106 protein-coding genes, 1 pseudogene and 1 riboswitch (2 of these 108 only partly in view) are annotated in these 115,343 nt (G+C 48.5%); of the genes and pseudogenes, 71 read left to right on the forward strand and 36 right to left on the reverse strand.

The window, feature by feature from the left end; genetic code table 11:
- The 6 genes from murQ to KJS69_RS01845 all read left to right on the forward strand — a co-directional run.
- Positions 1 to 374, forward strand: the final stretch of a protein-coding gene (gene murQ / locus KJS69_RS01820) for an N-acetylmuramic acid 6-phosphate etherase (RefSeq protein ID WP_213581303.1). 547 nt of this gene lie to the left of the window's left edge; the window shows 374 of its 921 coding nt (coding positions 548-921); its start codon lies off the left edge, out of view; the stop codon is at positions 372 to 374.
- Positions 375 to 428: 54 nt separating this feature from the next.
- Positions 429 to 1,787 carry an ABC transporter substrate-binding protein gene (locus tag KJS69_RS01825; RefSeq protein WP_213581304.1) on the forward strand — a complete coding sequence of 453 codons (1,359 nt, stop codon included), beginning with the start codon at positions 429 to 431 and terminating at the stop codon, positions 1,785 to 1,787.
- A 126-nt stretch (positions 1,788 to 1,913) separates the two neighbouring features.
- Complete coding sequence (locus tag KJS69_RS01830; RefSeq protein ID WP_213581305.1) at positions 1,914 to 2,831, forward strand: carbohydrate ABC transporter permease; 918 nt, start codon at positions 1,914 to 1,916, stop codon at positions 2,829 to 2,831.
- 11 nt (positions 2,832 to 2,842) lie between these two features.
- Entirely contained in the window at positions 2,843 to 3,739 is an 897-nt protein-coding gene (locus KJS69_RS01835) for a carbohydrate ABC transporter permease (RefSeq protein ID WP_213581306.1), read from the forward strand.
- A 12-nt stretch (positions 3,740 to 3,751) separates the two neighbouring features.
- Positions 3,752 to 4,855, forward strand: coding sequence for an ABC transporter ATP-binding protein (locus KJS69_RS01840; RefSeq protein WP_213581307.1), 1,104 nt, complete (start codon positions 3,752 to 3,754; stop codon positions 4,853 to 4,855).
- Between the two features lie 164 nt (positions 4,856 to 5,019).
- Positions 5,020 to 5,706 carry a DUF624 domain-containing protein gene (locus KJS69_RS01845; RefSeq protein WP_213581308.1) on the forward strand — a complete coding sequence of 229 codons (687 nt, stop codon included), beginning with the start codon at positions 5,020 to 5,022 and terminating at the stop codon, positions 5,704 to 5,706.
- Positions 5,707 to 6,426: 720 nt separating this feature from the next.
- On the opposite strand, the gene KJS69_RS01850 is transcribed toward KJS69_RS01845, so the two are convergent.
- Both KJS69_RS01850 and KJS69_RS01855 read right to left on the reverse strand, forming a co-directional pair.
- Complete coding sequence (locus KJS69_RS01850; RefSeq protein ID WP_213581309.1) at positions 6,427 to 7,290, reverse strand: transposase; 864 nt, start codon at positions 7,288 to 7,290, stop codon at positions 6,427 to 6,429.
- Between the two features lie 319 nt (positions 7,291 to 7,609).
- Positions 7,610 to 8,587, reverse strand: coding sequence for a metal-dependent hydrolase (locus KJS69_RS01855; protein WP_213581310.1), 978 nt, complete (start codon positions 8,585 to 8,587; stop codon positions 7,610 to 7,612).
- 109 nt (positions 8,588 to 8,696) lie between these two features.
- On the opposite strand from KJS69_RS01855, the gene KJS69_RS01860 reads away from it, so the two are divergent.
- From KJS69_RS01860 to KJS69_RS01870, 3 genes are all read left to right on the forward strand, one after another.
- Entirely contained in the window at positions 8,697 to 9,044 is a 348-nt protein-coding gene (locus KJS69_RS01860) for a hypothetical protein (RefSeq protein WP_213581311.1), read from the forward strand.
- A gap of 153 nt (positions 9,045 to 9,197) precedes the next feature.
- The gene (locus KJS69_RS01865; RefSeq protein WP_213581312.1) at positions 9,198 to 11,018 is read left to right on the forward strand and encodes an ABC transporter ATP-binding protein; all 1,821 of its coding nucleotides are present in this window, start codon (positions 9,198 to 9,200) and stop codon (positions 11,016 to 11,018) included.
- Positions 11,015 to 13,120, forward strand: a complete 2,106-nt coding sequence (locus KJS69_RS01870; protein WP_213581313.1) for an ABC transporter ATP-binding protein — start codon at positions 11,015 to 11,017, stop codon at positions 13,118 to 13,120. Before KJS69_RS01865 ends, KJS69_RS01870 begins: the two co-directional genes overlap by 4 nt.
- A gap of 85 nt (positions 13,121 to 13,205) precedes the next feature.
- Here the strand turns inward: KJS69_RS01870 and gerQ are convergent, their stop codons facing one another.
- Both gerQ and KJS69_RS01880 read right to left on the reverse strand, forming a co-directional pair.
- A complete protein-coding gene (gene gerQ / locus KJS69_RS01875; RefSeq protein ID WP_249730300.1) occupies positions 13,206 to 13,646 on the reverse strand; it encodes a spore coat protein GerQ in 441 nt (146 codons plus the stop codon).
- 31 nt (positions 13,647 to 13,677) lie between these two features.
- Positions 13,678 to 14,049, reverse strand: coding sequence for a cell wall hydrolase (locus KJS69_RS01880; RefSeq protein ID WP_213581804.1), 372 nt, complete (start codon positions 14,047 to 14,049; stop codon positions 13,678 to 13,680).
- 259 nt (positions 14,050 to 14,308) lie between these two features.
- Between KJS69_RS01880 and cyoE the strand changes: the two genes are divergently transcribed.
- From cyoE to KJS69_RS01895, 3 genes are all read left to right on the forward strand, one after another.
- Entirely contained in the window at positions 14,309 to 15,244 is a 936-nt protein-coding gene (gene cyoE, locus KJS69_RS01885; protein ID WP_213581314.1) for a heme o synthase, read from the forward strand.
- 139 nt (positions 15,245 to 15,383) lie between these two features.
- Positions 15,384 to 15,998 carry an SCO family protein gene (locus tag KJS69_RS01890; protein WP_249730301.1) on the forward strand — a complete coding sequence of 205 codons (615 nt, stop codon included), beginning with the start codon at positions 15,384 to 15,386 and terminating at the stop codon, positions 15,996 to 15,998.
- 16 nt (positions 15,999 to 16,014) lie between these two features.
- Complete coding sequence (locus KJS69_RS01895; RefSeq protein ID WP_213581315.1) at positions 16,015 to 16,938, forward strand: AEC family transporter; 924 nt, start codon at positions 16,015 to 16,017, stop codon at positions 16,936 to 16,938.
- Here the strand turns inward: KJS69_RS01895 and KJS69_RS01900 are convergent.
- The 3 genes from KJS69_RS01900 to KJS69_RS01905 form a co-directional block, all read right to left on the reverse strand.
- The gene (locus KJS69_RS01900) at positions 16,928 to 17,287 is read right to left on the reverse strand and encodes a toprim domain-containing protein (protein WP_213581316.1); all 360 of its coding nucleotides are present in this window, start codon (positions 17,285 to 17,287) and stop codon (positions 16,928 to 16,930) included. The two genes, KJS69_RS01895 and KJS69_RS01900, sit on opposite strands and share 11 nt — an antisense overlap.
- Positions 17,288 to 17,697: 410 nt before the next feature.
- Positions 17,698 to 17,799 carry a sporulation protein YjcZ gene (locus tag KJS69_RS29540; protein WP_249730352.1) on the reverse strand — a complete coding sequence of 34 codons (102 nt, stop codon included), beginning with the start codon at positions 17,797 to 17,799 and terminating at the stop codon, positions 17,698 to 17,700.
- 398 nt (positions 17,800 to 18,197) lie between these two features.
- Positions 18,198 to 19,334: an MFS transporter gene (locus tag KJS69_RS01905; protein WP_213581317.1), complete on the reverse strand. Its 1,137-nt coding sequence runs from the start codon at positions 19,332 to 19,334 to the stop codon at positions 18,198 to 18,200.
- A gap of 91 nt (positions 19,335 to 19,425) precedes the next feature.
- On the opposite strand from KJS69_RS01905, the gene KJS69_RS01910 reads away from it, so the two are divergent.
- From KJS69_RS01910 to KJS69_RS01920, 3 genes are all read left to right on the forward strand, one after another.
- Positions 19,426 to 19,572, forward strand: a complete 147-nt coding sequence (locus KJS69_RS01910) for a hypothetical protein (protein ID WP_213581318.1) — start codon at positions 19,426 to 19,428, stop codon at positions 19,570 to 19,572.
- A gap of 60 nt (positions 19,573 to 19,632) precedes the next feature.
- Complete coding sequence (locus tag KJS69_RS01915; RefSeq protein ID WP_213581319.1) at positions 19,633 to 20,058, forward strand: hypothetical protein; 426 nt, start codon at positions 19,633 to 19,635, stop codon at positions 20,056 to 20,058.
- A gap of 114 nt (positions 20,059 to 20,172) precedes the next feature.
- A complete protein-coding gene (locus KJS69_RS01920) occupies positions 20,173 to 21,318 on the forward strand; it encodes a transglutaminase domain-containing protein (RefSeq protein ID WP_213581320.1) in 1,146 nt (381 codons plus the stop codon).
- Between the two features lie 112 nt (positions 21,319 to 21,430).
- Here the strand turns inward: KJS69_RS01920 and KJS69_RS01925 are convergent, their stop codons facing one another.
- Entirely contained in the window at positions 21,431 to 22,534 is a 1,104-nt protein-coding gene (locus KJS69_RS01925; RefSeq protein WP_249730302.1) for a phosphodiester glycosidase family protein, read from the reverse strand.
- A complete protein-coding gene (locus KJS69_RS01930) occupies positions 22,524 to 23,000 on the reverse strand; it encodes a coiled-coil domain-containing protein (RefSeq protein WP_213581321.1) in 477 nt (158 codons plus the stop codon). The genes KJS69_RS01925 and KJS69_RS01930 overlap by 11 nt, the downstream gene beginning before the upstream one ends.
- Before the next feature lie 431 nt (positions 23,001 to 23,431).
- Here KJS69_RS01930 and KJS69_RS01935 point away from each other — a divergent pair, with 431 nt between their 5' ends.
- From KJS69_RS01935 to KJS69_RS01960, 6 genes are all read left to right on the forward strand, one after another.
- Complete coding sequence (locus tag KJS69_RS01935; RefSeq protein ID WP_213581322.1) at positions 23,432 to 25,462, forward strand: peptidoglycan D,D-transpeptidase FtsI family protein; 2,031 nt, start codon at positions 23,432 to 23,434, stop codon at positions 25,460 to 25,462.
- 221 nt (positions 25,463 to 25,683) lie between these two features.
- Positions 25,684 to 25,821: a hypothetical protein gene (locus tag KJS69_RS01940; RefSeq protein ID WP_213581323.1), complete on the forward strand. Its 138-nt coding sequence runs from the start codon at positions 25,684 to 25,686 to the stop codon at positions 25,819 to 25,821.
- A 223-nt stretch (positions 25,822 to 26,044) separates the two neighbouring features.
- Positions 26,045 to 27,925: an asparagine synthase (glutamine-hydrolyzing) gene (asnB, locus tag KJS69_RS01945; protein WP_213581324.1), complete on the forward strand. Its 1,881-nt coding sequence runs from the start codon at positions 26,045 to 26,047 to the stop codon at positions 27,923 to 27,925.
- 23 nt (positions 27,926 to 27,948) lie between these two features.
- Positions 27,949 to 28,689 carry an HAD family hydrolase gene (locus KJS69_RS01950; RefSeq protein WP_213581325.1) on the forward strand — a complete coding sequence of 247 codons (741 nt, stop codon included), beginning with the start codon at positions 27,949 to 27,951 and terminating at the stop codon, positions 28,687 to 28,689.
- 55 nt (positions 28,690 to 28,744) lie between these two features.
- Complete coding sequence (locus KJS69_RS01955) at positions 28,745 to 29,227, forward strand: DUF456 domain-containing protein (protein ID WP_213581326.1); 483 nt, start codon at positions 28,745 to 28,747, stop codon at positions 29,225 to 29,227.
- A 25-nt stretch (positions 29,228 to 29,252) separates the two neighbouring features.
- Positions 29,253 to 30,866: a putative polysaccharide biosynthesis protein gene (locus KJS69_RS01960; RefSeq protein WP_213581327.1), complete on the forward strand. Its 1,614-nt coding sequence runs from the start codon at positions 29,253 to 29,255 to the stop codon at positions 30,864 to 30,866.
- On the opposite strand, the gene KJS69_RS01965 is transcribed toward KJS69_RS01960, so the two are convergent.
- Positions 30,856 to 32,376: a DUF2515 family protein gene (locus tag KJS69_RS01965; protein WP_213581328.1), complete on the reverse strand. Its 1,521-nt coding sequence runs from the start codon at positions 32,374 to 32,376 to the stop codon at positions 30,856 to 30,858. The two genes, KJS69_RS01960 and KJS69_RS01965, sit on opposite strands and share 11 nt — an antisense overlap.
- Before the next feature lie 253 nt (positions 32,377 to 32,629).
- Here KJS69_RS01965 and KJS69_RS01970 point away from each other — a divergent pair, with 253 nt between their 5' ends.
- On the forward strand, positions 32,630 to 34,156 hold the full coding sequence (locus KJS69_RS01970) for a copper amine oxidase N-terminal domain-containing protein (protein WP_213581329.1): 1,527 nt from the start codon (positions 32,630 to 32,632) through the stop codon (positions 34,154 to 34,156).
- A 474-nt stretch (positions 34,157 to 34,630) separates the two neighbouring features.
- Here KJS69_RS01970 and KJS69_RS01975 read toward each other — a convergent pair whose 3' ends face one another.
- Positions 34,631 to 34,819, reverse strand: a complete 189-nt coding sequence (locus KJS69_RS01975) for a type II toxin-antitoxin system antitoxin (protein ID WP_213581330.1) — start codon at positions 34,817 to 34,819, stop codon at positions 34,631 to 34,633.
- Positions 34,820 to 34,831: 12 nt separating this feature from the next.
- Entirely contained in the window at positions 34,832 to 35,677 is an 846-nt protein-coding gene (locus tag KJS69_RS01980) for an SPFH domain-containing protein (protein WP_213581331.1), read from the reverse strand.
- 312 nt (positions 35,678 to 35,989) lie between these two features.
- Here KJS69_RS01980 and KJS69_RS01985 point away from each other — a divergent pair, with 312 nt between their 5' ends.
- The 5 genes from KJS69_RS01985 (at position 35,990) to KJS69_RS02005 (ending at position 41,188) form a co-directional block, all read left to right on the forward strand.
- The gene (locus KJS69_RS01985; RefSeq protein ID WP_249730303.1) at positions 35,990 to 36,334 is read left to right on the forward strand and encodes a thioredoxin family protein; all 345 of its coding nucleotides are present in this window, start codon (positions 35,990 to 35,992) and stop codon (positions 36,332 to 36,334) included.
- Positions 36,335 to 36,601: 267 nt separating this feature from the next.
- Positions 36,602 to 37,531: a COX15/CtaA family protein gene (locus tag KJS69_RS01990; protein ID WP_213581333.1), complete on the forward strand. Its 930-nt coding sequence runs from the start codon at positions 36,602 to 36,604 to the stop codon at positions 37,529 to 37,531.
- A 54-nt stretch (positions 37,532 to 37,585) separates the two neighbouring features.
- On the forward strand, positions 37,586 to 39,358 hold the full coding sequence (locus tag KJS69_RS01995) for a UbiD family decarboxylase (protein ID WP_213581334.1): 1,773 nt from the start codon (positions 37,586 to 37,588) through the stop codon (positions 39,356 to 39,358).
- A gap of 21 nt (positions 39,359 to 39,379) precedes the next feature.
- Positions 39,380 to 40,135, forward strand: coding sequence for a Cthe_2314 family HEPN domain-containing protein (locus KJS69_RS02000; protein WP_213581335.1), 756 nt, complete (start codon positions 39,380 to 39,382; stop codon positions 40,133 to 40,135).
- A 222-nt stretch (positions 40,136 to 40,357) separates the two neighbouring features.
- A complete protein-coding gene (locus tag KJS69_RS02005) occupies positions 40,358 to 41,188 on the forward strand; it encodes an SDR family oxidoreductase (RefSeq protein WP_213581336.1) in 831 nt (276 codons plus the stop codon).
- Positions 41,189 to 41,260: 72 nt separating this feature from the next.
- Here the strand turns inward: KJS69_RS02005 and KJS69_RS02010 are convergent, their stop codons facing one another.
- A complete protein-coding gene (locus KJS69_RS02010) occupies positions 41,261 to 41,506 on the reverse strand; it encodes a NifU family protein (RefSeq protein ID WP_213581337.1) in 246 nt (81 codons plus the stop codon).
- Between the two features lie 92 nt (positions 41,507 to 41,598).
- Between KJS69_RS02010 and KJS69_RS02015 the strand changes: the two genes are divergently transcribed.
- A complete protein-coding gene (locus KJS69_RS02015) occupies positions 41,599 to 41,853 on the forward strand; it encodes a YuzB family protein (RefSeq protein ID WP_213581338.1) in 255 nt (84 codons plus the stop codon).
- Positions 41,854 to 41,895: 42 nt separating this feature from the next.
- Here KJS69_RS02015 and KJS69_RS02020 read toward each other — a convergent pair whose 3' ends face one another.
- Both KJS69_RS02020 and mqnE read right to left on the reverse strand, forming a co-directional pair.
- Positions 41,896 to 42,960 (reverse strand): NAD(P)/FAD-dependent oxidoreductase, encoded by a 1,065-nt coding sequence (locus KJS69_RS02020; RefSeq protein ID WP_213581339.1) that lies wholly within the window; start codon positions 42,958 to 42,960, stop codon positions 41,896 to 41,898.
- A gap of 208 nt (positions 42,961 to 43,168) precedes the next feature.
- Positions 43,169 to 44,236, reverse strand: a complete 1,068-nt coding sequence (gene mqnE / locus KJS69_RS02025) for an aminofutalosine synthase MqnE (protein WP_374706606.1) — start codon at positions 44,234 to 44,236, stop codon at positions 43,169 to 43,171.
- Positions 44,237 to 44,509: 273 nt separating this feature from the next.
- On the opposite strand from mqnE, the gene KJS69_RS02030 reads away from it, so the two are divergent.
- The 3 genes from KJS69_RS02030 (at position 44,510) to KJS69_RS02040 (ending at position 46,128) form a co-directional block, all read left to right on the forward strand.
- A complete protein-coding gene (locus tag KJS69_RS02030) occupies positions 44,510 to 44,686 on the forward strand; it encodes an aspartyl-phosphate phosphatase Spo0E family protein (RefSeq protein WP_249730304.1) in 177 nt (58 codons plus the stop codon).
- 175 nt (positions 44,687 to 44,861) lie between these two features.
- Positions 44,862 to 45,224 carry a HesB/IscA family protein gene (locus KJS69_RS02035; protein WP_213581340.1) on the forward strand — a complete coding sequence of 121 codons (363 nt, stop codon included), beginning with the start codon at positions 44,862 to 44,864 and terminating at the stop codon, positions 45,222 to 45,224.
- Positions 45,225 to 45,786: 562 nt separating this feature from the next.
- The gene (locus KJS69_RS02040; protein WP_213581341.1) at positions 45,787 to 46,128 is read left to right on the forward strand and encodes a hypothetical protein; all 342 of its coding nucleotides are present in this window, start codon (positions 45,787 to 45,789) and stop codon (positions 46,126 to 46,128) included.
- A gap of 242 nt (positions 46,129 to 46,370) precedes the next feature.
- Here the strand turns inward: KJS69_RS02040 and KJS69_RS02045 are convergent, their stop codons facing one another.
- On the reverse strand, positions 46,371 to 47,246 hold the full coding sequence (locus tag KJS69_RS02045) for an aldo/keto reductase (RefSeq protein ID WP_213581342.1): 876 nt from the start codon (positions 47,244 to 47,246) through the stop codon (positions 46,371 to 46,373).
- Positions 47,247 to 47,393: 147 nt separating this feature from the next.
- Here KJS69_RS02045 and KJS69_RS02050 point away from each other — a divergent pair, with 147 nt between their 5' ends.
- Positions 47,394 to 47,570, forward strand: a complete 177-nt coding sequence (locus tag KJS69_RS02050; RefSeq protein ID WP_213581343.1) for a hypothetical protein — start codon at positions 47,394 to 47,396, stop codon at positions 47,568 to 47,570.
- A gap of 22 nt (positions 47,571 to 47,592) precedes the next feature.
- Here KJS69_RS02050 and KJS69_RS02055 read toward each other — a convergent pair whose 3' ends face one another.
- Complete coding sequence (locus KJS69_RS02055; RefSeq protein ID WP_213581344.1) at positions 47,593 to 47,853, reverse strand: hypothetical protein; 261 nt, start codon at positions 47,851 to 47,853, stop codon at positions 47,593 to 47,595.
- A gap of 122 nt (positions 47,854 to 47,975) precedes the next feature.
- Entirely contained in the window at positions 47,976 to 48,971 is a 996-nt protein-coding gene (locus KJS69_RS02060) for an NAD(P)/FAD-dependent oxidoreductase (protein WP_283777432.1), read from the reverse strand.
- A gap of 422 nt (positions 48,972 to 49,393) precedes the next feature.
- Here KJS69_RS02060 and KJS69_RS02065 point away from each other — a divergent pair, with 422 nt between their 5' ends.
- Positions 49,394 to 50,584, forward strand: coding sequence for an NAD(P)/FAD-dependent oxidoreductase (locus KJS69_RS02065; RefSeq protein ID WP_213581345.1), 1,191 nt, complete (start codon positions 49,394 to 49,396; stop codon positions 50,582 to 50,584).
- Positions 50,585 to 50,643: 59 nt separating this feature from the next.
- The gene (locus tag KJS69_RS02070) at positions 50,644 to 50,919 is read left to right on the forward strand and encodes a hypothetical protein (protein ID WP_213581346.1); all 276 of its coding nucleotides are present in this window, start codon (positions 50,644 to 50,646) and stop codon (positions 50,917 to 50,919) included.
- A gap of 114 nt (positions 50,920 to 51,033) precedes the next feature.
- On the opposite strand, the gene hemQ is transcribed toward KJS69_RS02070, so the two are convergent.
- On the reverse strand, positions 51,034 to 51,780 hold the full coding sequence (gene hemQ / locus KJS69_RS02075) for a hydrogen peroxide-dependent heme synthase (protein ID WP_213581347.1): 747 nt from the start codon (positions 51,778 to 51,780) through the stop codon (positions 51,034 to 51,036).
- 319 nt (positions 51,781 to 52,099) lie between these two features.
- On the opposite strand from hemQ, the gene KJS69_RS02080 reads away from it, so the two are divergent.
- The 3 genes from KJS69_RS02080 (at position 52,100) to dnaI (ending at position 55,009) form a co-directional block, all read left to right on the forward strand.
- Positions 52,100 to 52,393 (forward strand): YuiB family protein, encoded by a 294-nt coding sequence (locus tag KJS69_RS02080; protein WP_249730305.1) that lies wholly within the window; start codon positions 52,100 to 52,102, stop codon positions 52,391 to 52,393.
- A gap of 142 nt (positions 52,394 to 52,535) precedes the next feature.
- Positions 52,536 to 54,017: a replication initiation and membrane attachment family protein gene (locus tag KJS69_RS02085; protein ID WP_213581348.1), complete on the forward strand. Its 1,482-nt coding sequence runs from the start codon at positions 52,536 to 52,538 to the stop codon at positions 54,015 to 54,017.
- Positions 54,018 to 54,052: 35 nt separating this feature from the next.
- A complete protein-coding gene (gene dnaI / locus KJS69_RS02090) occupies positions 54,053 to 55,009 on the forward strand; it encodes a primosomal protein DnaI (RefSeq protein ID WP_213581349.1) in 957 nt (318 codons plus the stop codon).
- Positions 55,010 to 55,179: 170 nt separating this feature from the next.
- Here dnaI and KJS69_RS02095 read toward each other — a convergent pair whose 3' ends face one another.
- Positions 55,180 to 55,326, reverse strand: coding sequence for a YqzM family protein (locus tag KJS69_RS02095; RefSeq protein ID WP_213581350.1), 147 nt, complete (start codon positions 55,324 to 55,326; stop codon positions 55,180 to 55,182).
- A 324-nt stretch (positions 55,327 to 55,650) separates the two neighbouring features.
- Between KJS69_RS02095 and trxA the strand changes: the two genes are divergently transcribed.
- Both trxA and uvrC read left to right on the forward strand, forming a co-directional pair.
- A complete protein-coding gene (gene trxA, locus KJS69_RS02100) occupies positions 55,651 to 55,968 on the forward strand; it encodes a thioredoxin (RefSeq protein ID WP_213581351.1) in 318 nt (105 codons plus the stop codon).
- Positions 55,969 to 56,085: 117 nt separating this feature from the next.
- Positions 56,086 to 58,056 (forward strand): excinuclease ABC subunit UvrC, encoded by a 1,971-nt coding sequence (gene uvrC, locus KJS69_RS02105; protein ID WP_213581352.1) that lies wholly within the window; start codon positions 56,086 to 56,088, stop codon positions 58,054 to 58,056.
- A gap of 222 nt (positions 58,057 to 58,278) precedes the next feature.
- On the opposite strand, the gene KJS69_RS02110 is transcribed toward uvrC, so the two are convergent.
- A complete protein-coding gene (locus KJS69_RS02110; protein ID WP_213581353.1) occupies positions 58,279 to 59,898 on the reverse strand; it encodes a CPBP family intramembrane glutamic endopeptidase in 1,620 nt (539 codons plus the stop codon).
- Positions 59,899 to 60,149: 251 nt separating this feature from the next.
- A riboswitch (cyclic di-AMP (ydaO/yuaA leader) is annotated at positions 60,150 to 60,286 on the forward strand.
- A gap of 77 nt (positions 60,287 to 60,363) precedes the next feature.
- Between KJS69_RS02110 and KJS69_RS02115 the strand changes: the two genes are divergently transcribed.
- The gene (locus tag KJS69_RS02115) at positions 60,364 to 61,695 is read left to right on the forward strand and encodes a TrkH family potassium uptake protein (RefSeq protein ID WP_213581818.1); all 1,332 of its coding nucleotides are present in this window, start codon (positions 60,364 to 60,366) and stop codon (positions 61,693 to 61,695) included.
- A 12-nt stretch (positions 61,696 to 61,707) separates the two neighbouring features.
- Positions 61,708 to 62,370: a potassium channel family protein gene (locus KJS69_RS02120; RefSeq protein ID WP_213581354.1), complete on the forward strand. Its 663-nt coding sequence runs from the start codon at positions 61,708 to 61,710 to the stop codon at positions 62,368 to 62,370.
- 175 nt (positions 62,371 to 62,545) lie between these two features.
- Here KJS69_RS02120 and KJS69_RS02125 read toward each other — a convergent pair whose 3' ends face one another.
- Entirely contained in the window at positions 62,546 to 63,463 is a 918-nt protein-coding gene (locus tag KJS69_RS02125; protein ID WP_213581355.1) for a LysR family transcriptional regulator, read from the reverse strand.
- Between the two features lie 314 nt (positions 63,464 to 63,777).
- Here KJS69_RS02125 and KJS69_RS02130 point away from each other — a divergent pair, with 314 nt between their 5' ends.
- The 7 genes from KJS69_RS02130 (at position 63,778) to sda (ending at position 71,379) form a co-directional block, all read left to right on the forward strand.
- Entirely contained in the window at positions 63,778 to 64,434 is a 657-nt protein-coding gene (locus KJS69_RS02130) for a succinate dehydrogenase cytochrome b558 subunit (RefSeq protein WP_213581356.1), read from the forward strand.
- A 14-nt stretch (positions 64,435 to 64,448) separates the two neighbouring features.
- Positions 64,449 to 66,206: a succinate dehydrogenase flavoprotein subunit gene (gene sdhA / locus KJS69_RS02135; RefSeq protein WP_213581357.1), complete on the forward strand. Its 1,758-nt coding sequence runs from the start codon at positions 64,449 to 64,451 to the stop codon at positions 66,204 to 66,206.
- A gap of 2 nt (positions 66,207 to 66,208) precedes the next feature.
- Positions 66,209 to 66,976: a succinate dehydrogenase iron-sulfur subunit gene (gene sdhB / locus KJS69_RS02140; RefSeq protein ID WP_213581358.1), complete on the forward strand. Its 768-nt coding sequence runs from the start codon at positions 66,209 to 66,211 to the stop codon at positions 66,974 to 66,976.
- A gap of 237 nt (positions 66,977 to 67,213) precedes the next feature.
- Positions 67,214 to 68,191 (forward strand): metallophosphoesterase family protein, encoded by a 978-nt coding sequence (locus tag KJS69_RS02145; RefSeq protein ID WP_249730306.1) that lies wholly within the window; start codon positions 67,214 to 67,216, stop codon positions 68,189 to 68,191.
- Positions 68,192 to 68,341: 150 nt separating this feature from the next.
- Positions 68,342 to 69,832 carry a PAS domain-containing sensor histidine kinase gene (locus KJS69_RS02150; RefSeq protein ID WP_213581359.1) on the forward strand — a complete coding sequence of 497 codons (1,491 nt, stop codon included), beginning with the start codon at positions 68,342 to 68,344 and terminating at the stop codon, positions 69,830 to 69,832.
- A gap of 188 nt (positions 69,833 to 70,020) precedes the next feature.
- A complete protein-coding gene (locus KJS69_RS02155) occupies positions 70,021 to 70,782 on the forward strand; it encodes an RNA-guided endonuclease InsQ/TnpB family protein (protein ID WP_249730307.1) in 762 nt (253 codons plus the stop codon).
- A gap of 432 nt (positions 70,783 to 71,214) precedes the next feature.
- The gene (gene sda, locus KJS69_RS02160; RefSeq protein WP_213581360.1) at positions 71,215 to 71,379 is read left to right on the forward strand and encodes a sporulation histidine kinase inhibitor Sda; all 165 of its coding nucleotides are present in this window, start codon (positions 71,215 to 71,217) and stop codon (positions 71,377 to 71,379) included.
- Between the two features lie 798 nt (positions 71,380 to 72,177).
- Here sda and KJS69_RS02165 read toward each other — a convergent pair.
- Entirely contained in the window at positions 72,178 to 73,116 is a 939-nt protein-coding gene (locus KJS69_RS02165; RefSeq protein ID WP_213581361.1) for a hypothetical protein, read from the reverse strand.
- Positions 73,117 to 73,283: 167 nt separating this feature from the next.
- Here KJS69_RS02165 and KJS69_RS02170 point away from each other — a divergent pair, with 167 nt between their 5' ends.
- Entirely contained in the window at positions 73,284 to 75,014 is a 1,731-nt protein-coding gene (locus KJS69_RS02170; RefSeq protein ID WP_213581362.1) for an ABC transporter ATP-binding protein, read from the forward strand.
- Positions 75,007 to 76,896 (forward strand): ABC transporter ATP-binding protein, encoded by a 1,890-nt coding sequence (locus KJS69_RS02175; protein WP_213581363.1) that lies wholly within the window; start codon positions 75,007 to 75,009, stop codon positions 76,894 to 76,896. The genes KJS69_RS02170 and KJS69_RS02175 overlap by 8 nt, the downstream gene beginning before the upstream one ends.
- 117 nt (positions 76,897 to 77,013) lie before the next feature.
- Here the strand turns inward: KJS69_RS02175 and KJS69_RS02180 are convergent, their stop codons facing one another.
- Both KJS69_RS02180 and KJS69_RS02185 read right to left on the reverse strand, forming a co-directional pair.
- Positions 77,014 to 77,820, reverse strand: a complete 807-nt coding sequence (locus tag KJS69_RS02180) for a histidinol-phosphatase (RefSeq protein ID WP_213581364.1) — start codon at positions 77,818 to 77,820, stop codon at positions 77,014 to 77,016.
- A gap of 110 nt (positions 77,821 to 77,930) precedes the next feature.
- Positions 77,931 to 78,833 (reverse strand): LysR family transcriptional regulator, encoded by a 903-nt coding sequence (locus KJS69_RS02185; protein ID WP_213581365.1) that lies wholly within the window; start codon positions 78,831 to 78,833, stop codon positions 77,931 to 77,933.
- Positions 78,834 to 79,113: 280 nt separating this feature from the next.
- Between KJS69_RS02185 and KJS69_RS02190 the strand changes: the two genes are divergently transcribed.
- Positions 79,114 to 79,965: a sugar phosphate isomerase/epimerase family protein gene (locus tag KJS69_RS02190; RefSeq protein WP_213581366.1), complete on the forward strand. Its 852-nt coding sequence runs from the start codon at positions 79,114 to 79,116 to the stop codon at positions 79,963 to 79,965.
- A gap of 70 nt (positions 79,966 to 80,035) precedes the next feature.
- Here the strand turns inward: KJS69_RS02190 and KJS69_RS02195 are convergent, their stop codons facing one another.
- Genes KJS69_RS02195 through KJS69_RS02205 form a run of 3 tightly spaced genes read right to left on the reverse strand, consistent with a single transcriptional unit; the run spans position 80,036 to position 82,888 of the window.
- Positions 80,036 to 81,538: a sensor histidine kinase gene (locus tag KJS69_RS02195; RefSeq protein WP_249730308.1), complete on the reverse strand. Its 1,503-nt coding sequence runs from the start codon at positions 81,536 to 81,538 to the stop codon at positions 80,036 to 80,038.
- A complete protein-coding gene (locus KJS69_RS02200) occupies positions 81,528 to 82,223 on the reverse strand; it encodes a response regulator transcription factor (RefSeq protein WP_213581367.1) in 696 nt (231 codons plus the stop codon). The genes KJS69_RS02195 and KJS69_RS02200 overlap by 11 nt, the downstream gene beginning before the upstream one ends.
- The gene (locus tag KJS69_RS02205; RefSeq protein WP_249730309.1) at positions 82,178 to 82,888 is read right to left on the reverse strand and encodes a phosphatase PAP2 family protein; all 711 of its coding nucleotides are present in this window, start codon (positions 82,886 to 82,888) and stop codon (positions 82,178 to 82,180) included. The genes KJS69_RS02200 and KJS69_RS02205 overlap by 46 nt, the downstream gene beginning before the upstream one ends.
- A 517-nt stretch (positions 82,889 to 83,405) precedes the next feature.
- On the opposite strand from KJS69_RS02205, the gene KJS69_RS02210 reads away from it, so the two are divergent.
- Complete coding sequence (locus tag KJS69_RS02210) at positions 83,406 to 84,149, forward strand: HAD family hydrolase (protein ID WP_213581369.1); 744 nt, start codon at positions 83,406 to 83,408, stop codon at positions 84,147 to 84,149.
- 400 nt (positions 84,150 to 84,549) lie between these two features.
- On the opposite strand, the gene KJS69_RS02215 is transcribed toward KJS69_RS02210, so the two are convergent.
- Genes KJS69_RS02215 through KJS69_RS02230 form a run of 4 tightly spaced genes read right to left on the reverse strand, consistent with a single transcriptional unit; the run spans position 84,550 to position 87,651 of the window.
- Positions 84,550 to 85,395: an energy-coupling factor transporter transmembrane component T family protein gene (locus tag KJS69_RS02215; protein ID WP_213581370.1), complete on the reverse strand. Its 846-nt coding sequence runs from the start codon at positions 85,393 to 85,395 to the stop codon at positions 84,550 to 84,552.
- Entirely contained in the window at positions 85,396 to 86,211 is an 816-nt protein-coding gene (locus KJS69_RS02220) for an energy-coupling factor ABC transporter ATP-binding protein (protein WP_213581371.1), read from the reverse strand.
- Positions 86,208 to 87,050, reverse strand: a complete 843-nt coding sequence (locus KJS69_RS02225; RefSeq protein WP_213581372.1) for an energy-coupling factor ABC transporter ATP-binding protein — start codon at positions 87,048 to 87,050, stop codon at positions 86,208 to 86,210. Before KJS69_RS02225 ends, KJS69_RS02220 begins: the two co-directional genes overlap by 4 nt.
- On the reverse strand, positions 87,043 to 87,651 hold the full coding sequence (locus KJS69_RS02230; protein ID WP_213581373.1) for a QueT transporter family protein: 609 nt from the start codon (positions 87,649 to 87,651) through the stop codon (positions 87,043 to 87,045). The genes KJS69_RS02225 and KJS69_RS02230 overlap by 8 nt, the downstream gene beginning before the upstream one ends.
- Before the next feature lie 220 nt (positions 87,652 to 87,871).
- Between KJS69_RS02230 and KJS69_RS02235 the strand changes: the two genes are divergently transcribed.
- On the forward strand, positions 87,872 to 88,639 hold the full coding sequence (locus KJS69_RS02235; RefSeq protein ID WP_213581374.1) for a YheC/YheD family protein: 768 nt from the start codon (positions 87,872 to 87,874) through the stop codon (positions 88,637 to 88,639).
- Positions 88,640 to 88,698: 59 nt separating this feature from the next.
- On the opposite strand, the gene KJS69_RS02240 is transcribed toward KJS69_RS02235, so the two are convergent.
- Both KJS69_RS02240 and KJS69_RS02245 read right to left on the reverse strand, forming a co-directional pair.
- Positions 88,699 to 89,481: an HAD-IIA family hydrolase gene (locus KJS69_RS02240; RefSeq protein WP_213581375.1), complete on the reverse strand. Its 783-nt coding sequence runs from the start codon at positions 89,479 to 89,481 to the stop codon at positions 88,699 to 88,701.
- Between the two features lie 588 nt (positions 89,482 to 90,069).
- Positions 90,070 to 90,663, reverse strand: a pseudogene (locus KJS69_RS02245) (excinuclease ABC subunit UvrA); the annotation flags it as partial.
- A 631-nt stretch (positions 90,664 to 91,294) separates the two neighbouring features.
- On the opposite strand from KJS69_RS02245, the gene KJS69_RS02250 reads away from it, so the two are divergent.
- From KJS69_RS02250 to KJS69_RS02260, 3 genes are read left to right on the forward strand one after another with little or no spacing between them, the layout of a single operon-like run.
- Complete coding sequence (locus KJS69_RS02250) at positions 91,295 to 92,377, forward strand: ABC transporter ATP-binding protein (protein WP_213581376.1); 1,083 nt, start codon at positions 91,295 to 91,297, stop codon at positions 92,375 to 92,377.
- On the forward strand, positions 92,378 to 93,223 hold the full coding sequence (locus tag KJS69_RS02255; protein ID WP_249730310.1) for an ABC transporter permease: 846 nt from the start codon (positions 92,378 to 92,380) through the stop codon (positions 93,221 to 93,223).
- Positions 93,207 to 94,001 (forward strand): ABC transporter permease, encoded by a 795-nt coding sequence (locus KJS69_RS02260; protein ID WP_213581377.1) that lies wholly within the window; start codon positions 93,207 to 93,209, stop codon positions 93,999 to 94,001. Before KJS69_RS02255 ends, KJS69_RS02260 begins: the two co-directional genes overlap by 17 nt.
- Positions 94,002 to 94,017: 16 nt before the next feature.
- Here the strand turns inward: KJS69_RS02260 and KJS69_RS02265 are convergent, their stop codons facing one another.
- Positions 94,018 to 95,508: an endonuclease/exonuclease/phosphatase family protein gene (locus KJS69_RS02265; protein ID WP_249730311.1), complete on the reverse strand. Its 1,491-nt coding sequence runs from the start codon at positions 95,506 to 95,508 to the stop codon at positions 94,018 to 94,020.
- Positions 95,509 to 95,810: 302 nt separating this feature from the next.
- Between KJS69_RS02265 and KJS69_RS02270 the strand changes: the two genes are divergently transcribed.
- The 9 genes from KJS69_RS02270 (at position 95,811) to KJS69_RS02310 (ending at position 108,832) form a co-directional block, all read left to right on the forward strand.
- Positions 95,811 to 96,470 (forward strand): zinc dependent phospholipase C family protein, encoded by a 660-nt coding sequence (locus KJS69_RS02270; RefSeq protein ID WP_213581378.1) that lies wholly within the window; start codon positions 95,811 to 95,813, stop codon positions 96,468 to 96,470.
- 142 nt (positions 96,471 to 96,612) lie between these two features.
- Entirely contained in the window at positions 96,613 to 97,119 is a 507-nt protein-coding gene (locus KJS69_RS02275; protein ID WP_213581379.1) for a DUF5643 domain-containing protein, read from the forward strand.
- Positions 97,112 to 97,705, forward strand: coding sequence for a DUF5044 domain-containing protein (locus KJS69_RS02280; protein WP_213581380.1), 594 nt, complete (start codon positions 97,112 to 97,114; stop codon positions 97,703 to 97,705). Before KJS69_RS02275 ends, KJS69_RS02280 begins: the two co-directional genes overlap by 8 nt.
- 322 nt (positions 97,706 to 98,027) lie before the next feature.
- Entirely contained in the window at positions 98,028 to 98,993 is a 966-nt protein-coding gene (locus KJS69_RS02285) for an ABC transporter permease (RefSeq protein ID WP_213581827.1), read from the forward strand.
- 1 nt (position 98,994) lies between these two features.
- Positions 98,995 to 99,870, forward strand: coding sequence for a carbohydrate ABC transporter permease (locus KJS69_RS02290; protein ID WP_213581381.1), 876 nt, complete (start codon positions 98,995 to 98,997; stop codon positions 99,868 to 99,870).
- A gap of 65 nt (positions 99,871 to 99,935) precedes the next feature.
- Positions 99,936 to 101,480: an extracellular solute-binding protein gene (locus KJS69_RS02295; RefSeq protein ID WP_213581382.1), complete on the forward strand. Its 1,545-nt coding sequence runs from the start codon at positions 99,936 to 99,938 to the stop codon at positions 101,478 to 101,480.
- 192 nt (positions 101,481 to 101,672) lie between these two features.
- Positions 101,673 to 103,109, forward strand: coding sequence for a M81 family metallopeptidase (locus KJS69_RS02300; RefSeq protein WP_213581383.1), 1,437 nt, complete (start codon positions 101,673 to 101,675; stop codon positions 103,107 to 103,109).
- 105 nt (positions 103,110 to 103,214) lie between these two features.
- Positions 103,215 to 106,352 carry a DUF4838 domain-containing protein gene (locus tag KJS69_RS02305; protein ID WP_213581384.1) on the forward strand — a complete coding sequence of 1,046 codons (3,138 nt, stop codon included), beginning with the start codon at positions 103,215 to 103,217 and terminating at the stop codon, positions 106,350 to 106,352.
- A 218-nt stretch (positions 106,353 to 106,570) separates the two neighbouring features.
- Positions 106,571 to 108,832, forward strand: a complete 2,262-nt coding sequence (locus KJS69_RS02310; RefSeq protein ID WP_213581385.1) for a helix-turn-helix domain-containing protein — start codon at positions 106,571 to 106,573, stop codon at positions 108,830 to 108,832.
- A 34-nt stretch (positions 108,833 to 108,866) separates the two neighbouring features.
- Here KJS69_RS02310 and KJS69_RS02315 read toward each other — a convergent pair whose 3' ends face one another.
- Positions 108,867 to 109,733, reverse strand: a complete 867-nt coding sequence (locus KJS69_RS02315; RefSeq protein WP_213581386.1) for a helix-turn-helix transcriptional regulator — start codon at positions 109,731 to 109,733, stop codon at positions 108,867 to 108,869.
- A gap of 214 nt (positions 109,734 to 109,947) precedes the next feature.
- On the opposite strand from KJS69_RS02315, the gene KJS69_RS02320 reads away from it, so the two are divergent.
- From KJS69_RS02320 to KJS69_RS02345, 6 genes are all read left to right on the forward strand, one after another.
- Positions 109,948 to 111,336, forward strand: coding sequence for a family 4 glycosyl hydrolase (locus KJS69_RS02320; protein ID WP_213581829.1), 1,389 nt, complete (start codon positions 109,948 to 109,950; stop codon positions 111,334 to 111,336).
- 221 nt (positions 111,337 to 111,557) lie between these two features.
- Complete coding sequence (locus KJS69_RS02325; protein WP_213581387.1) at positions 111,558 to 112,337, forward strand: phosphorylase family protein; 780 nt, start codon at positions 111,558 to 111,560, stop codon at positions 112,335 to 112,337.
- A 202-nt stretch (positions 112,338 to 112,539) separates the two neighbouring features.
- Positions 112,540 to 113,022 (forward strand): small multi-drug export protein, encoded by a 483-nt coding sequence (locus KJS69_RS02330; RefSeq protein WP_213581388.1) that lies wholly within the window; start codon positions 112,540 to 112,542, stop codon positions 113,020 to 113,022.
- Positions 113,023 to 113,293: 271 nt separating this feature from the next.
- Positions 113,294 to 113,752: a chemotaxis protein CheX gene (locus tag KJS69_RS02335; RefSeq protein WP_213581389.1), complete on the forward strand. Its 459-nt coding sequence runs from the start codon at positions 113,294 to 113,296 to the stop codon at positions 113,750 to 113,752.
- A gap of 188 nt (positions 113,753 to 113,940) precedes the next feature.
- Positions 113,941 to 114,723: an SDR family NAD(P)-dependent oxidoreductase gene (locus KJS69_RS02340; protein ID WP_213581390.1), complete on the forward strand. Its 783-nt coding sequence runs from the start codon at positions 113,941 to 113,943 to the stop codon at positions 114,721 to 114,723.
- Positions 114,724 to 114,825: 102 nt separating this feature from the next.
- Positions 114,826 to 115,343, forward strand: the 5' portion of a protein-coding gene (locus tag KJS69_RS02345) for an alpha/beta hydrolase family protein (protein ID WP_374706598.1). The gene runs 442 nt beyond the window's last position; 518 of the gene's 960 nt are visible here — the first part of the coding sequence; its start codon is at positions 114,826 to 114,828; its stop codon lies off the right edge, out of view.

Here is a 115,343-nt window from a genome sequence, read left to right on the forward strand (position 1 = left end):
AAGCGGTTACAGGTCCGGAAATTATAGCGGGCTCGACCCGTCTGAAAGCGGCCACTGCGCAAAAAATGATTCTTAATATGCTGACTACAGCAACGATGATCAAGCTGGGGAAAGTATATGGAAATTTAATGGTTGATCTGCAGCTAAGCAATAAGAAGCTAAGAGAACGTGCCAGACATATGTTGGCCACAATTGCCGGCGTTTCCCACGAGGAAGCGGGACAGGCCCTTGAAGTGTCTGGGGACAAAGTGAAGCCAGCCGTAGTCATGCTGATGGCTGGAGTATCCTATGAAACGGCCAATCGTTTATTAGAGCAAGCGGATGGGTTTATTCATAAAGCTGTCGAGCAAGCAACCGAACGGCTCGAATCCTAAAAGAAGAAAGCTCGTAAAGAAGCAAACGAACAAAGAAATGGGAGGGTAAAAGGAATGAAAAAACTGTTTTTATTTTTATCCATCTTTTGTTTAGCTGTAACGAGTGCAGGATGCAGTGGCGGGGGAAAGGGCGCAGATAGTTCCGGCAAGGATGTCATTACCGTCTGGACCTTTCCACATTATCGGGAAAATGCCGAAACAGGTCAAAAAAGCTACGAACAGCATTTACAGGAATTAATCGCCGAGGTGGAAGCGGAGAATCCGGACATTAAAGTGAAATATGAAATTCTTTCCTGGGATGAAGGGGATAAGAAGTTTGACATCGCGTTAAATTCCGGTAATCCACCCGACATTTTTTTCTCCGTCATGGAGCCTAAATTTATTAAGACGGGGTTGGCTGTCCCGCTTGACGACTACTTGGATAAATCAGATTTGGACGACTTGGAGCCATTTGCAATTAACAATTTTTCGATAGACGGCAAGCTCTGGGCCATTTCACAATGGATCTCCATTCATACTTGGGGCGGCAACCGTACAATGATGGAGGAAGCCGGCGCCGACATTGCGAAAATCCAAAGCGAAGGCTGGACCTGGCAGGAGTTCTATGATATAGCCAAAAAAATCTCCAAAGAAGAAAACGGTAAAAAAATATACGGCTTCGCCACCCAAGGCAAGAATGAAGAAACATTCACTCACTTAATGAGAAATAACGGAGTTATCAAGTCGGTGACGGAGGAAGGAAAGTTCATGTGGGACGGCGACAAGGCGGTGGAAACCTTAGATTTCTTGAAGAAAATGATGGATGAAGGAGTTATGCCCAAAGAGACGGCAGGAATAGATGCGGCAAAGGTTGAGGACATGTTCAAAGCCCAGGAGGTCGGAATTTACGGAAGAACGGGTCCGTACCAGGTCCGTTTTAACGACAATCGTAATAAAGAGATTGATGCCGGAAAAATAGAAGGGGAAAAAATCGACTTCGTCCTGCTGCCCTTCCCTCATAACGAAGGGGAAAAAGAAGTAGCTACCGGAGGTGGGGGCGGGATGTGGCTGTTTAAACAAAAGAACTATAAAGGGGACAAGCATACGGAAAATGCCGCTAAAGTGCTCAAGCATATAACAGGGACCAAATCCAGCGTAACGGCTGCGACCTTGTTCATCCCGCCAAGTCGTAAATCGGGGCAAGAAATGTTTGCCGATCTGCTGCAATTGAACACGGACAACGGCAAATTCATTCAGCGGACGCTTGGGTATGTCGTACCTGGGGCGAAGCTGGAGCCCGATTTGGCGCAAAAATCGACGCAAATTCTAAACGACGGAATCCGCCCCAAATTCCAAGGATTTTTAGCCGGCGAATTATCTTCAGAGGAAACCGTTCAGCAATGGACTAAAGTAGCGGAGGGCATTTTGAAATAATGTCCGAAATAACGTTCCGGCGAAGCGCTTCCCGTCTCGCATGGCGGGAAGGCTTCCATCTATATGGTTAACTAATGCAGTGACGTCTCGTGAAAGGGCCATCGGACAAGCAAAGGAGTTGAACCTATGACCGTTGCGGCACAAGAAACTAACCCTAAATGGGAGAACATGAAGCAATTTATTAAGGACTACGGGTGGTGCTACATTTTCATTGCTCTTCCGTTTCTTTTGTTTCTTGTTTTTACCGTCTATCCTCTCGTTACAGCTTTTATTATGAGCTTTCAAGAATACGGGGTCATGCAATCGACCTTCATCGGCTTGGATAACTATAAATATTTGGTGAATAATGAAATTTTTTGGAAATCAATGGCCAATACGACTATTTATACACTTGGAACGGTACCGGTCAATATCCTCATTTCATTTTTTCTTTCTTTGATGATTTTCCCGCTCAACAAACGGTCGCAAACTTTTTTTAAAGCCTCTTTTTACTTACCGGCGGTGACTTCGGGGATTACGATGTCATTGATCTGGCTGTGGATGTTCGATCCTACAAAGTCCGGACTTATGAACATCATATTAAGCTGGTTCGGGATCGGGCAGCAAATGTGGCTTGCCAGCTCAAGTTCGGCCCTCTTCTCAATAATGCTGATGACATATATTGGAGGGCACGGCGGTGGAGTCATCCTTTACTTGGCGGCGATGGGAGGGATTCCAAGATCTCTGTATGAGGCAGCGGAAATCGACGCAGCCGGCTGGTGGTCCAAAATGAAGAATATCACGTGGCCGTTGTTAAAACCGACCACTCTTTATATGCTGATTACCGGCGTGATCGGTTCCTTCCAAGTGTTCGAAGCGACTTATGTGATGACTCAGGGGGGACCTAACTTCTCCACCACGACGATTGCCTATTTAATCTACCAGCATGCTTTTCAATACTATCAGTTCGGACTAGCAGCGGCAGAATCGTTCATACTGGGCATAGTGATCATTGTGATCTCCGTACTGCAGTTTAAATATATGTCCAGTGATGTTGAGTACTAGGGGGGACGGATATGGAGATCAAATCAGCTATAGATTCTCAGTATCAACTAAGGCTCGATGAGAAAAGGGACCAGAGAAGAAAGCTGCTGAGGATATTGGTACTGTCCGTCATATACGTGTTGCTGGCAATATGGGCTATCTTTACTTTTGTCCCTTTATTGTGGATGTTGAGCTCATCCTTTAAGGATTCGTCCGCCATAACGGCCGTACCGCCTCAGCTTATCCCCAAAAAGCCCACATTAGACGCGTACAAAAGGATTATTGAAGTAGGCGGCTTGGGACGTTGGTTTATTAACAGCGTTATCGTTGCGGGCATGAGTACGATTATCAATGTTTTCTTTGCCTCCTTGGCAGGCTACGCCTTTGCCAAATTACGCTTTCCAGGAAGAAACGGGGCTTTCTGGATCCTGTTATCGACTATGATGATTCCCGGGCAGGTTACCTTAATTCCTCTGTATATCCTGGTGGTCAACACGTTCGAGCTGGCTAACTCTTATGTAGGCTTGATCGTTCCTGGAATGATCAGCGTAGGCAGTATCTTTCTGATGAAGCAATTTATGAGCTCTTTGCCGGGTTCATTAATCGATGCGGGAAGAATAGACGCCTGTAGTGAATTCGGGATTTTCTGGAAAATTATTCTGCCCATTTCCAAGCCCGGCTTGGCCGTCCTCGGCATCTTTACTTTTGTCGGCCATTGGAACAATTTCTTCTGGCCTTTTCTGATTACTAACACGAACAGTATGCGGACGCTGCAGGTCGGGTTAACCAGCTTCAGATTTGAGTATTTGCAAGATTATGGGGCGATGATGGCTGGAGCCGTATTCAGCGCGGTGCCTATGATCATCGTGTTCCTGGCGCTGCAAAAATATTTCTTACGCGGAATCACTATCGGAGCGATCAAAGGATAGGGGGAGAGTCGAATGGCAGAAGTCAGATTTGTTGACATAGTCAAAGAGTTTGAGGACGAAAAGAAGGGGAAAGTTGTTGCCGTTAACAATGCCAATTTTACGATTAAAGATAGAGAGTTCTTAGTGTTTGTCGGCCCTTCCGGATGCGGTAAAACGACCTCCTTACGGATGGTAGCCGGACTGGAAAGACAAACCTCAGGAGATATTTATATAGGGAGCCGGCTGGTTAATAAAGTTCATCCCAAAGACCGGGATATCGCTATGGTGTTTCAGGACTATGCTCTTTATCCACACATGACGATCCGTGAAAATTTGGGCTTCGGACTTAAAAATCTAAAAACACCCAAAAAGGAAATTGAGAAGAAAATAACCGAAGCGGCCGCAATTTTGAGCATCGAAAATTTATTGGACCGAAAGCCGCGCGAGCTTAGCGGAGGACAAAAGCAGCGAATCGCAGTCGGTCGGGCGATCGTTCGGAATCCGAGTGTGTTTTTGTTTGATGAGCCTTTAAGCAATCTCGATGCTAAGCTGAGAGTGCAGATGAGAGTCGAATTATCCGAGCTGCACAAAAGGCTGGGGGCCACCGTTATCTATGTCACTCACGATCAAGTGGAAGCCATGACGCTGGGTGAGCGCATCGTAGTTATGAATGATGGCGAAATACAGCAGATAGCTGTTCCGGAGGAACTTTACGAGAAGCCTAACAATATGTTCGTCGCCGGCTTTATCGGCTCTCCTCCAATGAATTTTGTCAAAGCGAGACTTGACGGAAACCAATTGTATACCGCAGATTACACCTTTACCGTCCCCGAACACTCCTTGCCGACGTATGCGGAATACAATGGCAAAGAAGTTGTGTTTGGCATTCGCCCGGAAGATATCGTGACCGTCAATCTATTGAATATCGAGCCGGAGAAAAATGTTATTTGTCCTACATTAAAAGTGGTCGAGCATCTCGGTGCGGAACTGCTCCTTTATTTTAATATCGGTGGGGAGCAAGTAACAAGCAGAGTAAGTGCAGACGCCAAAGTTAAAGGATTATCGCCCGTCAAGCTGTACTGCAATCTGGAAAAAATGCAGCTGTTCGACCCGGCTACCCAGCAGCGAATAGGATGACCTTACAGGAATAATAGGGTGGCCAACGAATCGAGTCACCCAACCAGAACAAGAAAGGTCGCCCAGAAAGGGGTAACAACAGGAATAAGAAGGTCATCAAAGAGGAAGTACCTGTAACAAACGAGTGCATATCTAGATTTGGTAAAAAGAGAGGTGGGCAGCATATGCTTTCCATCAGCAAGCTGTTGATCAAAACAGGGCATAATATCTTTCTAAATATTTTTGCTGTTCTTGGAGTAAGTATAGGATGGTCGTTATTTATTTTCCCTGCTGTTTTTTTGCTTCCTCTTCCGGGGGCCATATTTGTTCTTGTGTTAACGCTGGTCCCCGCTACGACGGCGGTGTATGCTGTAATGAATCGGATCCTAAACGGGGAAAAAAGGAGGCGCTTCGAGTTTTTTCGCTCCTTCCTTTACTATTATAAAAGATCATTTCTGACAGGGATTGTTTTAATTCTGGCTGTTCTGATTCCTGTATCCGAATGGTGGTATTATTTGAACATGAACAATGGCTACACCATTTTCCTGTTTGCCGTATTTCAAACTTATTTATGTGCGACTTTTTTGGCTTCTCAAGTTTATGCAATTCCTTTGCTCGTAATGGAAGATTTGAAGGTTTTTCAAGCGATGAATAGATCGATCAAGCTTTTTTTAGCCCATCCGTGGTACAGCATTGGCTTATTTGTGCAGATTGTGTCGGTTACGGTTCTCCTAAGCCTGTCGATTGTCGGGTTTTTCTTACTTTATATCGGGATGCTATCCATTTTTGTTCTTCATGCAACGCAGAATCTTAAGCTGGATTCGAAAAAGAAACTTAAGGTTAAACCTAATCTGGTTGAGAATTCGGCATGATAGTTACCGAACGCCTAAACATCGTAAAAGTGCGAAGTTTAGGCTTTTTTAATGCTTCAATAGTTTCTTGTTTAGTGAGGAGGTTTTATCTAGTACATTCCTGTTCCCGGGTTATGTACTTTTCTCATCAGGGGATATGGTTTTACTTTCCCCTTCTTTTGGTCAGTATCCCCTATAGTCAGGAAAATGGAACCTCAGCATTCCAACTAGGAATAACGAAGGAAGCGACTGAAATATTGTAAGTGATTGATTGTGTATTATCGAGGGATTGATCAAGATGTTGGTCGAGGCACGAAGTGAGGCATTGAGTAGAGTATGAAGTGAGTTATTGTCAATATGATGGTTATCTTCCGACATGAAACAAGGATAGGGCATGACAAAAAAGCCATGATATGAGGTGTTCGTTGCAGATCATGTCATCTCAACGGGCCCAATGAAGATGCTTTATGCAGATATTCACAAGCAGAAAATCCCCACGCAGAAAATCCTCACGCAGAAATCTCATATAGCTGAAATCTCGTATAGCTGAGTTCTTCATATGGCTGAAATCTCATATAGCTGAAATCTCGTATAGCTGAGTTCTTCATATGGCTGAAATCTTCATATAGCAGAAATCTCGTATAGCTGAGTTCTTCATATGGCTGAAATCTTCATATAGCAGAAATCTTCATATAACAGGAATCCCCCGTATAGCAGAAATCTTCATGTAGCAAAAATCCCTCATATAGCAGAAGTCCTCATACAGATGTTGGTGAGATGATTGAAAATAGGGGTATTCTGCAATTGGAGATTCAGACGAAAACAAAACTCATCCAAGTATGATTGCAAATATTTGAACCCGATCCCGTTAAACGTTCGGTTGATCCAAGTTCTTGCCTTTTGGATATACTTCCTTAACGATCCGGTGCAAGCAATGCGAATATGTTTTGGCTGGACGATTGAATCACTGTCATCACTTTCATTAGTGCTGATGTGTCGGTCGATGAATTCGTTAATTCCACGTTGAAGAATACGGGGACCGTTAATATGGTGTGAAGAAATTGTTTTTATTTTCAATTGCCAAGGCTTATGATCGGCATTGAGGGAAGCAGCTACGAACACAGGACTCTGTTCCGGGAGCAAGTTAAGTGATGAGTTATAGAGGGAGCGATATCGGGCTGATCCCCCTTGGATGATTCCGGTAAGTGGCTGCTTATTATCGGCTTGGGTTAAGGCATGACGAATTTTGTGGAGCATCGACCAAGCGGTTTTATAAGTGACACTGATTAATGAACTCAACTGAATCGCGTTCGTTCCCCGATCGACACGTGAAACAAGAAAGAAGGCAAAGAGCCACTTGTACAATGCGGTGCGGCTTCCTTCCATCACTGTTCCAGAAATAAGAGAGGTTTGATGTCGGCATTTGCGGCATTCATAGAGTGGAATATTGCGGGAACGGATGTCATAGGAAAGATTGTGTTTGCAACGTGGGCAAGAAAAGCCATCAGGCCATTTAGCTTTATATAGAAATTGTTCACAAGCTTTTTTCGTTTTAAAATGACGTCTGAAGGATTCTTCATCCATATTGGCATCAAATATATACATGGCACCCACCCGATATAGGAACATTTGTTTGTCTTTATTATAGCGAACATTAGTTCTTATTTCAAGTTATTTTGGTCTGAAATTAATAAAAGAGAACAAAAATTTGTTCTGATTGACTTTCCTGATTAAAAGGGATAGTGGTCAAAAGAACAGGGGAGGGGAGAGGTGAGCTTGTTTGAGGGGATGGTATCGGATAGAATGAAAAAAACTTTTGCGAATCTTTGGCGCTGAGGGCCAGTACAAAAAATAACTGCCTACGAACAAGAGGCTCTCGTAGGCAGTATGGGTTAATGATAAGGTGATCCGTACTAGGAACTTGTCAAGACATCCGTAGCTTTTTCTCCAGGCGGGCTTCGCTGACCCAGCCAACATAAGATTCTATCGGTTCGTACTTGATATTCATACGAAGAACAGCCACGAACGGATATTGCTTGCGATGACGATATCGCACGTCCGCCCATCGAACTTCGTACCCCCATTCGTAATGCCTTACTTCCGCGCACGCGAAGCTGGAGAAGTAAAGAAATGAGGCGACACTAGGATGCGACTTGGAAGCTTCCACAGCCGGATGCTCATCGCATACTACTCGGTCTAACCAGCGGAATTCGTCATTTTTCAGCTCCCCCAAAGAGTAAGATCCGTCCCGTTTTCTCTTTACTACGTTCCAGACCGACAGATTAACGGTTGGAATGAGGAAGTAGCGGTCTCCTTGTTCGTAGTATGAGTCGCGGTGGGGAAGTCCTTTTTCCAGTCGATAATGGGTGATTGTTCTCCATATATAGTACAGGGCCAAGAAAAGATAAAGGACCGGGAAAATCCATTGGGGCTCTAACGCCCGGGTAACCCACAGGAAAATAGCTACCAGATGGGTAATGAATATAAACGGATCAAAGATATGGATGATGTTCCATGAAATCCATTTTTCAGTAAAGGGTCGGAACGCCTGAGTTCCGTAAGTGTTAAACAAGTCGGTAAATACATGAAAGCATACGGCTCCAAAGACCCAAAGACCAACATGAAGAAGCGGCAGCCCGCTAAATGCAAGAGCGAGTCCACCTGTAATCAGTAATGTCCACAGCAGAAGGGCAGGAAGGGAATGGGAGGCGCCACGGTGATTTTTAATATAGACTGCATTGCCCTTCAGTCGAAGCAGGCCGTCAAAGTCGGGGGCCTGAGAACCTAATACGGTACCGATTAACACTGCGGTGGCCACCGTTGAGTCCGCAGCTACTACGGGATCCACGTGCGCCAGACCGGCTAAACCTAATCCGATAACAAGATGCGTGCCAGTATCCAAAAGAGGCTCCCTCCTGAAAAAGTTGTATTGTCTTTCCTGATATACTTAAAGCAGTTTATTCTTATTGTATCACTTTCGGAAGGAAAATAAATCAAAGGAAGGGATAAGAATGAGTCTAGTTTTTGTAGAATATAAAATTGATGAACTTTACCGGGAAGATTACCTGAAAACTATCCAAGACTTGCCAGGGGTAGACCAAGTGGAATTGTATGAAGGATCTGATCAGCCCGGCCTATTTGTAGAAATTTGGAAGGGTCTTGGAGATGAAGATTATTTGCAAATGAAAGCAATAAGGACTTCCACCGTGGCTTGTGAACAGAAGTCACCTCATTCATTGGAGAAATTCCCCTCTAATATGTCGGAAGGGAAGTTAGCCTTTAGGCCCTGGCAAAGCATAAATGAATATGTTGCGGGGGGAGCCGGAAGGGTTCATATATGGAAATTCGTTAAGGTTTAGGGGAATGAATTCACCCAACAAACATAGCAGGTCCAATTTAGCCTAGGTGATGTGATCGAATAGTCCATATTTTCAAGCATATAAATCCATGGCATCTTCCCCTAGAAAGGTGTAATCTTACTGGACAGAAGTAAAGTGAGAGTGGGGGGACGGATGGAGAGAAAATCAATATTTCGCGAATATATTGTCAAAAATCGATGGTTTTATGTTCTAGGCTTTATCCTTGTAGCCGTTTCCAGCTACATTCAGCTGTTTATTCCCAAGCTGTTGGGCCAATTTACCGACCGGCTGGAACAAAATTTGCTCTTGCGTGAAGAAATTGTTTATTTTGTTGTCGGATTGACCTTGACTGGGCTCGGGGTCGCTTTTTTTCGCTCTATCGGACGGATTTATTTGTTTCGAATGGGACGCCAGCTGGAAATGAAGGTTCGCAATGACCTGTTCTCCCATTGGGGCCGTCTATCGGCGCAGTATTTTAATAATCAAAGGGTCGGCGATCTAATGTCACACGCCATTAATGATGTCAACGTCATTCGGGAAGTAACGATGATGGGCGTGTTCAACATTATGGAAGCGCTTGTGCTTATTACTATTACGACGATTGCTATGATGTCGTCTGTGGATGTATGGCTAACTCTGGTTACGATGCTTCCTCTTCCTTTTCTTAGCTTTTTGGCCTATCGATTCAACAAGCGGATTCAGAAGCAGTCTGCTGATGTACAGAAGGCGGTAGGGACGTTAACGAGCCGGGTTCAGGAATTTACATCCGGTATTCGTATCGTTAAAGCATTTGTCCAGGAAAAAGCTGAACGGAAGCTATTTACTAAGGATAACCAGCACGCAGTCCAAATGAATCGAAGGTTTGTCCGTTCCAATTCCTTGTTCAGTTCCTTAAGCGCGGCTATCGTTGGAGTCAGCTTCCTCGTATCGGTCATTTTTGGAGGGATGCTTGTCATGAGGAGATCGATTACTATTGGAGAGTTTGTCGCCTTCAACAGTTATTTGGCCCTTCTGATGGGCCCGATCGAAAACCTCGGGCGGGTGTTCAACCAGCTTCAGCGAGGAAAAGCGTCTGAGGAGCGGCTGTTAAATATTTTAAACACGAAGCCGGATGTGGCGGACGATGAAATGGCTAATGAAGAGATTGACCATCTGAACGGTAGATTGGAAATCCGCAATCTGACGTTTGCTTATCCGGGATCGGCGGAGCCGTCGCTAAGAAACTTAAGTCTGACGGTCCCACAAGGAACCAGCCTCGCCATAGTCGGCCGAGTAGGCAGCGGTAAAAGCACTCTGGTTCATCTACTGGTAAGACTGTTTAATCCGCCTAAAGGTACGATTTATATCGACGGCCATGAAATTCACGAAATTCCCCTTAAGGTGCTAAGGGGGCAAATCGGAATCGTTCCGCAGGACCAATTTCTGTTCTCTTCTACTATTAAGGAAAACATCAGCTTTGATCCGAATCCGTATTCCGATGATGAGGTCGAGGATGCGGCCAAGATCGCTCAAGTATATGACAATATTAATGAATTTCCCAACCGGTTTGAGACGGCATTGGGCGAAAGAGGGGTTTCCTTGTCAGGAGGGCAGAGACAGCGCGTCAGCATAGCCCGGGCCATCATTAAGAAGCCTTCCGTCCTCATTTTTGACGACAGTCTGTCGGCCGTCGATACGATAACCGAGGATCTGATTCTGGAGGGACTGAATTCGGTAATGGACAACCGGACGACGATTATTATTGGCCACCGTATTTCCTCCGTACAGAATGCCGATCAGATTGTCGTGCTGGATCGAGGGGCTATCGCTGAGCGGGGAACCCATGATCAATTAGTAAGACTTAACGGTATTTATGCGGATATGTACCATAAGCAGCTGCTGGATGAAGAAGCGGAAGCAGTCGATGATTTCTTCTCTGTGCGCAAACCGCCCTTCCGCCAAAACGGCAAGATAGGGGGAGCGACCCAAGCATGAGCATACATCAGGAAAAGGAAATCGTAAGGGTCAAAGATTCCCAGATGCTTCGCAGGCTTCTTGCCTATGCGTTGCCGTATTGGAAGATGATTTTACTAGGCATTATTCTTGCGTTCTTAATCGTTGTGGCCGATCTGGCCCGCCCTTATCTTCTTAAGCTGACGATTGACGATCACATCAACGGAATCAACCATCCGATGATTAGCGTGACAGCGGAACACACGGATGAAATTCAAAGCTACGGGGAATTAATCCATGTGGATGGCGATGTTTATGTAAGGCTTTCCGATAAGCACAGGGAGGCAGAGCTTCCAGAAGGGGTACGTAAAAATCAAATTGTAACCGTCCAGGGGGAAGCCTTGCTTCTGGAGGGCTGGCTAAGTGGTCAAGGAAGAAAGGCTGAATTAACCGAGCGGGCCGGAGTCCCTTATGTTGTCTCTGAAGAGGGGGAACTTCAAGCCAAGCGACTGAGCGCAGAAGAGATGAAGCAGTTCCGGCAGAATGATTATAAAGGCTTTATTATGATTGGGCTCTTGTTTCTGGGGGCAGTAGCTCTTGGCTCCCTTCTTACGTATGTCCAAGGGAACCTGCTGCAATATACCGGGCAGTCGATCATTTTTAACATTCGCCAGCAGCTGTTTAAGCATCTGAGCCGCATGTCCATGTCCTTCTTCGATCGGAACCCGTCCGGAAGAATCGTCGTAAGGGTAACACAGGATACAGAAGCATTGAACCAACTGTATTCCCAAGTGGTCGTCAATTTGGTCAAGGATGTTATCGTGGTAGTCGGAATTATCGTCATCATGCTGCAAATGAGCGTGGAGCTTTCTTTACTCGCTTTTGCGGTGCTTCCGTTTTTGGCTGTATTGACCTTCTGGTACCGGATGGTTATCCGCAAAGGGCAGCGCAAGGCCAGATTGATTTTGTCCCGCTTGAATTCTTTTCTGGCAGAAAATTTATCAGGCATGCGGATTACTCAACTGTTCATTAGAGAGCGTCGTCAATGGGAGCAATTTGACCGGCACAATCAGGATTATTACCGGGCGGGGATGTTCAATTCAACCGTCAACTCCATCTTCCAGCCGGCCATCGGTTTTATTGGCAATCTAGCCATTGCACTGTTAGTCTGGTATGGGGGAATCAAGGTCATTGACGGCCATATTACGTTCGGTATCGTCTACGCATTCACCCACTATATCCGACAATTTTTCCAGCCGCTCATGAGCTTGGCGGAGAAATATAACCAGATCCAGACCGCTATGGTTGGAGCGGAGCGGATTTTTGAAATGTTGGACGAGAAGCCTGCGATCGTCGATTCTCCCCAAGCCAAGCCGCTTGCCAAGCAGGTCAGGGGCGAAATCGAGTTCGACCATGTCTGGTTCGCTTACAACGAGGAAGAATGGGTGCTGAAGGACGTCAGCTTCAAAATCGAGCCGGGCCAGACGATTGCTTTCGTCGGAGCTACGGGAGCGGGCAAAAGCTCCATCATTCAACTGATTAACCGATTCTATGATATTCAAAAAGGATCGATCAAGCTCGATGGGGTGGACATCCGCGACATTCCGCTGGATGATTTGCGCCAAATGATAAGTATTGTCCAGCAAGACGTGTTTTTGTTTACAGGCGACATCGCTTCTAACATCCGATTGAATAATACGGACATTACCGACGAGCAGGTGCGTGAGGCCGCTCGAATGGTTCATCTCGATTCTTTCATTCGTACGCTGCCCCAAAGCTATTCGACACTGCTCGGGGAAAGGGGAATTACTCTGTCTCTCGGACAGAGGCAGCTGCTTTCTTTTGCGCGGGCCATTGCTTTCCGGCCCCAGATTCTTATATTGGATGAAGCGACCTCCAATATTGACACGGAGACGGAGATTGTTGTGCAGGATGCGCTTCACACTATTTCTAAAGGTCGCACGACGGTCATTGTAGCCCACCGGCTATCGACTATTCAGCATGCGGATCAAATTATCGTAATGCATAAAGGCAAAGTGCGGGAAACCGGGAACCACTATCAATTGTTGGCGCAAAAAGGGTATTACTACCGTCTGTTCGAGCTGCAGTATAAAGAGCAGCACAAAGTCCGGCCCGCCCGATAAGGCGGCCGGACCTCGGCATACGGTCAGCTTGATCTATCGGGTAGACCCCGGCTTACGGTTACCTATCAGCCAAAATGATGTACTCCTACCGTCCCGTAGGTTGCGAGGCGTAAGGATAGGTATAATTGAGAGGCTCGTCGAATGTAATATAATTCAAGAAAATCATCAATAGGATATAGCGTCTTCCGGTCTGGGGATCGCTAAGGATAATATGATCCCGGCCGGCAGCTTCCAGACGTCCGCGAAATACTTTGGCGTTCCATTCTCTGTTGCCTTCGAAAGTCATGTATACCGTCGCTATTTTGCCAAGGTTGAGCCTTAGTATGTTTTCGATGTAAGATTCTTCTCTCCCCGGGGTCGGAATGGGTGTACCCGTTGCCGTAAGCGTCATCCCGGATGGGATGGAGGGCGGGATCGACTGAGCGGCCCCCACATTGCCGGCAGGGTACATAGCTGTAGGGGAAGTTTTGGCTCCGGCGGTCGGGTAAGCGTAAGACTGGAAATTGCGAAATGAATTACAAGTCATTCTGATTCTTTCCTCCTTCAATAGGATTTAACTAATAAACTTGAGGGCAGTCCTGAGCGGTAGGGATAAAGAAACAATGGGCCTTGAAGCGACCCGAATTCACTTGATTATACCAAGTGCCAGGACAGTCTCCGGTTGGCCGGAAAAACCATAATGCATTGGATGCGGGATGAAATCGCTCCCCTTTGATCACTCTATTGGCTAACCGGATGTCCTGCTGGCGGGCAGGCTGGTAGAAATACCCTTTTATTGTCGCTTCGAAGCCGCCGGGTCTTTGAAAGACCATTTGTTCAAGGTTGCGAATATTTTTAAAGTCAAGACAATCGGCAAGCACCCGATTTACGCCGACATTACCTACCATAAGCATCCCGAGCTCACCTTCTCCTTCTGCCTCCGCTCTCATTAGACGGGCTAACAGCCTGGTATGCTGGGAATTAGTTTGAAGGACGGGCAAACCATTCACTTCCTTCCATAGGGACTATGCTGAAATAGGCGGGAGCCTTTAATCATAGTCTATAGAGCAGCGGGGCTTTTGGTGAGTCGTCCCTCAAAAAAACAGTTTGCGACAATATTTTGAATTGTGAGCGCTATTCGTTGTAATTAGAACGGCACATTGTTATTATTAAGAGTGATGTTGAAAAGTAGGAGGGGTAGAAGCTGCTGTGAACAATCCGGTAAGTTATACCAATACAGTAGAATCGACGGAAAATACAGATAAAGTCGAAGTTCGTCCCGCCACGTGGAAGGACTTCTTGAATGTTGCTAAGCCCGGCATTCTGTTTTCTAACTCGATTACAACGTTCGGCGGATTCTGGCTGGCCTCTCAAGGCAATATCCAATGGACTACGATGATTTTCGTTTTACTGGGAACAGTGCTGACCATGGCGTCCGGCTGTGTCCTTAACAATTATTTGGATCGCGATCTGGATATCAAAATGGCACGAACGAAGAAAAGAGCGCTGCCATCCGGAGTACTGCAGCCTACCACGGTACTGGTCTACGGTATTATTCTCGGTGTATTAGGTTTAAGCGTGCTTGCGCTGCTGATTAATCCGTTATCTGCTCTGCTCGGACTGCTTGGTTTGTTCGGTTATGTGTGGATCTATACGGCCTGGCTTAAGCGCACCTCGGTTTGGAATACGACCGTTGGGGCGATATTCGGGGCAGTTCCGCCGGTTATCGGTTATGTGGCCGTCGCAGAGACGTTGGATATTAACGCGCTTATTCTGTTCGGCATTCTGTTCTTTTGGCAGCCTCCTCATTTCTGGGCTCTCGGCATTCGCCGCGTGGAAGACTATCGTGAAGCCGGATATCAGATGCTGCCGGTAGTAAAAGGCACCTATCAAACAAAGCTCAGCATAATGAGATACGTCGTTCCGCTTGTGCCAACCTCAATGCTGTTGTACTTTACGAACAGTGTTGGAGTCATTTATTTCGTTGCCTCGGCGGTTCTCGGATTGATATGGGTGTTCATGTGTATGCAAGGGTTTAAGGCGAAGGATGAAACGCTGTGGGCTAAAAAAGTGTTTGTCTTCTCCATCAATTATTTGACCTTGCTTTTCATTATTATGATCATCGATACCGTTGTTGCCAAATAAGATTCAATCCCATGTCTATCATGGGATTCCTTTTTTTAGCGAGGTCCTGGAAGTGTGCGGGGGGGGGGGCTTGTGCACCTGACGTCTTTTAATTCGTCATACTTCCGGATTTTGGAGGATTTATGGGGGGAGAATAGCAGTGAGCACATTTCTGTCTAAGCATTGGTTTAAGCTTGTTACGGTAGTATTGCTGGCGATTATTATTGCTCTAATAGTCAATCAACTAAATAAACCGGAGATTACGAAATTTACCGTTAATCAGGAAGCAACCGATTTTACTCTTGAAAATATCGATGGACGCCAGGTGTCTCTTCAAGAGACGGACGGCAAAGTTCGGATCGTCTATTTCTTCTTTTCTTTCTGTCCGGACGTTTGTCCTCCGACCACCTTCAAGCTGTCCCAGGTTCAGGAAATATTGCAGAAGAAGAACGCTTTTGGAACAAAGGCAGCGTTCTATTCGGTGTCGTTCGATTCCGAACGGGATACGAGAGAAAGACTTAACGAATTTGCCAGCTATTATAATCCGGACCCGGAATCGTGGTTCTTCCTGCGCGGGGATGATGAGGAAGCGATGAAGGATTTGGCTTACCAATATAAAATCGGCGTTCAGAAGGATAAGAATGGAAACTTCATGCATTCGAATGTTTTTGTCCTCGTAGACAAGCAGGGGAACATCCGCCACTTCTATTTGGTTGACGACGATTTGACTCCGGAAAGGATCGCCAACGACATACTCGCTCTGAGTAATGAATAGTTGAGCGGGCACACTCATGGAATATTTTATTTATATATTACTGAATAACATCATTCCCCTGTCGATTTTGATAGGAATAGGCGCTCTTCTGCATTTCTTTTTTAAGTTAGATATTAAAACCTTGTCTAAATTGAATTTTTATTTATTTTCACCAGCGGTCATTTTTAAAATGCTGTACGAGTCCGAAATTTCGCTTGCGATATTGCTTCAGGTGCTGCTTTTTTTTGCTGTCTTCATTATTCTATTATTTTTACTCGTCGAGCTGGTTATAAGAATTCGGCAGTATAAAGGAAATATGAAAACCGCTATGCGGAACAGCGTTATTTTTTACAACAGCGCCAACTATGCGATTCCGTTGAATCAGCTCGTTTTTATAGGCGACGCTTTTACGCTGTCCATCCAGATTATCATCATGATGATGCAAAGTCTGCTGCCTAATACGTATGGAATTTACAGTGTTAACGCAAACAAAAGCGACCGGAGGGACATTATTCGTAAAATTATGTCGCTCCCCGTCATTTATGTTATTCCTCTCGGTTTTCTGATGAGAGGGTTCGAGATTCCAATTCCTGACGCGATTTATCAGCCGATCAATTATGTGTCCAATGCTTTTATTGCCACCGCGCTAATAACGTTGGGGGTACAGCTCGGCAGTATGAAATGGCAGCTCAAGCTGTCGGATGTCGTCTTATCCAATACGCTGCGTTTACTGGTCGCTCCAGCCCTTGGCTTCGGCGTTGTCTGGCTTCTCGGCATTAAAGGGATGATGGCCCAAGCGCTTGTTCTCTCCTGTGCCGTGCCGACCTCGCTTAGCAGCGTTCTGCTGGCGGTGGAATTTGATAACGAGCCGGAGTTTTCTTCCCAGGCCGTGTTCTCTTCTACCGTGTTTAGTATTTTTACCGTCACTCTAGTTATTTACTTGCTTCAATTCATTCCGTAATCGAAGGCAGCGCCGGCGAGGGGTAAATGATATATTCCTCCAGGCCTGCCTTTTCCAATTGTTGTATTAAATATTCCTCCGGTGTCCCCTCTACACCCGCATAGCCTCTTCTGGTGTACATTTGCTCCGCATCGGGAAAAGTGTCGCTAAGCAGCGCCCGTATTTTTTTGCCGGACGGATCGTTATCGGTAAAAATAAAGACAGGGATATCGCCGATCTTCTTCTTTAAACGGGCGAGAGATTCCGTTCCCGGGGTTCCATAGGAGCATAAAATTCCGACATTCTCGTCAAGAAGCCGTCTTAGACGGCTGCGATCGTTCTTTCCTTCGACAATGATAGCTAACAGCATATTTACCTCCTGGCGAGTCCTTTATGATAGACATTGCGATCTCGAGTGATGCCGATCTCTCCATTGATTCTCTCTAACCTTTAATGATAAGCCTTTTCTCTATCGTAGCAATTTTCTTAAAGTTTTGCATTCTGAATGATCTGGCGAATAAATCCAATAACCCTTACAATAAAAAGAGTTAAAAAGGAGGAGCTGAAGATGAGCATTCGCGTAACGATCTGGAACGAATTCGTCCATGAGAGGAAGCACGCAGACGTGGCGGCAATTTATCCACAGGGCATAACAGCGGAGTGACGTATCGCCGAGGACCGTGACGTAAGGAACAGGTGCCTCCTGCATTAATAAAAAAAAGCGACTTGAACGTTCAAGTCGCAAATCTTTGGGAGGAGTATGGATTATGAAAAAATCCATCAAATAAAAGCGCAGGAAACAATGACCAATAAGATGAACAGAACGAGAATTGTACCTATTGAAGTCCAGAATCCGAATTCTGGAGAAACAACGCCGCCCACTTGCTGCACCCCTTTCCGCCTCTAAAGTCACCGACAATAATAGAGGTTGTTCAAAAAGTCCCCTTTTGATCACGAAGGATGCCAAGAAGCGGTTTCGACATCGAACCTTGCACTCACCTTCGAAAAGCTTAGGCTTACGAAGTTATGTTTCCTCCGGAAACATTTTAGGTGCTCATGTAGGTTTGCCTACACTCCGCTCCTCCTTCTTCAGCTTCGCACAATCTTCTCGGTGCTGAAAAGTTGACTTTTTGAACTCTCATTAACAGTTTATGTAGGGAAATAGCCCGCGTCTGTGCAAGTACCCAGACGGACAGAAAATAGGTAAATATCCCGGGTATCCGGTAACGGGATGGAACCATTACGTCCCGCCGACCGAAAGTATAGAGTAAGCCAGGCCTCTATGTACTGATCGCCGGACGAATTCGGCCTAAGGGCAATAAAGTGATCCCCAGCATTAGCGCCAGGAAGGCAATGAAATAAGGAGAAATCTGAAGACGAAGCTGTCCAGCGAGAATCGGGCCTAAAAAAGCTCCAATGGAAAACGCGATGGAAAGCAGCGAGAACGCTCGGCCATATCGGCTGCTGCTCGTAATATTCGCGAGCAAGGTGGAGATGGAAGGAAGGATGATCCCTTTCGCCATTCCAATCAGAAATAAGGACGCATAGAGGGGAAGGGACCAATTAACCGACAGGCCAAAAAAAATCAAAGCTAATCCAAAGCAGCCCAATATCGTCCGATTATAAGCGGAATAGCGGTTAAGAAATAAAAGGCTGAGGGTGCATAAGGCCCCCAGGCTGACCATCGAAAAAAGTACACCGGAGTTTAGAATCGAATCTTGAACAGATTGAAGCAGGGGCAGTTCAAAAAATAAAATGCCTTGCGCGAAGGACATGCCTAACGGAATCAAGAAGAATAGCCAAGGGATCGGTTGAGAAGTTGGCTCCGCTCTAACCGCAGACAATTCAGCTTTATTGTATTCTCGGGTCACTACAGGCTCCTTAAGGCTAAAGATCGCCAGTAATCCCGTCGCCATCAATCCCCAGCCCAGTATAGAGAATGAGGTCGCAAACCCGAGCTTGGCAACGAGAACCGCGCCGGCTGCGGGAGAGACGACGGAGGCCAAAGTATGGACGAGACCGTTGCCCGACATCAATTTGCCTTGATGGATTTGATCCCGGGCAATTTTGGCCAGCATCGCCAGACAGGCTGGAGACAGGAAGGCCAGCACGAAGCCGCTGATGGAACGGATGAACAGCAATTCCCACGGATCGGTTACGCGCGCTTGAAAAATAAGCAGCAGACCGGCGGCAATCAGGCTGATGACGAGAAATTTTTTGCTGCCGTACCGATCGACTCCATACCCAGCCAGAAGGTTGCCGGGCAGATGTGTAATGGAGTAGACTCCCAGAATAAGACCGATAAACGATGGAGTTGCCCCTAGGGATAAAGCGAACGGGGACAAAATAGGATACTGGGCGTGAAGATCAAAAAAGGCGACAAAAATAAATAAATACAGCCATACGGCCGTTTTCATGGAAAGCCACCCCCTGGATTTCATAATGGCACGTCTCCCTTTAGATTTACGCTGCTTGTCATAAACATATGCCCAAATGGAGGGGAGTTATATGGACGGATGGATGATCCTCTTGCTTGTTGCTATCGCCCTGATAGCTTTATGGCGATGGAAACGAACCTACTCCAGTGCTCGTATTAATAGGGAAGAAGAGATTCGCAAGAAGCTGGAGGAGCTGAGGAAGAAAAGAGATGAATAACGTTAACCGAATATAGTAAGATAGAACAGATAAATGAACCAATAGGGAAGGGGGAACGGGATGGAGCAGTGGATGTTGTTTCTACAGGAGCGCTGGTTTATTATTCTGATTGCTGTCGTCGTGTTATATCTGGTCATTAAATTGGTTAAAACGGTCATTAAATGGTTGGTGGTCCTTTTGATTATCGCCGCTGTTATTTATTATGGAATGAACTATAAAGATCAGATTAGCGAGCTTGCCGGGACGATTGGCAGCAATATCAGCGAGACCGTCAAGGAACAAGCGATGAAGGCAATGGCGGCGGAAGCCAAGGAAGCCAAGTACAAGCTGAATTCAGACGGCTCGTATACAGTGACGACCAAGAACATTCAGGTCGACGTCGCGAAAGGCTCCGACGAAGCCCGGATTACATTCCTGGGCCAGAGCTTTAATATTAAGATAAATGAAGTTCTTCAATCGTTTATCGATCAGGCCAAAAGCCAATAGGGGCTAGCTGAGCGCCGCACAAGCATTCGGAATCCGATAATACATTACGATCGGTTACCGATACAGTCCATCCGGGCAGCCATTGCCGACTATTAAACAAACGGAGGAGCCGACATGATTTCCATTATCGACCATCTATCATCTATTAATCTTTTGTCGGCTCTTATTGTGTCCGTCCTTGTTTTTTCAGTGATTCAGGGGGCCAAGAGGGGGGCTAGCGGTTCGGTCCGCCAGCTAACTCTATTTGTGATGGAAGGACTTATGACTATTGCCAGCGTGGTTGTTTCCTGGAAGCTGATGGAATGGCTGTCCCCGGTTTTAAGAGATTGGCTTATATCCAAGCAGATAATGATTCCTAACGAGAAGCTGGGAGTAGTTCGTCAGTTCTACTATACGATCGTGACCGGGGTCCGGGACTTTTCATTAATGCGCTCCGGGCTTATCTTTTTGCTTGTGTACATCGTGTGTAAACATGTTTTGATGTGGGCCTTGCATCAGTTTCCGTGGACCCATCCTTCCTCTGCTCCCCGAACTCCAAAGGGCTTCCGATCGTGGATGAGCAGTTTGGTAGGGGGAGGAATTGGCATTCTGACCGGGGCGGGCAGAGCGCTGATGATCATAGCGGTTCTGTTTGTCGCTACGATGATGTTTCCCAAGGCTCCGATGACCGAATACATTCAGCAGTCCAGTATTTATCAGAAGGGTGCGAGTGAAATTATCCATCCGGTGACGGGAAGCTTTTTGCAGGAACAGCTCCCGGTATTCACCAGAGCCGTCGAAGCTGAATTTAACAGCATTTTGCAGCGGAAATATGAGGTGCTTGATGCCAATGTGCCTGACAACGTTATAGCTGCAGCCCAGGAAGTGACGGCTGGAGCGGAAACGGACGAGGAGAAGGCGCGGGCTTTGTACGAATGGGTGGGCACCCGGGTTCGCTATGATCATGAGAAAGTGAGGCTGTACGAGGAAGAACGGATCTGGAAGGAGCAAACGCCGGAGGATACTTTTGCCAGCCGGGAAGGTGTTTGTATCGATTATTCCCGATTGTACGCGGTTATGGCCCGTTCGGTCGGGTTGGAGGTTAAGGTCGTAACCGGTCTCGGATATGACGGAAGAGGAAGCTACGGACCTCATGCGTGGAATGAAGTTTACTTGGCCGAGCAAGGGGAATGGGTACCGCTTGATCCGACGTGGGTGTCCAGTGGGGGCGATTGGTTCAATCCGCCGAATTTTTATGAAACCCATGTGAAAGATGCCTAAGCTTCTGGTGAAGCGTCATGAAGAAGAAAGGTGGAGCCGGAAGAAAGTGTTACCCGGTCATCCACCTTTGCAAGAAGAATTAGGAGTTTGGGGATAGCGCCCCGGCATACCGCTAAGGCAGCACTACGAAATTGGTAGGAAGAAGTCTTTCCCGTCCGTCGGAAGGGCTGTTCAGCAGCTTGCCATTGTAATAAAACGCACTGGAGCCGCCCCCATCCAGCGTATAGGCATCGCGGACCTTGAACTCAATCAGCTTGTCCTGGGCTTCTTCCAACGTTACCCCTTCGCTGTAGCCTTTTTGTCTCCCGTCAATTACGATGAATAGCAGGTCGCCGTTAGAGAAATGTCCGATCAGGGTACGCGGCTCTTTTTTGTTCCTCCAGGCGCTGGGTATCTTCAGCTTCTCCCCGTCCTTCAACAGGGAAGGGACAAATGTTGCTCCCTGCATCACGTTCAGTTCCTTAATCTGTTCTTCGGTCGTAATTTCACCGCCTACGAGCTTGCCGTTGTTGTCAAACCCGATAAAGCTCAGATCGGTGCGGTAAAATGTCTTGATTTCACCGTCGACCACCGTAATGCCAATCGGATAGAGCAGCCCGTTCTCTCTGGCGAAGCCGCCGCCGTTAATGGCCAATACGGCTCCTGTACGACGACCGGCCTGACTTGTAGTCTCGCCTTTGTCGCCGACCTTGTCATTGGACAGCACCAGCTTGACCGCACTCGGATCATGCAGCTTGACTTTGGCCATATAGCCTCTATATCCGGCTTCCTTCAACGAGAACACTTTGACCGTCGATCTTTCGCCGAAGGATTGTCCGATCGGCTCGCCAAGCATATTGGTCAGTATCTGGTCTAAAGCATCTTGGGTTTCCTTCGTATGCTGCTGGCTGGTGGCAACCAACTGGTCTACAGCCTGCCTCTGTGCTTCATCGATTGAGGTTTGGGCTGACACGGATTCAACCAGCTCGGCAAGCGCTTGGCGGCTCTCGCTTAAGTGATCCGCCGCTTGCGAGGCTGTTGCCCCCATAGCCTCGTAACTCTGCTCGATGGCCGTCATGTCGTGCAGCATACTCTCCACTGTCTGCTTGGTAGGTTCCAGCGATTGGGCCGCGTGCATGGTATGATCATGCAGCGGATTAGAGAACAAAAAAGCGAAAAAGAAGGCCGCCAGCATAGAAACAAACAACCCCAGCGCCACATGAATTCTAGTACGCACGGGTAGCTTCCTCCAGCTTGGTAATGGAGCCGCGAAGATTTTCCAGCTCCTTGCTTAAGTCGCTGATTCGTTCGTTGAGAGCCTGTCTCGTCTGATCGGAGGAAGTTAACGTGTTTCCGGCAAGCGAGAGCTCTTCCTTCACCGCCTCCAGATCGCTCTGCACATGATCAAACTGGCTCTGGAGCCCGGCCAGGCTTTCTTTATGTTCACCCAACTGGGTATGAAACTCCATAACGGAACGGTTCAAGTCTTCGGTACTGGTCTGAATCTGAATCATTTGCTGCTGCAGCCCGTTTATGTAATGCTTGGCCAAGAAAAAACTGCCGACCAACAGCAGCGCCCACACAAGCATGGGAGCGGACCAAACCAGCCATTTGCGCAACGGTCTTCTGGCTTCCTTGTTAGCCGGGACAGGGGTGCTTGTTGCGATAGAGGAATCGGTAGAAACATACGATAAATCTTTCATGGTGAAATATAAATCCTTTCTGTAAAAATATTATTTTGGTGCCGGAAAACTAGCAACCTATTAATACTTACGTCGAAAAATAGCAAATGTTGCTGTAAAAAACAAAAAAACTGCGGAGCCTCTCTCTGCAGACTGAACCAGTTTATCCGGTCATTCCCTTTCTGCTGCAATGGGCAAGGGTTATGGACCGAACACGGGCAAGGCTTCTTTTTGTGCCATCAAATATGTTAAACTGGTACGTAAGCGTAACAATAGCGAGGAGCGGTTTAAAAAAGCCTGGTGAGACAGAGGAACATGCGGAAAATTTGGAACGGGAATGGTTAGCGGACGGTTCAAGCGGTGGACCGGGGCGTAAACCGGATGGGAAATCGGGCGCGAAGTCGCGTAATGTCTCAATGAATCACCGCACTTTTTGGAAAGGATGGGCAAGAATGGATATTACTCCGGAAGTGGAAGAGACACAAAAAAGGGAGATTAAGAAGCGGAGAGGCTTTTCCATCCGCATTAACGTGTTCTTTTTTTGCATATTCCTATTGTTCTCCGTCCTCATTATCCGGCTGGCGTTCTTGCAGTTTGTCGAGGGGGAGGAACTGTCGGCGTTGGAGAAAAAGAATCTGAAGCGGGACATTATTATTTCGCCTATTCGCGGAAACATATATGATCGGGATGAGTCGCCGATCGCTTCGACAACGTCTACCCAATCCGTTTCCTACCGGATTGAGCCCGGACAGACGACAGAGGAAAAAATAGAGCTTGCCAAACGGCTGGAGGATATTTTCCTCCGTTATGGAGATTCGACCAAATCGCCTCCTATGACGGCTGAGGAAATTATAGATAGGATGGACGTCGGCTTTGACCTTGACGGGGAAAAGACGAGGGATCCGGCGTACACCTATTGGCCCCGGAGGATCAAGTCCGGATTGACGCGGGAAGAGATCGCTTATATATCGGAGCATCGGGATGAATTAAAAGGGCTGGAGGTTGCGGAGGAAAGCACTCGCGTATACGATCCGCGACAGATTGCTGTGCAACTGGTCGGCTACCTGCGCCCGTATTCCACAGCGATGAATCAGAAGTCCAAATCGTTGGACCGTTACAAAGAGGAGGATAACGACTACTTGAAGGACGAGTACGTCGGCTTTGACGGTTTGGAATTGATGTATCAGGACGTGCTGCGCGGTCAGAACGGGACGCGGACCTATCCGGTCAACAGCCGGGACCAGATTGTCGGACATGTGGAAATTACCCCGCCCGTAAAAGGGAGCAATCTGTTCCTGACGATTCATAACGAGGTGCAGCTGGCGACTCAGCAAGCGATAACCGATCAGTTGGAAATGCTGCAGAAGCATCCCCCGAACGCGACCTACGCCAAAGGGAGAAATGCCAAGGCCGGATATGCCGTCGCGATGGAAGTAGATTCGGGAAAGGTCGTGGCGATGGCCAGTATGCCCGATTATGATCCCAACATCTGGACCGGGGGGATTTCAACGGAGGCTTGGAACGCCATTCAGAACAGGTACACCAACGGAACGATTCGAGAACGATACGCGGACGTCCCTGCGGATAAGATTGGGAAGCATTCCTCTTCTCTAGTTCCCCCGGGTTCGGTTCTTAAGCCGCTGACGGTTCTGGTTGGTTTAAGCGAGAAGCTGATTACGCCCCACGAAAGATACAATGATACCGGATTGTTCACCTATGGAAAAAACAACAATGCGCGAGTGCGGAACTCGGGAAACTCAAGGAATGGTTTGATCTCTCCCGCCAGAGCTCTCGAGGTATCCTCTAACACTTTTATGGCGGAAAGAGTTGGAAATCAATTATACATGAAAGTAAAGGATCCACTGGATGTCTGGCATTCCTACATGACCCAGTTCGGTCTCGGTGTCTCTACCGAAAGCGGTTTGCCTGGAGAATACAGCGGGGATTATTACTATTACGAAACGGCTAAAAGACTGCAGGCGCAATTTCCGCTAATCAATGCGTCCTTCGGACAGGAGGCCCGCTACACGACGCTCCAGTTGGCTCAGTATGCGATGATGCTGGCCAATAAAGGGAAACGGTATAAGCCATTGTTTGTGGATCGGATAACGACTTACGATTTTGAACTGGTGGAAAAAGTGGAGCCGGAACTGCTGGATGAGGTGACGTTTCCGGAGGAATATTGGAAGGTGCTGAAGGATGGGATGAAGAGTAAAGTCGATGGATTTGATGGCGTCTCTTACACCTTTGTCCGAAAAACGGGGACCTCGGAATGGGAAATTGCCGGTCAGCACGTCGATAATGCCGTGTTCATTGGTTATGCTCCGGCGGACAATCCGAAATTGGCGGTTGCCGTAGTCGTCCCGGAAGGGGGATTCGGAGCTTATGGTGCGGCACCGATCGCGAGAAAAATATTTGACGCCTATGATCAATACATCGGTCTGGACGGGAAGCCGAAGGGGCAGCCTTTGACAGAGCCATAAATAGGCGGCGGTCCCTGTTACCCTATGCACATTCGGAGGTGTCTGTGCATAGGGTAAAGAAAAGACCGTCGTTTTTTATAGTCTAAAATTTGCCCCCAACCAACTTATTTTTCCAGGAACAACACGGTGCTAACGCAGCGGTATGAGGAATGGACGGATGGCGTTCCTGTTGAAAATCGGAAAGACTGCTAACACGAGAATATAGACTGGAGGAGATCAACATGGGCGGAGGAAGACTCAATTCTTCATTGCAGAGGTTCATCATCAGCATTACTTATATATTACTGACCACGGCGGGGATAGTCTGGTCGAAGCCGTTATGCGCAGCCGGGACATCGCTGTTTAGCCTGCCGCTATAGAATCCTGATTGCAAGTTTGCAGGTCGCTTGCTTTTTCGAGGGAGGCCCTGAACTTTTGTAGCGCGTTCATTTCCGGAAGAGGAGAAGATATGGTATACTTAGTAATCGGTATTTGATCTTTCTGTTCCTTAAGATGCAGCTGCGTCTTAGGGCAATCTTTTTATTGTCGACTATATGCCGAATTGACACATAAATAGTCCTACTAGTTTGGAGAGTGTACCTCATGTGCGGAATAGCAGGAGCGATGTATTTTACGGAGAGAGAGCCATCGGAACAATTGCTGCGCAGAATGACCGATGTCATTGTTCATCGGGGACCGGATGATTCCGGAATCTGGACGGAGCCGCGAATTGGACTTGGCTTTCGCAGACTATCGATTATCGATTTACAGGAAGGCCGCCAGCCGCTCACTAATGAGGATGAAACGGTCTGGATTGTGTTTAACGGAGAAATTTATAACTATAAAGCGCTGCGCGGGCAATTGCAGGACAAAGGACACCAGTTCCGCACGCAGAGCGATACCGAGGTCATCGTGCATCTGTACGAGGAGTATGGAGCAGAGTGCGTGAAGATGCTGCGGGGCATGTTCGGGTTTGTCATATGGGATCGCAAGAAGAAGCTTTTATTTGGAGCCCGGGATCATTTTGGCATCAAGCCTTTTTATTATTCCTTCGGTCCCGATCAATTTCTGTTTGCTTCCGAAATTAAAAGCATTCTGGCCGCGGACGAAACCCGGCGTTCGGTGGAAACCGAAGCGTTCATGAACTATTTGACCTTCCAGTATGTGCCGGAGCCTATGACGATGTTTCAAGGGATCCGCAAGCTTCCTCCGGCTCATACGATAACGGTAAGAGCGGACGGGACGATGAAGCTGAGCCGCTATTGGGACCCGATGTTCGAGCCGGTCTCCAGACCGTTTAACGATTATATAGAGGAACTGCGGGAAAAGCTGAAGGATTCGGTCGTTCACCATATGCAGAGCGATGTGGAGAGAGGCTGCTTCTTGTCCAGCGGCATCGACTCAACGGCGATAGCTGCTCACATGAGGAATATCGAGCCGATCCGTACGTTCTCAGTCGGCTTCGAGGGCGCCAATAATGAAACCACCATTGCCCGGGAAACTGCGGAAGCGCTCGGCACGGAGCATTATTCGAGACTGATCTCGGAGAAGGACTTTTTCGATTCGGTTCCGAAAGCGATCTGGCATCAGGATGAACCGGTGGCCGACCCGTCGGCCATTGCGTTATATCATGTCGCGCAGCTTGCCAAAGAGCATGTGACGGTCGTGTTGTCCGGAGAAGGGGCCGATGAGTTGTTCGGGGGCTATCGCATTTATCGCGAGCCGCTGTCGCTGCGTCCGGTTTCCTGGATGCCGCTGCTGATGAAGCGATTTGTTCACAAGCTGGTGGACAAGCTCCCTGCAGGGCTTCCCGGCCGCAATTACTTGCTGCGGGGAACAACCCCTCTGGAGGAACGTTTCTTAGGCAACGCAAAAATATTCAGTGAAGAGATGAAGGCGGAAATCATTCGCGGGAGTGACCACTTGCTGCATCAATACAAAAATCCGATACAAATCGCCGCTGAATTCTATAACCGCACCCGTCATCTAGACCCGGTTACCCGGATGCAATACATCGATATGAATCTGTGGATGCCCGGCGATATTCTGATGAAAGCAGACAAGATGACGATGGCTCATTCGCTGGAGCTGCGCGTTCCGTTCCTCGATAAGGAGCTGTTCGAGCTGGCGCGCCGCATACCGGCGAATTATAGGCTGGCTCAGGGAACGACGAAGTATATATTCCGCAAGGCGATGGAAGGAATCATTCCGGATTTCATCCTGAACCGTCCCAAGCTGGGCTTCCCGGTCCCTATGCGGGATTGGTTGAAAGGGGGCCGCGGAGGGGCAGTGCTCGAGCAGGTGAAGGCAAGCGGAATTGGAGATTATGTGGATTTGGCTGCCGTAGAGCAGATGGCCGTCAAGCACCGTCAAGGGGCAGGCGATTATGCGCGAAGACTGTGGGTTATCTATGTCTTCGCCCTATGGCATACGACTTATATGCTGGAACAGCCGGGCGCTTCTTATGCGGCGGCTAATTCATAAAAATAATGGTCGCGGAGGGTATCATGGGGAAGTATAAGCTGATAGCGCTGGATATGGATGGGACTTTTTTGACGAATGAGCAGACGATTTCTGAAGAAAATCGCAAATGGGTTCACAAAGCGATCGATGCCGGGGTTACGGTCATGTTCTCCACAGGAAGGGGAGTCCAGAATATTTTCCCTTATGTGGAGGATTTGGGGCTCCAATCGCCTCTGGTCGCGGTCAATGGCAGCGAGGTCTGGAAATCGCCGGATGAGCTGCTGAAGCGGCATGTGATGGAGATGGAGTGGATTCGACAGCTTTACCAAATGGCTCTTGACTACGATGTATGGTATTGGGGCTATTCGGTAGGGGGCTTGTATAACAAAGATAAGTGGGCCGCCAAACCGGAGGAGGAGCAGTGGCTCAAGTTCGGTGTCTTTACCGAGGATCATGTCAAACTGAAAGAAATCCGCAGTCGCCTGGAGGACTGGGGAGTGCTTGAAATTACGAATTCTCATGTTTCGAATCTGGAGCTTAATCCTCTCGGGATCAGCAAAGCGAGCGGAATTATGGAGGTCTGCAATCTGCTCGGATTGAAGATGGAGGAAGTCATAGGCATGGGCGACAGCCTGAATGATTTGCAAATGATTCATCAGGTCGGGCTCGGGGTCGCGATGGAGAACGCCCAGGAAGAGCTGAAGAAGGCAGCCGACGTCATTACGGATACTAATCAGGCGGATGGGGTTGCCAAAGCGATACAGAAATATGTGTTTGGTCTCTAGTCATTACATAACGTCATTACCCCCACTCAATCCTTAGTAAGGGCAGGGAAAAGCTATGGCCATATTAGGTTGGATTCTGATTGTCGCCTTGTTTGTGGTAGGGATGCTCGGCACGGTTTTTCCCGTCCTTCCGGGGGTGTTGGCCGTATATGCCGCATTCTTCGTCTACGGTCTGTTCTTTAGCTTCGAGCCGTTTGGCTTCTGGTTCTGGGCTATCCAGACGGCGATCGTTATCGCTCTTCTGGTGGCGGATTATATGATCAGTGCGCTCGGGGTCAAGAAGTTTGGAGGAACCAAAGCTTCGGTTATCGGCAGCACGATCGGAATTATGATCGGTCCGTTCGTCATTCCGTTCGCCGGACTGATTCTCGGCCCTTTTCTCGGAGCCGTCATTGGGGAACTGGTGGTGGGAGCGAATTGGAAGCAGGCCGGCAAGGCCGGGATCGGGTCGGTGGTCGGCTTTTTCTCCAGCGTTATCGTGAAAATCCTGCTTCAGCTGCTAATGATTTTCCTGTTCATCCTCTGGCTTCTCGTCTAAACCTTGGTTGGAAGAAGGGTTGCAAGTGTCCAAAGATTCGCTAGTCAAAGGAACCCTTATCCTCGCCGTCGCGGCTCTCGTTGCGCGTGTTCTCGGTGTGGTGCAGAGGGTTCCTCTCGTTTACCTGATCGGCGATGGGGGAATGGCTACTTTCTCGATCGCTTTCAATATTTATACTCCATTGCTGACGATAGCTACCGCAGGCATTCCGAGTGCACTTAGCAAGATGGTGTCCGAGCGGACGGAGCTGGGACGCCATGCTGAAGCAGACCGGATTTTTCGGGCGGCGGTTCAGTTTGCCCTTGTCGCCGGAGTCATTATGACCATTCTGTTATTTCTCATCGCTCCGTCTTACGCCAGAATGTCGGGGGACGAATCCGCAGCGTTGGCCATTCGGGCACTAGCCCCGGCACTGCTGTTGTTTCCGCTTATCGCGATGCTCCGCGGGTATTTCCAGGGAAGGCAAAAAATGATGCCGAACGGCCTGTCCCAGATCATTGAGCAAATTATGAGGCTCATTACCGCGGTCGGACTGGCCTATTTACTGCTCGCTATCGGGTGGGGGCATGACTGGGCGGTAGCGGGAGCATCGTTTGGAGGAGTGATGGGCAGTATCGGGGCGTTCGCCGTCCTGCTGCTGTTCTACAATCTGCTGAAGCAAAAGGATGCAGCGCAAGGGCTGCGAAGAAACTACAGGCGAGGACAGCCACTGCCTTACCGGACGATTTATGGTCAGATTTTCAGGCTGTCGGTGCCGATTGTGCTGTTCTCGATGGCGGTGCCGCTCGTCTATTTTATTGACACTTCGACGGTTATCCCGCTGCTGCAAAATCTGATTGGCACCGAGCAGGCCAAAGTCGAGCTTGGCGTATTGACGGGAAGGGCCCAATCGCTTGCGGGCATCCCGATCATTCTGGCCGTCGCGCTCAGCCAGTCGATTGTTCCGATTGTATCGGCCGCTTACGCGCGCAATGATCTGGAACAGGTCAAGCAGCAAGGAGTCAAGGCGATGCAAATCTCGGTGCTGACCGGGCTGCCGGTCGTCCTCGCGATCGCTGTAGCCGCCCGTCCGATCAATGGGACATTGTTTCCGGACGAGAACGGCACGATGATCATCGCCATGCTGACCGCGACCGCCTTGTTCCAGATCATGATGCAGACCTCCGGCGCCATCCTGATGGGCATCGGCGCCATGCGGCCGCTGATCGTCAACGTGTTCGCCGGTCTGGCGGTCAAGCTGGCGGGCAGCTTCGCTCTGGCGCCTTGGCTCGGCATCTCCGGCGTCGTGCTGTCGACCGCTCTGTGCTTCATCGTCATGATGCTGCTTAATTTCCGGACGATGAGGAGCAAGGTACCGTTCGTCATCTTGGGCTTGTCGCGCTGGATGAAGCTGGCGGCCGCCACGGCGATCATCGTCGCAGCAGGCACCTGCGTCGAGCGGTTCATGTATCGTTACGTGACCTGGTTTCCGAACAAGGTCGACTACTTTTTGAACGCGGCGGTGACCGGTCTCGTCGTCATCGCGCTCTATCCGCTGCTGCTGATGGCGTTCCGTGTCGTGACCAAGCACGACCTGGCTAACCTGCCCGGCCCGCTGCAGAAGCTTGTCCGCAAAGTGTCCGCTGCGGTCAATCGATGAGCTCGCGCGCGAGAATCGCGAGCTCCAGTCTGCGCAGCCCGGCGCTATGCTCGCGTGTGATGTCGGCCGGGGCTTCCGCCTGAGCGGTCGTCAGGTGCGCGACCGGAGACAGGTCGCGGAACCAGTCGTACCGCTCGGGAGCCTGAACCGGCCGGGCCGGCCACGCCGAGCGCAGCTCCGGGCTGCACAGCGGGCTGGCGCCTTCGCGCAGCGCGCCGCCTTTAAGCCTTTCCGTGTACGGTGACGACGGAAAGGCTTTTGGTGCGGCCGCAGCCTGGAACAGCTGCGGCCAATAATCGGCCCGGGAGCCGGTATGCGGCACCTCCCGGGCGAAGCGGAGGAAGCCTTCGCGGGCGGCCGGCAGGCCGAACAGCAGCGCGTACAGCTGCTTGCCGAATTCGATCCGCTCATGCAGATCGACGAAATGTTCCATCACCCGCCCGTAAAGCGGCCATGGAGTGAGGCGGGCAGAGGCGGCGGTGGAGGCGAAGGATGCTGCTTGGTCTGCAGGGGCGGCTGACGCGTCCGCAGGGCTCTGTTCAACCGTGTCTGAGTCACCCTGGCCAGACCCGTCCGTACAGCCCTCCAGCGAGGAAGCCGCACCTGTGTAGCTAGACCCGCCCGAAGAGCTGCGTCCGGAGGTATTCCTGCCGTCCCGCTCTTGTGTATGTGCACCGTCATGGATGGACAGCCCCGCAGATTCGGAGGAGGCAGGTTTGCATGGAAAGACGACCTGATTCGTCTGCGCGACCGCTTGCATTAGCCTGATCAACGGGTCCAGAGCCTTCTGATAGGCAGGGTGCTCGGCCACTCGGCCCTGGATATAATTCTGTTCATTAATAATTAGCGCGATAGTGAGCAGGGAGGAGCTTCCTCCATCCCAGAATAGCTCCCAAACAGGCCGCATAAAACGGGAGACGTGAAGCATCGGGAGCAAATGAAATAAGGGCCGGTTCCAGCGGAGGCTTTGTTCATAAAGCAGCAGCTGCGGATAAGCATCCTGGAAGATGAGCGCATTGGCTCTTTCCATCATTTCGAATACCGCTTCGATATGGGAGGCGTCCAGCAGCCGGGGAAGCAGATCCCCGCGCAGATCGGTCATGTTCCAGCCGCCATTACGCGATACCATGTGAGCGAGCAGGGCCCAATGAACGTCAGGATGCTTGTCGTAAAATTCCCCATAAGCCGTTGTGCGGGTGACATTGTTGTGATTAAGATGCGAGGTCTGTTCCAATAGCTCACGGACGAGAGCGGCTTCCTTGGCCGGCAAAGAACGAGCGGGAAGCCCCGAAGGCTGCTGTAATTCCTCCTCCCAACGGTTCCGGACCCGGGCCAACTGATCCGGAGGAACGGTCAAAGGGACAGAGGAAGGCTTGCTTCCCCCGAAAGTCGAAGTCTTAAGTAGGCCTGAGGTCTTATCAACCGCCAATTTGGCCAGCTCTTTGCCGAGTTGTATCCCTTTGGACCATAAGCTCTCTGGATGGGATGCCTCTTTTGAATCCCGAGTCACGTTGTAACCTCCTCGCAGCTTTCTATTTTGGTGAGAACAATTTATATCGAGCCATCGCTCTATGGACAGAGGAATCAAAACGAACGGTGGTGAAGATGGGATAGTTTTTTTAAAGGTCAAAAACAGTGCCGAAATTAACGATAATTATTATTACTTTTCACTAAAATGAATCCTTTTTATTCTTTATACGTAGTATGTAGCATGGTATGATTAAACCATATTTAACTAATTCGCAAGAGGGAGAGGGTTTGCGTTGAAGAAGAAGTACATAACGTGGATGAGCGCCTTTGTCGGTCTAATGATGCTTTTGCTGACAGGCTGTCAATCCGTGATCGGCGTGGATTTGAACAAAGCGCTGCAAAGAAATCTGGAAGTCACCTCCTATGAAGGATATTCCGATTTTTCAGTGGAGCTGATTGGTGGCAGTCATTTTGACTGGAGCACCGATAACGAAGATTTGTCTTTCCTGCAAGATTTGAAATTCGAAATGAATAACATTAAAATGCAAGACCGGAACACAATGTCGATGGATGCGAAGCTTGTAACCAAGAAAGGGGACGTTCCTTTTTCTCTGTCTATCACCGATAAAGAGATGGCCATACAGTTTGAGGGAGCAGCCAAGCCCGTCTACTTCCAACTGGAAGACTACTACAATCTCGATCCGATGATGATGACCGTTAATTGGGCAGGCTTAAACGACACCTTGCAGAATAATCAAGAGCAATTACTTAAGTCTGTAGGTCCTTTCATCATCAACAATCTGCCTAACCCTGAGAACCTCAGAGTGTCGAACGCGACAGAGCAGATTAACGGAAGCCTGACTAACCTGACGAGAGTTCATGCGGAAATCAAAGGAAGCGAAGTTCTGGGCCTCGTGAAAGCTTTTATTGACAATATTGCTTCCGACGAAGCCGCTTTGAAAGAAGTCATTCAGCAAGTGTATACGCTGATCCTTGCGCCGATCGGGGAAGAAATGGGAGAGGATCTGGAAGGACTCGATCTCGGGCCTGCTCTTGTCGATGAGATGTTCAACGAAGTTAAGGCAGGATTGTTCGAATTCTCCCAGCAGCTTGATGCAATGATGAAGAGCGGGGATGCGGATGAGTTTCTGAATGACAACAACTACTTGACCGTCGATATGTACGTGGACAACAACACTTCCGATATCCGCAAGATGGATATGGAGTTAGTTTTTAATAATCCGGAACCAACAGATTATGATATTAATACGGTCAAAATCAAATCTACGTCCGAAGTGTGGAACGTGAACCAAGCCGTAAGTGCGGAGATTATTGACACCAAAGAAGGGCTGGTTCTGGACGAAAGCTTAACGGCTGCCCAATTCGTTAACAATCTGGACCCGAACTCGGCGCTTTACTCCTTTTTGCTCAACGATCTGAAGCTGAGCAGCAAGTTCATTTATCTCCCGATCGGGGATGGAGTCGAGGATGCAGCCTTGCTTGAACTTCCTTATATCGATCCGGTAACGGAGAAAGCCATGGTTCCTTTAAGATTTGTTGCTGAAGAGCTCGATTCCGAAGTGACCTGGAACAATGAGACTCAACAGGCTACCATCGTTGATGTCTGGACTGGAAAAACGATCGTACTGACTATCGGCAGCAGCACGGCCGTAGTAGACGGCCAATCCATTAAACTGGAAGGCGAAGCTCAATTGACAGGAGATACGACTTATGTACCTGTAAGGTTCATCGCCGACCAATTTGGTGCAGAAATCGATTGGGATAACGAAGTAAGAGCTGTTATTATTACAAGAGATTAATAGGATGCAATCTTAAACAAGTTATCAGACTGATCGTACAAAGGAGCGTGGACCGTGAGGTCCCGCTCCTTTTTTAACGTTAAAGTGTACTATGTCAAACACACTTTACCAAACGCTGATATTTTTCTTTTCAGCTTCCTCCCCTTCGCCTTCGCCCGGATTCGCTCCTTTGCACCTCTATCCCCTTCGCTCAGATATATTCGGATAAGAGAAGGAGGCGAGTTTCACTTGATAACAATACAATATTATTATCAAGCCTTATGTAAGGATCTCTCTAGCCGAAACTTGTCCTGAGCGAAGGGGATAACAGTCAAAAGGAGCAGATTCAATGAGTTATTAATGCATACATTTCAATTATATTGTGTTGTCGAACCGGATCAAGCCATCTTGCGTACCGGGTTCGCGATACCACTGGTCTTATGGTACCTACATCGTTGAAAAAACCGGGGCGCTCTGGTCCCCGGTTCTCTTCTCTTACTTCTCTGCCTCGGGCTGCTCTGGACGGAGGCTGTGGTCCTGAAGGCGGCCAGCTTTCCGCGCTGCATCACGAAGAAGGAATTCGATATGTGCATTGACACTTCGAAACTCGTCGGCGGCCCAACGTTCCAATGCTTCGTATAGCTTAGGATCGATCCGCAGCGGGAAGTTTTTTTTAGGTGCCATAATAATGGCCTGTTAATAGAGGCTTCCCGTATTAATGACCGGACTCGCGGATCGATCCGACACGATGGCCACCATTAAATTGTTAATCATAGCCGCCTTTCTTTCCTCATCCAACGTAACGCCACCATCGGCTTCCAAGCGGGCGATGGCCATCTGTACCATGCCGACAGCCCCCTCCACAATTTGCTGCCTGGCCGATATAATGGCGGAGGCCTGTTGTCTTTGAAGCATGGCGCTGGCAATTTCGGTAGAGTAGGCCAGATGAGTCAAACGGGCTTCCAGCACTTCGACCCCCGCTACGGATAACCGCTCCTGAAGCTCTGTTCCCAGCTCGCCAGCTACTTCTTCGGCATTGCCTCTTAACGAATATCCGTCGCTGACAAAGTTATCGTAAGGATACTTGCTGGCGACGTGCCGCAGAGCGGTTTCGCTCTGAATTTCGACGAATTGCTCATAGTTATCGACATCGAACATCGCTTTGGCCGAATCGATGACCTTAAATACGATAACGGCGGCAATTTCGATCGGATTCCCTTCCACATCATTCACTTTCAGTTTGACGCTGTTAAAGTTGCGGACGCGCAGGGAGATTTTTTTGCGGATCGAAAAAGGAATGGTGATCCATACTCCGGTATCCCGAATCGTCCCCATATACGTTCCGAAGAAGGTAATGACCATCGCCTGATTGGGCTGCACCACGGTAAAAGACGAAGTCAGGAAGATTAAATCGACAGCCAACAGAATGATGCCGGGGATAATGAAGCCGGCGATTAACAGATAAATACTTGCCGCCAACAAAGCAAGCAGCACAAACAGTCCCAGGTAACCGTTAAATTTCCAGGCTTTTTTTTCAATCATGGAGTCTCATCCTCTCGTTGATATATTTTAGATTTCTTTTTGATATTTATATGATATCACTTTTTCAAATATATGTAAACTATAAATTAATATGGTGAATGGGTTTTAGATCAGGCAAGGCTCTTGTAACATATGGGCATCCTCTGGTTGACATCCACACCAGAGAGTGCTATAACAAGGAAAATAGTTCGCCGGCGGCTGGATGCGGCTAGGGTACTCACATCCGGTACCTAATAACCGATTCGTTCTCGTTATTGTAACGATTAGTAGAACTTACGCCGCAGAGGTTATCATTCTGAGGAGGGAATGGCATTGAACCGTCTACATTCCGAGCAGGATTTTCAAGAACAAATTGAACAGACGAAACCTACGGTTGCCGTTTTTAAAGCGGGATGGTGCAAAGATTGCCATTACATCGAACCGTTCATGCCTGAGCTGGAGCAAGCTTATTCCGACAAGCTGACCTTTGTAGAGATCGATCGGGATGAACTGCCTGAGCTCTGCGAAAAATATAACATCCTTGGTATTCCAAGCTTCATTGTTTTTCACCAAGGGCAGGAGATAACCCACTTTGTAAGCAAGCTTCGCAAAACGAGAGAAGAAATCGAGCAGTTCTTAAACCGCTCCTTAGAAGTTATTCAAGCGATGAAGTCATAAGCGCGGCAAAGCTGGAATGACCGCTTTGGAAAGAAAGTGGGTATCTGTAACGGAATCCATCACCATAATGTTTGAAGAGACCTCCTTATCTTAAGGGGGTTATCTTTATTCCGCCTAAATTGGCGCTGTGCCTCGTCTATTTGGGAAGCGATTCATCGGTTTGTCACAATTGCGAATGGAATTAAGGGTGATTTATCGCTATAATTGGACTGGGGTATTGTGTATTTTTACGGCGTTGTGAGACTAAAAAGCGGGTGGCATATTGTTATGAACAGATGGTTAAAACAGATTTCTATAGCTTCCGCCATTGGGATGTTTATCGTCTTATTGATGGGGGCGCTCGTCACCAAGACGGATTCGGGACGCGGCTGCGGAGACGATTGGCCGTTATGCAACGGCAAGTTCATACCCAGCTATACGGTCGATTCGATGATTGAATATAGCCACCGGTTTGTAAGCGGTGTGGAAGGACTTCTTGTGCTTGCCGCTTTCGTCGGCGTCATGCGGCTGGTTCGACGCAAGGATGCGCGCTGGTATGCCGGTTTGGCTCTTTTTTTCACCGTTGTCCAGGCCATTCTGGGGGCTATGGCTGTTAAATGGGAGCAATCTTCCCTAGTTATGGCGCTGCACTTTGGCATTTCTATGCTTGCCTTTGCCTGTACGCTACTTCTGGCGATTGTGCTGATTTATTCAGAGTCGATTCCGGAACGAGGTCTGGCTGCGACCGACAAGGCATCCGGGGCTTCTTTTGCGGTTCCGTCCAAAGGGTTGAGCTACATGATTTGGTTTACGACGGTTTACTGTTATGTTGTCGTCTACTTAGGAGCCTTTGTCCGTCATACGAAATCATGGGGCGGCTGTATGGGCTGGCCATTGTGCAATGGACAAGTCATTCCTGAGCTGTCGGGAGCGACCGGCATTGTTTTCTTGCACCGGGTCGCCGCCTTGCTGTTGTTTGTTGCGATCGCGCTGATGCTCTATATGCTTCGCAAGCGCCAATATCCGCATGAAATTGTCAAGGCCGGTTATTGGGCGATCAGCCTCGTTATTCTGCAAATCTTCAGCGGAGCCTACGTCACCTTTACAATCACTTCAGAATGGCATTTGCTGTCAGGCCTTATTCATACCTTGCTAATTGCCGGCTTATTCAGCATTCTTGTTTATTTAAGCGTCCGGGTCATTCAATTAAAAAGGTAAGGTTCAGTAATTCAAATAAAATACTTACTGCTTTATTAGTGAAGGGGGAGCCCTATGGTTTTTGAAAATTTGCGGGAGTACTTGCAGGCACTGCGTCGAGAAAACGAATTGGTCGAAATTTCCGCCCCGGTAGACCCGAATCTGGAACTGGCTGAAATTCATCGCCGGGTCATCTCTGAAGAGGGCCCGGCCTTGTTATTTACTAACGTTAAAGGCAGTTCATTTCCCGTCGTGACTAATTTATTCGGAACGATTCGGAGAGTGGATCTGGCTTTCGGTCCAAAGCCGGAACAGCTTATGAAGCAAATTATCGGGGCCAAGGATACGCTTCTGCCGCCGACGTTCAAAGCTCTCTGGGATGAGAAGGATTTGCTTCTGGACTTGATGAAGGTCGGGACTCGGACCGTTGCTTCTGATCAGGCGCCGGTTCTTCAAGTATGCGATCGGGAGCAGCCGTTAACCAAGCTTCCGGCTTTGACCAGCTGGCAGGATGACGGCGGTCCGTTCGTAACGCTTCCGCTTGTCTATACCGAGAATCCCGGCAAGCCGACCGATAACAACCTCGGGATGTACCGAATGCAGCTGTATGACGGCCATACTAGTGGAATGCACTGGCAGATTCAAAAAGGCGGAGGCTTCCATTACCATGAAGCGGAGAAGAACAACCAGGCCTTGCCGGTTACCGTTTTCATCGGGGGACCGCCGGCGCTGATTGCCTCGGCCATTGCCCCGCTTCCGGAGCATCTGCCGGAACTGCTGCTGACCTCGCTTATTATTGGCCGCAAGCTGAGAATGGCCGATAATCCGAATGGGGGGCATCGGTTAGTCGCCGACGCAGAATTTGCCATTTGTGGAGAGGTTCCGCCTCATACGCGCCGGCTTGAAGGGCCGTTTGGCGATCATTTTGGATATTATTCACTGCAGCATGAATTCCCGGTGTTCAATGTTTCTCATATGTGGCACCGTAAAGACGCCATCTATCCGGCGACCATCGTCGGCAAGCCTCGCCAAGAGGATTATTACTTGGGAGATTTCCTGCAGCGGCTGCTGTCTCCTGCTTTTCCGATGGTGATGCCGGCAGTTAAAGAATTGTGGACCTATGCGGAAACGGGCTTCCACGCGCTTGCTGCTGCGGTTGTCCGCGAGAGTTATCGCCGGGAAGCGCTCAGCTCGGCGTTCCGGATTTTGGGTGAAGGACAGCTAACGCTGACGAAATTTCTGATTGTTACGGATTGTCCAGTGGACTTGTCTGATTTTAAACAGCTGCTCGAGACGGTATTGGAGAGATTCCGGCCAAGAACGGATCTGTTCATCTTCAATCATACCTCCAACGATACGCTGGACTATACCGGTCATAAGCTCAACGAAGGAAGCAAAGCGGTGCTCGTTGGAGTCGGGGAGCCGGTGCGCACTCTGCCTGTTCAATATTCAGGCGGGGATTTACCGGGGATTAACGATGTGAAGACGTATTGCAAAGGCTGTATTGTCGTGTCCGGCGGAACTTTCGAAGAGGACCCCAAGCTAGGGGAAAGATTGCTGGAAACAAGCGGGGATCGACTGGCCGCTTGGCCGCTTGTCATTATTGCCGACGATACTTCTATTGTAGATAATCAAACTTCCTTCTTGTGGACCGTGTTTACCCGCTTTAGCCCGGCTTCGGATATGTATGCCCGTTCGCAGGTGGAGAATCATCATATCGGGTATCAATTTCCGATCATTATTGATGCGCGGATGAAGCCGGGTTATCCGGACGAGCTTATTCCCCGGGAAGATATTGTCCGTTTGGTCGATTCCCGTTGGAAGGAATATTTTCCTGGCGGCATTTAACCATCCGATAGGAGTGAGCCTATGCTGAGATATTTGTTTGAAGAGCCGAGAAGACAGGATGAAGGAATATTGCGAGAAGCGATGGAGGCTTTGAATCAGTACCTTCGCAAGCTGGAGAGGGGAGTTCTGGACGAAAGAAGGGCCTCCCGGTCATCACAGCAAACGGAGGAAACGGAGAAGCTTGTTCGCTCAGTAATCATTAAAGCAGGGGGGTTCATCCGGGCGCTGGATGAGCTGGAGCAGAGTATATACGCGGCCGGGCAGTTCAGTCGGCGGGTCCGACGGCGTTTTATCGAAGAGATGGATCTGGAGGAGTTGGATCATTATCACCGCTATCTCTATTTTTATAAAAATGCTCTGCTGCGCATTTTCTCCACGCTGGACAAGCTCGGATATTTTTTGGATGAGCAGTTGAAGCTTGAAACAGAAAAAATAAAGCAGCGTTTTTCTTATTTTACAGTACTCCGCAGAATGCATCAGCGCCGACCGGACTTACAGATGGACAATCAGCTCTATCAAATTAAAGAAAGCTTTCAAGCCTCGATGACCATTTTGCGAAAGCAAAGAAACACCGAGACGCATTTCATGAATACGGAATTGGTCGATGACCTGCTTCAAGCCAAAATGGAACTGTTCCCTCCGGGCAAAACGGCCGTGGAGTCGCTGGAGGACAATTTGCAAACACTGAATCAAGGCTATGAGATGGTATGCCGAAGCTTGACCGCAGCTTTTGCCGGATTAAGCCATGAATTCCAGCGTTCCGGTCGACATCGTTAAGGAAAGCGGGCCTCGTGGGAATAAGATGGATTGGCTAGGTTGACATGAGCCGGCTATATTGTTGGCGGCACTGTCCTGCGGAACGGAATGCTTACTTAGAGTCACCTATATAGTTTATGGGTTAAACTATGATATACTCCAGATAACAGATCATAACGGATTTGGTTAACAAGTATGGAGACCGGAGCGTGCGAGCTTCAGGTCACAAGCAGGAGGTTGACGATGCGGCACGATCGAAAAGTAGCCCTCATTACCGGAAGTGCCAAAGGATTAGGCAAAATGACCGCCGTTTCCTTGGCCGAGCAAGGTTGTGATATCGTCGTTAATTACGTGCACAGCAGGACAGAGGCTATGGACCTGGCTGAGCGTCTCCAAAGACTCGGTGTCCGGTGTATCGCTGTTCAGGCGGATGTCTCCAAGACGGAAGATTTACGGAGGATGGTTGAACAGGTAGAGGAGCAATTGGGCGGGATTGATATACTGGTCAATAACGCCGGCCCTTTTGTGAGGGAGAGAAGGCTTTTTTCCGAATATGAAGCAAGCGAAATCGATTATTTGGTGCGGGGCAATTTGCTTGGCGTCATGGAGTTGGACCATATGGTCCTGCCGATGATGCGGAGGAAAGGCTGGGGGCGAATCATCCATTTTGGCTTCGGAAGGGCTTCAGAAGGGACCGGATGGCCGCATAGGGCAGTTTACGCTGCAGCTAAGGTAGGTCTCGTTTCGTTCACGAAAACGCTGGCCGTGGAAGAAGCCCCTAACGGAATCACGGTCAACATGATTTGTCCCGGAGATATTCGCGGAGAATATAAAGAGAAATATATTCGCGATGTGGAGCAGATTTCGGATGAAGAGTCCCCAAGAGGAAGGCCGGGGACGGGGGAGGATGTCGCGCGAACGATTACTTTTTTGTGCCATCCGCAATCCGATTTCATCACCGGGAACATCATGGATATTTCGGGAGGGCTCGATCCGATTCGAACGGTCAAAGGAGCAGCGCCGCTGTCCGGAAGCAGCTCGCCGGCTGTCCGGAATGGTCCTTCCTCCTTGTAATATGTCTTGCCGAGCCTACATAGGCAAAGCAAAGAGCCCGTTAAGCAACGGGCTCTCCTTCTTGCGCTTGAATTAGAATACTTGGACGACCTCTTCAATGCCTTCCACTTCTTCGACCAATGCGCGCTCAATACCGGCTTTCAGCGTAATGGTGGAGCTTGGACAGCTTCCGCACGCCCCCATCAGCTTCAGCTTGACTATCCCATCCTCGACATCGACGAGTTCCACATCGCCCCCGTCGCGCTGAAGGAAGGGACGTAGCTTATCTAAAACTTCGAGCACTTCGTCATACTTAGTGCTTTGAATACTTTCGCTCATTTGCGTCAACTCCTTTCTTTATTCTATTATAATACAACGTAGGTTAAAATAAAATGGTCAGCACCTATCTTCTTCGGAAAGGGGGACTCCCCATGAGACCGATCATTGAATTTTGCGCTAACAATATGCATCACGGTACCGATGAAGTGATGCAAAAGCTGGAGAGTAATCCCGATTACGATGTCGTAGAGTACGGCTGTCTCGGAAATTGCGGAGAATGCTTTTTAAGCCCTTATGCGCTAGTGAACGGTGAGTTCGTCACTGCGGATTCAGCAGAGGAGCTTTACGAAGCTATTATGGACAAAATAAAAGAGCTGGAGGCCATGGACGAGCTGTTTGATCTTTAATTCAACCGTTCGATTCCATAGCCCCTGGCTTTAAATATCTGATTATCCTTTATGATGCTTGGATAGCCAGAGCACCCCGCTTTTCAGAATTCGCGGTACTTTGCCCAGCATAACCGTACGTTTGCCCATCACGCCAAAGCCGGATTTCTTGCCAAGTGAGCCTAGAACGCCTCTTAGCTTTATGATGCCCAGATGAGGATCTTCATTCTTGGCAATGGCGGCAATGACATCTGCTACTTGCTTGCCCTGGGCCTCCGCGGCTTGTGCGCTCGGAGAGAACGTCAAGCTGGCACAATCGCCAACGACATAAACATTGCTGTATTGTGGTATCTGATGGTATTCGTTCAGCATCACCCGGCCCTGCTTATCCTTGGCCACGTTCAACCGTCCGACGACCGGGCTTGGCTGGATTCCGGCCGTCCAGACCGTCACATCCGTATAAATCAATTGCCCTTGGTTGTAGATGACTCCGTCCTCCAGACGGGTAACGGAAACCTGGTTGACCATCTCGATATTATGCTTCTCGAACCAGCTGCGGACGAAGGTCTGCAGCTTGCCCGGGAAGGCCGACAAAATACTGGATCCCCGGTCCAGAATCCGGATATTGAGGTCCGGCCTGCTCTCTCTAAGCTCGGAAGCCATCTCCACCCCGCTGAGTCCTCCTCCGACGATCGAAACTTGACCGTAGGGCTTCACGTCGTTAACCTTCTGGAAGGTCATCCTTGTAGAGGACAGCGACTGGATGCTATTGGAATACAGCTCCGCTCCTGGAATGTCGTGATATTTGTCTACACAGCCTAAAGCGATAACGAGCACATCATAAACAAGGGGATCGCGGTCCATGAAAAAAATATGATTATGCTCGGGATCGACCGATTCCACTTCCCCGTATATTTTATTCAGCCTGGGATCTGTTGGAAACTCCACTCGTATGTCCACGTCGGGTACCGTTCCCGCGGCAAGTGCATAATATTCGGTTTTCAAGCCTTGATAGGGCATCCGATCGACCAACGTAAGATCGTAATCAGACAATTGTTTTTCTAGCAGCTGGTGAGCGACCGTCAAGCCTCCGTATCCTCCGCCAAGTATCACAATGTGTTTTCTCATGGACAGAACCTTTCTCTCGTAGTTAATTATTTTCCGTAGCAATTAAGTGTCATTTCAAAAATTATAGATTTACAAAAATCGTTATCGGTAAATTTCGATGGTAAACGCAAGCTTTCTCGATCAGAGATCAAGAAAGCCGCAGGCGTTTATCCTTGTATATTGTTCATCGTTTGGACGGATATCATTCCAAACCCGGCTACCTATTAAGCTAGAACACTTTAACTTCGTTATAGAAGGTATCTCTTTCCACGGGAATTCTTCCGGCTCCCTTAATCAACCAGACAAGCTCTTCTTTAGTCAATCCTTCGGGAGATAGAGCCCCCGCGGCATGACTGATCTTCTCCTGAATGATCGTTCCGTGAACGTCGGAAGCTCCGAAAGTAAGAGCCATCTGTGTCAGCTGGGTTCCTAAATTGATGAAATAAGCTTTAACATGCGGAATATTATCAACCATCAACCGGCTGACGGCAATCGTTCGCATGTCATCAAAGGCGGATACTCTGCGCTTGATTCCAGCTTTAATGCTGGCCGGCTGCACCGCATTCGGGATGAAGACGAGGAAGCCGGAAGTCTCATCCTGCAGCTCGCGCAAATAGATCATGTGCTGAATTCGTTCCTCCAATGTTTCAATGGAGCCGTACAGCATCGTTGCATGAGTCTTTAACCCGAGGCGGTGCGCCACCCGCTGCACCTCCAGCCATTGATCGGTCGTCGCTTTTCCGACTCCCATTTTGGTGCGATATCTTTCCGATAAAATTTCGGCTCCGCCTCCCGTTAACGTACCGAGACCGGCTTCCATCAATGTTTGGAGCACTTCCTCATACGAAAGGCCGCTGATCCGGGCAAAAAACTCAATTTCCGCGGCTGTATGGGCTTTCAGGGTTACAGAAGGATATTTTTGCTTCAGCGCTCGAAGACAATCTACATAATACTCGAACGGCACATGGGGATTATGACCCCCGGTAATGTGAAATTCCCTCATTTCGGGATGATAATGCTTGTCAATATACTCAAACATCTGCTCTCCCGTATACGTATAAGCTCCTTCTTGGCCTTCGTCGCGGCGAAAATGACAAAACGCACAATGAGCCTCGCATACATTGGTAAAATATAGACTCATATTTTGAATGAAATAGACCTTCTTGCCATTCTTGCGCAGATTAACAAGATTAGCCAGCTGGCCAACCGTAAGAAGATCGTCCGATTGATAAAGAAAAAGACCGTCCTCCTTCGTCAGACGTTCTCCCTCGATCACCTTTTGCTTGATTTCTTCCATTCTTGCTTCCTCGGTGGGCACAACGATATTCACAGTATTCAGTCCTTTCACAATAATAACCCCTATTTTGCTCGGGGATCCGATCCGAATAGTGTAATGCTCGATCCTTCTTATTATAATCCTAGTCCTAAATAGGGGCAAGACACACTTCGACAGAAAGAAAACGCCCGAATGATTGAAAAAAATACGAATTTCAGCAAAATATGCTTCCAATTATTTGAAAATTGTGTATACTAAATAATTGTGTGATCATTTTATATTAGGTGATAGAAAGTGAAAAGTTTAATGCTGGAAATGGACATTTCCGAAGAAATTGAAGACGCGCGGCAAAATATGGTCAAGCTTGGCAGTCAGTTGGGATTATTGCATCCACGTGTAGTGGAAAGCAGTGAGAACCTGGACAGGCTTCTTCTTCGCTATTACCATTTAGAGAAGGCCAAGAGCAGTTGAGTGAAATTTCGTTTACGGAAGTATTGCCAGGAAGATTGTCACTTGAGACTTACGAAAAATATGGGTATACTTAATCTATAGGGCCAGAAATATTTACGGAATCGTTCCGACATTTTTCTCACCTTTATTCATAGCACCTTAACGTTTACTCTTTCCATATAGAGGAGGGACTCATATGATCAGCATCAGTGACTCGGCAGCCGAGAAGATTAAGGAAATGCTTGCGGCAGAGGAATTGCCTAATCTGTTTTTGCGTATAGGCGTGAAAGAAGGCGGCTGCAGCGGGTTTTCTTATGGCATGGGTTTCGATGACGAGCAGGACAGTACGGACAAGGTATTAGAAGTTAACGGACTCAAGGTTGTCGTCGACGAAGAAAGCAACAAGTATTTGTATGGAGTCGAGATCGACTACAAGGATGTGGGGATGGGTGGAGGCTTCACCATCAACAATCCTAATGCCATCGCATCCTGCGGGTGTGGGCAATCGTTCCGGACGAAGCCGGAAGATGAAGTGCTGGCAGAGAAGTGTGACGACTGATATCGCATTCCATCATCCGTACAAAGCCGGTTAGCGGTTGCGATGTCGGCTTTAGATTGAAAAGAGTGTCGGAATCCCATTGGGGGTTCCGGCTCTTTTTTTGTTAATCATATAGCGCGCCTGGTCAAGCTAGGTTTGCGCTAGGTGGAGCTATGTGGTTAGAAAGCCTGCATTCTGCATGATTTAGGCCGTATTGCTCTGTTTTCGCAGTGCAAGAATACATGCTTTTTCTCACATCTCTTACAGGAAAAATGTTCTTGTATCCCTGACATATACTTTGCTGATATACTAAAAATACAGATAGTAGTATACACTACCTTCTGTCTTCATAACCTTTTTTTCTTTTCTTCTATTTAGCGCTCGATTTATCGGGCGCTTTTTTTGTGTTCACTCGACTGGTTTGAATTTCCATAACTTATCGAAATTCCATAAGCAGAAGTGTTCAAGCGGCTTGTTCAGGTGGCCTGCAGCTTTTCACCTTTTATTTCCTGGGTAATTGTCCCTAGTAATGAAAGACTTCTTCGATGCATATATATAGCGAAAAAAGAGGGGACGGAAGCGGATGCAGGAGAAGCTGAAAGCCTATTTTGACTTAAAGGAGCAGCAGAAAAAGGTGGAGTCTGAGCTCGAGAAGCTGAGACATGAATTGATCAGGATTTTTCCAGAGCCGATCGAATCGGACATAGGGGAATATCGCTTGAAGATCGCTATTCAGGAGCGCAGAGAATATGACGATCAAGCCGTCTACAATAGGATGAAGGACGATGCTTTATGGAAGCTTATGTCTAAAGTCGATCCCGCTAAAATCTCCGGATTAATCAAATTGGACGTGATTAAAGAGGAAATGCTGGCCGGTACGTATGAGATTAAAAAAATTCCATATGTTCAAGTTAAAAAAAGGTAGCAGAAAGAAGCCAACGCGTATCTACTAATCGGGAATGGAGTGGGAAAAAGTTGCTTCCAGGGCGAGTATTCGTTTTGTATTCCTGCCATCCGAAGGCCTGCTCCAAGCTTGGGAAGCACTTCTCCTTCGGAAAGGAAGGACAGAATTTCTTTAGTGCCACAAATACTTACTAGGCTGCTTTACAAGGAGCGCCCCCTGTCTATTTGACAGAGGGCGCTTTCTGTGAACTGTCGCTGCTGACCTTAAGCGGGGGCTGCGCCTAAAGCGCTCAGAGCTTCCATTTCATCCGCAGACAATTGTACCGAGCCCGCGGCAGCGCTATCGGCTATCGATTGCGGGCGGCTGGCTCCGGGGATCGGAAGCATGACCGGGGAAAGCTGAAGCAGCCAGGCGAGGGCTACCCTTTGGGGAGAAGCCTCGTGCCGGGACGTAATTTGGCGAAGGGTTTCATTATCCCCAAGTTGACCCGCTTTGCTCATGCCGTTCAGTGGACTGTAAGGAAGAAAGGCGATCCCCAGTTCCTCGCAGCGGCGCAGAACGTCCATCGAGGAATGATCGAATAAATTCATTCGATTCTGGACGCTGACAACCGGCACGATCGTTAGAGCTTCCTCTAATTGTTCAACCGAGACATTGGATAATCCGATATGGACAATCTTGCCTTGCTCCTGCAACCGTGCCAAGGCTCCTACTGATTCGGCAAACGGCACGTTTATGTCTGGGGAGTGCAGCTGATAGAGTATAATTTCTTCTCTATCCAGCGCCCTCAGGCTCGCTTCACAAGCCGCAAGCAAATGCTCCGGGCGTCCGTTGCGCTCCCACCGCCCATCCGGCCGGACCGTACCGCCTTTGGTGGCGATAACCGAATCCGTGACTCCTTTGAGAGCTTTGGCGAGCAGCCTCTCGTTATGACCGGTATCGTGATCGTCAATACAATAGGAATCCGCCGTATCAAATAGAGTGATCCCTTGCTCCACAGCAGTGTGAATAGTCCGAATGGCATCCGGCTCTGACGGACGGCCTTGGATGGACAACGGCATACAGCCCATCCCGATGCTGCTCACCTGCAGCCCGGAGCTCCCGATTTCACGGAGTGGCAGTGATTTCCCTGGCTTCATAGCAATTTCCCTCCCATTATTTGGTTTGTGACTTCTTCTTTATTATAGTTGAAAGTTATTGTTAAGGGCTAGCAAGAGGTTGTTGAACTTTAAGGCAAGGAATTAGCGCTTCGATGGAGAATACAAGAGCATAGGAGGAGGGACGGGATGAACATTAAAGTTAATCTGATGGTCGGCGAGTATCAACTGGATCACGTTCTGAGCATTGAGGATCACAAGCTCGAAAGCTTATCCGAGGAAGAAATTGAAGCGGTCATTGAGATTAGAATCCGGGACTGGGCCAATGATTTAATCCGTATTGCCTGGGAAGTAGAGGAGGAATAATGGTTAAGATAGGGCCGGCCGGTCAGGTGCCGGCCTGTCTTTCGGGGAGGAAGGCGTAGAAAGTATGGCCGCACGGGGAACAATTAAATACATGGACGCAGACCTGATTTTGCACATCGGCAAACCCGTTCGTCAAAGATAGATCGTCGATTGGACGATAAGGGGAATAAGGTCCCAAATAATCGTTGAAGCGTCCGTAATCCTCCGCAGCTATTCCACATTGTGGACAGGAGAGCTCGGCCGTCTCCAATCCATTGCATACCGGACAGTAGTACGATAACAAGAAAAAGGGCACCTCCTGTCGGCGGCGAACCGCCGGATTTGGAAATAGGTTGCCCTAAACTTTCTTATTTCATAAACTAAGCAGGAAGCTCTGCGACTAGAGTCACGGTGGTTGAGCTGTTGTTAAAACTTCATGTTGCTGCTGTGCCCGGGGGCCAGTCTCGCTTTAGGGTCGACGTATACCTTGGCGTTATTGATCGCGGTCGGAGCTTCACCGAAGCCGACGGCGATCAGCTTTAATTTGCCCGGGTAGGTCGTGATATCACCGGCTGCAAAAATCCCCGGAATGGAGGTCTCCATTCGGGAATCCACTACAATCGATCCGTTCTCGATTTCGAGTCCCCATTCTGAGATTGGTCCGAGCGAGGAGACAAAGCCGAAATTAACAATAACCGCATCGACCTCCAGCCCGGTTAATTCATTGGATTCCATATCTTTAAGCGTAACTTTATCGATTTGATCTTCTCCATGGAGTTGAACAATTTCTTTAGGAGTCACGACATGGACTTTAGATTGCCTGAGTGTTTCTACACTGTGCTCGTGCGCTCTAAATTTATCTCTGCGGTGGACAAGAGTGACCTGCTCGGCTATCGGCTCCAGCATCAGAGCCCAGTCTACAGCAGAATCGCCACCGCCGGTGATCACTACTTTTTGCCCGGCAAAGGCGTTCAGGTCTTTAACAAAATAGTGTAGATTGGTGCCTTCGTACCGGGAAGCTTCCGGCAAAGCAAGCTTTCTCGGCTCGAAAGCTCCGATTCCGCCTGTAATTACCACTGCCCGGCCTTGATGCACTCCTCGATCCGTCGTTACTTCAAAGAGGCGTTCCGCCTTCTTATCGACGCGAAGCACCTTTTCCTCAAGACAGACGTCCAGTGGAAACAGGCTCATTTGCTGGGCTAGATTGTCAACTAGCTCCTGTGCGCGTACCTTTGGAAAACCTGCGACATCATAAATATATTTCTCGGGATACAATGCAGACAATTGACCCCCCAACTGCGGCATGCTTTCGATGATTTTGGCGGACGCCTTTCTCATTCCTGCATAGAAGGCCGCGAACATCCCCGCAGGGCCTCCCCCGATAATCAGAATATCCACTATTTCTTGCTCTTTATCAGACACTGTAAAAGTACACCTCCGTACATTAATACCTACCAATACTATTATAAGCTTTGCTTTGAACGAAAGGAACCCAAACACGGGAGAAAGAATAAAGAGCTCCTGGAACCGATATGCTATCTAGCCGAACAGGTAATCAGGCGTGTCTAAAGCACCAATTCACTGCAGTCTTACGGCTTTGGTAGCACATAAGTCCCACATATAAAAATGAAGGCGCTTTCTGGCGGCAGATTAATTTTGGTGGTCAAAATTATGCTTGATATTTGAGCAGCTTAAGTTTATCCTTTCTATGGAATGGGTTAATAATTGTATAGTAAAAGCTAATAGACAATAATATAGAGAGCACTTTTTGTTAAAGGTCATTTGTGTAATTTTTCACAAGTAGATTAACCTCAAACATAAAGATGATGGAGTGGGTAAAAGAGATGGGTAGAATACCAAGAATCGTTATTTTGGGAGCTGGCTACGGCGGCATTGTGACGGCGATTCGATTGCAAAAGGAGCTTAATTATAACGAAGCCGATGTAACTCTGGTCAACAAGCACGACTATCATTATATCACCACACATCTGCATATGCCGGCGGCGGGAACGGACAAACCGGACAACGCCCGGGTCGATATCACCAAGCTGATCGATGAATACAAAATTGACTTTATCAAGTCTACCGTTACCCAAATCAAGCTCGATGAACAAAAGGTAATTATGGAGGATAGTACAATCTCCTACGATTACCTCGTCATCGGTTTGGGAGGGGAACCTGAAACGTTTGGAATTCCGGGCTTGCAGGAATATGCCATGAACATCCGGAGTATTAACAGTGTCCGGCTTATTCGCGAGCATATCGAATACCAGTTTGCCAAATTCAAGCGCGAACCCCATCGCTTGGATTATTTAACCTTCGTTGTTGGCGGAGCCGGATTTACGGGAATCGAATTTATTGGGGAACTGGCCGATCGTATTCCAAAGCTTTGCTCAGAATTCGATGTGGACCCTTCACACGTCCATATTTATAATGTAGAGGCGGCTCCAACCGCTTTGCCGGGATTTGATCCGGAATTGGTTGAATATGCAATGAAGGTGCTTGAAGATAAAGGAATTACGTTCAAAATCGCAACTGCGATCCAGGAATGCACGCCGAACGGAGTGGTGCTCGCGACAGGTGAAGAAATTAAATCATCCACTGTCATCTGGACCGGAGGCATTCGCGGAAATCATATGCTGGCGGAAGCAGGCCTCGAAACGATGCGTGGTCGTGTCGTAGTCGACCCGTATTTGCGGACCAAGGAGTACGATAATGTTTATGTAGTGGGAGACTGCTCCATCGTTATGAATCCAGAGGGAAGACCTTATCCTCCAACGGCTCAAATCGCTACCCAGCAAGGACAGATTTGCTCCCATAATCTGGTCGCCTCTATTCGCAATGCGCCGCTTAAGGAATTCCAATTCCAGAACAAGGGTGTAGTCGCCTCGCTAGGAAAAGGGGAGGCGATCGGTGTCGTCGGCAAGTATAAATTAAAAGGCGGAACCGCTGCTATGATGAAGAAGCTGGTGGATATGCGCTATCTCTTTATCATCGGAGGAATCCCGCTTGTCTTGAAGAAAGGCCGCTTCTAGTCCGTCCTGTATATTATGAAAGTAGTTTGCTGTGTAACAGCTTTTAGGGAGGTCCGTTCATGAGGCACTGTAGTGTTCAAGTAAGAGGTCTTCTTACCCGAGAGGAGCTCGATCGGTACAACGCATTGTTTGAAGTCGGACATTTCTTGGAAGCGGAGAAACGGTACGATTTGGTGCAAACCGTGCAAAAGGAAATAGACATTCTCATTCTGCCAGCCATCGAAAGGCTTAAAGAAAAGGGCCGTCAACGCGACCGCGATACGGAAGAATATTTAGCGCGCAAGGCTCAGATGGAAGCGGAGCTTGCCTTGCTTCGCGAGGAGGAAGAGGAGTAAATTATATAGTTATCAAGGAAGCTTCGCTGCGGCGGAGCTTTCTTTTTTTGAAGGTTTATAAAGAGCCTCTGATCAAACCGCCGAAGGCAGTGGATCAGAGGCTGAGAAATTGACTTAAAGAGACAATAGCCCGGTGACTTTCTCGGGAGTGAGCAGATTGCCCACATAGAATTCCCCGAACTCGCCATATCTGGCGCTGGCTTCATCAAATCTCATTTCGTATACGAGCTTCTTGAAGGTAAGAGCGTCGTCGGAGAATAACGTAACTCCCCATTCCCAGTCATCCAGTCCTACCGACCCGGTAATAATTTGCTTGACCCGTCCGGCGTAGCTGCGGCCAATCATCCCATGATTGCGCATATGGTTGCGACGCTCCTCCATACTGAGCGTGTACCAGTTGTCATTGCCTTCCCTGCGCTTGTTCATAGGGTAGAAGCAGATATGCTTCTTCTTAGGTAAAATCGGTTTCAAACGGGCGACGACTTCAGGATCCTGCATAGGATCGGAACCCGGTTTGGCCATATAACTGCTCAATTCCACAATGGAGACATATGAATAGGCAGGCAGCAAATGCTGAGCGAAGATCTTCTTGTTGAATGCTGTTTCCAGCTCCCCGAGATCGTCCATCGTTTCTCTCAAATGCATAAAGGCGATATCGGCCTTCTGTCCAACGATGCTGTACGCGACCGTGCTGCCCTGCTTATCATTCTCAACACTTTGCCAATCGTTCATAAACTGCTGCAGCTCTTCCATCGCCTGCTTTCTTTCCTCTTCCCCGGCGTATCTCCAGGATGCCCAGTTAATCGTGCGGAAATCGTGCAAACAATACCAACCGTCTAAAGTTTGTACCGCTTCACTCACAGTGTCCACTCCTTCTATAATGATAGCGCTTGTCCAGCGTAAATATTACGAATAACGGCTCTCGCCTTACCCGAGGCAGGGGCATATTTGCGGAAAACCGCTCCCGTTCCATTTATTGTAGCCAATTAACAGAAGGAGAGCAAATGGATACAGGAGTTAAAGTTGTCAATTTATTGACTTATCCGAAAGGGCAGGACATAATCGTACCTCCGCTGGTTGTTCTCCCTTTACTTTTTCTTTTCGATTAGGCTACAATAGGTATCGAGAAAATAAGTTCTCTCCGTCTTAGGAGTGGAATAACATAGGGGATGAGATAAGGATGATTATAGACATAGTGCAGCTGATCGTGCTTATTTTATTGGGCTTCTGCATGTTCTTCGGCCTCGGGTTCATCCTGAATATGCTGTTGAAGACGACATGGCTTCCCATTTATGCCTATATCATTGTTGTGGTCGGGCTGGTTTATTGGTCTTGGGGAGCGGCTTCGTTAATCGAGAATATTAAAGGATATACGCTAGCGGATTATCTTCCCATCGTCAGCGGGCTGGTGGGAGCTATTATGAGCGGGTATACGATCAAAATGCTGCGTGTTAAAGGATACAAAATGTTTTAATGAATGAAAACCTCTCTGGAGCAGAGGTTTTTCTTTTTTGTGCGGTCACTTTCTGAGTATCCTTTTTTTATTCTCTTTTTGGGGGAAGGGGGATATGGTAGAATGAAGGGTACAAGATTATGGGTGGATGGAGTCGGGTAGTATGCGAATAACGAATTTGCTTCATTTTACCGAGAACCACAGATTTTGCGTATACCGCGATTTCTCTTTGAGCAGCCTGGATTACAAGCTTCTGAGCAGCATATACCAGCCCATGGTTGGCGCTTTTGCGATAAGTGTTTACATGACGCTCTGCCAGCAGCTTTCCGGAGAAAGGGTAGGCTACTCCGAATTGGAGCAGCAGCGCAAATTATTTTTAAGTCTGGAGCTGGATCCCGGAGAGCGGGGCCGATCGATTTTTATAGAGCAGACCTCTAAGCTGGAGGCGGTTGGATTGCTTCAGAGCTCCCGCCGCTATCTCGCTTCGAATGAAGATTATATTTATGATTATCAGTTGTCGAGACCTTTGGCACCGGAGGAATTTTTCAAAAATCAGCATTTGATTCTACTGCTCCGCGACAAAGTAGGCAAATATATGCTGTTGTCCTTGAAGGAAGAGCTAGTATCCGAGGAGCCAATGGAGCTGGCGGATTCACAGCCGGAAAACTTGTCCGTCCCGTTCTATGATTTGTTCCGGCTCAATACGCAAATCATAGATTATGAGCTGGAGCAGGCGTTCTATCAGACGGCTTCCAGCGGTTCGGCGGCGGCAGCCAGCCCGGGGCCAGACGTGACGACCAAAGGGTACGGCTACGCCGATATTATTCGTCGCTTTCCACGTGAATCTATCAACAGGCAGCACGTAGAGGGGCTTAAATTCCGGCTGGATCAGCTGGCTGCCATTAACATGACGGCCAAGAAATACCGGCTGACGCTGCTGGAAACCTGCCGATTGCTGGATGAAGACGATGTGTTTAACGAAGATGGACTGCTGCAAAGCGAAGTATTGAGCTATAAAGCGAACTTGTATTTTAGACAGAGTAAAAAGCGAGAGGAGCAGACGGTTCGTCGTCTCGGCGGCGGAGCGGAGGAAGAAGCTTCTTCGGCAGAAGGAGCTTCAGAGGAGAAAGCGGTGGAAATGGCCTATTATTTGGAAGTCCCTGCTTTATTCCAGGGTCAGTGCGATATTCATCAATATAATATGATCATGCGCAATGAGCCTTATACGCTTGTGCTGGAACGTTTTTTCCCGCAGGGCAGCGTGCCGGACGGAGTGCTCGACATTTTCCAGAAAATCGATTTGAACTATAAATTAAATGAAGAAGTTATCAACGTGCTCATTCACTATATTCATGCGGATCGCAGGTCTTGGGCTAAATCGTCGATAGAAGCTGTCGCCTCGGATATGCTGGGCAAGCAAATAAGCTCCTATGAGCAAGCGGTTGAATACATAAGGGAAATGCGGCGTTACAAGCAGGAGGCTGCCGCCAAAGCCGTCGCCCGGGGAAGCGGGGGCAAGAGCAGAGCCAAGGGCAAGCCAAGAATTCCGGTGATAACGGACAAGCCTAAAGGCGGCAAGCGGCTGACGGACGAGGAGATGGAAGCGATGCGGCGCAAGGCGTTGAAGCTGGACGGGAAGCTATAATGGTGTCGGCTTGACCGGCAGGAAGGAGGAGACAGATGGAATCGCTGGCCGAACTATTAAAAAGCATCTCTAACGGGCCTTTATTGAAGGACAGGGAGGAATTACGCAAACAACTGGTGTCGGACACTGCAGTCCGTGAATGGCGTCTCCTGTACCCCGAGGTAACCGAGGAAGATATCGGACTTAATCTGAACAAATTTCACCAATACGTTACGGAACGGAACCATTGCAGTCAATGCCCGGGCCTCGAGCGTTGTCCCAATGATTTTGAAGGTCATTATACGGTGCTGTCGGCCGAGACGACCCAAAACCGCTGTTATGTCTATGATCGGAAGGTAAGCTGTGATAAATATACCGCCAAGCAAAATCAAGATTCCATTCGCAGCCGCATCCGCAGCTTCTATGTGGACGAGCGTTCATTGAATGAGGGCTATTCCGCAGATGAAATTCTTAGCAAGGATTGGGAGAGAGCGGGAGCGGTCGATAAAGTAATGGATTATATTTTGACCACCAAAGAGGGCGGATTGGGACGTCATGGATTATATCTGGCCGGACCGTTCGGGACCGGAAAAACGTTCCTGATGTGTTACATGCTGTATGAATTGGCTAAAGTCGGGCTCACTGGCGCTATCGTCTATATGCCGGATTTTTCCGAGGATCTGAAGTCGATGTTCCAGGACCCGCAGAAGCTTAAAGAAACTATTGACCTGCTGAAGGAAACCGATCTCCTTGTATTTGACGATATTGGAGCGGAGAACATGAATCCCTGGCTGAGAGACCATGTTCTGGGGACCATCCTCAACTACCGGATGAATCGGAAGCCGACTTTTTTCACATCCAATTATGAGCTGGACGATCTGGAGAAGCATTTCAGTTTTACCAGCAAGGATGGGGAAGAGGAATTTAAGGGGAAGCGGATTATGGATCGCATCCGGCATTTTGTTGAAGTGATCGAAGTGACCGGGTATAACAAAAGAAATAAGGACAACTAATCCGGCTTGTAATAATCTACAAAGAGGCATAATACCCGGATATGCACTTTTAACGCAAAAAAGTCTGAGCGGTGAGTCCCGTTCAGACTTTTTCAATATTCATGACATTACCCGTGAGAAGGCTTACCCACTGAGAGGACTCCGCCAGCAAGGCTGGAGAGAAGTCCGGCTTATCGAATGGCCACTTCAATAGCGGTTGCGATGATTGCGATTAAGAACATGACTCCAAACGTGCCGGCAAAGCCAATCGCCACATCCATAAAGTCATTTCTCGGCTCCTCGTTCACGTGATGACCGGGATGTTTAGGATCTAGCATAGATTTCCCTCCTGTAATCAATGCGCCGCCAGGCTGATTGGATATTTAGAGCTACCTTGCCATAGGCGGGCGTAAAATTCGCATAATAGTCTCTTATCAGTATACCCAAATCAGCAGAAAGTTGTAAACCCTCCTCCCTGGGGTTCTATGGCATATTGAGCAGATCGTAACAAGTTGGTCATAATTCTTTCACAATATGCAGATTTCTCCCTCTTGGATGGGGTTATGAAATCAGGTATCTTTGTGGTATACTTTACATGTTGACGTTAAAGGTCACATGATGATCCACCAATATACAGAATATTTAAGGAGGATTTCCATAATATGGCTATTGTAAACGTTTCTGACCAGTCTTTTAAAGAAGAAGTGGAAGGTCAAGGTACCGTATTGGTTGATTTCTGGGCCCCATGGTGCGGACCGTGCAAGATGATCGCCCCCGTACTCGAGGAATTGGACGGAGAAATGGGAGAGCAAGTCAAGATTGCCAAAGTTAATGTGGATGAGAATCCGGAATCTGCCTCCCGCTTTGGGGTAATGAGCATTCCGACCTTAATTTTGTTCAAGGACGGACAACCGGTCGATAAAGTCGTTGGATTCCAATCCAAAGACGCTCTGAAAGGCGTTATTTCCAAGCACCAATAAGCTGACAATAACAGGCATGTCATCAAGCTCTTTTTCTGCTATGCTGAAAAGGAGCTTTTTGCCGTTAGTCGGACAGGCTGGCGGCTTTCCCAGACAGGACAGAGAGGAGGGACTTCGGTGCAGGGGCAATCCACTGATTATCGGGAGACTATTCGTGCCAAATTGGCACTGCTGCCCGACAAGCCGGGCTGTTACTTAATGAAGAACCAGGATGGGACCGTCATCTACGTCGGCAAAGCGAAAGTGTTGAAAAACCGTGTGCGCTCTTATTTCACCGGAAGCCACAGCACGAAAACCCAGAGGCTTGTGGGGGAGATCCGTGACTTCGAATATATCGTGACGGCCAACAACGTAGAGGCGCTTATTCTGGAATGCAACCTGATCAAGCAATATTATCCTCGATATAATGTCCTTTTAAAGGACGATAAATCTTTTCCTTATATTAAAATTACGAATGAGAAGCATCCGCGTCTGGAAGTCACTCGAAAAGTGGTTAAGGATAAAGGGAAATATTTTGGGCCTTATCCCAATGCTTACTCTGCTCAAGAGACGAAAAAGCTGCTGGACCGGCTATATCCGCTGCGTAAATGCCGGACCCTGCCCGATCGGGTCTGCCTATATTACCACATTGGACAATGTGTGGCGCCTTGTGAATATGAGGTTCTGCCGGAGGAATATGAGCGGATGACCCAGGAAATTACCCGATTTTTAAGCGGCGGCCATAAGCAAATTAGACAAGAATTGGAACGGAAAATGATGGAGGCGGCGGAGGATTTGCAATTTGAACGGGCTAAGGAGCTCCGCGATCAGATCACTCACATCGATGCCGTCATGGAAAAACAAAACATTACCGTAGCCGATATGGTAGATCGGGATGTTTTTGGATATGCGGTCGACCGTGGGTGGATGTGTGTCCAAATTTTATATATGCGTCAAGGCAAAATGATTGAACGCCACGCTTCGATTTTTCCGTATTACGGGGAAGCATATGACGATTTTTTGACGTTTGTCACCCAATTTTATAGCGAGAACCCAGCCTTGCCCAAAGAAATTCATCTGCCATCGGAAGCCCTTCCGGAAGCTGCGGCGGAGAAAGCGGATGGCGCAGGGGAAGGCGGGAACATAGAACAGTCAAGCCCGGCAGAGCCGCCGAGTCTTATGGAGGAGGAGGCTTCAGAGAGGAGCCAGGCCGAGGGAGAAGAGAAGACGGACATTAAGGAAGCTCTGGAGTCATGGCTGAAGGTCAAGGTGCGTGTTCCTCAGCGGGGCGTCAAGAAGCATGCGGTCGATATGGCGTCCGACAACGCGCGGGTGGCATTGGAGGAGAAGTTCCGGATGATCGAGCGGAACGAGGAAAGGACGGTGAAGGCCGTCGAGAATCTCGGCGAACGGCTCGGGACTGGAACCATTCACCGGATAGAGGCGTTCGATAACTCCAACATTCAGGGGACCAATCCGGTGTCGGCCATGGTTGTGTTTATCGACGGCAAACCGGAGCGTAAGGAATATCGCAAGTATAAGATTCGTACGGTACAGGGACCGGACGATTACGAAACGATGCGGGAGGTCATTCGGCGGCGTTACGAACGAGTGCTCAAGGAAAATCTGCCGCTGCCGGATTTGATCGTGGTGGACGGAGGCAAGGGCCAGATTTCTGCGGCAGTCGATGTGCTGGAGAACGAGCTGGGGCTGTTCGTCCCCGTCTGCGGGCTGGTCAAGGATGCCAAGCACAAAACCGCCGAGCTTATGACCGGAGACCCGCCGGAGACGGTGCCGCTTCCCCGGGACAGCCAGGAGTTTTATTTGCTGCAGCGGATTCAGGACGAGGTTCATCGATTTGCCATTACGTTCCACCGGGAGCAAAGAGGGAAATCGATGGTGGCGTCACAACTGGATGCGATTCCTGGAATCGGCGAGAAGCGCCGGAAGCTGCTGCTTAAACATTTTGGCTCTTTGAAAAAAATTAGAGAGGCCGCCGTAGAAGATTTCCGCTCTCTCGGAATCGGCGAGAAGCTGGCCAATACCATTCTAACATCGCTTCGCGGGGAGCAGAATGATAGGGAAGACACAAGCAAATCCGAGGGTTAAGGAAACTCGACCTCTTGAAAGCGCTCGGGAGAAAGCGGAGTCTGCTGTAAACGAGCATAGGATGTCCCGTCCTCTCTCCAGTTCGAGGAACTTGTAGAAAGCCTGCAAATCTGCAGGCTTTTAGGCTCTTTTGATCCGATTCCCATCCAAGCCTGCAAAAATATAGCCTTTTTCTCGCTCAAGGGGCAATCGGTTGGTTATTTAACTACCAGAATAAGCCGGTCAACCAAGACTTGGAGCTTCGTCGGGAGCTGTCCCCGATCGTTTGCGGAACAGACTGTGCAGCCACATCAAGACGTAGCCGAGTATGGCCGGCATCAAAATATAGAATACACCGATCAGCACATTAGCCGCTGTAGGCGCGGTAGTCATCAGCGATAGCGCCATTAGGATGATATCCATCGTCGCGTGCGTAAAGATGGCGGTCATCAGTCCGTATTTCAGAAAGATGTAGCCGAAGAGGATGCCGAGCACCGCTACCTCGAACAATCTGGTGTAGCTCGGATAAATGGTATATCCTGTATGGCCCAACGCCCAGATAATGCTAGGCAGCAGGACGGCGAGAAAGCGGAAACGGACGAATTTTTGAAAAAAAGCAATTCCAAAAAAGCGGTACATAATTTCCTCGGAGGTGCCGGCCATCCAAGCTAACAGCGGGAACAAAGCAGGCCAATACATATTCAGCACCGATTGAGTAGGATCGTTCACGGCGAAGGAATCGAATGACGCCCCGGCAATAAAGAACAGAACCTGCTGTACTCCAAGAATGAATAGGCAGAGAAGGTAGCCTCTACCCATTCCGTAGAAAATATCTTCCCCATATTTGGCTTCTCTCCATCTGGGCCATGGGTTCCATCCCCGCGCCCTCCACAGCTGGTCTCCGGAGATGGCTGCGAAATATTGGGCGGCCGCTAACAAAGCTATGAGGCCAAAAGTGAAAACGATGTAGAATACGTTAAAGAATGCCGCATCTTGGATCGACATCTGGGTAGTCATGCCCGGCAAGCTGTTAATGGTATGGAGGCCGTATAAACCGGCAAAAATAACGGCAAACAGAATCCCGCGTGAGAAACGGACATCTCTGCGATAGACAATAGCCATAATAATGGCTCCCAGGCTCAATACAAACATCCCGGCTAACCCGATGAAGGACATTCGGCTAGCGGACTGCTCTTGATTGACCAGCCAGAGGCGGAAATCTTCAGGAACGGAAAAGGTCGGAATAAACCCGGCTACTTCTGTTCCTTTCATAGAGACTCCTAACTGAAGTCTGGCTTCGCCAATGGACTCCTTGGTACTCTCGAACAGCAGCAGATTGCCTCTGGTGCTCTTCAACCTCTGTAAATCAGCCGGATTATAACCAAGCTCGCTCAGGAAGGTCTCCGCGGCTGCCTGGCGATGGTCTGGCGAACCGGATGAAGTGGCGGTAGCGCTGTATCGAGTCCAGGCGACCACATCCGGTGAACTCAGGCCGACCTGAATGACCCATTCAGGCTTGCCTCGCGGGCCGAGCATCTGAACCTCCCAATAATCCAGCGGATACTTTTCTCCATATTGCTTTAAGTAGTCTTCCGTCAGCTCATTTTTTTGCACATAGCCGCTCATCGCTTTATCGGATTGATAAACGGTATTTATATGGTCCGGATTATAAGACGGCTCTTTTGTTCTTATAAACTCCACAGCAAGCTCTGCCGCTTGCTCCTTGCTAACTTGCGGACCTGACAGATCTTCCTCGATGCCACGGGTGCCCGGAAGCAAATTTATGAAGATGACACCGAAGTATAGAAGGACGCCGATAACGGCTAACCAGATGAGGCGACGGTTTATTTTATGCGGAACCACGGGCATTCTCCTTCTTATGTTCTTTCTTTCCAAAGTAACATATCTGATAGACGGTTTCCAGCGATTGCCTTCATTCTAGATTTTCGACAAAAGAGGAGAGCTTCATTCGATGTGAGAGGAGGCAAATGGTTGAAAATAGAATAGAATCTTGGCTTGCCGGAATAATTTGCCCGAAATCTTCCTCACAGTATGATTTTTTCCTTAAATATGGACTTTGTATACGGACCAAAAGCAGGATATAATCGGAATCAATTAAATAGAAGCCGAATTTCTTTTAGAAAGCGGGGGAACCATTTAACTGGGGTGAATTTTGCTAAAGTCCAATGCAAATAGGGTGCCTGTCTACCCGAATCCGTCAGCTAACCTCGTAGGCTTGCTGCCAGGATACCATACGCTTGAAGCATTGGTTTTCCAGTGCTTTTTTTGTTTCCAAGAGGAGAATGAAATGTGCTGAAACGATTATTTATGAAAATGCAACCGCCGCAGATTCTGGCTTCGGGTTTTCTCATTATTATTTTCATAGGCACGATGCTGCTGTCTACACCGCTGGCTTCGGCTGACGGGCATTCTGTGCCGGTCATCGATGCTTTGTTTACGGCTACTTCAGCGGTGTGCTTGACCGGATTGACCGTTGTCGATACCGGAACGACTTATTCGGTCTTCGGGCAGCTCGTCATTATGCTGCTTATCCAAATCGGCGGTCTGGGCATCATGACGATGTCAACGTTATTCGCTCTGGTGCTCAAAAAGCGGATTTCTCTTCGCGAGAGACTGATCCTTCAAGAGGCGCTGAACCAGAACAGCATGGAAGGCATCGTCCGCTTGATCCGCAAAATCATAACCTATTCCCTGACGATTGAATTTGTGGCGTTTATTTTCCTTACGTTGCGCTGGTCTATAGACTTCCCCTTCGGGGAAGCGGCTTATCTTGGAATGTTCCATGCCATTTCCTTATTTAATAACGCCGGATTCGATTTATTCGGTGGCGTCAGCGGAAGGTTCAGCGGCTTATCACTGTTTGCTGAAGATATAACGGTCAGTGTCATTGCCATGGCCTTAATCACTTTGGGCGGGATCGGGTTCATCGTCATGGCCGATCTGATGGATTATAAAAAGAGAAAGAAGCTTCTTCTGCATACCAAGGTAGTGCTATTCACATCCGGCATACTGATTGCCGGCGGGGCCATGGTCATCTTTACTTTTGAATTCACCAATCCGGCTTCGCTTGGTTCTTTAAACGGAGGGAGCAAAGTTCTCGCCTCCTTCTTCCACGCTGTTTCCCCGAGATCGGGAGGAGTCAGCACGCTGGATGTCGGGTCGTTCAGGCAGGCCACGCAATTTTTTCTGATCATTCTGATGTTTATCGGAGCATCCCCGGGATCGACGGGAGGGGGAATCAAAACAACGACCTTCGCCATTCTGATCGGAGCTATGATCGCGATGATCCGGGGGAAAGAGGATATCGTCATGTTTCGCTACCGGCTCGCCAAAGACCGGATATACAAAGCGATTACCCTCGTTTTATTCGCACTGGTTATTGTCATCATAGCGGCCATGGTGTTGTCTACAACGGAGGCACATCAGTTTCTTGTCATATTATTTGAGGTTACCTCCGCTTTCGGCACGGTTGGTTTATCTATGGGACTGACCCCGGAGCTGACCGTGATCGGCAAGATCATTGTCTCCTTCTTAATGTTTCTGGGCCGTCTGGGCCCGCTTACGCTGGCCTATGCGTTGGGACCGAAGAAAGAAAAAGAGCTTTTCCGTTATCCGGAAGGAAAAATTACGATTGGATAGGAGCATAGAGAGATGGAAGGAAATCAGTATGCGGTCATCGGTCTGGGCCGGTTCGGTTCCAGCTTGGCTAAAGAGCTCATTAAACTGGGGTATGAAGTGCTGGGTATCGATAAGAGTGAAGAAACGGTGCACGAATTGAGCGGGTTCTTGACTCATGCGGTGGAAGCCGATGCAACGGACGAGGATATGCTTCGATCTTTAGGCATACGCAATTTCGATTGTGCGGTCGTGGCGATTGGCGATGATATCCAGGCGAGCATCTTGACAGCTATCGTATTGAAGGATTTAGGGGTAAAGAAAGTGGTTGCCAAAGCTTTGTCTGACCTGCACGGCAAAGTGCTTCAGCGGATCGGAGTGGACCGGATTATTTTTCCCGAAAGAGATATGGGAGCGAGAGTGGCTCACCAGCTGGCTTCTCCTAATTTGCTCGATTATATCGAGCTGTCAGAGGAATATACAATCGCTGAGCTTTCCGTTCCCGCAAAGCTGTCTGGGCAATCATTGGGTCAACTGGATCTGAGAGCGAAATTTGGCTGCAGCATTGTGGCGATTAACAAGCAAAGCGGCATGGTGATTGCGCCAACGGCGGATGACATTGTCGAATCGAACGATATTATGGTCGTAATCGGCACCAATGAACAAATTGAGACATTGGAAAGATCCACATACAAGTGAATATCTGTATAAGCAATTTCAATGCATAGATTCCTCCATAAAGATTTAACCGCCATTCCGGGTTAATAACCTGCAGGATGGCGGTTTGCTTTAGCAATCGTTAGGAGAGAATGAATCTATGTTGTTAGAAAAATGAAGTAAGTGCTCTATAAAATGATATGAGCATTCCGCCTCCTCATTCATAATTAGCCGGCTTTGCCCCTCCCTGTGCAAAAAATTCGCGAGCGATATCGATAAAAGTGCGGACGACGGGATCTTCCGCCGCATCCGTCGTAAAGAGCAGAGAGGTAGTTCTTTTCTTTTCCTCCAGCTCGGGAATCGAGCGGACCGTTAAATCATTATTCTCCAGCAGCTGACGATGCAGATAAGATTTGGGCAGAAGGGTTGCCACTTTAATGGTAGATACGAGCCTAATAATGGCTTCGAACGAATCGATCTCCATCTTCACGTTAGGAAAGACGGCATAATGGTGAAACAGCTCATCCATCATGACCCGGTACCAGGTTCCTTTGGAGAAGAGGATCATCGGCAAATCATGGATTTCCTTCATCGTTATGGACTTCATGCGAAGATAGGGGTGACCGGAAGGAAGCACCAGGTACAGATGATCGTCAAATAGCGGAAGACTGATAAGCCCCGGGCTTTCCGTCTGCGAGGCGACCAATCCGATATCCACCTTCTGCTCCATGACCAAAGTGACGATTTCATGGGTTTTGCCTGTCAGAGCTTTAATGTCTGTATGGGGAAAGTCTTGTGTATAGAACGTGATCAGATCAGGCAGAGTGGACTGGAGAGTCGTTAAGCTGGCTCCGATCGTCAAGCTGATCGATTCTCTGCCGGAACGATATTGATCCAGAGTCTGCAGCATCTCCCGATGCAGCCGCCGCATCTCGATGGCGGATTCATAGCAAATCTGCCCGGGGCGGGTCAATTCCAGACGCTTTCCCTTACGTTCAAACAGACGGACACCCAGTTCTTCCTCCAGCTTCATAATCTTTCGAGATAGAGCCGGTTGTGAAATATTTAATACGGAGGAGGCGCGGTTTAAGCTTTTTTGCTCGACAACAACAGCGAACGCATCTAAATTATCCACATTCGGTCCTCCTGCTCCTTTAATCACTTATGCATATTAGGTATAACAACATATAATTAATAAGCACTTCCATTATAAGCGATGGAGGCTTACAATGGAAGATGTCACCTAATGTTCACAATATAGGTCTGGATAGCGCACGATGAATTAGGTTTGGCAAGCTACGGTAAAATAAGCTTACCTATTATTCTATCCAGATTCCCCGTCTGCCGCGAAAAATGTTACAAATTGTTGACGCTTAGGTAGGGGGGGAGTACAATGAGAATTGGTTTTGTTTGACAAGCTTCATATTTTTGAAAGGGGAACTCTTACAGATGGCAGGAAATTCTTATTATTACCGCAAGCTGCATTCACTGCTTGGTGTCATCCCGGTCGGATTCTTCTTGGTCGAGCATCTGCTGGTGAACTACTCGGCCTTTAGCGAAGGCCACCAAGGGTTTATCGACAAAGTAGAGTGGATTAACAGTCTGCCGTTTATTTTCGGCCTTGAGCTGATCGGCATCTGGCTTCCGCTTCTTTACCATGGTGTTTACGGCTTGTACGTGGCCTATACGGCGCGGAATAACGTTTCTAACTACGGGTATTTCCGTAACGTGATGTTCATGCTGCAGAGGGTAACTGGAGTCATTACGCTCTTGTTCGTTTCTTGGCACGTGTTTGAAACCCGGGTGCAACTCGCGTTGGGGACAGTTACTCAGGAAGAGCTGGGCGTCAGAATGCACGAGATTGCCACTCAGCCTTGGGCGTTCGTGCTTTACATTATCGGAATAGTAGCGGCAGTCTTCCACTTCAGCAACGGAATGTGGTCTTTCCTGGTCAGCTGGGGGATTACGGTCGGTCCGCGCGCTCAACGGGTTTCCAGCTACATCTGGATGATCGTTTTCGTGCTGGTTTCGCTAATGGGAATTTTTGCTCTAGTCGGATTTTTGAACCCGGAATTTCAAGACACGTCTGTCTTGACACAACAGTAAAGAGGTGAACGGCAATGGCTAATTCAAAGGTTATCGTAGTAGGCGGGGGCTTGGCTGGATTGATGGCGACGATTAAGGCCGCCGAAGCGGGGGTTCACGTAGATCTGTTCTCTTTGGTGCCGGTCAAGCGTTCACACTCCGTTTGCGCTCAGGGCGGCATTAACGGAGCGGTTAATACTAAGGGAGAGGGAGACTCTCCCTGGGAGCATTTTGATGATACCGTATATGGGGGCGACTTCCTAGCTAACCAGCCTCCGGTTAAGGCAATGTGCGATGCCGCTCCGGGCATCATTCACCTGATGGACCGGATGGGCGTTATGTTCAACCGGACGCCGGAAGGCTTGCTGGACTTCCGCCGGTTCGGAGGAACCAAGCATCACCGCACCGCGTTCGCGGGAGCGACGACGGGCCAGCAGCTCCTCTATGCTCTGGATGAGCAAGTGAGACGCTGGGAAACGGCTGGACTGGTCAAGAAATACGAGCACTGGGAATTTACTTCCGCTGTAATCGATGATGAAGGAGTGTGCCGCGGGATTACTGCTCAGGACTTGCGCAGCATGGAAGTGCAGAGCTTCCGCGCCGATGCGGTCATTATGGCTACCGGCGGGCCGGGAATTATTTTTGGCAAAACGACGAACTCCGTCATCAATACCGGAACGGCAGCCAGTGCGTTGTACCAGCAAGGGGTTCACTACGCGAACGGCGAGTTTATTCAGATTCACCCGACGGCTATTCCGGGAGACGACAAGCTGCGGCTGATGTCGGAATCCGCACGGGGAGAAGGCGGACGGATCTGGACTTATAAAGACGGCAAGCCGTGGTACTTCCTGGAGGAGAAATATCCGGCTTACGGAAACCTCGTTCCGAGGGATATTGCCACCCGGGAAATTTTCCACGTGTGCGTAGATATGAAGCTCGGAATCAACGGGGAGAACATGGTCTATCTCGATCTGTCTCATAAGGATCCTAAGGAATTGGATGTTAAGCTGGGCGGAATCATCGAGATTTATGAGAAATTCGTAGGAGATGACCCGCGTAAGCTTCCTATGAAAATCTTCCCGGCCGTTCACTATTCGATGGGCGGCTTGTGGGTCGATTATAACCAAATGACGAATGTTCCTGGTTTGTTTGCTGCCGGTGAGTGCGATTATTCGATTCACGGGGCTAACCGGCTTGGGGCGAACTCGCTGGTTTCCGCTATTTTCGGAGGAATGGTGGCAGGGCCTAAAGCGATCGAGTATATCAAAGGATTGAATAAACATTCCGAAGATGTCTCCTCGAACGTGTTCGACCGTGAACGGAAGAAGCAGGAAGATAAATATGAAAGCTTGCTTTCCATGGATGGAACGGAAAATGCCTATGCTCTTCATAAAGAGCTCGGGGAATTAATGACGGCCAATATGACCGTTGTTCGTTACAACAAGAGACTGCAGGAAACGGACGATAAAATTCAGGAACTGATGGAACGTTACAAAAATCTGAGCATGACGGATACGTCTCGTTGGAATAACCAGGGAGTAACCTTTGCCCGTCAGCTGTGGAATATGTTTGAACTGTCCCGCGCCATGACTATCGGCGCCCTGATGCGTAATGAAAGCCGCGGGGCCCATTACAAGCCGGAGTTTCCGGAGCGTGATGACGAGAACTTCCTGAAGACGACGATTGCCTCCTATTCTAAGGAAGGTCCGCAAATTTCGTACCAAGATATCGATGTCTCTCTCATTCCGCCACGGAAGCGCGATTACACGACGGATAAGAAAGGAGGAGCATGATCATGGCTGAAGCAACAGCAACAAACCAAAAAACGATTAAGCTGGTTATTACCCGGCAGGACACTGCTGATTCAAGTCCATACAACGAAGAGTTCGAAATTCCGTATCGTCCGAATATGAACGTCATCGGTGCACTGATGGAAATTCAAAGAACTCCCGTCAATGCCAAAGGCGAGAAGACGACCCCTGTATGCTGGGAATCGAACTGTTTGGAGGAAGTTTGCGGCGCTTGTTCCATGGTCATTAACGGGAAGCCCCGCCAGGCTTGCTCGGCACTCTTGGATAAGCTGGAGCAGCCGATCCGTATTGCTCCAATGAAGACTTTTCCTGTCGTCCGCGACCTGGTTATCAACCGGGAGCGCATGTTCTCCGCATTGAAGCGGGTTAAGGCGTGGATTCCAATCGATGGTACGTATGATTTGGGTCCTGGACCAAGAATGGCCGAAACCAAGCGTCAATGGGCTTATGAGTTATCGAAGTGTATGACCTGCGGAGTATGTCTGGAGTCTTGTCCGAACGTGAACGATAAGTCCAGCTTCATTGGACCGGCCGCTATTTCCCAGGTCCGCTTGTTTAACACTCACCCTACCGGCGAGATGAATAAAAATGAGCGTCTGGATGCGCTCATGCAGGATGGTGGAATTGAAGGCTGCGGGAACTCGCAGAACTGTGTGCGCTCCTGTCCGAAAGGGATTCCGCTGACCACTTCTATCGCGGCAATCAATGCCGATACGACGAAGCATTTGTTCAAGAAATGGCTGGGAATGTAACTTTCCGGCACAGCACTTTATGAACTACCTTTTATAAGAGCAGGCCCGTTTTCCTCATGAAGGAATGCGGGTCTGCTTTTTTTTGCCCGATTCAGATCAAAGCTGTACGGTCTTGTCCGCAATAAAGATTTAATATCTCCTCATCTGGTAACAATAAAGGAATCTTTTTGCTGGATGAATGTTCGATTAAAAGAGGACTTTGGGACAAACCTCTGCAAAAGAAGAGGAGGCAGACAGATGATCAAGTTAAAGTGGATTTATTTCATGACGTTTATCTGCACGATTATAATAGCCGTTTCGACACTCACGGCTTCCGGCTCATCCTTATCGGCACAGGAAGCTGAAGGAAGCTCTATTGCATTTTCCGTACTAAGCGATATTCATGTACAGGCCTGGAACCCTCAATCTCAACATAAATTCCAAGCGGCTCTGGAGGATTTGCGCCGCATTAATTCAAATCAGGATGCTTTAATAGTTAACGGGGATTTGGGGAATGGGGCGCAGGCAGATTATGACGCAATTAAACGAATTATAAGAAAAGGACCTAATCCGCCTTTGTTCTATACACTGGGCAATCATGAATTTTATCAAGCCTGGATCAATGCTGCCGGCCGCTGGGATGCCGATCATTTTCCGAATGGAGAGAAGGAGCAGGCGTCTATCAGCCGGTTTCTCAAGTTTACCGGGCGGGATAGCGTATATGATGATGTATGGATTCATGGATTTCATTTTATATTCCTCGGATCGGAGAAGTACCGACAGAATGATCCCGAGGTGCTGGAGAATGCCTATTTATCACCGACCCAGCTGGCTTGGCTGAAGGATAAACTGGGAGAAGGCGATGAATCCGGACGGCCCATTTTTGTTTTTCTTCATCAGCCGCTCCCGAATTCCGTGTCTGGAAGCAAGGAACGAGGTGTGGTTCAGCACGAGGAATTGAGGCAGATTTTGCAGCTGTATCCGAATGTCATTCTGTTTAGCGGTCATACCCACTGGAATCTGGCAGATAGGAAGATGTTGGACTATGATGGATTCTGGATGGTGAACAGTTCCTCGGTTTATCAGCCGTGGACTAATCAAGGTCAGCCGGCTGGGACTGAATCCAGCGAAGGGCTTTATGTAGAGGTCCGCGATCAAACGGTCCACATTCGCGGGAGAAGCTTCGCGAGGAAAGGCTGGATAGCGGAAGCCCAATACAAGATAACTTTTCCTTAAAAACATAAAAAAATCAGGAATTTTTGGGAAAAATAGCCGGTTTTCATTTTTAAACGATATTCATATATGGAATATAATAGTATAATACCTATGAAAAAGGTTAGTTGTAGCAGCTTCACCCCAAAGCGTCAATAGAGTGGAGTGAATAACATGAGGCGAGAACCAAGGGGAAATCAATTTTTAACTGATTTGAACAAGGTTCGAGAAGCAAAAACGTTGTGGCTGAAGGATCATCCATTATTCGCTGAAATTGTAAATTACGTCAGCGAAGGGGTCATCTTATTGAGGCTCGATTCAAAAGAGAGGCCGCTAAGCGTTATTATGGTCAATGACGTTATTTGCAGACAGACAGGGTATGATCAGGATGAAATGTTGGGGCTTACGCGACAAGAAATGGCTGCTATCGGTTTAACCGGTCCGGATCTGGAATCCGGGGTGTGGGTGCCTGACCAGGGGGGAAAGTACTGCGATTGGACACTTCTGCACAAGCGGGGGAGTTCCGTGCAAGTCCATTTGTACAGGAAACGGATAGAATGGAAAACGCAAAAGGTGGCCTTGATCATCACCCACGATTTGACAGAGAGAAGACGGATTGAAAATACGTTGAATGAAAGAGAACGGCGCTATCAACAGATGATTAAATTATCCCCGGAGCCAATCATATTTCACAGCGAAGAAATCATTATTTATTCCAACGATGCCGCACTGCGCCTTTTTGGAGTCGAGCAAGAAAGCGAGCTGTTGGGAAAGTCGCTAATCGATTATATCCATCCGGATTATCATGAGCGTGTCCGGGAACAGATTAACGCTTTTCATTCCAACGAAGACCCTTTTCAATATATCGAGTATCCGATGCTGCGAAAAGACGGAGAATGGATCGAAATCGAAGCATCGAGCACAGGGGTTTTCCAATACTCGGAACATCCGATCTTTCAATCGGTACTTAGAAATATTACGGATCGAAAGCGCAGAGAAAGATTGCTCCGGCAATCGGACAAGCTCTCGGCCGTCGGCCAGTTGGCGGCAGGAATCGCTCATGAAATTCGCAATCCATTGACGGCTTTAAAGGGCTTCGTGCAATTATTAAAAAGCAAATCCGCAGACAATCATCATTACTTTGATATTATGCTGTCTGAATTGGAAAGAATCAATTACATAGTCGGCGAGTTTATTCTAATCGCCAAGCCTCCCCAAGACAAGGAGTTTGAATATCGAAGTGCCGCGAACATGATAGCGGATATTGTGACGGTTCTTGATTCTCAGGCAATTCTGAATAATGTGGAAATTTGCGGTCATTTCCCGGATGACTTGCCTATGGTTCTTTGTGATGAGCATCAATTGAAGCAGGTCTTCGTCAATTTGGTCAAGAATGCCATTGAGGCTATGCCTGAGGGAGGTCTGTTGCTCATTACCGGAGAATCAGAAGAAGGTTTCATTCGGCTGCGGTTTTCGGATTCCGGCAAAGGGATTGAGAAAGATCAACTGCCTCGCATAGGCGAACCCTTTTACACGACTAAAGAAAAAGGAAGCGGTCTGGGGCTAATGATTTGCAATCAAATTATAGAGAACCATAAAGGGAGACTGCGAATTGAGAGCAGCCCGGGATTAGGGACAACCGTAGAAATAGAACTGCCGGTGTAGCGCAGTCTTTGATTTCTATCATTTATCGCCGAGAGGACTCTCTCTTCTATAAGTGGCGAGGTGAATCGGCGACTTCTCGATTTTTTCCTCAAGATGCTCTTCCCTTCCTAAATCATTAGCGGTATAATCAAGAAGGGAACATACATTCGCATTTTTGGATTCCCAGCCATGGCCAGTACGTAGTCGAAATGGTCTTCGCGCATTCGATCGAAAAGAAGGAAGTCTCGTCAGAACATGTGCTGGCGATAGATCTTGGTGTCGACAATCTTGCAACCATCGTCACGACGACCGGGACCAAACCGGTGGTGGTGAAGGGCAAGATCGTGAAATCGATCAATCGGTATTACAACAAAATGAAAGCGTACTATACCGGTATTCTTCGACAAGGGAAGAAGCCGCGTGAAGGCATACACACCTCCAGACGATTAGAACGGCTGCATCTAAAGCGTCAACGACGAATCAAGGACCTGTTTCACAAAGCGAGTCATCGTATCGTCCATATCGCCGTGGAGCAAAAGGTGGGTACGATCGTCATCGGTCATAACGATGGATGGAAGCAAGCCCCTGCGATGGGACGGCGTAACAATCAAACCTTCTGTCATCTTCCCCACAAGAGGCTGATCGAAATGATCCGGTATAAGGCGGCTGAACGGGGGATGAAGGTGATCCTGACCGAGAAATCCTACACTTCTAAAGCGAGCTTCCTGGATCAAGACCCGTTGCCGCGCTATGATGAAGAAGGAACATGGTCCTTCACAGGCAGACGGATATATCGCGGGTTGTATACAAGCCCACAAGGATTGATTCATGCCGACGTCAATGGCGCAGCCAATATCATGCGAAAAGTATTCCCAAACGTCTCCGCCAAAGAAGCGAATGGGATAGAGGGGTTGGATGGTCACCAGACCATCAACGTGTCAACTCCACTGGTGTTAAGCCTCCTGAGATAGCTCAGGAAGAGACATCAGAAACCCCCACTTCCATCGAAGCGACAGCGTGGATAAGTGGCGGGAGTATTCATATAACTTTTTAGCACTCCTTATGGGAGTGTTTTTGTTGCGCGAACTATTATGGAATTGTTGGCATATAAAATTTCATAGCTTTTGAAGGGAAGAAAGAGAGGCGTCTCCAGAATAAGTTTTGGCTTTGTATTCCTGAAAATGAATCCACAGAAATTTTCATTAAAATATTTTTGAAAAGAAAAAGGAAGCTTCGGTTGTGGATAAGATTATACACATTATTCACATTGGACATATGTCGGATGTTGGCGATTATTAACAAATTATCTACAGGTTACCCACAGGTTGTTGTGGATAAAGGAACGGTTGTTCTATTTTTTGAACAGTGGTACGATGATACAAAGGAAGAAAGGGTGAGACCAAATGACTCTATTGAATGACGACATGCTTGTGGAAACGTATCAAAAAGCGGTGGAGTTAAAACTGGATAGGGACTTTATCTCGCTCCTTCTTGAGGAGATTCAACGTAGAAATTTATCACTTCCTGTCACTAGAGGAGAATATGCCGAGCCCCAGCGTAATATGTAATGGGCGGCTCAGGGACGGAGGGAAGATTTGGATCAACCCGTCCGACACAGATCGGAATTTTCTTCCCTTCCCATCATGGCTTCACGTTTATGACTGTAGCAGGAAGTAATCAGACAGGGATCCGGGCCGGTACACTATTTGTAATCTAAATGAAATATTTCTGTTATGGTCCGTTAACATCATTCGGTTAATATAAACACATGACCCCCTTTTTAAAATATATTTTCTTTAAGGACTTGGCCCCGTTGGCAGGTCCTTCTTTTTTTGTTTAATCGTTCATCGATGGACAATTATATACTCCACAACTTTGCAAAGGCCGAACGTTTTCTCTCCAATTCTGAGCTTATGTGAAAGCTCGGCGGCGGGTTTGATAGCGATAACCATGAATTTCGAAAAAGCGCATGCTGAATTTATCCGAAGTCATTTACAGAAAAGAACTGGTGAACGTAGAGGACGTTTGAACCGTGGTCACCAAGTAGCGGAAAAAAGCCAGAAATAGATCCCAACAAGGCAAACGGATTTCTTGGAAAAGTGGACTGGCACATCCGCAGGCGATTCACGCTGTGGTGGAACAAGAAACACAAGAAGCGCAAAGCCAGTCAAGCTAAACTGTATGAACTTCTTCAACACTTAGGACTGAAAACATTGGTAGACTGGGAGTAGCCGTACTGGTCGAGGTGAAGAACGTCGGAAAGCCGTATGAGGGAAAACCTCATGTACGGTTTGATGAGGAGGGGCTGGTATCCCCAGCCTTTCACTCTACATTGTGTTTATTTGCAGTCTGAGCCCAAGCTTCTTCTAATATTCATAGACATCGCCATTATGAAGTGTAATCATCACTTTAAAGCTATATTCAGGGTATTTGATGTTCTCTACAGGCGCTCCGGTATCTGCATGTAAGATGCTTACCATATAATTTCCATATTCGTCACCATTGTCATCTGTAGATATTTCACTGTACTCTATTTCAGGAATTGCTGTAGAATCGATCTGCCCAGACGCAATCATCACATTCATTTTATCTCTGGCTTCTGAATTTACAATATTGTAAGATGTAACATCTTTCGAATAAACTTCCCGACCCTCATAAAATGCTTTGACTATCACACTGTTAATCTCAAAACTTTGTTCGCCAAATGTCTTGTTTCGTAATTTAAATGAATAATCTGTTCTCTCATTATTGGTACTTGTACCAGATTCCGTTAGATTTATCCTGTTTTCAAAATCACTTTTTATATGATGAGGGTACGAATCAGAGTTGAGCTTTTTATAGCTTCCGGCAGGATCTTTTTGATATATATTAAGTATATAGTTATCCTTGTAGGATAACTCAGTTTCGCAAGCATAAGAGAAACCGTTTGCAGATCCACACTCAAAATCTAGCCCATTTGGGTTATTTTGTGTGGATACATTAAGATAGACCTTTGAATCGGCATCCGATTGCTTTAATGAAAACTCAACTAATGATTTTACAATTCCTTTTTGTGCGTCTACGCTGTTATAAGTTGACTTATATTCCGACACCATATTTTGCTGCTCGTTTATAAGATTCTCTACTTGATTTAAGATGGTGTAACTTAAATTATTCATTCCGTTATTTAAATTTAATTCCATATTTGATACGTGACTATTCAGAAATTCCATTTCTTTTTTAAATTTTACATTTTGATATATCATCAACGCGACCAGTCCGATCAATCCAATGATTATTAAATTGTACTTTTTATTATTTTCCATCTGTCATCACCTTCAACAAATTCTATCCCTCGTTTTCAGTGTTTGTCAAGAAGGTTGGCACAAATTGACTGTGTAATACGAAAGTATGGAATTTTATATTATAATGGAGGATAAGCCGCAGGACATCCGGATTATGGACAGTAAACGGGGAGGAGGACGGACGGCGCATGACGAAGATGCTGTCTTTTTTAAAGCCATATCGAATTGCCATTACAGTCGCACTGCTTTTAATGTTAACCGAATTGACGGTGGAGCTGCTGCAGCCCTTCCTGATTTCCAAAATTATTGACGACGGAATCACTCAACAGAATCTGTCCGTAGTTATGCAATGGGGAGGTGTGTTGATCGGATGCTCTTTACTGGCATTCCTTAGTGGGATCATCAATTCTTTCTACGCATCCCACGTCAGCCAAAGCTTCGGCTTTGATGTAAGGGAAAAACTATATGAGAAAGTGCAATCGTTTTCTTTTGCCAATTTTAATCTCTTTCCCACTTCTTCCTTGATCACAAGACTGACTAACGACGTCACTCAAATCCAGAATACGGTATTTATGAGCTTGCGAATTATGCTGCGCTCGCCTTTGCTGGTCGTTGGCGGGGTGATCATGTCCTTGTTTATTCATGTCAAGCTTGCACTGCTGCTGGTCGTTTGTGTGCCGGTTTTATTAGTTTTTTTGTTATGGGCGATGAAAAAAGCGGGAAGGCTGTTTCGGACAGTACAGGAAAAGCTGGATACCGTCAATAGTGTCATTCAGGAGAACTTGGCCGGAATGAAGCTGATTAAAGCCTTTCTCAGGAAAAACCACGAGGTCAAACGATTTACCGCATCCAGCCGGCAGCTCAAGGACCGGACGATGTCTGTTCTCCGCTTTACGGAGCTGACAGCGCCTATTGTGTTACTGCTCATGAATGTATGCATTATGGTCATCCTTTGGTTCGGCAGTGTCGAGGTGGAAGCCGGGGGAGCGAGTGTAGGTCAGGTAGTAGCGATAGTCAACTACGCCACACGAATGACGGCTGCGCTCTCCATGTTTACGATGATTATTATGAACTTTTCACGTGCGAAGGCATCGTCTTCCCGAATAACAGAGGTGCTGGACACGGAAGGCGATCTTGTCGACGGGACAGACAGCGAGGGTTCGGCCAGAATTAGCGAAGGGAGAGTCGTGTTTGAGTCCGTTTCGTTCCGATACCCCGAGACCGATACTCCAACTTTACATAATCTGTCGTTCGAGGTTCTGCCGGGTGAAACCGTAGCTATTCTGGGAGCGACGGGTGCGGGTAAGACTTCTCTATTCCAACTGATCCCGAGGCTGTACGATGCCAATGAAGGGACGATTTCTATCGACCATACCGATATTCGCCAGATGAGGATGGAACGATTGCGCCAGCAGATCGGCTACGTTCCCCAAGAAGCGCTGCTATTTACCGGAACGGTTAGAGAAAATATAGCCTGGGGCAAAGAAGACGCTTCGATGGAGGAAATAGTGGAAGCGGCGAAGAGGGCACAAATTCATGAAACGATCCTCAAGTTCCCTAATCAATATAATTCTGTCATCGGGCAAAAGGGGGTCAATCTTTCCGGCGGACAAAGGCAGCGGCTGTCGATTGCCCGGGCATTGGTCAGAAAGCCCAAAATTGTTCTGCTGGACGACAGTACGAGCGCGCTGGATGCCAAGACCGAGGCGAAATTGCTGCACGCATTGAAGGAATATCCGTGCACCCTGATGATGATCACGCAAAAAATGACTACGGCCTTGGCCGCAGACACCATATTGCTGCTGGAGGACGGGAAGCTGCTGGCCAAAGGGACTCACGATCAATTATGGGAACACTCTCCGCTTTATAGACGGATCTATCATTCTCAATTCGGAGAGGAGACGCATAGCCATGCTTAAGGAATTAATCAGGCCTTTTCAATATCCCAAGACGAAATGGGAGGCGGAGAAGGGTTCGGTTTCGGACTCCTCCTCGCGATTCAAGCCTAAAGCCAAGGCGAAGAATTGGGCGGCAACCTTACGAAGAATCTGGACCTACCTTGCTCATAGCAAAGGTAAATTAATGATGGTGCTGTTCCTGGTCGTATTAAGCTCGGGCCTTACTTTACTGGGCCCTTTCCTGGTTGGTAAAGCGATAGATGACTATATCGTTCTCCGGAACAACAGCGGCCTGCTCTATACCCTGCTTGGTCTAGCCGGCGTATATCTGCTGCAATCGGTTACGGTGTGGTTGCAAAATTATTGGATGATCGGAATCGCTCAAAAAACAGTTTTTACGATGCGCTCCCAATTGTTCGAGCATCTCCACCGGCTGCCGATCGCTTACTTTGATAAAAGACAGCATGGCGAATTGATGAGCCGGGTTACAAACGATATTGAAAACGTAAGCTCTACTCTAAACAGTTCATTCATTCAAATCTTTTCCAGTGTGCTGACACTGATTGGAGCTATTTCCGTTATGATTTGGCTCAGTCCGCTGCTGACGCTCATTACGTTCCTCGTTGTACCGGCCATGTTCTACGGGACGAAGTGGATCACCAAGAGAACAGGCCGCCTGTTCAAGGAGCAGCAAAAAAACCTGGGACAATTAAACGGGCACATCGAGGAGACGATCTCTGGCCAGCGGATTGTTAAAACCTTCTCACAGGAGAAGAGAGTCATCTCCGAGTTCAAAGAGAAGAACGAAAGGATCCGGCAATCTGCATTCTGGGCGCAAACCTTTACCGGATTTATCCCCAAGGTTATGAACGTATTGAATAATATGAGCTTTGCCCTGATTGCTGGAGTAGGAGGAATTCTCGCCATCCAAAGTATAATCTCGATCGGAGCTATTGTCGTATTCGTTGAATATTCCAGACAGTTTACTCGGCCGTTGAACGATCTGGCGAACCAATTCAACACCCTTCTGTCAGCGGTAGCCGGAGCGGAAAGAGTGTTTGATATTTTGGATGAAGAGGCTGAGGAGAAGGAGGAGAGCGAATCGATTCGCATGCCGGAGATCCGGGGAGAGGTTTCATTCTCGAACGTGTCCTTTTCCTATGAAAAGGGAGGCGATACGATAGCGAATGTCAGCTTCCATGCCGCTCCCGGAGAGACGATAGCGTTCGTAGGGCCGACAGGGGCCGGCAAGACGACTCTTATTAATCTGCTGTCGCGCTTCTATGATGCGGATAGCGGAGTCATATCGATCGATGGATACGATATTACTAAGATTAAGCGGGCGGACTTGCGCAAGCAGATGGCTTTTGTCCTTCAGGAATCGTTCCTCTTCCAGGGAACGGTCCGAGATAATATCCGGTACGGAAGATTGGAAGCAAGCGATGAAGAGGTGGAGGAAGCTGCCCAATTGGCGGACGCCCATTCGTTTATTATGAAGATGCGCGATCAGTACGATACGGTGCTTAAGCCGAATGGCGAAGGAATCAGCCAGGGACAGAAGCAGCTATTGTCTATCGCCCGGGCGATTCTGGCCAATCCGACGCTCCTTATTCTGGACGAGGCTACCAGCAGCATTGATACAGTGACAGAGATTAAAATTCAGGATGCTTTGCAGCGGTTGATGAAGGGGAGAACCAGCTTCGTTATCGCCCATCGGCTCAATACTATCCAGAAGGCCGACCGAATTATCGTACTGCAAGAAGGGAAAATCAACGAGGCAGGCTCGCATGAGGAGCTTCTTGAGCGACGAGGGTTTTATTATGAGCTGCATAATCGGCTGATTACATTGGGGGACGAGGAGCAGGACGGTTTATCTTTAGGCAGCGCTGAACGCACCTCGTGAGCAGCTGTAATGCCGCATAGGCCGCGGGTAAGTCCGCGGCCCAGAGAAGCGGCGTGAAGATAACGATGCTATGACTATAGCGAGGATATCGACAACAGTTCGGAGGAGATGCCGATATTACAAAGGAACGGTGACGGGCTGTTTGTTCCGAAAGAAAACCCACTCCTTGTAGCCTATTTCTCTCAGCTTTCTTTGCACCAGCTCCCATTCATCCCCTATCCGCGAAGGAATATGGGCGTCAGAGCCGAAGGTAACCGGAATTCCATAGAACAAAGCGCGTTCCAGCACGTCGTCGGAAGGATACCAGCCTCCGCATGCTTTGGTTTTGCCGGATGTGTTGATTTCGATGGCTACGCCGCTTTCGCCGATTATTTGCAAGGTAGCTTCCACGGCTTTAGTAGGAATATCTGAAAATTCAGGATAAAATCCTTTCATGGCATCGATATGCCCCAGAATTTGGAACATTCCACTTTGAGCAGATTGCCGAATCAAATCGTAATACTCCTCTTTGACCGCTATTTTTTGCACATCGCTCAGCTTTTTCCAGCGGTTTCGATTGAATATGCTTAATCCGCCGGTCTGATGCACGCTTCCGATGATGTAATCGAACGGGTATTGGTCGTAGATTTGACGGTACAGCTCGGCGTGCTCCGGAAAAAAATCGGACTCGACTCCCAACAGAACCTCAATGCGGTCCTCATATTCCTTCTTCAGCTTGAGCACTTCCGAAATATAGCTGGAAAATTCGCTTTTGGCCATGGCGATATACGGCTCTGCGTGATCTTCCTCTCGGCCAAAATAGGGGGAATGATCGGAAATGCCAACAACGTTCAAGCCTGCTTCCAGAGCGGATTCGATGTAATCCCGGATCGAGCCTTCCGCATGTCCGCAACGATCATGGTGAGTATGCATATCGAATTTCATAATGGAGATCCTCCTAACTCGCGTTGATTTAATAAGAAGCTTACCGGTTACTATTATATTTTCTCAGGCCTATCAGGATACGGGGACTATGGGGCAGCTCAAGCTGCCGCTTATTCTGAACTGATAAAATGGGTTTCCGGCATCCCCTTCAGATCGTTCAAAAACTGTTTAATCGCGGAGCTTAAATATCTGCCGGATTTATAAATGACCCCGACGGGGTGAGGGGTTTCCAGCTCGCTGACTTGAATCATTTTTAAAGTGCCGAGACGAATTTCATTAGTGATCGACATTTTGGATATAATAGCCGCTCCCAGATTCAATTCAACCATCCGTTTAACCTCTTCACTGCTGGACAGCTCCATAACGATCTGCGGTTGAATGTTCAGCTTTCTTAATACCTGATCGACAAATCTGCGGACAGCCGTGTCCGGTGACAGCATGATGAACGGAAGATGATGAAGATTCTCGACGGAAGTATGGGAGGATTTGGCCAACGGATGATTAGGAGAAACAACTAGCTCGAAAGAGTCATAGTACAGCATGGAGGTTTCCAGTCCGGGACTCTTATCGAAGAGATAGGCAATTCCAATGTCTATAGCCCCGCTTTCTACGCTGGACATGATCTGGGAGGAGGGCATGGAATGAATGGTCGTTTTGATGAGTGGATATTGATCCTGGAAATAGGAAAGCACTCTGGGTAAAATCTGGACGGCGATAGACGTAGTCGTTCCCAAATTGATGTGTCCTTGAGGCTTATGCTCCAAATCGGACAATCTTTGCTTCAGCTCCTCCACCGTTCGCAAAATTTTGTACGCATGCTCTAGAAAAACCCGGCCGCTGTCCGTTAAGGTGACCGGCTGATTCCGATCAATGAGCACCGCTTTAAATTCGTCTTCCAGGCTCTTGATTTGAGCGGAAACAGCGGGCTGGGTCAAGTTAAGCAGCTCACCGGCTTTACGAAAGCTCATCGTTTGTGAAATAGTAATTAACGTTTCCAGTTGATTGATGTTCACTCCGCTCCACCTCCTGTTATCATTTAGGTTTCCAAAGGGTCAAGAAGACAATTCAATAATTGTTAATTATCGGCTGAATTGGCGGAATAAATTTTATTTTTCAATGTCTTATTATAGAACAGAAAGAAAAGGTCATCAATAACCTTTACATAAAAATAATGCCAAGTTGTTATTTATTATCTTTTTAGGTTAGATAGAGAACTCCGTGCTTTTGTGTGTAAAGCTTTCGTTTATAGAAGTTTTGTAATAAGATAGTATTCGTTGAAAGGAGGGGCAGAAAATGAAATTCGGTTTATGCATCCGTTTGGACTATCCCCCAACAGAAAGCGGTACGGAGGATGGGCAGAAGGGGTGGTTGCGGCATCTGAAGGCGGAGCTTATGACCGCCTCACAAGCAGGGTTCGATTATGTCGAGCTGCCGTTAAGTCCGTTAACGGCTCTTCCGGATGATTTATTTGCCCAAGCTCGCTCAGTGTTGGAAAGCTCGGGCTTGCCTTGTCCGGTCATGAATTCACTGATCCGTCCGGGCCTCAAGCTGACAGGACCTGAGGCGGATCCGAAGGAAGCCGAGGCTTACCTGAGCCATGCTATACTTAGAGCCCAACAAATGGGGGCTCATACCCTTGTGCTGGGTGCAGGGAAGGCGAGGAACGTTCCTGACGGCTTTGCCCAAGAGACCGCAGGACAGCAATGGGAAGCCTTTCTTCACCAATGTGAGGCCAAGGCAGCTGAACAGGAGATCATTATAGCGGTTGAGCCGCTTAATCGTAAAGAATGCAACCTGATCAAATGGGTGGAGGAAGCCATTGAGCTTGCTGCCGGACTTTACTTGCCTCATATTCGTGCAGCTGCGGATTCCTATCATATGCTAGTGCAAAGGGAAGAATACGATATTTTGGAGGAAGCGGTCGACATGGGGCTTCTGGCGCACGTCCATCTTGCGGACCGTGACCGGAAGCTTCCGGGGAGCCCGAATGTGGATAAGGGTATAAATTTTCAAGAGCTGCTTCGCGTTCTGAAGCAATCCGGCTATTCCGGTGCGCTTAGCTTCGAGTGTAGACCGGAGGACAGCGGGGCCTGGTCCCTTCGACAATCGCTTGCTTATGTGAAACAAATATGGGATGAGCAATAGAGGAAGCCCGGATGACACATTCCGGGCTTCTTGCTTGATATAATCGTATTAGGAGCCTGTTTGAGCTCGCTTAAGCCAGCTCAAGGCGGACGCAGAAGCGTATCTCATCGCCTTCTGATTCGGCCCATATTTCTCCGCCATGCGTATCAATTATACTCTTGGCTATGGCTAGTCCAAGTCCCGATCCTCCGGTAGCGGATGTTCTGGAAGCGTCTATCCGGTAGAAGCGCTCAAACAGCTTATCCAGCTCATTCCTCGGAATGGAATCTCCGTTGTTAATGATACAGACTCTCGCGTTTCCCTGCTCCTTGGACAAGTGAACGGAAACTGTACCGGGCTTGGTGCTGTATTTAATCGCGTTGGTCAGTAAGTTTTCAAAGACGCGGATCATCTGGTCAGCATCGATATTAACCATCAGGCGTTCAGCGGGAAGCTGCCGCTTCAGCGCCAGCTCATTTTCTTCCGCATAGCTGATCGTTTCCTCCAGCAGCTGCTCTATAAGCTCGTTAAGGCAAACGGTTTCCTTGGTCAGCCTGACTCCTTGATTAGACAGCTTCGTATATTCAAATAAGTCGTCAATCAATCCTTTTAATTTCTCCGATTTACTGGAGGCGATGCTTAAATAAGTTTCGGCTTGCCGTTCATCCTCATAATTTTTATCCTTGAGAAGCCGTAAATAACCGATAATGAGTGTGAGCGGTGTCCGCAAGTCGTGAGAAACATTCGTAATCAGCTCATTTTTGGTGCGTTCGGCCAGCCGTTCCTCCTCAATGGTTCTCTGCAATTCTCCTACCATATGATTAATGTTGGAAGCGAGAGAACCGAGCTCATCGGAAGATTTATGAGGCACCCGATATTCAAGATTGCCTTTGGATATTTCCAACAACCCCTGGGCCAGTTCCTCCACATCCTTCATTTTTCTTTTAGTCAGCCAATAGAACAGGAGAATAAATGCCGCTACAGCCGCTATCATCGGAATCGGACTGGAGCCCGGAATGTAATCTATTTGCGCATTCGGGATGCCGCTGACGACCAGGTAAGCTTTCTCGCTGATCAGATCAATCGGGAAGAAGGTGATGAACTCCCGAGGAGAGTTGTCATAATAGATCCGGTCATTCATCGCATTCGAGATGAGATGATGGACATCCACGTGTGTTTCCGTGGCGTTGGAGCTCTTGTACAGCACTTGCCCCTCGAGTGACAGAATAAGGATTTTATAAGGACTATATTGCATCGTGTCCCTGATTACATGAAGGACTTCTTCCTCCGTCTCCCGATGTTGCATCCGATCAGCAATATACCGCGCTTCACTTTCAATATCTTTTTTGCCCTGGGTGTAATCAATCCGGGCAAATTTATTGTACTGGCCAAAAAAGGTGGTGCTCAAAGCATACACGAATACAGAAACAAGCAGGCAAATCACAAAAGTTACGATCAATTGCAAGCGAATGCTTTCCTGGACTTTCTTGATTCCTTTAAAAAGCATGCTGAAGGAAAAGCGGATAAGATCTCCAATCCAATTGAACGGAAAAATACGGCCGAGCCATTTAAAAGGGGAGAATTTAATTTTCAATTTTATAGCCAACCCCCCATACCGTCTTTATAAAACGCGGCTTTCTTGGATTGTCCTCGATTTTCTCTCTTATTTTCCGAATATGCACCATCACCGTATTTTCAGACTCAAAAAAAGCTTCCTTCCAGACTCGCTCATATATTTTCTCAATGCTGAAAACCATTCCCCGATTTCTGGCCAGCAGCTCAAGGATGGAAAACTCGCGGGGAGTCAGCTTCACCTCGCGCCCGTCTACCTTCACTTCGTGGGTTGCCGTATTGATTGTCAAATCGTCGATTTCGATCTCCTCCGCATTCGTTGGGGAAGGAGTATTCAGCTTATTGTATCGTCTGAGCTGGGATTTGACCCGGGCCAGCAGTTCCAGCGGGTTAAAGGGCTTGGTGACATAATCGTCCGCACCCATGCTCAATCCGGTGATTTTATCCATGTCCTGGCTTTTGGCCGACAACATAATGATAGGCATGTTTCTCTGCTCGCGAATTTTGAGGCAAGCCTGAATCCCGTCCATTTTGGGCATCATGATGTCCAATATGATGAGATCGACGGCATGGGACTCCAGCACGTTCAATGCTTCCAGCCCGTTATAGGCTTTTAAAAGATTATAGCCATCATTTTTTAAATAAATTTCAAGCAAATCCACTATTTCTTTTTCGTCGTCGACAAGGAGTATCGTTTCCCTGGCCATATCTTTAAGCTCCTTCCTTTAAGGACCCGTTGAATAACCGCTTGACTAAGCACGAAAGCAAGCTCTCCCAAGAGGATAGCGGCGATGGCGTCCAGCACGACATGCTGTTTAACGAATAGCGTCGATAAAATAATGAGGGTTGAGATTATGATAGTAAAGCTTCTTAATCCCCAGCCGCGGATTGAACTGGCGAGCAAACCTCTCATCGCCAAATAACTGGTCAGAACATGGATGCTTGGAAAGCAGTTGAAAGGCTGATCCGACCAATAAATGAACCGGACGAGAGCCGTTAGCGGATCATTCCCGAGCAGTTCCGGCCGGGGAACGGTCGTCTGGTAGAAAAAATAAATAACATAGCAGACGATCAGGCCGATATGAAAGGAAAACAAAGTTTCATAATAGGTTCTCCGGTCCTTCGCACATAATAATACAAGAACAAAAATAATGAAAGCATACCACGCAATATAGGGCAGTATAAAGATTTTCCAGAATGGGATCCAGTCATCCAAACCTATAGCCAATTGACTTGCTCCACGGCCGGAATGGTTGAGCAGCGGGTAGATAATATTCAGCAGTGGTATCGTCAGCAGCAGCAAGAGCGGCTTGATATTGTCTTTAAGCCATCCGTTTTGGCTTGCGGTTCGGGTTCTATATTGTAGCCGCAAGGCTTGGCACCCCCTTGTCATTCTGTACGGATGAATAATTCACCGAATCATAACTACGTGGTGAGAAAGTTGGGCGATATCTTCTTTCTTCACACCGTTAGAGCTATTGTTCATTATAGGAGGCATTTCTTAAAAGAGAATATAGAAATGTCTTAAGAAAACCTTAATAGTGGTATAGAGAAGTGCGCAGGGACTGCATTAGCTTATATTTCCCGCAAGAAATATCCGCGGCGGCATAGCTCTCTCATCTTTTTCTGGACGGCCTGAGGAATACCCGCTAGACTTGGAATATATATTATGAAGAAATCAATGCCTTCGTCGGCTCGTCGTCGGTGCGTAATCCTTTCGATCGAGAGTCGGTGCCGCTGTCCGGAAGCATCAGCGAAAGTCTCTTCGTCGAAGCGGACGATCAGCAAATTCGCATCCGCGGAGAATGCATGATTTGCGCCGTTGGGCGGACGGGGTTGAATTTATCCGAACCGCAGAGCGGTGGCGCCAAGGATAGGAGGTAAGGGGAATGAGCAGGTATAAATTGATAGCACTTGATATGGACGGCACCTTGCTGGATCAGCAGCAATCGGTCTCACAAGAGAACAGGCGATGGATAGCTAATGCCCGCGAAGCGGGGGTAATGGTCATGCTGGCCACAGGACGGAACCTTCCATCCGTGATGCCCTACGTTCAACAATTGGAGCTTGACGGACCGTTAGTGACCGTGAATGGAAGCGACGTTTGGCTCAGGCCGGGCGAATTGCTGCAACGTACGCTGCTGCGGCATGAGGCGGTGACAGAGCTTGTGCGGTTGGCGAGACATTGCGGAGTGAAGTTCTGGGGGCACGCAGTGGAGGGAACCTTCAGGAAAGATCGTTGGCCGGATCATGAAGAACCGTTCCAATGGTTCAGTTTTGCCGTCCATTCCGAGAACAAGGAGCATCTGGATTGGATTCGCGGGGAATCCTCGAGAATCGGTGCTTTTGAAATCTCCAATTCCCATCCTTGCAATCTGGAATTCAACCCTCCGGGAATCCATAAAGCAAGCGGAGTCGGCCAAGTATGCGAAATGCTCGGAATCGGCATGGACGAGGTAATCGCCGCGGGTGACAGCAACAATGACCTTGCTTTGATTCGGGCGGCCGGTCTGGGCATCGCTATGGGCAACGCGCAGGAGGAAGTGAAGAGAGCCGCCGATACCGTGGCTCCGGCGAATACCGAGGACGGTGTGGCCGCGCTGATCCAGAGATATGTATTCGGGATGGAATAATACCCGAATGGCGGAACGACTACCGCTTGAAGGAAAACAAGCCTCCGATCCCTTGGCTGGGTTTCGGAGGCTTGTTTAGTACTTTTGGTCATTAACCTATAAAGAACCCGAGAAAGTGCAGGTCTTCCGCATGGTTTTAGTTCAAATCGGATAAAGACAAGCAAATGTGCAGGTCAATTTAGACATTTTGCTGGTTTTCGGTTTTTTGCGGTGATGGACATGCATTATTGCACGTTCTCTGCCGTATTTACCGGATTTTCGAAAATGACATGTATTTGTGCTTGTCTTAACTCAAGCACAAACTTATCCTCTGTAGTTTGCTCCGCCATTCTACCACGCTTGTAGAGTGCTCCAGGTGCGAACGAAAATAACAGCTCTTCCCTTCCTCAAATGAATAATATTAAATTCGGGTCGGAATAAGAATGCCGTATAGACCCGGATGGATGCGCGCCCAGTAAAGGCAGCAGCCCACTACGCAAGCCGAGATCAGGATCCAGCCGATCTCGTACCCTTTCCATCGGGGCATCCGGTAATAACGATGCCGTCGATTTCGGATTTGAAAGCCTTTGGAATCCAGAGCGTTCGCAATTAATTGCACTCTTTTTAAGGAAGTGAAAATCAGCGGCACGATCAAGGTGACGTAAGCTTTCATTTTGGCCAACAAGCCCCCTTGGTCCCAACGAACTCCCCGGACCATCTGCGCCTCCCGGATCGTCGCCAAGTCGTTCTTCACCAAAGGGATGAAGCGAAAAATTAGCGAGATAAGAAAGCCGATGGAGAAAGGGATGCCGATTCCTCTTAGTGCGATAGCGATTTCTCTCGGAGAGGTCGTAAATAAATAGAACATCGACAGCAGAACAAGCGTAGCGATGCGCAGCCCCATTCCTATGGACCACAGTACTCCCGTATCCGTAATTTGAATCGTATATCCGATCCAGGGCAAAGCCCCTTCCCAGTAAACATCATCACCCACCCGGACAAAGAATAGCCAGGAGATAGCGGTGAATACGGAGGAAACTCCCCCCAGCAGGATGAAGGTTCTAAGCAGCGTCCGGGTCCAGCCGATTCGGGTCACGATAAGCAGATGGAGCAGGACAACCCCCGCTAAGTAGCGGGGGTCCTGAAAGATCAAGGCCAGGCTGCCGACCAGAATAAAAAGAATCAGCTTCGCGCTCGGGTGAACGGCGGCAGCTTTGCCTTTGGCTGTAGGGTTAGGCGAAGTGGCGGTTTGCACGGAATGGCTCATTTATATCTTATCCTTCTGTACACGCAGTTGTAATTGATTCAGTGTGAGCGGCAGCGGGCGGGACATAACGCTGCCCAGCGCAAGCCGAGTGACCGCAGGAGGTTCCACCTGGGCTACCGCCAGAACTTCCGGCTTAGCGAAAACTTCTTCCGGGCTCCCGTCCTCTATGATCCTTCCCTGCTTGAGAACGAGGACCCGATGAGCGTAGCGGGCGACCAGCCGCATATCGTGGGTTACCATTACAATAGTATGCCCTTTGCGATTTAACCGCTCGATAAGGGACATCATCTCCTCCACTCCACGATGGTCGAGACCTGTCGTCGGTTCGTCGAGAACGATGACCTGTGGCTTCATGGCGAGTACGGAGGCGACGGCAATTTTTTGCCGTTCTCCTTTGCCGGCGAAGTAAGGCTCTTCAGCACGCATCTCGTACAAGCCTACGGCGGTCAGCGCTTCGGCGACCCGGCTTTCGACTTCTTCTTGAGGCAATCCCAGGTTGATTGGTCCGAAAGCAACCTCATCCCGGATCGTCGATTGAAAAATTTGATGATCCGGGTTCTGATAACAGTAGGATACTGTAGAGGACAGGGCGGAGACGGATAACGAACGCGTATCCTGTCCGTCTACATAAACCCGGCCGGAGGTTGGCTTGTACAAACCGTTGCAATGCTTGGCAAGCGTAGTTTTGCCTGAGCCGTTGCCGCCGATTAGCGCGATGGATTCCCCCTGACTGATAGAGAGGTGAATGTCTCTAAGCACCGGCTGGCCGGCCGTATAATGATAATGAACATGCTCAAAGCGGATGATGGTCTTCATGAGCCAGCCTCCATTTCCGGATCGAGTCCGATGGAACTGTAGCGGCGAATCATTTCCTCAACAGTTAAGGGCGGCAGGGAGGGCTGGTTTTCTTCCAAGGTAAGCCAATGATGAAAGCGAATCAGGTCCGGAACGTAAATTCCTGCAGCATCCAGTAAATCGAGATGGGTAAAAAATTCCGAGGTCGGCGCATCCAGTTCTATCTCTCCATCATCAATCAGAATCATCCGGTCGCAAAATGCCGCCAATTCTTCCGTGGCGTGAGACGCCACGATAATGGTCACCTCCTGCTCTTGCTTGAGCCGATGAAGCAGCGAGAAGACTTCTCTCGCACCTATCGGATCCAGCTCAGAGGTCGGCTCGTCCAGCACGACAATTTGCGGAGAGACGGCTAACATAGAAGCGATGGCGACCCTTTGCTTTTCCCCTCCGGACAGCTCGAAGGGCGAGCGCTCCGCGAAGCCCGGCAGACCGACCCGTTCCAGCACCTGCGGGAGGATGCGGCCGATCTCCTCATCTCGGAAGCCTCGGTTTTCCAGCGGAAAAGCAATCTCTTCCTCGACCGTCAAGCCAACAAACTGTGTCTCGGGGTCCTGGAACACGATCCCGATCTCCCCGCTGACGGCTCGTGTCCCTGTAAATTCCCCTTCGTAATTGGAAGGAATCAGGCCGGTTAAAGCGAGGAGAAGAGTGGTCTTGCCAGCCCCGGATGGACCGGTGACGCCGACGACTTCACCCGGACGAAGCTCCAGCTGGATCCGCTTCAAAGCAGGCTTGTCCCGCTCTTCATATCGCCAGGATACGTTCCCCAGTTGAATGACCGGCTGCTGCTTAGGCATTATTAACCTCATGACGATTCACGGCAGAATCCCGGCTTCGGATAGGCAAGCCGCGATAGAGTCCGGCTCGTTTGACAAACGGGTAAAGCAGCTTGAGCAGGATGGGACCGAGCACGCCGGTAGCGATAGCCTGATTGGCAAAGACGAGCGGTGTGAAGGCGGTAGCGATTTCAACCGGAGTGAAGCTTAGCAGCACGTTCACCCAGATGGATCCGGCAATCACTCCCGAAGCGATAATGACTACGAATAAATAATATTCAAGGATACTCCGTTTAGTTTTGAGCAGAGGATGGCTGACAAACAGCAAACCAAGGAATCCACCCAAAAAATTGATAATAAACCCGACGATCAGCTTGTGTGGCAGCGGATCGCCAATAACCAGATCATTAATGAGATTGCCAAAAGCTAGAGCCAGACAGCCCGGCAAGCCGAACAGCATTCCAAACACAGGCTGCAGGGCGTTAGCCGGCCGGACCGGAACGGAAGGGATTAGTTTAATGTTGGCAAGCGTCATAAGAGCAACCGCATATAGTGCTGCAAGAACTACGATCAGCACGTAGTCGACGGTTGTCCATTTACGCCGGAAAATAGCCGCGAACATGGCAGGACCTCCTGAGATTAGCAGTGATTATGTCATCTATTATCTTAAACCTATGAAGTCCGGCTGGCAATATGCTCTTGGGCAATAAGCTATCGTCTCTGCTCGGTTTGTTCCTTCTCATTCCATAGTCTTATGGTTCAAGCGTCTATTTTTGTCAATCTAAACGATCGCACAGCCATGAACCGTGACGGGCACATACAGTATTTTGAGGTGAATTCGATTGAGTACAAAAAATTACAACAGCACAACCCTAGTTGGCAAGCTGAAAGTCTATCATTATTTGGCCGCGAATCACCGGGTTAACAAGCATCTTCCCTATACAGTATCTTTTTCTAAGAAAAATCTTAAACAAATGACGGAATTGTTTCGTGCCGTATATATTAAGCCTAACGTAGGCTCTCAAGGAATTGGAATTTATAAGGTGGAGAAGGGTGAGGGAGGATTCACACTCCGTTCTACGAAAAAGCTGAGGCAATTTACGGACATTCAGGCGTTATACCGTTACTTGCTGCGGAATAAGAAGAAGAAGCTGCTCATTCAACAGGCCGTCCGTCTGGAGCGGGTACAGGGAAATCCCTATGATTTGCGCGCGATGGTTCAGCGAAAGCCCAAAGGGAAATGGACATGTACCGGTATTGTGGCCAAAATAGGAAAGCCCAATAAAATCGTCACCAACTACCATCAAGGCGGCAAGATCGTCAGGATGAGCAGGCTGTTCAATCAACTCCAGCTTACCCCGGAGGAAGGGGAGGAGCGTCTAAGGAAAATTAGAGGGAGCGCGCTTCAGATTGCCCGCGTCCTGAGTGCCAGAAAGTCCGGCATGAGAGAGATGGGAATTGATTTTGCGGTGGATGAGGAGTCAAAGCAATTGATGGTACTGGAGGTTAATTCGAGACAGCCGCAGTTGTATCCGATCAAACCGGTGGATCGGGCTATGTACAATCGGATGATGTCGTATGCCCGGTCGTACGGCAGGAAACGCGGTTGATGCGATATAGCGGCAGAGAGGGCCATAAACCGGGGCGGAGCGAGACCGCCGGCCCCAAGCTAGCGGCAGCTTCGATCGAACAGCTCCGGCAGGTCGCGGCAAATCAGATCGGGTTGAACGCCTGAGCGTGCAATCAGCTCGTCCGCATGGTCGGGCGTCGCTAGCCCGGTCAGGACGAGTGCCGTCCGGCATCCAGCCGCTCGGCCGCCGGCGATGTCGGTCCGCAGGTTATCGCCAACGACCCAGGCCTCGCTGGCGGGCAGGCCCAGTCTCGCGACCGCCATCCCGAGCAGGATGGGCGACGGCTTGCCGATGACGATCGGCTCGGCTTCGCTGGCCGTGCGGATCGCCGCCGCAAGGGCGCCTGCCCCGGGATGGAAGCCGCCCTCGCCGGGCAGCAGATGATCCGGGTTGGTCAGGACGTAGGCGGCGCCGCTCTTGATATGGCGGACGGCGGCCTCGAGCTTGGCGTAGCTGAAGCGGCGGTCGATCCCTTGGACGACGAAGTCCGGCCGCTCCTCCGTGACGATCAGCCCCGCTTCGCCTGCCGCATGCACCAGGCCGTCTTCGCCGATGACGAAAACACGGGCGCCTGGCTGCCTGTCGGCGATGTAGCGGGCTGCCGCCTGGGCGGAAGTGAGCACTTCGGTGGGACAGGCCTCCACTCCCGCCACGGCGTGCAAGTGTTCCGCCACCTGCTCCGGCCGCTTGCTGGAGTTGTTGGTAGCGTATATGAACGGATGCCCCTCCTGCTTCAAGCGTCCAATAAATTCAGCGGCTCCGGGAATCGGGCGCGTTCCTGCGTACATTGTTCCATCCAAGTCGATAATAAATCCGGGCATGTATGAATCCTCCTTGTCTCTTTGTGTGTCTGGACCTCCAGTGAGGGGAACGAAATCTATTTTATCTTCAAGCATCGTATCGCATGCAATTGTCTTATATATTCATTCTATATATGTTGAACTAAAGAATAGCTCTCATTATATGTTGAACTAAAGAATGGCTCACATTCTGTTCCGAGAGAAAGTCTCTCCAAAGCTTCAAACATCATTCTCCTTCCCCAAAAAGTGAAGATGAGCTTCGAAGTGATTTCCTATTACTTTTCGGGGGGCCCAACCAACAGATTTCCTCTATTTGAATGAGCCTTCGGATGGTAGGAATACAAAGCCAAAACACACCTTGGAAGCCCCTTTCTTTCTCCACTTCACGAGGTATTCAATCATTAGTTCAACTTGTAGAAAGCCTGCAATTGTGCATCCTTTTTAGACCGTTATGCTCCGTTTCCGCAGCAAAGCCTACAAAAATACATCCTTTTTCACGTTCCAGGGGCGATCGGTGCGTTTCATACGAAAATTACTGCATTATCGCAGCTTTTCCTTCGAACGATCGAACGCGATTCATAATAGATGCATATTCACAGCAAATTATGTTCACCTGAAAAGGCCTCGAAAGTACCGGCCGGTCAGCGAATGCTCCGCGCGCAGCAACTGATCGGGCGTACCTTCAAACACGATTGTACCCCCCTTATTGCCGCCTTCGGGTCCCATTTTCGATGATCCAGTCGGCGCTGCGGATGACGTCGAGGTTGTGCTCGATCACGATGACGGTGTTGCCGGCATCCACCAGACGGTTCATGATCGCCAGCAAATTGTCGATGTCCGACATGTGCAGACCAGTCGTCGGCTCTTCCATCACGTAGATGCTCCCCTGCTTATGCAACTTGCTAGCCAGCTTGATCCGCTGGCATTCGCCGCCGGACAGCGTACTGAGCGGCTGGCCGAGCGTCAGGTAGTCGAGTCCGACGTCGCTCATCGCCTGCAGTTTTCGCACAATGTCGCCATGGCTCTGCTCGAAGTAGTCGAGCGCTTCGCGCACCGTCATCGCCAGCGCGTCGGCGATTGAGCGACCGTTCAGCCTGTATCCCGGCACCTCGTCTTTGAATCGTTTGCCTCTGCATACGTCGCAGGGAGCTTCACTTCGTCGAGGTACGCCGGGTCCATGAAGACGACTCCAAGCCCCTGGCAAAATTACGTTGCATAGTTATCCCTGCTGGAATTTTCGCAATTTGTCTGCGTGAGCTTCAAACCCTTCTGTGTCATAAATATCCCAGCAGGGGTCTCTTTACCAGTCACGCTTTAACTTTTCAATTTTCGCCAATATTTTCAATGTCTTCGCGATTCCTCTCGTTTCGTTATCCATATATATCAAAAGTGAGGGTTCAATTCAACCATATAATTCGATTTTAGATCACTATGTTATTGGATGACTATCAACCAAATTTTCCGAAGAGCCTAAAATAGTTACAATTCATCCATGAAAGAAAGCAAGGATTAACGGCTATCACCGTCCTTTGGCCAGGCGTTCCATCCGTTATGCCCCTTTTTGAAATAACATTTTGAAATAAAAAGGTTGCGTTTTCCAAACCGGGGTGTTAGAATCTTACAAAATTGGATGGAAGGATCTCTAGGGAGCCGACGGTTTGCCCAGCGCAGACCGGTCGAACCAAGCGAGATCGGCGCACGGATTTATAGCGCTACACCGTAGGGATAAAAGACCTTCGGCAAGTTCCGCCTTAACGGGCAGCTTGCGGGAGGTCTTTTTCGCTTTAGCGGGATAAAACCCCAATTTCCGCTGCGCTGCAAAGGAGGCAAGAAAATGAAGATTATTCGTGTGGAAGGGCTAAGCAAACGGTTTGCCCGCAAAATGAAGCAAGAAGGGCTGCTCGGCAGCTTTCGCTCGCTTGTGGCGCCGCAATGGGTGGAGAAAGTGGCGGTGCACCCGATCGATTTCACGGTGGAGGCGGGGGAAGTGCTGGCTTTTCTGGGGCCAAACGGCGCAGGGAAGTCGACGACGATCAAAATGCTGACGGGCATTCTGCATCCGACCTCCGGCTATGCGGAGGTGCTCGGGCATTGCCCGTGGCAGGAACGGCAAAAGCTGGCCTACCGGATCGGCTCGGTGTTCGGCCAGAAATCCCAGCTTTGGTACCATCTGCCTCCAGCCGATTCGTTCGAGCTGATGAGCCGGATTTACGAGCTGGGACGGAACGATTACAGGAAGAGAAGAGACGAACTGATCGATCGGCTCGGCTTGTCTCCGTATCTTCTCGTGCCGGTACGCAAGCTGTCGCTAGGGGAAAGGATGAGATGCGAGCTTGCCGCCGCCCTGCTGCATCGGCCGAGGCTGCTGTTTCTCGACGAGCCGACCATCGGGCTGGACGTGATCGCCAAGCAGAAAATCCGGGAGGCGATCCGTGAGATGAATCGCGAAGAAGGGACGACCATCTTCATCACCTCCCACGATGCGGGCGATGTTGAGCAGCTATGCAGCCGTGCCGTGATCATTAACGACGGGCGGATTATTCTCGATGACCCGGTGTCGGTCATGAAGCGGGATTATTTGACGATGAAGCGGATCACGCTGGAGCTTCGTACGGAGCCGACGGTTAGTCCATCGAGTAGGTGCGAATCGGTGAGTGGCCGGGCGAATGAGTCCGAAACGGCGGGTCGTCCGTTCAGGCGAAGCGAATCCGAGGCGTTGGAGCTTCCCGGAGTCGAGTTGATAGAAAGGGAGGGCAAGCGTCTCCGTCTTGGCATTCACACCAATGTCATTACGGTCGAGGAGGTGCTGGGGTATATCGTTCGGCACTACGAGCTGGAGGACGTGACGATAGAAGATCCGCCGATGGAAGAAGTGATTTCGCATATTTATGAGCGGTCGGGAAAGGAGGCGGGGTGAATGAAACGGAGAGCCTGGCCGGCCGTTGCGGCTTCGCCACCGTCCACGCTGGCGCTTAAGCTGGCGAAATATGCGGCCGTTGGCAAGATCACGCTGCGCAATCATTTTGCTTATGTGCTGGATTTTGTCATCCGCTCCTTGTTTTTATTGGTCATTCTGTTTATTTTCGTGCAATTGTGGACGGTTACTTATGCCGGCGTCGGAACCGATCAAATTGCCGGGTATCGCTTTGGGGAGATCATCTGGTATCTCATTTTTGCTGAAGCGATCATTATGGCCTCCCCGAAGCTGAATACAACGATCGAGGAAGAAGTCAAAACCGGCACCGTAGCTTACCGGCTGTCCCGGCCTCTCAGCTATATCGGCTACCATTATGTCGGATATATGGGCGAGGCTCTGATCCGGTTGGTCGTCAATCTGGTCGTCGGAGGATTGCTAGGCCTTGCGGTCATCGGACCGCCGCAACTGGGCTGGGGCTGGGCTGGCTTCGGGCTGATCGTCCTCGGCTCGTTCACCATCAATTACTTTATTCGGATGTCGTTGTCGCTGTGCTCTTTTTGGCTGGAAGAGACGCAGGGGCTCGCTTTCGTGTACGATAAGCTGCTCTTTACGGTCGGGGGCATGATGCTGCCGCTGGAGCTGTTTCCCGATGCTCTGAGAGCGGTTTGCGAATGGCTTCCTTTTCAAACCATTGTGTATTTCGCGGCCAAAACAGCGATCCACTACGACACGGGGAGGCTGCTCAGCATGCTGGCAGTGCAATGCCTTTGGGTGGCGGTATTGGGATTATTAACGGTCGGGATCTATCGAAAAGGGGTGAAGATGCTGCATGTTAACGGCGGGTAAGCTGCTTAGGTTTTGCCTGTTTTGCTGGAAGCTGAATTTGGCGGGGGCGCTGGAATTCCGGCTGAATTTCCTGCTTACGGCCGGGATGATGGTTATCAACAATACCGTCTGGATTTTTTTCTGGGGAGTGTATTTTACGAGCTTTCCGATAGTGAACGGCTGGGAGTTTCGGGATGTCATGATGATGTGGGCGATCGGGACGATTGGCTTCGGGGTGTCGGCCACCTTGTTCGGCAATTCTTTGCAAATTGCCAATATGGTAGCCAACGGACGGCTGGATGTCTACCTTGCCCAGCCTAAGCCGGTCCTGCTCCACGTGCTGGTCAGCCGTATGTCGCTATCGGCGATCGGGGATGTTCTGTTCGGGCTGATTCTATATGGAGTGTTCGGAGACCATACTTTCACCGGGGCGATTTTGTTCGTTCTGGCTTCTTTGCTGGCAACAGTATTCTTTGTATTTTTTCATGTTCTCACCCAATCGCTCGCTTTTTATATCGGAAACGCAGAAGGAGTAGGCTATCAACTGTTCAACATTTTCATTACGTTCAGCACCTATCCGACGGATATTTTTAGAGGCTGGATCCGGCTGGTCCTGTTCACAGTCATTCCCGCCGGATTCATCAGTTATATGCCGGTAGGATTATTGCGGGAAATGGATTTCGGTTTTATACTGCGGGCAGCGGCGGCTGCCCTTCTCTTGACAGCCGCCGCCTTGTTTGTTTTCTACCGGGGGCTTGCGAGGTATAGCTCCGGGAATCAGATCGGCTTACGGATGTAATCTAGAAGCGGGCTGTCTACCGACTGCCGGGTGTTGGTGTCTGGTGGTTGGCTTGCTTCCGCATAATGCTGGATAAAGGATCGGGAACCGTGTAGGTAATAGACTCATTCACCCCCACATCCAATATGCCCTTGTTATACTGCACCCCGATAAGGTGGGCTCCATCCGGGGAGACAATGCCCAATGAGCGGCCGGAATCGGACGTTCCGTTAAGCCCCTGGTTTTCTCCCGGAGTGAAGACGGAGAGCAGCTGCTCCGGAGGCAGACCCTCCTCGGTCAGGCCGTAATTGGCGAGAAACTCGTCCATCCCCAGATCGTAGCAGCAGGGCTGCTTTTTGATCCAGACCACTTTGGTCTCTTGAGGACGGATGATCGTGGAGATGCTGAAGCTGTCCTTGGTGATGGTCCATTTATTGGATTTCGATTTGTCAAAAGGAAGCGCGGGATCATAATAGTAATAGATTTGGTAGCCTTCCAAATCGATCTCCCGATCGGTGTTGTTGTATATTTCGACGTAGTTGTAGCTCCCCTGCTCCCGTGAATTGGGAACGACTTCGGTAATGAGCAGGGAGGTGGACAGTGTTGCTTTGGGGACGGTTTCTTCCGTCGATTTGCTCGCCTTCTGCAGGATGACATCCACCATGACCGGATAATGATCGCTCGGATATTGCCCATCCAGGTGGAAGGTTACTATTTCTCCACGCAAAACGTTGATTTTTCCGCTGTATAAAATCCAGTCGATCCGCCGTGAGCATCCTCCACCCGTAGGGTCTTTGTAATTGTGGAAGGTGCCCAGATGATCATTCACTCGCCGCTTCGCGTCAGAGAATGCATCCTGAAGGCCGCCTTCGCCGGTAAGCTTATGGTACACTTCTCCGTCAGGAGAGGTATTAAAGTCGCCGGTCAAGATGACCGGAACCTCCGGATCAAACTCTGCCATCCTGTCCAGAATCAATTGGGCGCTCTTTTCTCGGGCCGCTTCAGATTGATGGTCCAAGTGCGTATTGACGAAATAGAAGGTTTTTCCGGTAGAGATATCCTGGAAACGAACCCAGGTGACCATTCGCGGGATCCGATTCCCCCAGCCGGTTGAACTGATTAAATTGGGCGTGTCGGACAGCCAGAAATGGGAATGCTCCAGCGGAAGCACCCGCGCTTTGTTGTAAAAAACAGCCATATGCTCGCCCAAATTTCCGCCTTCACGGCCAATGCCGATCCAATCATACTCGGGCAGGTCCGCTTGCAGATCGGATAACTGATGATAGAGGCCCTCCTGGGTGCCGATCACATCCGGCTTCTCCTGCATAATTAATTCTTTCATTACCGGACGGCGCTTCTCCCACGGCTGTTCGTCCTTGGCTGCCGCATAACGCAGGTTGAAGGTCATCATGCGCAGAGGTCCGGATGAGGCCTCCGCTGCCTCCGCAGGAGAATAAACAGCAGTGAAGGAGCCGGAGATCATAACGGCGATTAACAAAAGAATAATAGAAATACGGCGCAAGTTCAAAGTAAATCCTCCTTTATCGTTAGGCCAAGATGGCTAGTTTAAGCAGGCTGTTAATAGCCCCCTTTCCATCGGATTTGGCTTCATCATATACCAATAAAGCTTTCACAACTATTAACATTTTTTTAGGTTATTGTCGCTTTTTTCTTTTCCGACGGATCTGCTGTATTTCTTTATAAGTTACTTCAATAGAAGCTTGTCCTCATAGATTTATCAAAATTTTTCTTTAATTTTTGCTCAGATTTAGTTAAGGTAAGGAATAAGGATGTGATTTCCATAACCGTCACGGAAAAGGAGTGGGAGCGATGCCGTCTCAATTAGTCCATTTGGCCGTAGCTGTGAAGATGAACGAATCCGGGGGAGCCGGGCCAGCCCCTTCTTTTGTGCTTGGAAGCATAGCCCCCGACGCCATTCATAAGCGCCCTGGTACGAACCGGGAGGATAAAACCCGGACTCATCTCTATATTAATCAGCCCGGAGCCGATGCCTCCGGGATTATTCGAAGCTTCCTCCAGCCTTACTTTGCATCGACAGAAGTTGCAGAAGATAAGAGGCAGTTGGTTCTAGGCTACGCAGCTCATCTGCTGACCGATTACTACTGGCTGCAATCTTTGAATGCCCAGTATGTCGAGGCGGTTGCTCCGCATATGTCGAAGGAAGAAATCCGTACTCTTTACTACCGGGAAACGGATAAAAATGAATTTCGCCTTTATCGCGAGGCCTCTTGGCGGCCTGCCATATGGGAACTGCTGCGTTCAGCGAAGGTGCAGGAAGTAGAGCCTTATTTAACCGCCGAAGAAATTGATCTGTGGCGTGAACGTGTACTAACGTGGCCGGAAGTTAACGAGGAGACGGAGTGCGTTCCGGAATATTTTACAGCGGATAAAATCGAGCTTTTTATTGATGAGACTTCTGTTAAGGTAGAACGGGAGCTGTCGCCTTATTGGCAAGCTTCAAAAAATTAAGGCATTGCTATGGAGATGGGAGTCGGTTCAGCAAGAAAGATTATTGGCCGTAAGGATTTATCGGGATTCATCCTATAGGAAAAATGAGGGGAAACAACAGCATGGAGACTTCAGAGTGGAAGCAGATCAGGGAGGGAATCGAATGGAGCGCCGAAGGCGGCTTTCGTGGCTCTTTGTTGCGCTTACGATAGTCAGAAGAATAGTCATTGTTGTGTTAGGTGTATGGTTAGTGTTTTATCTAACCCGCTATTTACCGGATAGAGGTTACGGGGATCCATCGATTCAAGAGCTGGTAGACAGCGGGCAGGCCCAAGCTTACAGTTTAAATGCACATTTACTAATTGATCAAGATAAGTTTACCGTGAAAAAAATGGTCATTTCCCCTGAGCATGTCTATCTTATTTATTCATTGAAAAAGGCTGAGCCCGGCTGGTCGTTTCCTGGCAATTCCATCAAGCTTGTTGATGATCAAGGCCGGGAGCTTACGTATAGTGGAGGAAGCAGCAGCGGTAAAGTATGGGGCGAGAGCGGAATCCAGACCTACAACCGGACGGAAGGGGAAATCAAGGAACTGACCTTGCAATACGAATGGTTCGACAGACGAGCGAGCATGCGGCTGCTTTCTATTGAGGAGGGGGCCCATGAATAAAAGAAGGGCAAGAATAACGGTGGAGTGGATCCTAGCCGTCGTACTCCTGGTCGTTTATATTAAGGTCGATTATTCGGCCTATGGCAGCTTCCAGGCTCGCCAAGCTCACGAGCAATCGGAAAGAAGCTATCATTACGGTCCTTCCGAAATCGTCCGTGAGATAGATTTTGACAACGTTAAAATATATCTCGGCACCTACAAGCAATGGTTTTCCGCGAATACGGTAATTAAAAGAGGATTAAGGTGGTACCCGGGAGGCGGTGTGGGAGGAACGCAGATCGACCCGAGTGAACAAGTCAATTATCATTGGTCGGTCTCGCAAATCAACGATCGTCTAAGGCTTGCTTTGTGGAATGGCTATGTGTCGGATCCAACGATTACAACGGTGACTATGGAAGTTGAAGTCAATGAAAAAACAGGAAGCGCGGCGAGTCATGACAGCTCGAAAAAGGAAGTATGGGAGCAGCCGATTATCGACGATTCTATGTTTGTTTTTGTTTGGAATGAGGAGGAAACCGCCTATTCCGTTAAATATTTAAGAGGGCTTGATAAAGACGGGAAAGTAGTATACGAGAAAGCTTTCTAGAAATCCGTATGAGGAGAGAAGCTGGGCTGTGAGACTAAAGATATAAAGAACAGAAGTAGAGAAAGAACATGATAGCAATAAACTAACAGGCTGCCCATGGCAGTCTGTTTTTGCGTGCGTATGGCGAATGAGCCAATAAATATACCTTAGCGTGCGCTATCCGCATTTTGTTGGCGGAACCCCGATAATGAATGTTCAGTCCAGTTCATGAATATTTCGGCTTTAAGATTGCAAATGAATATAGACGGTAATCGCCTTCGTCCATTACGTTAGTGTTGTGATACGAATTTTGCGGAAGTGAGTTGAGTGAATCATGCAGCAGATGACGGTCAAGCCGAAGCAAACGACGCAGCATCATGCAGAGAAAACCAAACGGAAATACGGCTCGTTTCTCCTCAGAGATTTGAAGCGGGATAGATGGTTGTATTACTTGCTTATGCCCGGCTTACTGTATTTTATTCTATTCAAATATTTGCCCATGCTCGGTACAGTCATTGCGTTCCAGGATTATCACCCTTACTCGGGGATTTTGGAGAGCAAGTGGGTAGGGTGGAAGCATTTTGTCCGTTTCTTCTCCGATGAAATGTTCTGGGGTTTGTTCCGAAATACAATGGTTCTGGCTGTCTACAATTTGCTGTTTTTCTTTCCATTGCCGATCATCATTGCACTTATGTTAAATGAGGTCAGACAAGAACTATTTAAACGTTTTGTACAAACCGTCATTTACATTCCTCACTTTATTTCCTGGGTAGTGGTTGTCGGATTTGCCTATATTTTGTTCGCGACTGAAGACGGGATCGTGAATGAAGCTCTAACTTCAATGGGGTTTGAGAGAATCAATTTCCTATTGAGCAATGACTGGTTTCGAACGATGATTACGTCTCAGGTCATTTGGAAAGAAACCGGATGGGGAACGATTATTTTTCTCGCGGCACTGGCGGGGGTGGACCAGCAATTATACGAAGCGGCGCGAATCGACGGGGCAAATCGCTGGCAGCAGCTGTGGACCGTGACTATGCCGGCGATTCGAAGTACGATCATCATTTTACTGATCCTTCGTTTGGGCAGTTTTTTGGATAATGGCTTCGAACAAATATTTTTAATGCTTAATCCACTTAATCGCGATGTCGGAGAGGTGTTCGATACGTATGTCTATACTTCCGGCATACAAAACGGGCAGTTTAGCTTCAGCACTGCCGTAGGGTTGTTCAAATCACTCATCGGTTTCATTCTGGTCGTTGCCGCAAATTACGGCGCAAAAAAAATCGGAGAAGAGGGGGTCTATTAACATGGTGAAGGATCGCTCTCCGGGAAGCGTATTGTTCGATACAGTCAATTATGCTTCATTGCTTGCGTTTTCTCTATTGATGATTGTTCCTTTTATATACGTCCTTTCCGGGTCATTGGCATCTTCAGAAGAAATATTAACGCGAAAGTTCATATGGATTCCGAATCACTTTAGTTTGGCGGGATATCAATATATTTTCTCGACGAAAACGATATTCCGCAGCCTGCTGATCACGACTTTTATAACAGGGGTGGGGACGTTAATCAACTTGGCGTTTACTGCATCGATGGCATATCCGCTCGCTCGCAAAAACCTTCGCTGGCGCCGCGGTTTGATGCTAATGGTCATATTTACGATTTTATTCAACGGCGGCATTATCCCTACTTTTTTTGTCGTCAAAGCATTCGGCATGTTGGATACGTACTGGTCACTGTGGATTCCGGGAGCGATCAGTGCTTTCAACCTTATTTTACTCAAAAATTTTTTCCAAAACCTTCCGGAAAGCATTGAGGAGTCTGCGAAAATCGACGGATGCAACGACCTGCAGTGTCTATATAAGATCGTCATCCCTTTATCGATGCCCGCCATCACCACCTTTTCTCTGTTTTATGCGGTAGGGCATTGGAACTCGTTTTTTAATGCGATTTTATATATTAATGATATGGCCAAATGGCCGATTCAGGTTTGGCTTCGTCAAATCGTTATTCTATCGGCAGGCGGATTTACGGACAGCAGCGTTTCGGCCGAAACGATGATTCCCCCGGATACGATCAAGTACGCTGTCATTATCGTGGCGACGATTCCGGTATTGCTTGTCTACCCTTTTTTGCAGAAACATTTTGCCAAAGGCGTACTGCTAGGATCGGTAAAAGGATAGGGCGCTGTGATAGTTCGATCACAAGGCCTGTCATTTTATAAAAATGGCTATTTGGAGGGGTTAGTATGAACCAAAAAAACAACATTTTGCGGAAAGGAACGGCTCTTTTGTTTACAACCATTTTAGTCGCCACAGTGTTTGCGGGATGCGGTCAAAATGAGAATCCAAGCCCCGGGGCTTCCGGACTTATAACATCTTCCTCACCTGCAGAGTTCTTTCAATTGAGCATCATGGCGCCTCTCTACTCGTCGCAGCCTCCCGTGACGGACGATTCCAATCCGGCATTTAAGGCTTTGCAGGAGCTTACGAATACGAAACTGCAGGTCACTTTCGTTCCATCGGCAACTTACAATGACAAAGTAAACGTATCGATCGCTTCCGGTACAGTTCCGCAAGCCATGGTTGTTTTGGAGAACAAACACCCGTCTATCATTAATGCCGTTCGTTCAGGCGCATTTTGGGAAGTAGGACCCTACATCGAGGAATTTCCTAATTTATCAAAATACTGGAATGATACGATTGCTGCCAATATGGCTGTGGACGGGAAAATATACGGGATTTACCGCGCTCGTCCATTCGTTCGCTTCGGCGTCGTCTACCGCAAGGATTGGCTGGAAAATGTCGGTTTGCAGCCGCCTGAAACTATAGACGATCTGTACAATATGGCGAAAGCCTTTACATTGAACGATCCGAATAAGAGCGGCAAGAATGATACGTACGGGTTGAACATGATTGGAAGCGTTAACGATACGATGCGCATCATCCAAACTTCTATGGGCGGGTATAATCAATGGGGCATCCAGGACGGCAAAATCACGAATGAAGTCATGACAAAAGAACATATGGAGACTTTGAAACTATTCCGCAAGATGTATGAGGAGAAACTGATCAATCAGGATTTCGCTGCGTTGAAAGGTATCAAGCTATATGAAGGGTTCAATCAAGGGAAAGCAGGCATGTATTTTGCCGTCATTGATGACGGGGCCAATAAACATGATGACTTGTATAAGTTGAATCCGAATGCCAAAGTCGATGTAGCGATGGCGTTCAATGGTCCTGCCGGACCTAAATCGAATGCTCTGCCCGGTTTTGCCGGCGTCTTCATGTTTCCGAAAAGCAGCGTGAAGACGGTAGAGGAACTGAAGCAAGTTTTGGCTTACTTCGATAAAGCGCTTGATCCGGAAGTGATCAAGCTCGGAGCATTTGGCGTGGAGGGGATGCACTATAAGACGGAGAACGGGCAGCCCTTATTTACCGATCAAAATTTGTATGCAGAGCAAGTTGACCAGTTGACTCAGCTCAAGGTTGCTCCGGTCGATACGGGGTTGCCAGCGGAAAATCCGTTAATGGCGACCGTCAGAAAGCTTTGGAAAGAGAACGAGAAGAACGGCATTTCCAATGCGGCTCAACCGTTCGTATCGCAAACCGAAGCAGAAATTGGCGCCGAACTGGAAAAATTGCTGAGCGACGCAAGAGTCAAATTCATCATGGGCGAGTTGGACGAAGCCGGATATGCCAAGTCTATTGCAGAATGGCGGGAAAAAGGCGGCGACAAAATTAGCGAAGAATATACCGAAGAGTATCAAAAGACGCTTCGCATGCGGAAATGAGGGCGGAGAAAGGAGGTGAAACAGGCCTCATTTGTGAATGTGCTTGCGGAAGAGTCTATGTGGCAGGCAATGGAACGTGGAGAATGGCCGGAGCGTCTGTTGTGCTTCAAGCGCTTGAAGCACAACAGACAGCACCAAATGATTCAGTTTTCAATTTAATGGATGGCTATCAAGACTTAGGAGTTGGAAGGGATGAATAGAATCGGCGTCGTCGGAATGTTTCACGAAACAAACTGTTTTGCTCCCGGAATGACGGAAATAGCGGATTTTCAGAGGTTGGATTGGACTGAGTCCAGTCAGGCCTTTCATGAACGTTATGAAAATACCCGCACCTCTATGGGCGGAATCATTGACGGGGCGAGGAGTAATCGGTTGGAACTTGTTGCCGGATTGTACACGGCTGCCGTTCCCGGCGGTATTGTTTCAGCTGCGGCGGAAAAAATGATGGACCTTATCGTCGCTTCCATCGAGCCTGAACTCGACGGTTTAATTGTGATTTTACACGGCGCGATGGTATCGGAAACCTATGAGGATATGGAAGGGGAACTGCTTTCGCGGATTCGGAAAAAAGTGGGTTCGGCTCTTCCTATTGCGATTACCGTAGACCTGCATGCCAATATGAGTTTGCAAATGGTGCAATTATCCGATTTTATTGTCGGGTTCGATACCTATCCGCATGTTGATATGTACGAACGCGCCGTTGAGGCCGTTGAACTGCTCTCCCGTAACATTCGCGGAGAAATCATTCCGGCGAAAGCGCTGTCGCATACCCGGTTACTGGTCGCTCCACAGGCGATGCTGACATCGGAAGGAATGATGAAAGATATGATGGATAGAGCGTTTGCCATGGAACTACTCCCGGGGGTATTGAATGTTACCGTATGCGGCGGATTTCCCTACAGCGATGTGCCCGATGCCGGAATGTCGTTCCTTGTTACAACAGACCGGGATGAGCGATTGGCACAAGAGCTTGCGAACGAGCTTGGCGAACTGGCACGGAAGAGCATGGGAAATATGTTGGTGACGGGTGTTTCCGCAGAGCAAGCGGTGATGGAGGCTGCCGCCTGCGAGTCGGGGCCGGTCGTTCTCATAGAAGGCTCAGACAATGTTGGAGGCGGGGCGCCGGGTGATGCAACGCATATTTTAATCCATTTACTGCCGCTTTCGGTTAAAAGCTTAATTGTCATCCATGACGAACAAGCCGCGCGGGAAGCAAGTCAGCTTGCGGAGGGAGCATTATATTGTGGAGAAATTGGCGGCAGATCGGGGGCTCTGAGCGGTCAACCGGTATGGATTGAAGGTACGATCAGGGGAATATCGCAGGGCAAGTTCCAAAATGTCGGGCCGTTTGCAACCGGCAGATGGTCGAATATGGGACGCACGGTCGTTGTTGAAGCCGGATCGCTCACGGTTATGATTACAGAAAACAGAGTCCCGCCTTACGATATCGGTCATGTACTGTCCGTCGGCATTGATCCGGAGCGTTATAAGATTATTGTCGTGAAATCGGCCGTTGCCTGGAAAACCTCATTCGGTTCGATCGCCAAAAAAGAAATTCAGGTAGACACGCCGGGATGCTGCAGCTTTAATTTGGAGCAATTTACGTACAAAAAGGCACTCTGTGAATGAAGCAAAATGAAACTACGGATGGATTGTCGAAATCGATGGGATGGCAGTTAAAACGGATTTGCTGGGTACAGGTATGCAATCGATTTAACTTATAGGAGGGATCGTATGCATAATAAAGCTGCCGGGTGGCGTGTTTCAGCAGTAATGGTCTTATATCTCGTCTTTTTGTCCATTGGTGGAGTTTTCGGCGGATCGGTATTAGCCAGTACCGTAACAGAGGACTTTTCCGAGATTGGCACGACGCAGGCTCCGCTATCGGTATCGGTACCATCGCCAATGCGGATGGAGGACTCACCGTTGCTTAAGATTGTTGAAAACGGCCAAAGTCATGCGTTAATTGTAATACCGGACGACAATAACGTCCAGGTCAAAGCTGCCGCAGAAACGCTTGCCGAGTATGTAAAAAAGGCGACAGGCGCGGCGCTGACGGTAAAGACGGCCGCAGAATGGGCAGCATCCGGCAGCCAGCATGATAACGACGCAACGATTTATGTCGGCATGGCGGCCAATGCCGAAGATCCAGCCATACCAAACATGCTGCAGGGTATGGATGACGACGGGTTTGTCATTTTGTCCGATGAAAATAGCACTTCCATCATCGGGCCGTCGTCCTGGGGAACGGAATATGGGGTATATGAGTTTTTGGAGCGTTATGTAGGAGTACGCTGGCTCATGCCCGGTCCGGATGGCGAAGATGTCCCGCAAAGCTCTGATTTATTCGTTCCTCTTGAAACGATAAAGCAGGAACCGGCATTTTTATCGCGTCAGTTCGATTGGTGGTTTATGGATAAATATTATCCCGATTGGGTTCGCCATAATCGGCTGAAGGGCCGATATGAATTTGCACATAACATGAGCAATCTGTTTCCGTACGACAAATACAAGGACACACATCCGGATTTCTACCCGCCGGGCAACTCGAATGTCAACAAAAGTTCCGGATGGAATCCGTGCTTCAAGGCGCCGGGAATTGTTGAGGAAGCCATCAAAAATATAAACAATTATTTTGACCAGCATCCCGAAGCGACTTCGTATTCGCTTGGCGTTAACGACACGGGCGGTTTTTGCGAAGCGGATCCCCTTAATCCTCATTATCCGGGCCAATTGAATACGAACGGCACATTGAATATGTCCGAAATTTACTTCGATTGGGTCAATCAGGTTGTAGAGGGCGTATTGCAGACGCATCCCGACAAATATTTTGGCGTTTATGCTTATTCCTATGTGTATGAACCGCCTGCAACGGTAACCGTCCACCCCCGTGTCATCGTATATATTACGGAGGATCGAATGTCATGGGGTGACCCGAGCTTCGAGACACAGGGCAAGGACATCACCGAACGTTGGCGCGCGGCGGCGCCGTCCCTGGGTTTCTACGAATACTTGTGGGGAAATCCGTATATGCTGCCGAGGACTTTCTTTAACCTGATGGCGGACAATTATCGCTACTCTTATGAGCAGGGGGTAAAGGCGCATTTCGCCGAGCTTTCGGCAAACTGGGGTGAAGGGCCCAAGGCGTGGCTATCGGCCAAACTGCAGTGGAACCCGAATCAGGATGAAAATGCGCTGCTAAAAGAATGGTACGAGCGGGCAGTAGGGCCGGCGGCGGCTGAGGATTTGGAGGCCTATTACGACTTCTGGAACGAATTTTGGAGCAATCGCATTTTCAGCAGCCAATGGTATACTAATTGGTCCAGCGCATTTCCGCGGACGAATTATATGCGTTATAACGACAGCACTTATTTAAACGCGGTGACAGAAGAGGATATGGCAGAGTGCCGCAGACTGCTTGAATCCGTTGTAGCAAAAGCTCAGACGGACAAACAGAAAGCCCGCGCCAATGTGTTGTTACAGGCATTCGAATATTATGAAGCGTCCGCCTTAAGTTATCCACGGGAAAAAATCGTTCCGCTTCCTACAAACGAAATGGAAGGGAATATGCTGCTGGATGATGTGGTACAGCAGATCCAGTTGGCGGAGGACCGTGTTAATATGGTAGACGAATTTAGTGTCATCCCGCTTCTTCGTTTATCCGATTCCGCCCTCAGCTATAAGTGGTCGGGTATCACCGGCAGCAGTTTCTTGGCGCTAGCCGAATGGCTTGGCGAGCAAACCGCAGATAGCCAGGTTGTGCAGCGCGTTAGTCAAATGGCGCAAAGGACGGAAACGAATCTCGGTTATTATATGCAAGTTCTGGCTGCGCTTGCCGAGCATAAAGTGTCGGAAATTCAGAACCGTTCTTTCGAGTCGGGTGATGGAGGAGTGGCCAATTTCTGGTCGTATTGGACGAACGATCCGTCGAATGCACCGGATAAAGTGATGGAACGTTCGCAGAATTACACCTATTCCGGATCTTATGCGATCCGTGCGAAAGGCATTATGTGGGGAGGCCCGCAGCAGGTCATTCCGATTACGGAACCGGGTCGTTATGCGGCAGTCGCCCATTATTATACTCCGGAAGGGCAAGCGACAAACGGCACCGTGCAGTTGGTTATGAAAGCGCGCGACAGTCAAAATAATGTATTGTCTACTTATACGTCGCTGCAGAAACAGGCTGCTCCAACGTCAGGAAGATGGTCTCTAGTCGAGATGATGGAGGAAATCCCGTCCATCGTCAACGGCAAACCCGTGACCAGTGTGGAGTTGACCGTTCGATTATTCGAGTTCGGCGGTCAACAAGAGGTATATATCGACGATGTCGAATTGTACAGGTTGAACACGAATCATGATTTGCGGAACTTCTCGTTTGAGGCGGGCAATGCAGTTAAAGCTCCGCCATGGAAGTACAATTTTACAGTCGAGGGAGGAGAGCTGCGGCGCACGAAAGATATCGCGAGGACGGGAGATTATTCGCTGCAGGCCAAAGGTGTGCTGGGCGGAGGACCTTATCAGCAAATGCAGCTTGATGCAGGTCGTTATCTGATGTCGGTTCATTACTACACGGCACCTGGCAGCGATACGACTGGAGATGTGCAAATTTCGGTCAACTTGCGGGATGACAACAACAAAATCGTCAAAACCATCAGTTCTGACCGCATATTGGCGAAACCGATGCAGGGAAATTGGGCAAAGCTTGAGTATGAAGTAGAAATCCCCGACAAGGTCGGCAATTCCACGATTACGAGTATTCAATGCCTTGTTATTTTGAAGAACTTTGCCGGAAATGACGTTATCTATCTTGACGATTTTGCGATTGGACAGGTGGTCGACGACATCGTTCCGAACAGTACCGTAACGTACTAGCCAGCAGTTACTCGGGGGATTAGTCTGGCGCAGATTCGTTAAAGATGGTTACCGGATGCGCATTGTAATGCTTGCCTTCCTCTTACTGAGAGGGGAAGGCAAGCTGCGACATTAAAGGCGAAACTAAATGTAGACGGAAACCGTCATTATTTGATAAGTTAATGGTAATCTCGAAGAAAGTTTGCAAGTGGCATCGTAACACGGCAAGGGGGTTCAAGATGAAATCTCCTCACCCCAAATTTCTACTTAAATTACTTGTCTTCACCTTGTTCATCGGAACATTCCCCGTTATTTTTCTGGGGATATTTTCTTACTCTAAAGTGTCAGGTACGATCCAGAAAAATGTTCAGGAAAGCAACAATCAAATACTGATGCAAATGCAGTCCAAAGTGGAGCAGATGCTGAGAATGGCCGATTATTCGGCCTTTCAGTACATGAACGTCCCCTTGGTTATGGAAGCATTGTCTATGGATTTAAGAGCCAGGGATATGGACATAATCAATGAGTTGATCTTGTTGATGAACCAGATGCAGACGTTTGAACTTGGCGTACGTGAGATTCAGTTCGTTAACTTGAATAAGTTATGGATGATCGACAATAACGGTTTGTCCAGATTTTCAGAGTTACCGGAGCCAATGGCCGGCTATCTGCAGTCGTCCCAACCGTCTTTTTGGATGAATTTCGATAATGAAGTGAAATTGGTAAAAAAAATCCCGGTCTATTCTCCAAATCCATCCGGACTTCTGATCCTGACGATACCTGTCTACGAATTGGAGAGGCAAATCGGTGACAATCGAACTTTAAGCTCGGTGATGATATTGGATTTAGACGGGCGCATTATGGCTGGTCAGGATCGTTCTCTAATCGGGGCGATTTTTTCCGGTTTATCGTATGGCACCGATGTCTCCCTCCTGGCTTCCGATGAAGGATATTATCAAGAACAGAGAAAAGGAGTTACCTACCGCAAGTCAGCATACAACGGCTGGACATATCTTTCCGTGACTTCAATCCATGATATTACAAGACAATCCAGGGAAATCGGCTGGTTCACGATCTATCTTTGCGGTGGAATACTTCTTCTGGCTTTTGCAATTTCATACATGGGATCGAAAAAAATGTATTCGCCCATCCAGCGGCTGTACCAGAGTGTTGTCGGTGATCCTCATGCGGTTCATCAAGAAGCGCGCAGAGACGAGCTCGAATTGATCGGAGACCGTTTTCACGGGCTCATCAGCAAGCAGTCGCAGTTGTTTCAGCAGCTGCAGGGGCAGTCGCGGCATTTGCAGGAGTATTTTATGCTGAAGCTGGTTCAGAACGAGTTTGACACGAATGAAATTCAAGAAAAATTCAATAGGTTTGGACATGCCTTTTCGTGGAAAAGGCTTTGTGTGCTTACGCTGCAAATCGATTCGTTCAAAGATTCGAAGTTTCTCGAAAAAGATCGCGACTTGCTTATGTTCGCTGTCAACAATATGGTAACAGAGCTGGTGCCCGCGGATCAACGCCTGCTTCCCATTGTTTTGGATCAATCGCAAGTAACTGTAATCGGGGATAATTCGGAAAATAAGAGCCTTTTCAAAAAAATGGTTGACAAGACCGTGTTGAATATTCAACAGGAAGTGAAAAAATATTTGGGGCTTAAGGTAAGCATAGGTGTCAGTCGAAGTTATTGCAGTTTGAAAGCGGTTAGCATTGCTTATAAAGAAGCGCTCGAAGCCTTGAAATACAGAATGAATTTAGGCGAAGAGTCCATCCTGTTCCTCGAAGAAGTGCAACCGGAGCACAATCCGCAGCTAAGTTATCCAATGGAGTTGGAGCAGAAGCTGGTGGATGCCATTAAGGTAACGGATGATGTCCGGATAGACGAGCTGTTAAGGCAATATATCGACAGCATCTTCTCTCTTCGTTTAACCGACCAGGAGTACCGGATGTTTCTCGTCCGCATGTTAATGGAATTGCTTCGCATCGTCCAGGATGTAGGGGTGCCGATTCATAATATGTTCCAGGGGGAGCAATCGTTGATCAACGATTTGCTTCAGCTGCGGACGGCTGATGAGATTGAAAGCTGGCTGAAGCATTCGATCATCCTGCCGATTGTTCAGATGCTGGAACAGCGGAGACAGTCGCAATATCGGAATATTTCAGAGGAAATCATCGGCATGATCGAGAGGGAATACGATACCGACTTGACTCTGGAGCTATGCGCCGGCCGAATGAATTTCAGCCCCAATTATATAACCAAAGTATTTCGCAAAGATACGGGGATAAGTTTCACCGAATATTTGCTGGATTATCGGATGAAAATGGCGAAGAAATGGCTTGTGGACACGGACATGAAAATTTCCGATATTGCGAAGAAGTTGAAATACAACAGTTCGGCGAACTTCATTCGTTCTTTCCGCAAAATCGACGGGATGACTCCAGGACAATACCGGGAAAATTATTGGCGTCAAGTCAAGATAACCGACGGCGGGAAATAATGGATCAAGAGATGGTCGGCAATAACCTTTACGTTTAAATGAATTTGGATGGCGGAACGTGATAATGTTTTTTGAAGGCTTTGGAGAATGTGTAAGGATCAGGGTAGCCTAGCAGGCCCGCAATTTCTTTCACGGTGTATTTTTGCTGGTACAAGTAATCCCGGGCCCGGTTCATACGGTGCTGATGCAAATATTGGCCGGGAGTGATGCCTACTGTTTTTTTGAAGAACGTAATAAAGTATTTCTCGGACATCCGGGCGATTTCCGCAAGCTCCCGAATGGCCAGGGGCCGGTGAATGTGCTGGTGAATATAGCTGAATACAGGCTGCAGTACATCCAGCTTTCTGCTTTCCTGCGGAGATGGTTTGGTCATTTGCTGGAGGGACGCGGCCTTTTTTCCGGAATTTTGAATAATTTGGGTGAGCAACAGGGTCAGACATCCTTTGAGACGAATGGCGGACATCGGTTCTTTGGCACGATAGGCATCCAATGCGTGATTGATCCATTGCAGTCCATCCTTAATCTCTGAACCGGAAATAACACAAGGCAAATTAAACTCGTCAAGAACCCGGGAATGATTGCCGACGGCAAAGTCAAAATGACAATAATAAAATGAACAGCCGTTCTCTGTGGTGGCCATATAGGGAATATGCGGCGAGAAGAAAATAAGATCTCCCGCTTGTGCAATTCCTGTTACGCCTTGCATCTGAATAGAGATGGTGCCGGACTGTACAATCCACAAGTCGTAATCATGATGCGCGCGTTTCTCTATCCAGGAGGAATTATGCTCAGTATACATGGAGGAGTTAATGCGCAGCATGACATGCTCTGACAACTCGTCCAGAATTCGCATGTGTCTTTCCCCATACCCTTTATTTTCGCTGCATCCTTTGGATGTCACCTTATTCACTCCAATACTTTCAGACATATATGTTTAAAAGTATTATATCATAAAGGATTTAGATGTTAGATAAATCGTACTATATGACATCACTCTCCAACCTTGTTCCATTCTAAACCGTTTCCGGATCTTTATAATGAAGAATAAATGAGAGGTCCGGTTGGCAGGGAAGCCTGACCGTTCCGGATTTCAGGATATGGAGGCGATCGACAGGATGAACAAGGTGGCATTGAAGGACCCGAAAGTTGTCGTATTGGGAGCGGGAAGTTTGTTTTTTGGACGGCAGTCCATTTGGCAAATGGTGCAGTCCGCTTATTTGAATAGCGGGACGCTTGCATTGGTGGATACCGATGAAATCAGATTGGAGAAGTTAATGCGCTTGGCCAGAAGTGTTGTGCAAGTGACGGGGGTACGGCTGAAAATAGAAGGTTCGACGGACCGTAAAGAGGTGTTGAGAGGTGCCGACTTCGTGGTGCTTAGCTTTGCGAGGAATACGGTAAAATACCGCGGGATTGACTGCACGGTATCCGAGAAGTATGGCATTCGGATGTGCTCCGGTGATACGATCGGTCCTGGCGGCATTTTTCGCGCTATGCGCGAACTGCCTGAAATTATGGCATGCATGGAAGATATTCGCGTGATCTGTCCGCAAGCATGGGTCATCAACTATATTAATCCTTCGGCCGTTCACGGTATTGCTCTCAGCAGATATGCGCCTGATATCAAAAGCTTTGCGCTGTGTGACGGACTCCATATGCCGCATGTGAAACGAAATTATTTTATGCGCGCTGGCATTATTGATCGCAAGGAGGACTATACGCCGGAGATGGCGGAGCAGTTCGACTTCCGTGTTGCCGGAGTCAATCACTTCACCTGGCTGCTGAAAGCGGAGTTCGAGGGCAGGGACATTGTACCGCGGATTGCAGAGTCCATGAGACTGCGGGCAGAAACAGGGACCGACGGAGGAGACACCGGGGCGAAGGCTGCCTTCAATGATGCGATCGGCTATGAATTGTACCAAATTTTCGGGTATGTGCCCACCTGTGTAGCGCATACCAAAGAGTATGTGCGCTATTGGCAAGGAATCGGACGCACTGCGGATGCCATTCCGCCGCTTTCCATCTGGGAGACCGAAGAACGCTACAAGCGGCATGACGAGATGTGGAAGCAGGTGGACGATTATATAGAAGGACGTCTCCCGATTGCAGGCTATATGCGGGCGTTCGGCCCCGATCATGCTACGGACATTATCGAGAATATGGTTGGCGGGTTGGGCAAGCCGTATTATATTAACACGACGAACCGGGGGGCAGTGACCAATATGAACGATGATTCCTTCCTGGAGCTATTGTGCGATATTAGTTTGGAGGGTGTAAAGCCGCGTCCGGTAGGCGAGATGCCGCGGGGCATTCGCGGCATGCAGGAACTGGTGCTTGATGTTCATGAGCTTACCGCAGAGGCGGTTGTCGAACGAAGTTTTACGAAGCTGCGCCGGGCGATGATGACAGATCCGCTGGTTAATTCCATCGCGGATGCGGATGCGATTATCAAGGAACTGCTGGAGCAGGAGAGGGACGTCCTGCCTGCCTGCTGGTATGAATAGAGCAACGTAAAACGGAAGCCCGTCCGCCAATAAAGAACCTCGCTCCTAACAGCATGGGCTTAACAGGAGTTGGGGTTCTTTATATGAGATGGGGTAATTTCGATTTTTTTCGCGAGAGGCGGGTGAGGGCTTCTAAATAGAGTATCCTCTCGCTATAGTTAGAGCTGTTCATTTTGTATAAAAATGTATTATAATGTATAAAAAGTCAGGGGAGTGATCCTATGTCTTATCGATATATTACTCCAGAGCAGGTTATGAAAAATCGTTTTAACCATTTTCCGCGGCCCCGATGGAAGACTGCTGTGTTATGCTTTCGTGATTATAGAGGCTCCCAAGTGCTGGTTCAAGGCTTTAAAGCCGCTCCCGTTGGTTATAAAGTGCTGTATGGCATGGAAGAACATGAAGGGTCGCCTTTTGTTTATGAAGCTGCTGTCGCCGGTGAACCGATTGGAATTGTTACTCGTTGTCAGTGGGGAGGTCCCCAGGCGGCCATCCTCGTAGAAGAACTGGCTGAGCTTGGCGTCCGATATATAATTGGATATGGAGCGGCAGGTTCCATTCGCCAATCTATCGCGCAGGGGGAGCAGCTAGTCGCGAATTCGGCAATGGCCGGCGACGGCACCAGTCGAGCGTATAGGTCTGACGCTGAGAAGCTGCTTACAGGTTCTCCCGAGCTGATTCGATTGGCTAAAGAAGCGGCAGGTGCACTTGGCTTCCCCCTCCGGGAAGCGGTGGCCGTTACGGCAGATGCGTTGTACCGGGAGACCGACGAATGGGTGGAGGCGTGCCTTCAAAAAGGAGCGGACGTGGTGAATATGGAGACCGGCCCGCTCTATGCGGCTGCTGCCGCATGCGGTGTCCGGAGCGTATGGCTCGGCCATGTGAGTGATTGTCTCGTCCGGGAGAAATGGCATGACTGGCATGTCGATCTAATCGGCATGGCTGAGGCTACATCACAAATCGCATTAGGGCTGGCCCAGCGTTTGGCGGAAATGGGCTGAGCGTGTCTATTGGATGACGACGGCCCAAACCATCCTACTCTCTCACCCTTCCCGGATCTGTTGCGATGATGGCTGGGGTGATCAGCTCTCATAGTCTTTTTAGTGACGGGAGGTTCCATTAGGCGATCTAACCCTTTACAATGAGTATAGGAACGATAGATAAGATGGCATGGTTTCCTATAGATGAAAGGGATGTTGGATAATGGATTGGTTTAGCGGGGTTAATGAAATCTGGGGCTATGTGCTTGTTTTTTTGTTGGCGGCGGCCCCATGGCTGGAGGTCTTCCTGGTTGTTCCGCTTGGCATCATAGCTGGCTTGTCTCCCGTTCCGGTAGCTTTGCTTGGTTTCGCCGGGAATTTTATTCCATTAATTCTCATTACGTTCTTATTTCAAAAATGGACGGAATGGAGAGCGAAGCGAAGAGGAACGACGGTGGAGGAGCAGATGCATTCACGCAAACGCTCGAGAGCCAAGCGGATTTGGGATCGCTTCGGCATGCCTGGACTCGCCCTGCTTGCACCGGCAATCGTCGGAACGGACATTGCTACAATTCTGGCACTATCCTTCGGATCGCCGAAGAAGTCCGTGCTGATCTGGATGACGATCAGTTTGGCGATTTGGACCGTGCTGCTTGCCTACGGAACGGTTTACGGGCTGTTCTTCATCGATTTTTTTCGAGGCTAAACCGGTCTCCTCATTTTTGAATAATGAGCTCAATCTTTTCCCGCCAGGTGCGGGTTATTTTTTTACGAACTTCAGACTATATGTTTACCTCAAACTTTTACAATTAAGAAAAAGGTCCTGGGTCAAAAAGTTCATAAAAATAAACAAACTTATGTAAAAGTAGGAAAAATGGGTTACTAATTCTACAGCTTTGGTTTATAATACTCTTGATTGGAAAAGTCGGCCAAATTTATGATTCTTTAGTATTATGAATCGAAGGGGTGCTGTAGGAATGAAGGCGGAATATATAAATTCTTTTTTGGAATCTGCTGCTTCAGTATTAGAACAACTAATTCAAGTTCGTCCTATGATAGGTCAGCATGGGGTTAAGGAAATGGTCATGCTGGATAATTATGTATGGATTCAGATCGGATTGACAGGACAGATGGACGGAGATGTTATGTTTGGCTTGCATGAGGGAGTTGCCTTGAAGCTCGTATCGGCTATGATGGGCGGTTTTGTCCTGACAGAGTTGGATGATATCGGCCGCAGCGCCATTTCGGAGTTGGGGAATATGATTAGCGGAAACGCCAGCACCCTTCTATTTAATCAAGGTTTAACGGTAGATATTACTCCACCTCAGATTATTTTACCGGCGAGCACCAAGATTTGGACTCCTAAAAGAGCCTTGTCTGTCCCTTTAATGATGGATGGGATCGGTGAGTTGGACATTCAGGTTGTCGTCGCTTAAGGGATAAGGACCTGACTTTGTAGCGCCAGCTTACCAAAATAATTGTTTGTAAATAGATAATGCAGATGAGAGGAGGCCTTCGGGCCTTCTATTTTGCTTTGTATTCATCTACCTGTTTTGTTAGACTATGGAATAGGGGCTTACCGTTTATTGTTGCTGCATTCAACCGATCATTGCGAGGGATGTTTATGTCGAAATCATTTGCCGGCCAAATCATAGTCATTACAGGGGCTTCCAGCGGGATCGGTGCGCTGCTTTCCCAAAACTTAGCCGCTAGGGGAGCTTATCCAATCATGCTGGCGCGTTCGGAAGACAAGCTGCGCCAATTATCGCGAAATATTAAGGGGGAGCATGAGTGGATGCTGGTCGATGTCCGCGACTCCGATCAGGTTCAACGCGCGTTTCAATCGATTCTGCACAAGCATGGACAATGCGACGTACTCGTTAACAACGCCGGATACGGACAGTTTGAACGGCTTGAGGATGCCTCTTTGGATACTATTGAAGATATGATGAATGTTAATTACTTAGGAATGGTAAGGTGCACGAAAGAAGTGCTCCCCCATATGCTCCAACGGGGCAGTGGACAGATTGTGAATATAGCTTCGATGGCAGGAAAGGTAGGCTCGGCCAAATCAAGCGGCTATTCTGCGACCAAGCATGCCGTGCTTGGGTTCACTAACTGTCTTCGGCAAGAGCTGGCAGGTGCCGGGATCACGATTTCGGCAGTGAATCCAGGGCCTATCGACACCCCATTCTTTGACCGTGCGGATCCAAGTGGGCAATATGTGAACAATATATCGTGGTTTATGCTCAAGCCTGAGCAAGTCGTCGAGGCGATCATCCGGGTCATTCTCCGCAAAAAAGCAGAGGTGGATCTTCCTTTTATCGCTGGAGCCGGCAGCAAAATATACCAGTTATTTCCCAGACTGGCGGATCGGTTGTTTGGCAGAATCATGAATAAAAAATAATAGTTGCGGTATCATCAGGTCTGGTGCAATATATGACCGTTGGACTTCTGCTCTGGTTAAAGGAACGATCCAAGAAACCAACTACCAACTTCAGGAGGAATCATGACGAGCGACAGGTTTAAGGATATAGAGAAGGGCTTATCGGGATCGGGCCAAGGAGAGAAGAAGCCGGAGCAGAAAAAATATAGAGGCGAAGGTTGTCAGGCTAAAGGATTAGGTGAAACAGGGCTTGCAGGCCAAGGGGCCGGCCTTACTTCACACAGCTATCCGGACGGCTGCATTGTGCAGAAGGAGCGTCTGGAGAGATCGACGCGTTGGATGACCGCTTATAAGGTCACTTATGCGAGTCAGGGATTGCTCGTTAAGGGGTACCTCATCCTGCCTGAACAAGGGCTTCCCCTGCCGGGACTTCTGTACTGTCGCGGAGGGATCGGGCGTGTCGGGATGGTCCAGCTTTCCCGGGCGATGGCGCTTGCCAAGCTGGGCTACGTCGTATTTGCTCCATTCTATCGCGGGAATGAAGGCGGAGAGGGAAGAGACGAGTTCGGCGGGGCGGATCGACAGGATGTCTTCAGCGCTCTTACTCTGCTGCGTTCGCTTAACGAAACGACAAGCGATCC

The sequence above is a fragment of the Paenibacillus sp. J2TS4 genome, from assembly GCF_018403245.1.
In the GTDB taxonomy this organism is placed as follows: domain Bacteria; phylum Bacillota; class Bacilli; order Paenibacillales; family NBRC-103111; genus Paenibacillus_L.

What these genes read in the sequence shown, in the direction of transcription:
- KJS69_RS02230 (WP_213581373.1), bottom strand. Translation starts at nt 87,651, where the DNA reads ATGTTCGCGGCTATTTTCCGGCGTAAATGGACAACCGTCGACTACGTG.
- KJS69_RS02095 (WP_213581350.1), bottom strand. Translation starts at nt 55,326, where the DNA reads ATGCTAGATCCTAAACATCCCGGTCATCACGTGAACGAGGAGCCGAGA.
- KJS69_RS02150 (WP_213581359.1), top strand. Translation starts at nt 68,342, where the DNA reads ATGAGGCGAGAACCAAGGGGAAATCAATTTTTAACTGATTTGAACAAG.
- KJS69_RS02250 (WP_213581376.1), top strand. Translation starts at nt 91,295, where the DNA reads ATGAAGATTATTCGTGTGGAAGGGCTAAGCAAACGGTTTGCCCGCAAA.
- mqnE (WP_374706606.1), bottom strand. Translation starts at nt 44,236, where the DNA reads ATGGAAGAAATCAAGCAAAAGGTGATCGAGGGAGAACGTCTGACGAAG.
- KJS69_RS02120 (WP_213581354.1), top strand. Translation starts at nt 61,708, where the DNA reads ATGGAAGGAAATCAGTATGCGGTCATCGGTCTGGGCCGGTTCGGTTCC.
- KJS69_RS02155 (WP_249730307.1), top strand. Translation starts at nt 70,021, where the DNA reads ATGGTCTTCGCGCATTCGATCGAAAAGAAGGAAGTCTCGTCAGAACAT.
- gerQ (WP_249730300.1), bottom strand. Translation starts at nt 13,646, where the DNA reads ATGACTTGTAATTCATTTCGCAATTTCCAGTCTTACGCTTACCCGACC.
- KJS69_RS02330 (WP_213581388.1), top strand. Translation starts at nt 112,540, where the DNA reads ATGGATTGGTTTAGCGGGGTTAATGAAATCTGGGGCTATGTGCTTGTT.
- KJS69_RS01950 (WP_213581325.1), top strand. Translation starts at nt 27,949, where the DNA reads ATGGGGAAGTATAAGCTGATAGCGCTGGATATGGATGGGACTTTTTTG.
- KJS69_RS02040 (WP_213581341.1), top strand. Translation starts at nt 45,787, where the DNA reads ATGCAGGAGAAGCTGAAAGCCTATTTTGACTTAAAGGAGCAGCAGAAA.
- KJS69_RS01905 (WP_213581317.1), bottom strand. Translation starts at nt 19,334, where the DNA reads ATGAAAACGGCCGTATGGCTGTATTTATTTATTTTTGTCGCCTTTTTT.
- KJS69_RS01920 (WP_213581320.1), top strand. Translation starts at nt 20,173, where the DNA reads ATGATTTCCATTATCGACCATCTATCATCTATTAATCTTTTGTCGGCT.
- KJS69_RS02010 (WP_213581337.1), bottom strand. Translation starts at nt 41,506, where the DNA reads ATGAGCGAAAGTATTCAAAGCACTAAGTATGACGAAGTGCTCGAAGTT.
- KJS69_RS02340 (WP_213581390.1), top strand. Translation starts at nt 113,941, where the DNA reads ATGTCGAAATCATTTGCCGGCCAAATCATAGTCATTACAGGGGCTTCC.
- KJS69_RS01915 (WP_213581319.1), top strand. Translation starts at nt 19,633, where the DNA reads ATGGAGCAGTGGATGTTGTTTCTACAGGAGCGCTGGTTTATTATTCTG.
- KJS69_RS02050 (WP_213581343.1), top strand. Translation starts at nt 47,394, where the DNA reads ATGAACATTAAAGTTAATCTGATGGTCGGCGAGTATCAACTGGATCAC.
- KJS69_RS01935 (WP_213581322.1), top strand. Translation starts at nt 23,432, where the DNA reads ATGGATATTACTCCGGAAGTGGAAGAGACACAAAAAAGGGAGATTAAG.
- KJS69_RS02240 (WP_213581375.1), bottom strand. Translation starts at nt 89,481, where the DNA reads ATGCCCGGATTTATTATCGACTTGGATGGAACAATGTACGCAGGAACG.
- KJS69_RS01955 (WP_213581326.1), top strand. Translation starts at nt 28,745, where the DNA reads ATGGCCATATTAGGTTGGATTCTGATTGTCGCCTTGTTTGTGGTAGGG.
- KJS69_RS02115 (WP_213581818.1), top strand. Translation starts at nt 60,364, where the DNA reads ATGAAAATGCAACCGCCGCAGATTCTGGCTTCGGGTTTTCTCATTATT.
- KJS69_RS02000 (WP_213581335.1), top strand. Translation starts at nt 39,380, where the DNA reads ATGCTGAGATATTTGTTTGAAGAGCCGAGAAGACAGGATGAAGGAATA.
- KJS69_RS02065 (WP_213581345.1), top strand. Translation starts at nt 49,394, where the DNA reads ATGGGTAGAATACCAAGAATCGTTATTTTGGGAGCTGGCTACGGCGGC.
- KJS69_RS02035 (WP_213581340.1), top strand. Translation starts at nt 44,862, where the DNA reads ATGATCAGCATCAGTGACTCGGCAGCCGAGAAGATTAAGGAAATGCTT.
- KJS69_RS01980 (WP_213581331.1), bottom strand. Translation starts at nt 35,677, where the DNA reads ATGATTGAAAAAAAAGCCTGGAAATTTAACGGTTACCTGGGACTGTTT.
- KJS69_RS01840 (WP_213581307.1), top strand. Translation starts at nt 3,752, where the DNA reads ATGGCAGAAGTCAGATTTGTTGACATAGTCAAAGAGTTTGAGGACGAA.
- KJS69_RS02015 (WP_213581338.1), top strand. Translation starts at nt 41,599, where the DNA reads ATGAGACCGATCATTGAATTTTGCGCTAACAATATGCATCACGGTACC.
- KJS69_RS02325 (WP_213581387.1), top strand. Translation starts at nt 111,558, where the DNA reads ATGTCTTATCGATATATTACTCCAGAGCAGGTTATGAAAAATCGTTTT.
- KJS69_RS02255 (WP_249730310.1), top strand. Translation starts at nt 92,378, where the DNA reads ATGAAACGGAGAGCCTGGCCGGCCGTTGCGGCTTCGCCACCGTCCACG.
- KJS69_RS02180 (WP_213581364.1), bottom strand. Translation starts at nt 77,820, where the DNA reads ATGAAATTCGATATGCATACTCACCATGATCGTTGCGGACATGCGGAA.
- KJS69_RS02280 (WP_213581380.1), top strand. Translation starts at nt 97,112, where the DNA reads ATGAATAAAAGAAGGGCAAGAATAACGGTGGAGTGGATCCTAGCCGTC.
- sda (WP_213581360.1), top strand. Translation starts at nt 71,215, where the DNA reads ATGACTCTATTGAATGACGACATGCTTGTGGAAACGTATCAAAAAGCG.
- KJS69_RS02080 (WP_249730305.1), top strand. Translation starts at nt 52,100, where the DNA reads ATGATTATAGACATAGTGCAGCTGATCGTGCTTATTTTATTGGGCTTC.
- KJS69_RS02225 (WP_213581372.1), bottom strand. Translation starts at nt 87,050, where the DNA reads ATGCCTAAGCAGCAGCCGGTCATTCAACTGGGGAACGTATCCTGGCGA.
- KJS69_RS01860 (WP_213581311.1), top strand. Translation starts at nt 8,697, where the DNA reads ATGAGTCTAGTTTTTGTAGAATATAAAATTGATGAACTTTACCGGGAA.
- KJS69_RS01850 (WP_213581309.1), bottom strand. Translation starts at nt 7,290, where the DNA reads ATGTATATATTTGATGCCAATATGGATGAAGAATCCTTCAGACGTCAT.
- KJS69_RS02300 (WP_213581383.1), top strand. Translation starts at nt 101,673, where the DNA reads ATGAATAGAATCGGCGTCGTCGGAATGTTTCACGAAACAAACTGTTTT.
- KJS69_RS01895 (WP_213581315.1), top strand. Translation starts at nt 16,015, where the DNA reads ATGGAATATTTTATTTATATATTACTGAATAACATCATTCCCCTGTCG.
- KJS69_RS02270 (WP_213581378.1), top strand. Translation starts at nt 95,811, where the DNA reads ATGCCGTCTCAATTAGTCCATTTGGCCGTAGCTGTGAAGATGAACGAA.
- KJS69_RS02210 (WP_213581369.1), top strand. Translation starts at nt 83,406, where the DNA reads ATGAGCAGGTATAAATTGATAGCACTTGATATGGACGGCACCTTGCTG.
- dnaI (WP_213581349.1), top strand. Translation starts at nt 54,053, where the DNA reads ATGGAATCGCTGGCCGAACTATTAAAAAGCATCTCTAACGGGCCTTTA.
- KJS69_RS01975 (WP_213581330.1), bottom strand. Translation starts at nt 34,819, where the DNA reads ATGGCACCTAAAAAAAACTTCCCGCTGCGGATCGATCCTAAGCTATAC.
- KJS69_RS02285 (WP_213581827.1), top strand. Translation starts at nt 98,028, where the DNA reads ATGACGGTCAAGCCGAAGCAAACGACGCAGCATCATGCAGAGAAAACC.
- KJS69_RS02310 (WP_213581385.1), top strand. Translation starts at nt 106,571, where the DNA reads ATGAAATCTCCTCACCCCAAATTTCTACTTAAATTACTTGTCTTCACC.
- KJS69_RS02045 (WP_213581342.1), bottom strand. Translation starts at nt 47,246, where the DNA reads ATGAAGCCAGGGAAATCACTGCCACTCCGTGAAATCGGGAGCTCCGGG.
- KJS69_RS01880 (WP_213581804.1), bottom strand. Translation starts at nt 14,049, where the DNA reads ATGAGAGCGGAGGCAGAAGGAGAAGGTGAGCTCGGGATGCTTATGGTA.
- KJS69_RS02200 (WP_213581367.1), bottom strand. Translation starts at nt 82,223, where the DNA reads ATGGCCAGGGAAACGATACTCCTTGTCGACGACGAAAAAGAAATAGTG.
- KJS69_RS02275 (WP_213581379.1), top strand. Translation starts at nt 96,613, where the DNA reads ATGGAGCGCCGAAGGCGGCTTTCGTGGCTCTTTGTTGCGCTTACGATA.
- KJS69_RS02175 (WP_213581363.1), top strand. Translation starts at nt 75,007, where the DNA reads ATGCTTAAGGAATTAATCAGGCCTTTTCAATATCCCAAGACGAAATGG.
- KJS69_RS02130 (WP_213581356.1), top strand. Translation starts at nt 63,778, where the DNA reads ATGGCAGGAAATTCTTATTATTACCGCAAGCTGCATTCACTGCTTGGT.
- KJS69_RS01940 (WP_213581323.1), top strand. Translation starts at nt 25,684, where the DNA reads ATGGGCGGAGGAAGACTCAATTCTTCATTGCAGAGGTTCATCATCAGC.
- KJS69_RS02145 (WP_249730306.1), top strand. Translation starts at nt 67,214, where the DNA reads ATGATCAAGTTAAAGTGGATTTATTTCATGACGTTTATCTGCACGATT.
- KJS69_RS01990 (WP_213581333.1), top strand. Translation starts at nt 36,602, where the DNA reads ATGAACAGATGGTTAAAACAGATTTCTATAGCTTCCGCCATTGGGATG.
- KJS69_RS02220 (WP_213581371.1), bottom strand. Translation starts at nt 86,211, where the DNA reads ATGAAGACCATCATCCGCTTTGAGCATGTTCATTATCATTATACGGCC.
- KJS69_RS01825 (WP_213581304.1), top strand. Translation starts at nt 429, where the DNA reads ATGAAAAAACTGTTTTTATTTTTATCCATCTTTTGTTTAGCTGTAACG.
- KJS69_RS02165 (WP_213581361.1), bottom strand. Translation starts at nt 73,116, where the DNA reads ATGGAAAATAATAAAAAGTACAATTTAATAATCATTGGATTGATCGGA.
- KJS69_RS02020 (WP_213581339.1), bottom strand. Translation starts at nt 42,960, where the DNA reads ATGAGAAAACACATTGTGATACTTGGCGGAGGATACGGAGGCTTGACG.
- KJS69_RS02170 (WP_213581362.1), top strand. Translation starts at nt 73,284, where the DNA reads ATGACGAAGATGCTGTCTTTTTTAAAGCCATATCGAATTGCCATTACA.
- KJS69_RS01995 (WP_213581334.1), top strand. Translation starts at nt 37,586, where the DNA reads ATGGTTTTTGAAAATTTGCGGGAGTACTTGCAGGCACTGCGTCGAGAA.
- asnB (WP_213581324.1), top strand. Translation starts at nt 26,045, where the DNA reads ATGTGCGGAATAGCAGGAGCGATGTATTTTACGGAGAGAGAGCCATCG.
- KJS69_RS02290 (WP_213581381.1), top strand. Translation starts at nt 98,995, where the DNA reads ATGGTGAAGGATCGCTCTCCGGGAAGCGTATTGTTCGATACAGTCAAT.
- KJS69_RS01845 (WP_213581308.1), top strand. Translation starts at nt 5,020, where the DNA reads ATGCTTTCCATCAGCAAGCTGTTGATCAAAACAGGGCATAATATCTTT.
- KJS69_RS01910 (WP_213581318.1), top strand. Translation starts at nt 19,426, where the DNA reads ATGGACGGATGGATGATCCTCTTGCTTGTTGCTATCGCCCTGATAGCT.
- KJS69_RS02215 (WP_213581370.1), bottom strand. Translation starts at nt 85,395, where the DNA reads ATGAGCCATTCCGTGCAAACCGCCACTTCGCCTAACCCTACAGCCAAA.
- KJS69_RS01835 (WP_213581306.1), top strand. Translation starts at nt 2,843, where the DNA reads ATGGAGATCAAATCAGCTATAGATTCTCAGTATCAACTAAGGCTCGAT.
- KJS69_RS02190 (WP_213581366.1), top strand. Translation starts at nt 79,114, where the DNA reads ATGAAATTCGGTTTATGCATCCGTTTGGACTATCCCCCAACAGAAAGC.
- KJS69_RS01900 (WP_213581316.1), bottom strand. Translation starts at nt 17,287, where the DNA reads ATGCTGTTAGCTATCATTGTCGAAGGAAAGAACGATCGCAGCCGTCTA.
- sdhB (WP_213581358.1), top strand. Translation starts at nt 66,209, where the DNA reads ATGGCTGAAGCAACAGCAACAAACCAAAAAACGATTAAGCTGGTTATT.
- sdhA (WP_213581357.1), top strand. Translation starts at nt 64,449, where the DNA reads ATGGCTAATTCAAAGGTTATCGTAGTAGGCGGGGGCTTGGCTGGATTG.
- KJS69_RS02070 (WP_213581346.1), top strand. Translation starts at nt 50,644, where the DNA reads ATGAGGCACTGTAGTGTTCAAGTAAGAGGTCTTCTTACCCGAGAGGAG.
- trxA (WP_213581351.1), top strand. Translation starts at nt 55,651, where the DNA reads ATGGCTATTGTAAACGTTTCTGACCAGTCTTTTAAAGAAGAAGTGGAA.
- KJS69_RS02085 (WP_213581348.1), top strand. Translation starts at nt 52,536, where the DNA reads ATGCGAATAACGAATTTGCTTCATTTTACCGAGAACCACAGATTTTGC.
- KJS69_RS02305 (WP_213581384.1), top strand. Translation starts at nt 103,215, where the DNA reads ATGCATAATAAAGCTGCCGGGTGGCGTGTTTCAGCAGTAATGGTCTTA.
- KJS69_RS02335 (WP_213581389.1), top strand. Translation starts at nt 113,294, where the DNA reads ATGAAGGCGGAATATATAAATTCTTTTTTGGAATCTGCTGCTTCAGTA.
- KJS69_RS02320 (WP_213581829.1), top strand. Translation starts at nt 109,948, where the DNA reads ATGAACAAGGTGGCATTGAAGGACCCGAAAGTTGTCGTATTGGGAGCG.
- KJS69_RS01870 (WP_213581313.1), top strand. Translation starts at nt 11,015, where the DNA reads ATGAGCATACATCAGGAAAAGGAAATCGTAAGGGTCAAAGATTCCCAG.
- KJS69_RS02005 (WP_213581336.1), top strand. Translation starts at nt 40,358, where the DNA reads ATGCGGCACGATCGAAAAGTAGCCCTCATTACCGGAAGTGCCAAAGGA.
- KJS69_RS02295 (WP_213581382.1), top strand. Translation starts at nt 99,936, where the DNA reads ATGAACCAAAAAAACAACATTTTGCGGAAAGGAACGGCTCTTTTGTTT.
- KJS69_RS02260 (WP_213581377.1), top strand. Translation starts at nt 93,207, where the DNA reads ATGTTAACGGCGGGTAAGCTGCTTAGGTTTTGCCTGTTTTGCTGGAAG.
- KJS69_RS01865 (WP_213581312.1), top strand. Translation starts at nt 9,198, where the DNA reads ATGGAGAGAAAATCAATATTTCGCGAATATATTGTCAAAAATCGATGG.
- KJS69_RS01830 (WP_213581305.1), top strand. Translation starts at nt 1,914, where the DNA reads ATGACCGTTGCGGCACAAGAAACTAACCCTAAATGGGAGAACATGAAG.
- KJS69_RS01930 (WP_213581321.1), bottom strand. Translation starts at nt 23,000, where the DNA reads ATGAAAGATTTATCGTATGTTTCTACCGATTCCTCTATCGCAACAAGC.